General features: G+C 69.8%; 77 protein-coding genes and 4 tRNA genes (1 of these 81 running past the window's edge). 22 read left to right on the top strand and 59 right to left on the bottom strand.

All coding sequences use genetic code 11. The features are described from left to right. Window positions 1-91: 91 nt before the first annotated feature. The 3 genes from BLQ63_RS17455 to BLQ63_RS17445 are packed head-to-tail and all read right to left on the bottom strand — an operon-like array spanning window position 92 to window position 2738. Window positions 92-1735 carry a DUF885 domain-containing protein gene (locus BLQ63_RS17455; RefSeq protein WP_091038028.1) on the bottom strand — a complete coding sequence of 548 codons (1644 nt, stop codon included), beginning with the start codon at window positions 1733-1735 and terminating at the stop codon, window positions 92-94. 50 nt (window positions 1736-1785) lie between these two features. Further along, window positions 1786-2280, bottom strand: coding sequence for an NADH-quinone oxidoreductase subunit J family protein (locus BLQ63_RS17450; protein ID WP_091038025.1), 495 nt, complete (start codon window positions 2278-2280; stop codon window positions 1786-1788). Continuing rightward, window positions 2277-2738: a 4Fe-4S binding protein gene (locus tag BLQ63_RS17445; RefSeq protein ID WP_091038022.1), complete on the bottom strand. Its 462-nt coding sequence runs from the start codon at window positions 2736-2738 to the stop codon at window positions 2277-2279. Before BLQ63_RS17445 ends, BLQ63_RS17450 begins: the two co-directional genes overlap by 4 nt. A 224-nt stretch (window positions 2739-2962) precedes the next feature. On the opposite strand from BLQ63_RS17445, the gene BLQ63_RS17440 reads away from it, so the two are divergent. Genes BLQ63_RS17440 through BLQ63_RS17430 form a run of 3 tightly spaced genes read left to right on the top strand, consistent with a single transcriptional unit; the run spans window position 2963 to window position 4552 of the window. Beyond that, window positions 2963-3433, top strand: a complete 471-nt coding sequence (locus BLQ63_RS17440) for a cytochrome c-type biogenesis protein CcmH (protein ID WP_143014968.1) — start codon at window positions 2963-2965, stop codon at window positions 3431-3433. Then, a complete protein-coding gene (locus tag BLQ63_RS17435) occupies window positions 3433-4176 on the top strand; it encodes a class F sortase (RefSeq protein ID WP_091038018.1) in 744 nt (247 codons plus the stop codon). Before BLQ63_RS17440 ends, BLQ63_RS17435 begins: the two co-directional genes overlap by 1 nt. A gap of 31 nt (window positions 4177-4207) precedes the next feature. After that, window positions 4208-4552: a VOC family protein gene (locus tag BLQ63_RS17430; protein WP_091038067.1), complete on the top strand. Its 345-nt coding sequence runs from the start codon at window positions 4208-4210 to the stop codon at window positions 4550-4552. 22 nt (window positions 4553-4574) lie between these two features. Here BLQ63_RS17430 and BLQ63_RS17425 read toward each other — a convergent pair whose 3' ends face one another. After that, window positions 4575-4910 (bottom strand): hypothetical protein, encoded by a 336-nt coding sequence (locus BLQ63_RS17425; RefSeq protein ID WP_091038016.1) that lies wholly within the window; start codon window positions 4908-4910, stop codon window positions 4575-4577. A 590-nt stretch (window positions 4911-5500) separates the two neighbouring features. Here BLQ63_RS17425 and BLQ63_RS17420 point away from each other — a divergent pair. Beyond that, complete coding sequence (locus BLQ63_RS17420; RefSeq protein ID WP_091038013.1) at window positions 5501-7243, top strand: HNH endonuclease signature motif containing protein; 1743 nt, start codon at window positions 5501-5503, stop codon at window positions 7241-7243. Window positions 7244-7575: 332 nt separating this feature from the next. Here the strand turns inward: BLQ63_RS17420 and BLQ63_RS17415 are convergent, their stop codons facing one another. The 6 genes from BLQ63_RS17415 to BLQ63_RS17390 form a co-directional block, all read right to left on the bottom strand. Continuing rightward, the gene (locus tag BLQ63_RS17415) at window positions 7576-8070 is read right to left on the bottom strand and encodes a hypothetical protein (RefSeq protein WP_091038009.1); all 495 of its coding nucleotides are present in this window, start codon (window positions 8068-8070) and stop codon (window positions 7576-7578) included. Window positions 8071-8257: 187 nt separating this feature from the next. Continuing rightward, window positions 8258-9085: a sugar phosphate isomerase/epimerase family protein gene (locus tag BLQ63_RS17410; protein WP_091038007.1), complete on the bottom strand. Its 828-nt coding sequence runs from the start codon at window positions 9083-9085 to the stop codon at window positions 8258-8260. Beyond that, window positions 9082-10173: a dihydrodipicolinate synthase family protein gene (locus tag BLQ63_RS17405; RefSeq protein ID WP_091038006.1), complete on the bottom strand. Its 1092-nt coding sequence runs from the start codon at window positions 10171-10173 to the stop codon at window positions 9082-9084. Before BLQ63_RS17405 ends, BLQ63_RS17410 begins: the two co-directional genes overlap by 4 nt. Further along, window positions 10170-11324 (bottom strand): Gfo/Idh/MocA family protein, encoded by a 1155-nt coding sequence (locus BLQ63_RS17400; RefSeq protein WP_091038003.1) that lies wholly within the window; start codon window positions 11322-11324, stop codon window positions 10170-10172. Before BLQ63_RS17400 ends, BLQ63_RS17405 begins: the two co-directional genes overlap by 4 nt. Window positions 11325-11700: 376 nt before the next feature. Beyond that, a complete protein-coding gene (locus tag BLQ63_RS17395; protein ID WP_091038001.1) occupies window positions 11701-12063 on the bottom strand; it encodes a hypothetical protein in 363 nt (120 codons plus the stop codon). Window positions 12064-12065: 2 nt separating this feature from the next. Then, window positions 12066-14540, bottom strand: a complete 2475-nt coding sequence (locus BLQ63_RS17390; protein WP_091037998.1) for an SseB family protein — start codon at window positions 14538-14540, stop codon at window positions 12066-12068. A 249-nt stretch (window positions 14541-14789) separates the two neighbouring features. Here BLQ63_RS17390 and BLQ63_RS17385 point away from each other — a divergent pair, with 249 nt between their 5' ends. From BLQ63_RS17385 to BLQ63_RS17345, 9 genes are all read left to right on the top strand, one after another. Then, window positions 14790-15887 (top strand): S8 family serine peptidase, encoded by a 1098-nt coding sequence (locus tag BLQ63_RS17385; protein ID WP_177154986.1) that lies wholly within the window; start codon window positions 14790-14792, stop codon window positions 15885-15887. A gap of 53 nt (window positions 15888-15940) precedes the next feature. After that, the gene (nth, locus tag BLQ63_RS17380) at window positions 15941-16774 is read left to right on the top strand and encodes an endonuclease III (RefSeq protein ID WP_091037993.1); all 834 of its coding nucleotides are present in this window, start codon (window positions 15941-15943) and stop codon (window positions 16772-16774) included. After that, a complete protein-coding gene (locus BLQ63_RS17375; RefSeq protein ID WP_218125316.1) occupies window positions 16771-17331 on the top strand; it encodes a TlpA family protein disulfide reductase in 561 nt (186 codons plus the stop codon). The genes nth and BLQ63_RS17375 overlap by 4 nt, the downstream gene beginning before the upstream one ends. Continuing rightward, window positions 17328-18014, top strand: a complete 687-nt coding sequence (locus BLQ63_RS17370; protein WP_218125315.1) for an NUDIX hydrolase — start codon at window positions 17328-17330, stop codon at window positions 18012-18014. The genes BLQ63_RS17375 and BLQ63_RS17370 overlap by 4 nt, the downstream gene beginning before the upstream one ends. 28 nt (window positions 18015-18042) lie before the next feature. Beyond that, window positions 18043-19239 (top strand): MarP family serine protease, encoded by a 1197-nt coding sequence (locus BLQ63_RS17365; protein ID WP_091037988.1) that lies wholly within the window; start codon window positions 18043-18045, stop codon window positions 19237-19239. A 392-nt stretch (window positions 19240-19631) separates the two neighbouring features. Then, window positions 19632-20309, top strand: coding sequence for a Crp/Fnr family transcriptional regulator (locus BLQ63_RS17360; RefSeq protein WP_026924818.1), 678 nt, complete (start codon window positions 19632-19634; stop codon window positions 20307-20309). Window positions 20310-20526: 217 nt separating this feature from the next. Next, on the top strand, window positions 20527-20808 hold the full coding sequence (locus BLQ63_RS17355) for a F0F1 ATP synthase subunit epsilon (protein WP_091037985.1): 282 nt from the start codon (window positions 20527-20529) through the stop codon (window positions 20806-20808). A gap of 3 nt (window positions 20809-20811) precedes the next feature. Further along, window positions 20812-21255: a DUF2550 domain-containing protein gene (locus BLQ63_RS17350; RefSeq protein ID WP_091037983.1), complete on the top strand. Its 444-nt coding sequence runs from the start codon at window positions 20812-20814 to the stop codon at window positions 21253-21255. Window positions 21256-21520: 265 nt separating this feature from the next. Next, window positions 21521-22048, top strand: a complete 528-nt coding sequence (locus tag BLQ63_RS17345; RefSeq protein ID WP_091037980.1) for a serine hydrolase — start codon at window positions 21521-21523, stop codon at window positions 22046-22048. Between the two features lie 46 nt (window positions 22049-22094). On the opposite strand, the gene BLQ63_RS17340 is transcribed toward BLQ63_RS17345, so the two are convergent. The 9 genes from BLQ63_RS17340 to BLQ63_RS17300 form a co-directional block, all read right to left on the bottom strand. Continuing rightward, window positions 22095-23600 (bottom strand): alkaline phosphatase D family protein, encoded by a 1506-nt coding sequence (locus tag BLQ63_RS17340; RefSeq protein ID WP_091037977.1) that lies wholly within the window; start codon window positions 23598-23600, stop codon window positions 22095-22097. Between the two features lie 207 nt (window positions 23601-23807). Continuing rightward, window positions 23808-24002 carry a helix-turn-helix domain-containing protein gene (locus BLQ63_RS17335; RefSeq protein WP_091038060.1) on the bottom strand — a complete coding sequence of 65 codons (195 nt, stop codon included), beginning with the start codon at window positions 24000-24002 and terminating at the stop codon, window positions 23808-23810. Between the two features lie 37 nt (window positions 24003-24039). Beyond that, window positions 24040-24891 (bottom strand): ABC transporter permease, encoded by an 852-nt coding sequence (locus tag BLQ63_RS17330; protein ID WP_091038057.1) that lies wholly within the window; start codon window positions 24889-24891, stop codon window positions 24040-24042. 26 nt (window positions 24892-24917) lie between these two features. Beyond that, window positions 24918-25841, bottom strand: a complete 924-nt coding sequence (locus BLQ63_RS17325) for an ABC transporter ATP-binding protein (protein WP_218125314.1) — start codon at window positions 25839-25841, stop codon at window positions 24918-24920. A gap of 131 nt (window positions 25842-25972) precedes the next feature. Further along, window positions 25973-26998, bottom strand: a complete 1026-nt coding sequence (locus BLQ63_RS17320) for an ABC transporter permease subunit (protein WP_091037975.1) — start codon at window positions 26996-26998, stop codon at window positions 25973-25975. After that, window positions 26995-28083: an ABC transporter permease gene (locus BLQ63_RS17315; RefSeq protein ID WP_091037973.1), complete on the bottom strand. Its 1089-nt coding sequence runs from the start codon at window positions 28081-28083 to the stop codon at window positions 26995-26997. Before BLQ63_RS17315 ends, BLQ63_RS17320 begins: the two co-directional genes overlap by 4 nt. Continuing rightward, the gene (locus tag BLQ63_RS17310; protein WP_091037971.1) at window positions 28076-29596 is read right to left on the bottom strand and encodes a sugar ABC transporter ATP-binding protein; all 1521 of its coding nucleotides are present in this window, start codon (window positions 29594-29596) and stop codon (window positions 28076-28078) included. The genes BLQ63_RS17315 and BLQ63_RS17310 overlap by 8 nt, the downstream gene beginning before the upstream one ends. 196 nt (window positions 29597-29792) lie before the next feature. After that, window positions 29793-30782 (bottom strand): ABC transporter substrate-binding protein, encoded by a 990-nt coding sequence (locus BLQ63_RS17305; RefSeq protein ID WP_091037969.1) that lies wholly within the window; start codon window positions 30780-30782, stop codon window positions 29793-29795. Between the two features lie 160 nt (window positions 30783-30942). Continuing rightward, window positions 30943-31524 carry a cob(I)yrinic acid a,c-diamide adenosyltransferase gene (locus BLQ63_RS17300; protein WP_091037966.1) on the bottom strand — a complete coding sequence of 194 codons (582 nt, stop codon included), beginning with the start codon at window positions 31522-31524 and terminating at the stop codon, window positions 30943-30945. Window positions 31525-31549: 25 nt separating this feature from the next. Between BLQ63_RS17300 and BLQ63_RS17295 the strand changes: the two genes are divergently transcribed. Further along, on the top strand, window positions 31550-32509 hold the full coding sequence (locus tag BLQ63_RS17295; RefSeq protein WP_091037962.1) for a 3-hydroxyacyl-CoA dehydrogenase family protein: 960 nt from the start codon (window positions 31550-31552) through the stop codon (window positions 32507-32509). On the opposite strand, the gene BLQ63_RS17290 is transcribed toward BLQ63_RS17295, so the two are convergent. The 7 genes from BLQ63_RS17290 to BLQ63_RS17260 all read right to left on the bottom strand — a co-directional run bounded on the left by BLQ63_RS17290 (window position 32496) and on the right by BLQ63_RS17260 (window position 36713). Beyond that, window positions 32496-32915, bottom strand: coding sequence for a MaoC/PaaZ C-terminal domain-containing protein (locus BLQ63_RS17290; RefSeq protein WP_091037960.1), 420 nt, complete (start codon window positions 32913-32915; stop codon window positions 32496-32498). The two genes, BLQ63_RS17295 and BLQ63_RS17290, sit on opposite strands and share 14 nt — an antisense overlap. Then, window positions 32912-33346 (bottom strand): FAS1-like dehydratase domain-containing protein, encoded by a 435-nt coding sequence (locus BLQ63_RS17285; protein WP_091037957.1) that lies wholly within the window; start codon window positions 33344-33346, stop codon window positions 32912-32914. Before BLQ63_RS17285 ends, BLQ63_RS17290 begins: the two co-directional genes overlap by 4 nt. Window positions 33347-33363: 17 nt before the next feature. After that, window positions 33364-33531: a 50S ribosomal protein L33 gene (gene rpmG / locus BLQ63_RS17280; protein ID WP_177154985.1), complete on the bottom strand. Its 168-nt coding sequence runs from the start codon at window positions 33529-33531 to the stop codon at window positions 33364-33366. A gap of 104 nt (window positions 33532-33635) precedes the next feature. After that, window positions 33636-33707, bottom strand: a tRNA-Met gene (locus tag BLQ63_RS17275). A gap of 91 nt (window positions 33708-33798) precedes the next feature. After that, window positions 33799-33871, bottom strand: a tRNA-Thr gene (locus BLQ63_RS17270). A gap of 98 nt (window positions 33872-33969) precedes the next feature. Beyond that, window positions 33970-36501, bottom strand: coding sequence for an EAL domain-containing protein (locus BLQ63_RS17265; protein ID WP_091037952.1), 2532 nt, complete (start codon window positions 36499-36501; stop codon window positions 33970-33972). A gap of 29 nt (window positions 36502-36530) precedes the next feature. Next, window positions 36531-36713, bottom strand: coding sequence for a hypothetical protein (locus tag BLQ63_RS17260; protein ID WP_091037951.1), 183 nt, complete (start codon window positions 36711-36713; stop codon window positions 36531-36533). Window positions 36714-36986: 273 nt separating this feature from the next. Here BLQ63_RS17260 and BLQ63_RS17255 point away from each other — a divergent pair, with 273 nt between their 5' ends. Together BLQ63_RS17255 and BLQ63_RS17250 are read left to right on the top strand one after the other, a co-directional pair. Next, on the top strand, window positions 36987-37988 hold the full coding sequence (locus BLQ63_RS17255) for a biliverdin-producing heme oxygenase (RefSeq protein ID WP_091037950.1): 1002 nt from the start codon (window positions 36987-36989) through the stop codon (window positions 37986-37988). A gap of 208 nt (window positions 37989-38196) precedes the next feature. Further along, window positions 38197-38988 (top strand): M23 family metallopeptidase, encoded by a 792-nt coding sequence (locus BLQ63_RS17250; RefSeq protein WP_177154984.1) that lies wholly within the window; start codon window positions 38197-38199, stop codon window positions 38986-38988. Between the two features lie 6 nt (window positions 38989-38994). Here BLQ63_RS17250 and pcrA read toward each other — a convergent pair whose 3' ends face one another. The 4 genes from pcrA to BLQ63_RS17230 all read right to left on the bottom strand — a co-directional run bounded on the left by pcrA (window position 38995) and on the right by BLQ63_RS17230 (window position 44479). Next, window positions 38995-41232 (bottom strand): DNA helicase PcrA, encoded by a 2238-nt coding sequence (gene pcrA / locus BLQ63_RS17245; protein ID WP_091037948.1) that lies wholly within the window; start codon window positions 41230-41232, stop codon window positions 38995-38997. A gap of 111 nt (window positions 41233-41343) precedes the next feature. Then, window positions 41344-41610: a chorismate mutase gene (locus BLQ63_RS17240; protein WP_091037947.1), complete on the bottom strand. Its 267-nt coding sequence runs from the start codon at window positions 41608-41610 to the stop codon at window positions 41344-41346. 243 nt (window positions 41611-41853) lie between these two features. After that, window positions 41854-42957, bottom strand: a complete 1104-nt coding sequence (locus BLQ63_RS17235; RefSeq protein ID WP_091037946.1) for a Cys-Gln thioester bond-forming surface protein — start codon at window positions 42955-42957, stop codon at window positions 41854-41856. 400 nt (window positions 42958-43357) lie between these two features. Continuing rightward, window positions 43358-44479, bottom strand: a complete 1122-nt coding sequence (locus BLQ63_RS17230; RefSeq protein WP_091037945.1) for a Cys-Gln thioester bond-forming surface protein — start codon at window positions 44477-44479, stop codon at window positions 43358-43360. Between the two features lie 274 nt (window positions 44480-44753). Between BLQ63_RS17230 and BLQ63_RS17225 the strand changes: the two genes are divergently transcribed. Then, on the top strand, window positions 44754-46004 hold the full coding sequence (locus BLQ63_RS17225) for a phosphatidylserine decarboxylase (RefSeq protein ID WP_218125313.1): 1251 nt from the start codon (window positions 44754-44756) through the stop codon (window positions 46002-46004). A 6-nt stretch (window positions 46005-46010) separates the two neighbouring features. On the opposite strand, the gene BLQ63_RS17220 is transcribed toward BLQ63_RS17225, so the two are convergent. Beyond that, window positions 46011-46931, bottom strand: coding sequence for an NUDIX hydrolase (locus BLQ63_RS17220; protein ID WP_091037943.1), 921 nt, complete (start codon window positions 46929-46931; stop codon window positions 46011-46013). A 73-nt stretch (window positions 46932-47004) separates the two neighbouring features. Then, window positions 47005-48549 carry a glutamine-hydrolyzing GMP synthase gene (gene guaA, locus BLQ63_RS17215; RefSeq protein WP_091037941.1) on the bottom strand — a complete coding sequence of 515 codons (1545 nt, stop codon included), beginning with the start codon at window positions 48547-48549 and terminating at the stop codon, window positions 47005-47007. Between the two features lie 57 nt (window positions 48550-48606). Between guaA and BLQ63_RS17210 the strand changes: the two genes are divergently transcribed. Then, window positions 48607-50685: an FUSC family protein gene (locus BLQ63_RS17210; protein ID WP_143014967.1), complete on the top strand. Its 2079-nt coding sequence runs from the start codon at window positions 48607-48609 to the stop codon at window positions 50683-50685. Window positions 50686-50718: 33 nt separating this feature from the next. Here BLQ63_RS17210 and BLQ63_RS17205 read toward each other — a convergent pair whose 3' ends face one another. The 3 genes from BLQ63_RS17205 to BLQ63_RS17195 all read right to left on the bottom strand — a co-directional run bounded on the left by BLQ63_RS17205 (window position 50719) and on the right by BLQ63_RS17195 (window position 53718). Then, on the bottom strand, window positions 50719-51021 hold the full coding sequence (locus tag BLQ63_RS17205) for a hypothetical protein (protein WP_143014966.1): 303 nt from the start codon (window positions 51019-51021) through the stop codon (window positions 50719-50721). Between the two features lie 4 nt (window positions 51022-51025). Beyond that, window positions 51026-51835, bottom strand: a complete 810-nt coding sequence (locus BLQ63_RS17200; RefSeq protein ID WP_177154983.1) for a Bax inhibitor-1/YccA family protein — start codon at window positions 51833-51835, stop codon at window positions 51026-51028. Between the two features lie 152 nt (window positions 51836-51987). Then, window positions 51988-53718 (bottom strand): bifunctional metallophosphatase/5'-nucleotidase, encoded by a 1731-nt coding sequence (locus BLQ63_RS17195; protein ID WP_091037932.1) that lies wholly within the window; start codon window positions 53716-53718, stop codon window positions 51988-51990. A 404-nt stretch (window positions 53719-54122) separates the two neighbouring features. Here BLQ63_RS17195 and BLQ63_RS17190 point away from each other — a divergent pair, with 404 nt between their 5' ends. Continuing rightward, window positions 54123-55316 carry an acyl-CoA dehydrogenase family protein gene (locus BLQ63_RS17190; protein WP_091037930.1) on the top strand — a complete coding sequence of 398 codons (1194 nt, stop codon included), beginning with the start codon at window positions 54123-54125 and terminating at the stop codon, window positions 55314-55316. A 153-nt stretch (window positions 55317-55469) separates the two neighbouring features. Here the strand turns inward: BLQ63_RS17190 and BLQ63_RS17185 are convergent, their stop codons facing one another. From BLQ63_RS17185 to BLQ63_RS17160, 6 genes are all read right to left on the bottom strand, one after another. After that, window positions 55470-56060 (bottom strand): GAF domain-containing protein, encoded by a 591-nt coding sequence (locus tag BLQ63_RS17185; protein WP_091037928.1) that lies wholly within the window; start codon window positions 56058-56060, stop codon window positions 55470-55472. A 10-nt stretch (window positions 56061-56070) separates the two neighbouring features. Further along, entirely contained in the window at window positions 56071-56673 is a 603-nt protein-coding gene (locus tag BLQ63_RS17180; RefSeq protein ID WP_091037926.1) for a GTP-binding protein, read from the bottom strand. Further along, window positions 56651-57022: a DUF742 domain-containing protein gene (locus BLQ63_RS17175; RefSeq protein WP_091037924.1), complete on the bottom strand. Its 372-nt coding sequence runs from the start codon at window positions 57020-57022 to the stop codon at window positions 56651-56653. The genes BLQ63_RS17180 and BLQ63_RS17175 overlap by 23 nt, the downstream gene beginning before the upstream one ends. Further along, window positions 57022-57453 (bottom strand): roadblock/LC7 domain-containing protein, encoded by a 432-nt coding sequence (locus BLQ63_RS17170; protein ID WP_091037921.1) that lies wholly within the window; start codon window positions 57451-57453, stop codon window positions 57022-57024. Before BLQ63_RS17170 ends, BLQ63_RS17175 begins: the two co-directional genes overlap by 1 nt. Further along, window positions 57453-59276, bottom strand: coding sequence for a sensor histidine kinase (locus BLQ63_RS17165; RefSeq protein ID WP_143014965.1), 1824 nt, complete (start codon window positions 59274-59276; stop codon window positions 57453-57455). The genes BLQ63_RS17170 and BLQ63_RS17165 overlap by 1 nt, the downstream gene beginning before the upstream one ends. A 369-nt stretch (window positions 59277-59645) precedes the next feature. Next, window positions 59646-59731 (bottom strand) — tRNA-Leu (locus tag BLQ63_RS17160). A 566-nt stretch (window positions 59732-60297) separates the two neighbouring features. On the opposite strand from BLQ63_RS17160, the gene BLQ63_RS17155 reads away from it, so the two are divergent. After that, entirely contained in the window at window positions 60298-62499 is a 2202-nt protein-coding gene (locus tag BLQ63_RS17155) for an HNH endonuclease signature motif containing protein (RefSeq protein WP_091037916.1), read from the top strand. A gap of 62 nt (window positions 62500-62561) precedes the next feature. On the opposite strand, the gene BLQ63_RS17150 is transcribed toward BLQ63_RS17155, so the two are convergent. The 18 genes from BLQ63_RS17150 to BLQ63_RS17065 form a co-directional block, all read right to left on the bottom strand. Then, complete coding sequence (locus tag BLQ63_RS17150) at window positions 62562-63038, bottom strand: hypothetical protein (RefSeq protein ID WP_177154982.1); 477 nt, start codon at window positions 63036-63038, stop codon at window positions 62562-62564. Between the two features lie 133 nt (window positions 63039-63171). Further along, complete coding sequence (locus BLQ63_RS17145) at window positions 63172-64206, bottom strand: ABC transporter ATP-binding protein (protein WP_091038052.1); 1035 nt, start codon at window positions 64204-64206, stop codon at window positions 63172-63174. A gap of 5 nt (window positions 64207-64211) precedes the next feature. Beyond that, window positions 64212-65360 carry an ABC transporter ATP-binding protein gene (locus BLQ63_RS17140; protein WP_091037913.1) on the bottom strand — a complete coding sequence of 383 codons (1149 nt, stop codon included), beginning with the start codon at window positions 65358-65360 and terminating at the stop codon, window positions 64212-64214. Window positions 65361-65362: 2 nt separating this feature from the next. Further along, window positions 65363-66277: an ABC transporter permease gene (locus BLQ63_RS17135; protein ID WP_218125312.1), complete on the bottom strand. Its 915-nt coding sequence runs from the start codon at window positions 66275-66277 to the stop codon at window positions 65363-65365. Beyond that, the gene (locus BLQ63_RS17130) at window positions 66270-67295 is read right to left on the bottom strand and encodes an ABC transporter permease (protein WP_091037907.1); all 1026 of its coding nucleotides are present in this window, start codon (window positions 67293-67295) and stop codon (window positions 66270-66272) included. The genes BLQ63_RS17135 and BLQ63_RS17130 overlap by 8 nt, the downstream gene beginning before the upstream one ends. 274 nt (window positions 67296-67569) lie before the next feature. Then, window positions 67570-69306 (bottom strand): ABC transporter family substrate-binding protein, encoded by a 1737-nt coding sequence (locus BLQ63_RS17125; protein WP_091037904.1) that lies wholly within the window; start codon window positions 69304-69306, stop codon window positions 67570-67572. Window positions 69307-69894: 588 nt separating this feature from the next. Continuing rightward, complete coding sequence (locus BLQ63_RS17120; RefSeq protein WP_091037902.1) at window positions 69895-71601, bottom strand: ABC transporter family substrate-binding protein; 1707 nt, start codon at window positions 71599-71601, stop codon at window positions 69895-69897. 364 nt (window positions 71602-71965) lie between these two features. Continuing rightward, window positions 71966-73681 carry an ABC transporter substrate-binding protein gene (locus BLQ63_RS17115; protein WP_091037899.1) on the bottom strand — a complete coding sequence of 572 codons (1716 nt, stop codon included), beginning with the start codon at window positions 73679-73681 and terminating at the stop codon, window positions 71966-71968. 262 nt (window positions 73682-73943) lie between these two features. Further along, window positions 73944-75632: an ABC transporter substrate-binding protein gene (locus BLQ63_RS17110; protein WP_143014964.1), complete on the bottom strand. Its 1689-nt coding sequence runs from the start codon at window positions 75630-75632 to the stop codon at window positions 73944-73946. Window positions 75633-75822: 190 nt separating this feature from the next. Next, window positions 75823-77580, bottom strand: coding sequence for an ABC transporter substrate-binding protein (locus tag BLQ63_RS17105; RefSeq protein ID WP_177154981.1), 1758 nt, complete (start codon window positions 77578-77580; stop codon window positions 75823-75825). Between the two features lie 298 nt (window positions 77581-77878). Next, the gene (locus BLQ63_RS17100) at window positions 77879-79918 is read right to left on the bottom strand and encodes a HelD family protein (RefSeq protein WP_091037893.1); all 2040 of its coding nucleotides are present in this window, start codon (window positions 79916-79918) and stop codon (window positions 77879-77881) included. A gap of 126 nt (window positions 79919-80044) precedes the next feature. Further along, window positions 80045-80566, bottom strand: a complete 522-nt coding sequence (locus BLQ63_RS17095; protein ID WP_091037891.1) for a histidine phosphatase family protein — start codon at window positions 80564-80566, stop codon at window positions 80045-80047. 174 nt (window positions 80567-80740) lie between these two features. Further along, window positions 80741-81031, bottom strand: coding sequence for a GNAT family N-acetyltransferase (locus BLQ63_RS17090; RefSeq protein WP_091037889.1), 291 nt, complete (start codon window positions 81029-81031; stop codon window positions 80741-80743). A 28-nt stretch (window positions 81032-81059) separates the two neighbouring features. Then, window positions 81060-82541 carry an MFS transporter gene (locus BLQ63_RS17085; RefSeq protein ID WP_218125311.1) on the bottom strand — a complete coding sequence of 494 codons (1482 nt, stop codon included), beginning with the start codon at window positions 82539-82541 and terminating at the stop codon, window positions 81060-81062. Next, complete coding sequence (locus tag BLQ63_RS17080) at window positions 82528-83178, bottom strand: LppX_LprAFG lipoprotein (protein ID WP_091037887.1); 651 nt, start codon at window positions 83176-83178, stop codon at window positions 82528-82530. Before BLQ63_RS17080 ends, BLQ63_RS17085 begins: the two co-directional genes overlap by 14 nt. Before the next feature lie 147 nt (window positions 83179-83325). Further along, window positions 83326-84276: a glycoside hydrolase family 11 protein gene (locus BLQ63_RS17075; RefSeq protein WP_342673945.1), complete on the bottom strand. Its 951-nt coding sequence runs from the start codon at window positions 84274-84276 to the stop codon at window positions 83326-83328. Between the two features lie 330 nt (window positions 84277-84606). Further along, window positions 84607-85926, bottom strand: coding sequence for a DUF2786 domain-containing protein (locus BLQ63_RS17070; RefSeq protein ID WP_218125310.1), 1320 nt, complete (start codon window positions 85924-85926; stop codon window positions 84607-84609). Between the two features lie 111 nt (window positions 85927-86037). Further along, a tRNA-Arg gene (locus tag BLQ63_RS17065) sits at window positions 86038-86110 on the bottom strand. Window positions 86111-86469: 359 nt separating this feature from the next. Here BLQ63_RS17065 and BLQ63_RS17060 point away from each other — a divergent pair. Both BLQ63_RS17060 and BLQ63_RS17055 read left to right on the top strand, forming a co-directional pair. Then, on the top strand, window positions 86470-88839 hold the full coding sequence (locus tag BLQ63_RS17060; protein ID WP_091037881.1) for a ribonucleoside-diphosphate reductase subunit alpha: 2370 nt from the start codon (window positions 86470-86472) through the stop codon (window positions 88837-88839). A gap of 117 nt (window positions 88840-88956) precedes the next feature. Further along, window positions 88957-89307 carry the 5' end (the start) of a ribonucleotide-diphosphate reductase subunit beta gene (locus BLQ63_RS17055; protein WP_091037878.1) on the top strand. It continues 645 nt past the right edge of the window, so 351 of the gene's 996 nt are visible here — the first part of the coding sequence; the start codon lies at window positions 88957-88959; the stop codon falls past the right edge of the window.

Here is an 89307-nt window from a genome sequence, read left to right as displayed (position 1 = left end):
CCGGTACGCTTGACACCAGGAGCCTCCAGTATTGAGTTTCGTTGCGACACAACAAAACTAACTGGAGGCTCCCACTGTTCTCAAACGCTGCCTAGCCCCGCAGGACGGAAGCGAGGTTGTCGAGGCCGACGGGCCCGAGGTTCAGGGCCCGGGTGTGCCAGGCCTTCAGGTCGAAGGCGGACCCGGCGGCGGCCTGCGCCTCCGCGCGGGCCGCGGTCCAGGCGCGCTCGCCGAGCTTGTAGCAGATGGCCTGGCCCGGCCAGCCCGCGTAGCGGACGATCTCGGGATAGGCGCGGTGCGAGGCGATGCGGCCGCGGTTCTGGAGCACGTCGAGGGCCACGTCGAAGTTCCACCGGTCGCCGTGGATCTTCGCTTCGGCGGCCGGCAGCGGCAGGTCCAGGTGCCAGCCGATGTCGATGACGACGCGGGCGGCCCGCAGCGCCGAGCCCTTGAGCATGCCCAGGCGCGTTCCCGGCTCGGTGAACCAGCCGAGCTCGTCGGAGAGCCGCTCGGCGTACAGCGCCCAGCCCTCGGCGTGGCCCGAGACCGAGCCGAAGACCTTCGCAAAGCGCGACAGGCCCTCGCCGGCGACCTTCGTCTGGCCGATCTGGAGGTGGTGGCCGGGGACGCCCTCGTGGAACACGGTGGTCAGCTCGGCCCAGGTGCGGAAGCGCTCGCGGTCGGCGACGGGCCACCAGGTGCGGCCCGGGCGGGAAAGGTCCTCGCTGGGACCGGAGTAGTACGCCGAGCCGGCCGAGGAGCCGTGCACGAGCTGCACGTCGAGGTTCATCAGGCGCGGGTCGATGTCGAAGTGGACCCCGTTGAGGGCCGCCAGGGCGCCCTGGTGCTTCTCGGTGAGCCATGAGAGGTATTCGCCGGAGGTGTCGACGGCCTCGGTCGCGTCGAGGTGCGCGATGACCTCGGCGAGTCCGGCGTCGGGGAGGACCTTGGCGGCCTCGGCGGCCATCTCGTCCTCGATGCGGTGCAGTTCGTCCCACGCCCACGCGTAGGCCTCGTGCGGGTCCAGGGCTGCGCCGAGCGTGGACCGGGCGTTGAGGAGGTACCGCTCCTCGCCGACGCCGTCGCTCTCGCGCGCGTGCGGGGCGTAGGTCTGCTCGAGGTACTTCGCGGCGGATTCGAACGCGGCGTACGCGACCTCGGCGGCCTCGCGCAGGTCGGCGGCCTGCGGGCCGTCGCCGTAGGCCTTGAGGTGCTTGTCGAACACGCGGGCCTCGGCGCTGCGCCGGGCCTGCTTGACGCCCTCGGTGACCTGGAGGAGCGCGACGGTCTCCCCCGCTTCGATGCCGGCGTTCATGGTCTGGCGCCAGGTCGCGAGCATCTCGGGGATCGCCCGCATCCGCGAGGCGTTGAGGCGCCAGTCGCCCTCGGTCGACCGCGGCGCGAGCTCGACGTAGCTGACCAGGTTCTGGAGGAGCCCGTAGGGCACGCGCAGGGCACGGCGCCACTCGCCTGCCGCGTGCATGTCGGCTTCGACGCGGAGCCGCTCGGCCATGTGCAGGCGGGCCAGGTCGTCGGCCGGGCCGGTCGACTCCAGGGCCTCGAGGCGGGCGAGGGTGGCGCTGACGAGCGCGGCCCGCTCGGCGACGGCCTCGGGCCCGAAGTCGGTGGCGACGCCGAAGTCGCCCTTGATGCCGGCGGAGCCGGCGAACATGGGGTGGAGCCGGGCGTACGCGGTGATGTACTCGTCGGCCAATGCGAAGATCGGTGAGGTCATGACCGCCAGCTTACCGCGCGGCTAGTAAGCCTTCGTTACAAGACCGTTGCTCACTTCGCGCGGGTGGAGACCACGACCGCGCCGACGAGCGCGGCCAGCAGGAGCAGGGACAACACCTCGAACGGGAGCACCCAGTCGGCGAAGACGGCCTCCCCCATCGCGGCCGCGCCGCCGTCCCGGCCCGCCGGATCGACCCGGATCCAGCCGAACGCGGCCGTCACGACCACCCCCAGGCCGAGCCCGATCCCGCCCGCGGCGACCATCCCGGGCCAGCGCGCGCGGTCGAGGTCGTCCGAGGCGTCGGTGGGCGCCTTCGTGAGCATGGTCGCGAACAGCAGCAGCACCACGATCGCGCCGACGTAGACGAGCACGAGCACCCACGCGAGGAATTCGGCGGTGAGCACGAGCGCGGCCCCGGCGATCCCGGCGAACGCGACGGCCAGCCACAGTCCGGCCCGCACGATCCGCCGCGTCGTCACGACCGCGAGCGCGGCCCCGAGCGCGAGCAGCCCGAACGCCAGCAGCAGCACGTCGGCGAGCGTCACTCCTTCGCCTCCGGCAGGGCCGAGGGCGGGACGTTGTCCAGCCACTCCCCCAGGTGCTCCTTGTCGTGGAGGAGGTTGCGGATGTCGCCTTCGGCGTAGGCGAAGTCGGGGGCCCAGAAGAGCGCGTCGAAGGGGCACACGTCGACGCAGATCCCGCAGTACATGCACAGCGAGAAGTCGATGTCGAACCGGTCGAGCCGGTTGACCTGCCGCGGCCTGGCCGCGCCCTCGACCTCGACGGTCTCCTTGTGGGAGTCGATGTAGATGCACCAGTCGGGGCATTCGCGGGCGCACAGCATGCAGGAGGTGCAGTTGCCCTCGTGGAGGGCGATCACGCCCCGGGTGCGTTCAGGCAGTTCGGGTTCGCGCTCGGGGTACTGGCTGGTGACGGCGCGGCGCGCGGCGGTGCGCGCGGTCGCGGCGAGACCGCTGACCAGACCGCTTCCGGGAAGCCTCATCCCCTCATCGTGGCAGAGAGCGGCCGCGAATTCCAGACCCTCAAGGGCGCGTTCGCGGAACGCCTCGGTGCGGGTTGTCCGATTCCCGACTCCCCACAAGCGACCGGGGCCGCCCGTTTTCCCTCGAAACCCCGTGTCGCGCCCGAGGAAACGATTACCGTGAGCAGTTGACACGTCACGTCGAGCCGGGACCGTCCGGTGACGAACGGGGAGGAACCGTGCCCATGCGAATGCCCATCCGAGGGATGCTCGCCGCGATCGCGCTCAGCGCCGCGGTCGTGCTGTCCACCGCCGCTCCGGCGAACGCGGCCATCACCGTCACGCTCACGCCGACGGCCGGCGCCGTGGGCACCCGCGTCGACGCGCTCGCCGGGAACTGCAACACCGACGCCACCGGCGACCTGGAGAACACCGATGTGAGCTTCAAGCTGCCGAAGAACAACAACAACGCCCAGGGGAACTTCACCGTCACCGACGGGATCAAGCCCGGCACGTACACGGTGAAGGTGACCTGCGGCTCCGACACCGCCTCGGCGAACTTCACGGTGACCTCGGGGACGGGCGCGGCGACCGGCGGCGGCTCGACCGCCTCGGACGCGGCCACCGCGGTCCTGTGGACGGGCGCGGCGGTCGTGCTCATCGCGGCCGCGGGCCTGTGGCTCCTCAAGCGCCGCAGCAGGATCACCACCGCCTGATGGAGCCGGGCACCGACGTCGACGACACCGGCGAGACCCTCCACCGGCCGGAACCCGCGTTCCGGCCGGTGGCCGCCGTCGTGCTCTCGATCCTGCTCGCCGGGGGCCTGGGCCTCATGGTCGGCGGCGTGGCCCCGCTGCCGACCCTGTCGATGCCCGAGTTCGCCAACCCCTTCGACGACGACCCGTTCGCGCTCGCCGACCCCGCCGGCGGCGACTGGCTCGACCGGTCCGACCCGACCCGCGTCGACATCCCGTCGGTCGACGTCCACGCCCCGCTCACCGCGCTCGGCCTCGACTACCGGGGGAACTTCGAGGTCCCCGCGAGCTGGCGCCCGCACGAGGCCGGATGGTTCGAACCGGGCCCCACGCCCGGCGAGTTCGGCCCCACCGTGCTCATGGGCCACGTCGACACCGAACGCAGCGGCCCCGCGGTCTTCTACCCCGTCGGGCGGCTCGAGGCCGGGGACGCGATCGAGGTGACCCGCGAGGACGGCATCGTCGTCTCCTACGAGGTCACGGAGGTCGAGTCGTACGCCAAGAAGCGCCTGCCGTACGAGGACGTGTTCGGCATCGAGGCGGCGCCGGCCCTGCGCCTGATCACCTGCGGCGGCGAGTTCGACCGCGAGAGCGGCGACTACACCGAGAACGTGGTGGTCTTCGCCGAGTACACCGGCCACCGGCGGGCCACCGAGCAGGACCTCGACCGGCCCCTGAACGGGCGCGAGCACTTCAAGGACTGAATTGTCGGACCCCGCCGGTAGCCTGCCCGGCATGACCTTGAAGATCGCCAACATCACCGTCGACACCGACCGGCCCGGGGAACTCGCGCAGTGGTGGCTCGCCGCGCTGGGCGGCGAGATCACCGCCGACTGGGGCGAGTACGTCATGGTCGGCTTCGGCGACGGCTCCAGCCTGTCCTTCCAGTACGTCGAGGGCACCGCGCCCGGCCGCACCCACATCGACTTCGTCGCCGAAGACGCCGCAAAGGAGGTCGCGCGCCTGGTCGAGGCCGGCGCGACGCACGTCGCCGACCACGAGGCCCCCGGCGGCGCGTTCACCTGGACCGTCCTGGCCGACCCCGACGGCAACCAGTTCTGCGTCTCCCAGGGGCACTGACGGTTCACCGGTCGCCCGGGGCTCAGCCTCGGGCGATCGCCCGGGCCAGCTTCTCGACCTCGGGCCGCAGTTCGTCGCGCTCCCAGACCGGATGCCACGCGGCCGGGGCGGTCGGAGGATCGGAGAACACGGCGATGAGCCGGGCGCCGTAGCTCTTCTGCTCGTCGGAGGTCAGGCGGTGCATCGCCGGTTCGGCGGTGCTGCGGTAGACGGCGAAGCGGACGCGGTCGCCCAGGCCGATGTCCTGGAAGAACTCGCCGAGGTAGTGCCAGTCGGGCGACTGGTCGGTGGTGTCGCGCTCGCCGATGTTCATGGGCAGGAACCAGATCGGCGCTTCCGGTTGCGGCGCGGCGGTCACGTTGCGCTCCAGGTATCGGTCGGCGAGGAACTCGGCGGGGCGGTGCCGGTCGGTCCGTTCGCGGCGGTATGCGGGGTAGGTCGTGACGGAGCCGGAGTTGACCCGGACGCACTGCGGTGCCGATCTTGAAGCGGCCCGGCGCGAGGGTGTTCACCGGATCACTGTCAGTACGCTGAGGCCAAGGGCCACAAGCGGATCGACCGTTCGTAGATGGCGATTATATGGGCTGGGCGCGCGGCGCTGGCGGGCCGGGGAGGCGAGTCGCGCCCTTGCGGGTTCGCGGGGTGCGGGTTCCAGATCGGCGACGACGGGGACGGATGGTTGCGAGGCCGCATTCCGGCTTGAAGGTGGGCGGTGTGTGGAGTTCAGGCGGACGGCGACAAGAGGTCGAGCCAGACACCGGTCTGATGTCGACTGGCTGGTTCGCTTGAGGGCCGATCCTCTGGCGTGGCAGCCCGCCTCGGTGCCGCTGACCAGGCAATACGAGCCATCTTCAACCGTTTGAGTGATGACACTCCCCCACAACCCATCTATGCTTGACATAGCACAAAGGAACTAAATCAGCCGGACAGTTCGAGGAGGTGAGTCAGATGGCCATTGCATTCCCCCATGGCGGGCGAACCGAGAAGTCCCAGGCCATCCGTTCAGCCCTCGACCAGGCCGCATCCGCCATCAATGCCTTCCACTCCCAGGTGCTCTCCTCCGTGATCGAAGCCCAGGCCTGGAAGATCCACCGCGACGTCGACGGCTACTCCGGACTGCGCGACTGGCTCTGCGCCAAGTTCGACTTCCACACCCGCACCGCCGCAGACCTGGCCGCGATCGCCAGGTGCGCAAGGAAGTTCACCGTCCTCACCGAGACCGCCACCTCAGGCTCGGCTCGGATCGACCTCGTCGCCGCCGCAGTGCGACGCCTGGAGTCGACCAAGGCCCTGCGCCTGTACGCCAAGACCGATTACCGCGAACCGGTGACCTCTCCCTTCGATCCTGAGGTCCGGTGCGCCACCCCTGAGCACTTGATCAGCGAATGGTGCCGACACTCCACGGTCAAGGAAGTCCACGCCCGCCTCGACGAGATCGAAGCCGCCCTGGACTCCGGCGAAGAGATCCTGGAGGGCCTGGGTCAGGACTCCTTGCAGCGCCTGGAACTCGTGGAGCTGGACAACGGCATGTGGGCCCTGGACGCCACGCTCTCGTCCGACACCGGGCAGCTGTTCGCCAAGTACCTCATCACCGCCGTGCCGCCGCCTCGCCAGGAGGAGACCGACACTGACGGGCTCCTGCCCGCGAAGGCCAACCGCGACGCCGAGGCGCTGCACCAGCTGCTCGCCGGGTACGGCACCAGCCCCCAGGCCGCCACGAGGCACGGCCACACCGCGACCCTCGACCTGATGGTGGACATCGAGACCTTGCAGGGCAAGGACACCGGTCGACTGCCGCTCCTCGAAGGCAAGCCGATCTCAGTAGGCCGTGCACGACTGCTGGCCTGCGAGGCCGGGGTCATTCCCTCGGTCTTCGACTACGAGCAGGGCGAGGCCGTCGAACTCGGTCGGGCTCTCCGACTGCCGAACACGTCGCTGCGCAGGAAGCTCGAACTCGAACAGCCTGAAGGCTGCGTCTGGACCGGCTGCTCGCGCCCTGTCGCCTGGACCGAGGCGCACCACATCGTCCACTGGGCCAACGGCGGCGCGACCAGCGCCGAGAACCTGATCCTGCTGTGCCGCTTCCACCACGGCCGGGTGCACACCCCCGGCTGGTCGGTGGAGAAGACCAGCCCGGGGCAGGCGATCATCACGCACCACGAAGGCCACGAACCCGCCCCGACCGACATGGCGGGTGCCGGGTGCGGCTGCTCCGACTGGCGCACCGACGCCGACATGGACGCCGAGAACCGAAGCGGCGACTGGGATGCGTTCCCCACCGGGCTCTACAGGTCGGAATGGTCCGACTCTTTGAAGCCCGAGCTGGACGCGCTGGCCCAAGAGGCCGACCGGCAACGATGCATGGCTGCCATGAAAGCAGCAAGGGCCAAAGCCCGAGAACGATTCGCGATCAAGGTGCCAGCACCCGAACCCGAAGCCGCGCAAGGCGATCCATCCGGGGCGGAGCCTGCTCTCGCAGCGGCCGCACGACAGCCCGGCCCCTCCCGGCCGGTCGACTATGGGGAACCGCCCTTCTTAGGCTGCCCCAGCGGGCGGCCGCTGGGGGAAGCGCCACCACCTAACAGGCGCAGCCCGAATCCCACAGGGGATCGGGCCCCTCAGCATGTCCGCCGCCGAAACCCGCCCGCCAAGCCCAGCCCCAGCCCACTTCTTCGTCGCCGCCTGCTCTGACCCGAGCACCCGCTACCTCGACAGCGCAGATCCGGCCCAAGAGAGCCACCTCTTCCGTCGCCGCCTGCTCTGACCCCGAGCACCGGCCGCACCGAAGCCGCAGACCGGGCCCAGGGGAACACCATCCCTTTGTCGCCGCCCGCTCTGACCGCAAGGGGAACACCACCAGCAAGTCGAGGTGCCCGGGCAAGCCCCCAGCCACCCTTTTGTCGCCGCCCGTTCTAACCCCGAACACTGGCCACCGGAACCTGTAGACCGGGAGACCGAGCAAGTGCCGCAGGCGGGCCAGCCAGACGACCCTCGCATCGGACGGTCGACTTCCCGACCCCTGCTCAGCCCATGGTCAGGCGGATGACCGCAGTGCCTTCCAGGAAGTCGAGCATTTCGAGGACGAGCACACCGGACTCCGATTCCACCGCCGGGGCCTCCCCGGGTTCGGTATCCGGGTAGCACTGCATGGTGTTGCTGCCTGCGGTCAAGTAGGCGACGCAGTAGGCGTCGGATATCCCGGCGCCGCTCATATTGCTGCTGCCGGAACGCGTGTTGTCGCTGTTGGCCGTGTGGGTCTCGATGCCGTCGTCGGTGATGGTCACCGTGAGCGTGAAATCGTCGAACGAGAACTGGACCTCACCGGTGACGAGGACTTCGCAGGAGCCGTCATCGCAAGCAGCGTAATCGGTCCCGTCGACCGCGGTCGGCGACTCCGGTTCAGGAGACGTGGACTCGACATCGCTCGAAGACGCTGAGGGATCGGACGCGTCCCCGGCCTCGTCGGAACGGGGTTCGGTGCCGCAGCCCGCAATCGCGATCGAAGCGAGCAGGGCCACTGCGGACAGGCGGCGTCGGTGTAGAGCGATCATGCGCCGATGCTAGGCGGAAGGTCCCGGGACCGGTCCCCGCCCGGGCGACAGGGCGCCGGACCGGGTCGCGTTCGGCGGCGCGAGAGCCGGAGAGAAATGGGTGGACGCGGAGCCGGGTCGTCTTGTCCCCGTTTTGGCTCCGCGCCCACCCGCACTAGGCGAGGACCCGCCGGAAGGCGGCCCTCGTCTCCTCGAAGACCTCGGCGCCCGGTCGTGCCCAGAGCGCGTCGTTGAACAGTTCGACCTCGATGGGCCCGTCGAAACCGGTGGCGTCCACCGTCTCCTGGTAGCGCTTCAGGTCGATGCAGCCGTCGCCCAGCTGCCCGCGGCCGGTCAGCACGCCTGCCGGGAGCGGGGTGATCCAGTCCGCGAGTTGGAAGGACGCGATGCGGCCCTCGGCCGCGGCGCGCGCGATGCCCTGCCACACCTGCGGATCCCACCAGATGTGGTAGGTGTCCACCACGACGCCGACCTGTTCGGCCGGGTGCGGCGCGGCCAGGTCCAGCGCCTCGCCGATCGTGGCGACCACGCACCGGTCGCTGGCGAACATCGGGTGCAGCGGCTCGATCGCGAGCGTCACGCCCCGCTCGCCCGCGTACGGGGCCAGCTCGGCCAGCGCCTCTTCGACGCCCTCGCGGGCGGTGTCGATCGTGCCGTCCTCGGGGATGCCGCCGGAGACGAGCACGAGCGTCGGGGCGCCCAGTACCGCCGCCTCGTCGATCGCCTTCTTGTTCTCCTCGATCGCCGCGCGGGTCGGGTCGGTGAAGAACCCGCCCCGGCACAGGCTCGTGACCGTCACGCCGGCGTCCTTGACGAGCTTGGCGCTCGCTTCGAGGCCCATCTCCTGGACGGGTTCGCGCCACAGTCCGATGCCGGAGCCGGTCCGGGCGCACGCTTCGACGGCTTCGCGCTGGTCCCAGAACTTCGCCGTCGCGTGGTTGAAGGAGAACCGGTCGAGGGGGGACCGTTCGGGCGCGCTCATGCGAGGGTCCGCTTCGGCTGGCCCGCGACCTTGAGCAGGGCGTTGAACCGGTCGATCGCCCGGTGCTCGTCGGGGAACAGCCCGACTTCGAGGGCGAGGTCGACGATCTCGCCGAAGTGCTCGATGGAGCGGGCCGATTCGAGGCCGCCGACCATCTTGAAGTGATCCTGGTGTCCCGAGAGCCACGCCAGGAAGACCACGCCTGTCTTGTAGTTGAACGTGGGCGCCTCGAAGACCTTGCGCGCCAGCGGGATCGTCGGGTCCAGGATCGCGTGGAACCCGGCGATGTCGCCCTCGTCCAAGCGCTGCACGGCCTTCGACGCGAGGGGCGCGAGCGGGTCGAAGATCCCCAGGAGCGCGTCGGAGTGCCCGAACTCGTCCCCGGCGATCAGGCGCGGGTAGTTGAAGTCGTCGCCGGTGTAGCAGCGGACGCCTTCGGGGAGCCTGCGGCGCAGGGCGATCTCGGCGTCGGCGTCGAGCAGGCTCATCTTGATGCCGTCGATCTTCGCGGCGTTCTCGGTGATGATCTCGACGAACGTGTCCGCCGCTTCGTCGAGGTCACCCGAACCCCAGTAGCCCTCCAGGGCCGGGTCGAACATCGGGCCGAGCCAGTGCAGGATCGCCTTGCCGCTCACCTCGGCGAGCAGTTCGGCGTACAGGGCCTTGTAGTCGTCGGCGCTCTTGGCGCTGGCGGCGAGGGCGCGCGAGCACATGAGGATCGTGCCCGCCCCCGCGTCCTCGACGACCGCGAGCTGCTCCAGGTAGGTGGAGCGGATCTCCTCGATCGTGGTGGGCCGGGCGCCGAGCTGGTCGGTGCCGACGCCGCACGCGAGGAGGTCGTCGGGGCCCGCGGCCTCGGCGGAGCGGCGGATGAGCCGCTTGGTCGCGTCCCAGTCCAGGCCCATGCCGCGCTGGGCGGTGTCCATCGCGTCGGCGACGCCGAGCCCGAGGTCCCACAGGTGCCTGCGGTAGGCGATCGTCGCGTCCCAGTCGACGGTCGCCGGTCGCCCGGGGCCGTTGTCGGCCAGGGGATCGGCGACGACGTGGGCCGCGGAGTAGATGACGCGGGAGGTGAACTTGCGGGTCACAGGACCAGCTCCTCGAGTTCGATGCGGCGGCCCTCGCGGGCCGAGCGGTAGCCGGCCTCGGCCAGTTGGACGCCGCGGGCGGCGGCCAGGAAGTCGTGGTGCCAGGGGGCGTCGTCGACGACGTGGAGCAGGAACTCCTCCCACTGGAGCTTGAAGCCGTTGTCGAACTCCTCGTTGTCGGGGACTTCGTGCCACTGCTGCCGGAAGGGGATCGGCTGGTCGATGTCGGGGTTCCACACGGGCTTGGGGGTGTGGACGCGGTGCTGGGCGCGGACTTTGCGGAGCCCGGCGATGGCCGAGCCCTCGGTGCCGTCGACGTGGAACTCGACGAGCTCCTCGCGGTCGACGCGGGTGGCCCAGGAGGAGTTCATCTGGACGACGGTGCCGTCCTGGAGCTCGAAGATCGCGTAGGCGGCGTCGTCGGCGGTCGCGGCGTAGGCCTGTCCCTGCTCGTCGAAGCGCTCGGGCAGGTGGGTGGTGACGTGCGCGGTCACGGACTTGACCGGCGAGAGCGTCCCCTCGAACACGTAGGACCAGTGGGGGAACATGTCCAGGACCATGCCGCCGCCGTCTTCGGCGCGGTAGTTCCACGAGGGCCGCTGGGACTCCTGCCAGTCGCCTTCGAAGACCCAGTAGCCGAATTCGCCGCGCACCGACAGGACGCGGCCGAAGAAGCCGGAGTCGACCAGGCGCTTGAGCTTGCGCAGGCCGGGGAGGTAGAGCTTGTCGGCGACCGCGCCGTTCTTGACGCCGGCGTCGCGGGCGGCGCGGGCCAGGCCGAGGGCGTCGTCGAGGCTCGTGGCGATGGGCTTCTCGGTGTACACGTGCTTGCCGGCCTTGATGGCGGCGCCCACGGCGTTGAGGCGGTGCTGGGTGGTGAGGGCGTCGAAGTAGACGTCGACGGCGTCGTCGCTCAGGGCCTCGTCGAGGCTGGTGGTCCACTTGTCGAGCCCGTGGCGCTCGGCGACGGCGGCGAGCTTGTCGGCGCTGCGGCCGACGAGGGTGAGCTCGGGCCAGATGACGCTGCCGTCCGCGCGCTGGACGCCGCCCTGCTCGCGGATGGCCAGGAGCGAGCGCACGAGGTGCTGGCGGTAGCCCATGCGTCCGGTCACCCCGTTGAGGGCGATGCCGACGGTGATTCTCTCTGCCATAGGGATCTGCTCCATACGATTACTAGGCCAATGTACGGGCGCGCGGTCGCCCATGTGGGTCGACTGCCGGTCGGCGCACGACTCCGCGAGCGTTCGCCCCCGGTGTGTGGACAGGTGCGCAGGCAAACGCTTTCAATTCGTTTCCCGAAGCATACAGCAAAACCGCTCCGTTGCGAAAGCGGTCTCCAGACAGATTTACGTCAATGAATACGTATGGAAGAGGGCCTTGCGCCGCAGTACAACCCGGAGACGGCCGGGCCGCGCGCCGCGCCCGGACACGGCTCGAGCCCCGGTCGCGGGCGGCCGGGGCTCGGAAGCGTGAGGGCGGAGCTCGGCGGAGCGGCTCGCTTCAGCGGTCCTGAATAGAGGTCAGGCCCTAGAGATACTGCTCGGCGATCTCGCCGACCTCTTCGGCCGGGGCCCAGATCTGGTACACGCCGTTGTCGTACGGTTCGAGGCCGAGCGAGCGGGCCACGTCGGCGCGCCCGCCGCGGTACTCCAGGCGCAGCCAGTCGCCCGAGGCGCCGAGCACGAAGAACGGCTCGCCCCTCCAGACGCATCCGGTGCGCACGTAGAAGAAGTCCTCGAGCTCGCCGATCGGCACGCCGCGGCGGAAGCGCCCGTCGGCGACCTTCACGAAGCCGTCGCCGCCGTTGGGCGAGTACAGGCGCACGTGGGCCCCGTCGGGGCTGGAGTCGTACTCGGCGCCCTTCCAGCGGGCGATGTAGCCGTCCCTCATGGCTAGGCGTCCTTCCAGTCGCGGTGGTCCAGGACGGACGCCGCCCGGTCCTCGGGGGCGGGCCGCACCAGGTCGTAGTGCCCGGCGTCGCCCCAGGCCTCGCCGAGCGCGCTGTCGTAGCCGGCCGAGCCGTTGCCGTACCCGTAGGCCTCGCCCATCGGACCGGCAGGCGGCGGGGCGCTGTCGGCCGAAGGCGCGGGGGCGGGCGGAGCCGGAGCCGGCGGGAGCGCCGGGACCGAGGGCGCCTCGATGGCCGCCGGTCCGCCGTAGGCCCCGTCGATCGGGGCCCATTCGCGGGTGTCGGCGTCGTAGAGGGCGATCTCGGCGACCTCGCCGCGCGAGTCGATCCGCAGGATCTTGGCGCCGTGCGGCAGCCGCACGGAGTCGACCTTGTGCTCGGGGATGCGGTCGTCGGGCGACTCGGAGGGCGCGAAGCCGTCGCCGCGGAACGGGCCGGGCTCGACCACGGTCCCGCCGCGGGCCTGTGCGGCGCTGAAGTCGTTGCCGCCCAGGGCGGTCGGGTACAGGTCCGTGCGGTAGCCGGTCCAGCGCAGCACGTGCACCGAGTCGTCGGTGGGGCTGAAGTCCTCGCTGGAGCGGATGAGACCGAGCGCGAGGTACAGCTGCGCGGGCGTGCGCAGGTGGTCCACCGCATCGGCCGGGTGCACGAAGCCGCCGACGCGGTCGTAGCCGCGGTCGAGGTAGAACGGCACCTGGTGGTGCGGGATGGTCTTCTGCCACAGGATCGGCTGGACGCGGTGGGCGGGCGAGAGCCGCGCGGCGGCGGCCTGGCGGCGCTCCATCTCGCTGGCGAACGTGAGCAGGTCCTTGGCCTCGGCCCACTTCAGCAGAGACTCGACCTCGGAGCCGGACATGTTCGCGCCGACCTCGGTGCCGGGGTTGACGTAGAGCGCGTACTCCTGGCCGGGCCAGTGCTGGATGAGCCAGCCGAACGGGACGGTCGTGTGCGGGGTGTCCTCGCCGACGCGCTCGGTCATCCGCTCCACCGTCGTGTACACGGTGATGCCGATGATGCCGTCGACGATGTCGCTCGACCAGCGGAAGGACTTGTCGCCGACGCGGATGTGCGCGGCGGCCGGGTCGCCGACGGGCAGGATCACGCTGGCGCACAGCAGGGTCTGGAGGAACGAGGCGGTGTCGCCCGAGGAGGCGGCCTCGGCCAGGAGCGGTTCGGCGTCCTCGCCGGACAGCTCGACGGGCCGGTTCGCGGCGGCCGCGGGGGTCGGGGCGGGCTCCGGTTCGGGCGCGCGGCGCCCGAAGGCGCTCGACATGGACGCGAACGCCTCGGCCGAGCGCGGCTCGTCGCCGAACGCGTCGGCGTTCCCGAAGGAGGCGTTGGTGCCGAAGGAGTCGCCGGCGGCGTAGGGCTCCGGGGCCGCGGCGGGCGGGGCGGGGGCCCGCGTCGGCAGCGTCAGCGGGTCGGGCTCCTGGTCGCGCAGCCAGTCGGGGGCGTCGGGCCACTGGTCCTGCTCGGACGGCCAGTGCGGGTCGGCCGGGTACGACTGCTCCTGCGGCTGGGAGCCGGGGTTCTGCTGTTGCGAGCCGAACCCCTGCGGCTGCGATCCATAGCCTTGAGGCTGCGAGCCGAACCCCTGGGGCTGGGACGTGTAGCCCTGCGGCGGCGGCTGGTAGCCCTGGGGCTGGGACGTCTGGTAGCCCTGGGGCTGGGAGGTATAGCCCTGCGGCGCGGGCGGCGCGTAGTGCTGCTCCGGCGGCGGGGGCGGCTGGGACGCGAACGCGTGGCCGTTGAAGGCCTCGTGCTCGCCCGATTCCTGCGGGGGCTGGCGCAACGGCAGGCCCGCGGGCGTGGTCCCCGCGACGGTGGAGGCGTTGCTCTTCTGACCTGGGGAGCCGCTGAGGTCGGAGGAGCGCCGCGGCGCCGGCGGGACGTCCGGCACCGGCGGGGCCGGGGGCATGAAGCTGCCCTCGCGGGACGCCGGCGCGGGAGCCATGGGGTTGGCGAACGGGTCCGACTGGCCCGCCGCGAACGGGTCGTTGCGCTCGGGGCGCCGCTGCGGTTCGGAGCGGGCCGGCGGCGCGTCGTAAGCCTGGTCGGCCGCGGCAGGATCGACGGGAACGGTCGTCATGCCTTGGGCCACTTGAGAGACGAACCATGCCGGGAGGTATCCCTCGATCGGCAGCCCGGGGTTGACCGCGAGCCACCAGTCCTCGTCGGGCCAGGACTCGGCCAGCGCCGTGAAGGAGACGCGCCGCGAGGCGCCGGCGTTGTCGCGCAGGCACACCTGGAGGGCGGTCTCGGAAGTGAACGCGAGAATATGGGTGCGGTCGTCGGTGGTCCACGTGGCCCAGGTGTCCGAGCCGCCGCCGTTGTTGTCCTCATACGACAATGGGAGGACGAGTTCGATCTGCGCCAGGATTCGGAAGTATCCGTCCTGGTCCTCGGCTCGCAGCGCCTCCCTGAGGTGGCGCTCGATCTCGTTACTCGGTTCCCACATCGATCCCACTCAGCCCTTCCCCCCTACCGGTCTTGGATGGGGCGGTGTCGAGCGAACGCGGCGTCCCCTCGCGATGGTCACCGTAACGCGAGGGCGTTGTCAAGTTTCCGTCAGTAGGCCGAGAATAACGAATTCATAAAGGCGAACGCGTGTCATTCCCACGCTGTGGGCCTGTCGCTGTGTAACGATCCGGTTCTCATGTGGGATCGTTCCGTTCGCTGCGCTCTGGCCTGCGTCTGCTCGACGCTGTTGGCGCTCTTGCTCTCCGCGCCGGCGGGCCACGCCTCCGCGCCCGTCGCCTGGCATCTGTCGGCGATCGGCGCGCCCGAGGTCTGGCCGGAGGCCACCGGCGAGGGCGTCGTCGTGGCCGTCATCGACTCGGGTGTGGACGCCGACCACCCCGACCTCGAAGGGGCGGTCCTGCCGGGCCGCAGCTACGTCGACGTCGACACCGGCGCCGAGCCCCGGCTCCTGGCGCTCGGCTCCGAGTCGGGCCCGGTCTACGAGCGGGCCTTCGGCCAGGCCGACCCGGTCGGGCACGGCACCGCCGTCGCCGGGCTCATCGCGGCCGGGGCCGGTTCCGGCGAGCCGGGGATCGCGCCGGGGGCCTCGATCCTGCCGATCCGGGTCCTCGACGACGAGAACCGCTACCACGATTCGGCAATGGTCGGCGCGGCCGTCGAGTGGGCCGTCGACAACGGCGCGGACATCGTGAACCTCTCCCTCGGCGGCCACTACGACTCGGCGCCGTTCTCCGAGGCGATCGCGTACGCCGAGCGCCACGACGTGCTCGTGGTCGCGTGCACCGGCAACCAGCACCAGGACGGCCCGGACGAGACCGTGTGGTTCCCCGCGCGGATGCCGGACGTCCTCGCCGTCACCGGCACCGACCAGGCGGGCGACCGCTGGCTTACGGCGGTCACCGGCGACGAGACCGACCTGGCCGCGCCGGGCGCGGACCTGCGCGCCCCGCAGGCCGACGGCGGGCACAAGAACGTGACGGGGACGTCGTTCGCGGCGGCGGTCGTGTCGGGTGCGGCGGCGCTGGTCCGCTCGGCCCATCCGGACTGGACCGCCGAGGAAGTGCGGCGGGCGCTGACCGCGACCGCGCGCCCGGGCGGCGAGGGCCTCGGCGCGGGCGTGGTCGACGCGGCCGCGGCCGTGGACGCCGACGTCGACGTCCTCCCGCGGGTCGAGCAGGCCCCCGCGGTCTCCGAGGCCTGGAGCATGGCCGCGACGGCCGCCGGGGGCGGCCTGCTGGGGCTGTCGGCGCTGCTGCTGCGCGGCGGTCTGCGGCTGCGCGGAGGCAAGGGAGCGCAGGGGGGACCGCGCGCCGCGGCGCGTTGATCCGCGGTCCGCGGCGGCCAGGGATCGTCGGGGCGTCCGCGTACCATGGCGGGGTGACCGCAGCCGACGCCAGCTCAAGCAGAATTCCGGCTCGCAAGCTCCGCCGAGAGGGCGCCGAGAGCGAACTGGCCAAGAAGCGCCGGGCCCGCAAGATCAACCGCCTCCTCGCCGCGGCCCACCCCGACGCCCACTGCGAGCTGGACTACTCCAATCCGCTCGAGCTGGCCGTCGCCACGATCCTCTCGGCCCAGTGCACGGACGTGCGGGTCAACCTGACGACGCCGGCGCTGTTCGCGAAGTACCGCGACGCCGCCGACTACGCCGAGGCGAATCCCGAGGACGTCGAGGCGATCATCAGGCCCACCGGCTTCTACCGCAACAAGACCAGGTCGATCATCGGGCTCGGGAAGGCGCTCGTGGAGCACCACGGCGGCACGCTCCCCAACGACATGGACGCCCTGGTGAAGCTCCCGGGCATCGGCCGCAAGACCGCGAACGTCATCCGCGGCAACGCGTTCGGCGTCCCCGGCATCACCGTCGACACCCACATGATCCGGATCACGACCCGCCTCGGCCTGGTCGGCGGGAAGGCCGCGCTCAACAAGGACGCGGTGAAGCTCGAGTTCCAGCTCCAGAAGCTCATCGAGCCCCGGGAGTGGACCATGTTCTCCCACCGCATCATCTTCCACGGCCGCCGCGTCTGCATCGCCCGCAAGCCCGCGTGCGGGGCGTGCACCCTCGCGGCGCTGTGCCCGTCCTTCGGCGAGGGGCCCACGGACCCGGCCGAGGCCGCGAAGCTCCTCAAGGGCGACAACGTCGCCGACCTGATCCGGCTCGCGGGCGCCGCCGGAGGCGACCCGCGCACCGAGCACTCGGTGGACGCGTGAGGCGGGCCGCGGCGGCGTCGATCGCCGCACTGTCCCTCGCGGCCCTGACCGCCTGCGCCGAGGACGCCCCGGAAGCCGGCGACGGCGCGGGCGACCCGACCTGGTCGGTCGCGTGCGCCGCCGGCGGCACGCCCATCGACGGCGTCGGCGAACTCGAACTCGACTGCCTCGGCGACGGGGCGCCGGCCGCGGTCGGCACGGACGGCAAGCCGCTCCTGGTGGTCCTGTGGGCGACCTGGTGCGGGCCCTGCCAGGAGGAGGCCCCCGAGATCCAGGCGTTCTACGAGGCGCACGGCGACCAGGTCGGCGTCCTGGGCGTCGACACCGCCGACTCGAGGGAGGCGGCCCGCTGGTTCGCCGAGGACTTCGCACTGACCTACCCCTCGGTCTCCGACCCCGACGAGGCGATCCGCATCGGCCTGGGCATCCCGGCCCTGCCGGGCATCGCGTTCGTGGACGCCGACGGGACCGTCGCCGAACTCGTCGTCGAGCCGGGCGCCACGACCGAGAGCCTGACCGCGACCGCGGAGTCCGCGTTCGGTCTGGAGCTGCCGTGACCGCCCTCGAGACCGCAGTCGCCCCCGGGCGCCCCGACTGGTGGGCGCCGCTGCTCAAGGCCGCCGAGGCCGCCAAGGGCCCCGCCGCCGAACGCGTCATCGCCGACCATCTTCTTCCCTACACGCGCGAGGACGCGCGCACCGCCTCGGTGCTCGTCCTCCTCAAAGAGGACGCCGCGCTCGGCGAGCCGGGCCCCTCGGTCCTGCTCCAGCAGCGCGCCGCCACGCTGCGCCACCACCCGGGCGAGGTCGCCTTCCCCGGCGGCGCGGCCGACCCCGGCGACGCCGACGCCGCCGCGACGGCGCTGCGCGAGGCCGCCGAGGAGCTCGCCGTCGACCCCGGCTCGGTCGCGGTCGGCGCGACCCTCCCGCCGCTGTGGATCCCCGTCTCCGGCTTCGCGGTCACGCCGGTCCTCGCGTTCTGGTCCCGGCCGCACACGGTCGCGCCCCAGGCCGCGTCCGAAGTGGCCGCCGCGCACCAGGTTCCGCTGCCGCTCCTGGCCGATCCGCGCTCGCGCGGCACGGTCCGGTACCCGTCGGGCCGCAGCGGCCCCGGGTTCGAGATCGCGGGCGTACCCCTGATTTGGGGGTTCACCGCCGGGGTACTGTCATGGCTGCTGGACCTGGGCGGCTGGTCCCGTCCCTGGAACGCCGACCGGACCATGACACTCGAAGGGCTGTAAGCCCTCTGAGACGAAGGCGAGGTGGGCGATGAGCGCCGGCGGCTCCGGAATCCTGGTCGACGTCGTCATCGTGCTCCTGGCGCTCCTGTTCGCCGTCAACGGCTACCGCGAGGGCTTCATCACCTCGGCGACCGCCTTCTTCGGCTTCCTCGGCGGCGCCCTCCTGGGCATCCAGATCGCGCCCTTCGCCGGCGACTTCTACCAGGACGCGCTCGCCAAGCTCATCGTCTCGCTCGTCGTGGTCTTCGCGCTCGCGGTGGGCGGCATGGCCCTCATGACCGCGCTCGGCTACCGCCTGCGCCGGCGCCTGAAGTCCAACGGGTCCCGGCGCCTCGACCACCTCGCGGGCCCGATCGTCTCGGTCGCCGCGGTCCTCCTGGTGACCTGGGTGGCCGCCGCGCCGCTCGCGAACTCGTCCATGCCCGCCGTCGCGGGCGCGGTCCGCAACTCGAGCCTGGTCTCCGGGATCGACGAGTACATGCCCGACACGGTCAAGGGCGTCTACGAGTCGCTGCAGGAGTCGCTGAACACCTCGGGGATGCCGAACGTGTTCTTCGGGCTCGACCCGACCGACGCCCGATCGGTCGCGCCCCCCGACCCCGAGCTCGCGGCCTCCGGCCTCGTGGTCAACAGCGAGGAGTCCGTCCTCAAGGTCCACGGCTCGGCCCCGTCCTGCGACCGGCAGATCGAGGGCTCCAGCTTCGTCTACGACGACGAGCTCGTCGCCACCAACGCGCACGTGGTCGCCGGCACCGAATCGGTCCAGGTCGAGTCCGACGGCGAGCTCTTCGACGCCGACGTCATCGTCTTCGAGCCCGACAAGGACCTCGCGATCCTCCACGTCCCGGGCCTGGACGCCCCGGCGCTGCCGATCCAGCCGGAGACCGCCGGGTCCGGCGAGGACGCGGTCGTGCTCGGCTACCCCGGCGGCGGCCCGTACACCGCGACGGCCGCGCGCATCCGCGAGGCGCGGATCGTCACCGGCCCCGACATCTACGACGACGGCACGGTCACCCGCGAGGTCTACCAGCTCTACGCGACCATCATCGGCGGCAACTCGGGCGGTCCGCTGCTCAACCCCGCCGGCGAGGTGATCGGTGTCATCTTCGCCGCCGCGGTCGACGATCCCGAGACCGGATACGCGCTGACGATGGACGAGTCCTCGCCGGTGCTGGAGGCGGGCCGCACCGCCTCCGGCTCGGTCGCGACCGGTTCGTGCACCTGAGTGGGAGGCCGCCCTTCGCGCGAGTGCGCGCTCCGGTCGCGGCGCCCGCTCTCGTGGATGTTCGGTTTTGGGGGAAGTGCCGGTTGCCTGATGGTGGGCGTGGCGTCACATTGCGGGTAGGCTGTACCGGTCGCTGTCGACGCATTCCGTTCACCGGAAAGAAACTCCTGCTGAGACCGCGTGGTGAGCCTCTCGGGGTGACGCTCGGAACCGACCGACGCATGCCAATCGGACTCGAATGCCGATTCCGGTCCCTGCGGTGCTCATAAGGCAATGCTCAAACGGACACGGTGCGCATGTGGATTTACGGGGGTCTCGCTCCCGCAATGCGGACAAGAGGCATAGACTCAGTACTTGCACTAGCGGTGCGTTGAAGAAAGGTGCGAACGGACATGGAAGATGTATTGGCCAGGGCCGCCCTGTTCAAGGGTGTCGATCCCGAAGCTGTCGAATCGCTCATCAAAGAGATGGAGTACGTCGACGTCAACAAGGGCCAGACCGTCTTCACCGAGAACGAGCCGGGCGACAGTCTCTACATCGTCATGTCCGGGAAGGTGAAGCTCGGACGCCGTTCCGCCGACGGGCGCCAGAACCTCATCGCGGTGATGGGCCCGTCCGACATGGTCGGCGAGCTCGCACTGTTCGACCCCGGCCCGCGCACCGCCACCGCCACCGCTCTCACCGACACCCGCATGGCCCGCCTGTCCAAGACCGCTCTGCGGCCGTGGCTGGCGAACCGGCCCGAGATCGCCGAGCAGCTCCTCCGAGTGATAGCGCGACGGCTCCGTCGCACCAATGACTCGATGGCGGACCTCATCTTCACGGACGTGCCCGGCCGCGTCGCGAAGGCGCTGCTGCACATGGCGAGCCGTTTCGGCACCCGTGACGGCGGCGTCCTGCGCGTGACCCACGACCTCACGCAGGAGGAGCTCGCCCAGCTGGTCGGCGCCTCCCGCGAGACCGTGAACAAGGCCCTGGCCGACTTCGCCGGGCGCGGTTGGCTGCGCCTGGACGGCAAGAGCGTCATCATCATGGACCCGGAGCGCCTCGCGCGCCGCGCCCGCGTGTAACGCATCGGACTTCGAGGCCCCCGGCGTCGCCGGGGGCCTTCGTCGTCCCCCTTCCGGGTGCGGACCCCGGCACGGGCGATCATCGTTCGAGGCCCGGGCGCCATACCCCCTGGGGGCTCGGGTGATCTTCGAGTCCCCCGCCTTGGGCGATTCGACGTTCGCGCCCGTCGCCGTCTAGACTTCCGGTAACCATCCCGCAGTCTGGTGAAGGAGCGTCGTGGCAGGGCAACTGAACGTCGAAGTAGTGGCAGTCGACTCGAAGGTGTGGTCCGGCGAGGCCAAGGCCGTCTACGCCCGCACCACCGAAGGCGAACTGGGCGTGCTGCCCGGCCACCAGCCGCTCCTCGGCGAGCTGCGCGTCGACAGCACCGTACGCGTGCAGCCGGTCGACGGCGGCGAACTGGCCTGGCAGATCGAAGGCGGATTCCTGTCGGTCACGACCGACGGCGTCACCATCCTCGCAGAGACCGCCGAGGCGGTCGCCCCCGCTTCGGCGTAGGCCATGCTGAAGGCACTGCTCGTCGTCGCCGCACTGGCGGCGGCCGTCGCGGTGTTCCTGGTGCTGACCTACGTCCGGCGCTCGATCCTGTCCCGCTCGGGCTCGGTGGCCATGGCCGCCAGGCTCTCCCGGCACATGGAAGGGCGCGGCTGGGCCCCCGGCTTCGCGGTCTACGAGAGCGGCACGCTCCGCTGGTTCCGCATGTTCTCCCTGGCGTTCGGCCCGCGCTACCTGCTCTCGCGCGACGACCTCCAGATCTCCGAGCGGCGCACGCCGGTCGGCCCCGAAGCCCAGATCTTCCCCCCCGAAGTGGCGATCCTGCGGTGCAAGAACGCCGGCGGCGAAGTCGAACTGGCGATGACCACCTCGGCCGTCACCGGATTCCTGTCGTGGATGGAGGCGGCCCCGCCGGGGGCCGCGTTCTACTCCGACCGCGCGAGCGACTGACGTCCCACGCCTCCTCCGTTCGGAGGAGGCGTCGTCGCGTCCGGTTCCTCCTTGCGCCGCAAGTGAAGTTCAGTCTCATTGCGGTGGTCTCGTCCCGCTTCGACCCATAACGTTGCGGCATGGGCAAACACCTACCCGCCGTAGGAGCAGTGGCGCTCGCGCTCATCGCGATCCCCTCCACGGCACACGCGCGATACGCCGCCGAACCCGACGAGCGACTGCTCGACCGCGCGACCGCACCTCGGGCATCCGCGGCCCGAACGCGGTGCCGTACATCACCACCGGCGACGCGGCCGAACCGTACTTCGACACCACGGCGCTCTCGAACGACCAGCTCTGGGCGGCGGGCGGCGTCGTCGCCACCACGGGCGACGCCAACGACTTCTACCGGGCGCTGACCGACGGCACGCTCCTCGACGCGGCGCAGCTGGCCGAGATGAGCGACCACGTCGACACCGGCGCCGGCCTGCTGTACGGGCTCGGACTCGCCGGGCTGACCATGGGCTGCCCCGACGACCCGGACGAGATCTTCTGGGGCCACACCGGCGGCGGCCTCGGCCACCAGACCTACTCGTTCCACTCGCTCGACGGGGAGCGGCAGGTCACGGTCACCTGGAACATCGACGACCGGCACGGCGCGGCCGACCCCCAAGCGCTGAGCTGGGCCGTCAGCGGCCTCCTGTTCGCGGGGCTCTGCGGCGCCGACCTCGGCGACCGGCCCGAGGACGCGGACCCGCGGACCCGGGGCGTCCCGTCCGTCGAGGCGCTGCGGGAACTGTCGCTCATCGGCTGACGCGCCGAAGGCCCGCGGGAGGATGCTCCCGCGGGCCCTCGGCGACTCAGGCGACCGGCTCGACGGCCTGCGTGAACAGCGCCGTCCCGTCGATGTCCTTGAGCTGCACCGTCAGCACCTCGGTCTCGGCGTCGATCGACACCTCGCCGAAGAACTGGTAGCCCATCGCCGGCGACGTGTTCGCCGCCGGAGGCGCCTGCACGAACACCGCCTCGGGACCGAAGGTCGCGTCCAGCTGGTTCGGCCCGAACGCCCCCGCGTTGAGCGGGCCGGAGACGAACTCCCAGAACGGGTCGAAGTCCTGGAAGGCCGCCCGGTCCGGGCTGTAGTGGTGCGCCGCGGTGTAGTGGACGTCGGCCGTCAGCCACACCGTGTTCCGCACCTCCTCGCGCTTGAGGTACGACAGGAGCCCGGCGATCTCGGTCTCGCGGCCGCCCGGCGCGCCGCCCGCGCCGTTCGAGACGCCTTCCTGCGCACCGGCGCCGTCGCCCACGATGAGCCCGATCGGCAGGTCCGCGGCGATGGCCTTCCACGTGGCCTTGGACCGGCGCAGCTCCCACTTGAGCCACGACAGCTGCCGCTCGCCGAGGATCTGGCCCGTCGCGCCGTCGGCGTCCGGGTTGGGGCTCTTGAAGGTCCGCATGTCGAGCACGAACAGGTCCAGCAGCGGCCCGTACTCGATCTTGCGGTAGATCCGCCCGTCGGGCTCGGGCCCGAAGCCGCCCGGCGTGTACTCGGCGAAGGCCTGCCGGGCCCGCCCGGCGAGGACGTCCACGTTCTTCTCGGTGTACTGCGGCAGGTCCAGGATCTCCCCGGGGTACCAGTTGTTGGTGACCTCGTGGTCGTCCCACTGGTTCACCATCGGCACCCGCGCGAGGTACGCCCGCAGGTTGTCGTCGAGCAGGTTGTACTTGAACTGGCCCCGGTACTCGTCGAGGGTCTCGGCGACCTTCGACTTCTCCTCGGTCACGGTGTTGCGCCACGTGGTGCCGTCCGGCAGCGCGACGGTCTCCACGATCGGCCCGTCGGCGTACACGAAGTCGCCCGAGCACAGGAAGAAGTCCGGTTCCGACTCGGCCATGGCCTCGAAGATGCGGTAGCCGCCGAACTCGGGGTTGATGCCCCAGCCCTGCCCGGCGAGGTCACCCGACCACTGGAACCTGATGTCCTGCGGGTCGCGCGCGGCGGTCGTGAACGATCCCTCGAGCGCCTCGGAGCGGCGCTCGCCCTCGGCCCGGACCCGGTAGTGGTAGGTCTTGCCGGGGGTGAGCCCCTTGAGCCGGAGCTTGCCGGTGTAGTCGGTCCTCGCGGTCAGCGCCGGGCCCTCGATCGTCCTGGCGTGCTTGAAGTCCGGCCGGGTCGCGAGTTCGACGACCATGTCGGAGCCGCGGTCGGCGCGGGTCCACAGGATCGCGCCGCGTTCGGTGACGTCACCGGACTGGACGCCGTGGGTGAGCTGCGGGCGTGAGGCCGCGTACGAGATCCCGGGGGTGCCGAGCAGGATCGCGCCGCCGGCCCCGGCGGCCAGCAGCCGCCGTCGGTCGATGTGCACTCTGTGTCTCCAAAACCGTGGGGTCGATGGACTGGCCGAACCGTCAGTGTCTCCCGAACAGTGGTGTTCCACTGACTGACCAAACGGTCCCAGGCGCGGTCGACACGGGGATGGCGCAGAAGTGAACAAAAGGGCCCCGCGCTCCGGCCGGCCGGAGCCGTGGTGTTGCCGGAACGCGGGGCGAGGGGGTTCACCCCCGGCCCTCCCTCAGGCGCCGATGCGCGGGAAGGGCTTGGTGGAGAACACGACTTCCACGGACACCTCGAAGTACTCGGCGAGTTTCAGCGCCAGGTACAGGCTCGGCGAGTACTCGCCGCGTTCGAGGTAGCCGACGGTCTGGTAGTGGACGCCGAGGGCGTCGGCCAGCTGCCGCCGTGAGACGCCCCGCTCGGCGCGCAGCATCGCGATGCGGTTGTACACCTCGTCTCCGGCCACGGCCCTAACCCCACTGCTGCTGCATCTCGGCGCGGCGCGCGGCCACCGCCGAACCGGACTCGCGGCTGGCCATGCGCCGCAGCAGGCGCGGCGCCAGGGCCAGCGCCAGGATCGCCCAGGCGGCGAGGACCCCGAACATCAGGAGGGTCCGCCAGGACTCCCCGATCTCCACGGCCGACATCGCGTCGGGCAGCAGCGCGTGCCGCATTCCCAATCCCATCCAGTACATCGGCAGGGCCTGCCCGATCCCCTGGAGCCAGCCCGGGAGCGCGGTGATCGGGTAGAAGATCCCCGAGATCGCGATCATGCCCATGAACGGGAGCATGATGAGCGCCATGTTCTTGGGGTTGTTGATGAGCGCGCCGAGGACCGCTCCGATCGGGAGGGTCGTCACGATGCCCATGAGGACGACCGCGAGGAACATGAGCCACCGGTCGGGGGTCCCGAAGGAGAGGTCCTCGAACAGGACCAGGCCCGCGGTGAGCATGACCACGACGGTGGCGAGGACGAACAGCGCGGTGGAGACCATGTGTCCGACGAGGTAGCCGGTCATGCCGCCGGGCATGGACTTGGCGCGCAGCAGGGTCCCGTTGGTGCGGTCCATCGACAGGGTCCCCACGATGCCCATGACGCCGCCGAAGACGACGTTCATGCCGATGAGGCTGGGCATGTTCATCGAGCCCAGGGACACCGGGGAGCCTTCGAACTGGGCGCCGCGCATGAAGAAGAGGACGGCGATGGCGATGCCGGTGGGCATGATGAAGCCCAGCAGGTCGCTGACGGTCGTCAGCGTGATGCGGGTCTCGATGAGGCCGCGCTTCACGCCGGTCTTGTAGGCGTGCAGGGTGGTGTTCACGATCGTGCTGTTCATGTTCGCGGTGCTCATGCCGTGGCCTCCTTGAAGGTGTCGACGGCGGCTTCTGCCTGGCCGGCCTCGAACCTGGCGACGAGCGACAGGTACGCGTCCTCCAGGCTGGCGCGGTGGACTTCGAGGTCGGTGACCGTGCCGCCGTCGGTGGCCAGGAGGCCCCGGACGAAGTCGGTCGCGTCGTCGGTGGCGTGGATCTGGAGCCGTCCGTCCTGGAGCCACTTGACCTCGGCGGTGGTGGCGGCGGCGCGGGCGAGCTTGTCGGGCGAGCCGTCGGCGATGATCCGGCCCCCGGCGAGGATGAGGATGCGCTCGGCGAGCTTCTCGGCCTCGTCGAGGTCGTGGGTGGTGAGGAGGATCGTGGTGCCGTCGAGGTCGGTGAGCCGGTGGATGAGCTCGTGGAACTCGCGGCGGGCGTGGGGGTCGAAGCCGGTGGTCGGCTCGTCGAGGAACAGCAGGCCGGGGCGGCCGATGATGCCGAGGGCGACGTCGAGGCGCCGGCGCTGGCCGCCGGAGAGGGTCTGCACGCGCTGGCCGGCCTGGGGTGCGAGGCCGACGAGGTCGAGCAGTTCGTCGGCGCCCCAGGGTTCGGAGTACGGCTTGTAGTACTCGCCGAAGTGCTGGAGGAGGTCGCGGGCGCGCCATTTGCCGTTGTCGCGCCATTCCTGGAGGACGACGCCGAGGCCGGCCCGCCAGCGCTCGTCGCCGTGCGCGGGGTCGGTGCCGAGGACCTTGACGCTGCCGCCGCTGCGGGCGCGGAAGCCTTCGAGGATCTCGATCGTGGTGGTCTTGCCGGCGCCGTTGGGGCCGAGGAGGGCCGTGACGCCGCCGGATTCGATCTCGAGGTCGAGTCCGGTCAGCACGTCTTTGTCGCCGTAGCGCATCCGCAGGTCGGACACGGCGATCACGGGCCCGTCGAATGCCGGGGGGTGTCCCATCTGAGTCTCCGTTGCAATCATCCGTTAGTTGATAGCACTCATGCTACATCTTGTCGGACGACTCTGCCAACCCGTATATGAAGTAGGGCCGCCGACCATGCGGTCGGCGGCCCTGGTGCGAAGAGGAAGGTCTAGGTGCGCCGCTTCTCCCCCGAGCGGGCGAGGACCCGCTGGAGCAGGATGAACGCGAGCAGGAGCACGCCCATGACGATGCGCGCCCACCACGAGGAGAGGTTCCCCTGGAAGGCGATCAGGGTGTTGAGCATCCCCCAGACCATGACGCCCGCGACGGTGCCGAGGACGAATCCGGCCCCGCCGGTCAGCAGCGTCCCGCCGATGACGACCGCGGCGATCGCGTCGAGTTCGGCGCCGACGTTGGCGAGCGGGTTGGCGCTCTTGGTCGCGAACGCCGCGAGGACCCCGGCGAGGGCCGCGCAGAACCCGCTGATGGCGTAGACGCCGATCTTGGTGCGCGCCACCGGGAGTCCCATGAGCAGCGCGGAGGACTCCGAGCCGCCGACGGCGTAGACGCCGCGTCCGAACCGCGTGTAGTGCAAGACGACGAACGAGATGATGACGACCGCGAAGGCCAGGAACGACAGGTACGGCAGCCAGAAGCCGCCGTCGCGGACCTCGCCGAAGTCGACGTGGGTCATGCCCCAGTGGAAGAACTCGACGTCCCGCATGGAGACGTCGGTGTCGGAGATCTGGAGGGTCAGGCCCCGGAAGAGGAACAGGCCCACCAGGGTCGCGATGAACGGCTGCACGTGGAAGTAGTGGATCACCGAGCCGATGAGCAGGCCCCAGGCCGTCCCGAACGCCAGCACCAGCGCGACCGCGAGCGGCGCGGAGATGCCGGCCTCGACGGTGAGCCAGGCGCAGGCCATGGTCGCGAACGCCATCACCGAGCCGACCGACAGGTCGATGCCGCCGGAGAGGATCACGAAGGTCATGCCGACGGCGATGACCAGCAGCGAGGCGTTGTCGATGAACAGCTTCGCGATGACCTGCGGGTTGTCGAAGTTCCGGTAGTTGGCGACCCCGCCGAGGTACAGCGCGACCAGCAGCGCCACGGTGGCGCCGATGGGCACGTAGCGGGTGAGGCCGTCGAACAGCGTCGAGCGCGACGGGCGCTCGGTCAGTGTCTGCGTGCTCATTTGGCCAGGACCTCCTCGGCGGGCGCGGGCGCCGGGGTTTCCGGCTTCCGCTTGAACGGCTTCAGGATCCAGGCGCGGAACTCGGGGCTCTGGAGCAGTGCGACGACGAAGACCACGATGGCCTTGGCGGTGAACTGCCACTGGCTGGAGAGGCCGACGTTGATGATGGTGTCCTCCAGCGTCCCGATGATGACCACGCCGATCGTGGTGCCCAGCAGGAAGAACCGGCCGCCGAGCAGGGCGGTGCCGCCGATGACGACGGCGAGGATGGCGTCGAGTTCGATCCACAGGCCGCCGTTGTTGGCGTCGGCGCTGCCGAGGTTGGCGGCGCCGATGAGCCCGGCCAGGCCCGCGCACAGCCCGCACACCAGGTACACCAGGACGGTGATGCCCTTGGAGCGGATGCCCGCGAGGCGGCTGGCCTCGGGGTTGCCGCCGACGGATTCGAGCAGCATCCCCAGGGCGGTCCTCCGGGTGAGCAGGGCGAGCAGGAGGAGCACGAGCGCGGCGATGACGATCGGCACCGGGACGGTGAGGATCGCGCCGCGGCCGAGTTCGGTGAAGGGGCTGGAGTCCTGGACCTTGGGGATCTGGCCGCCGGTGACGAGCTGGGCGATGCCGCGGCCGGCGATCATGAGGATGAGCGTGGCCACGATCGGCTGGATGCCGAAGTAGGCCACCATGGTCCCGTTCCAGGCGCCGATGACGCCGGTGACGACCAGGGCGAGGGCCACGGCCGCGAAGATGAGGCCGGGGGCGGACTGGTTCTCGGCGTCGATGATCATCTGGCAGGCGATGGCCGCGCCGATGGCGTAGACGGCGCCGACGGACAGGTCGATGCCCTTGGTGGCGATGACGAGCGTCATGCCGAGGCTGACGAGCAGCAGCGGCGCCGAGCGGCGCAGGATGTTGACGAACGCGCCGCCGAGGCGGTCGTCGTTGACGCTGGGGACGATGAAGTCGAAGCCGGTGACGGCGATGTTGACGACGATGAGGGCCACCAGGACCGCGAGCGGCCACATCAGGCGCTTGAGGTACGGGTTGGCCCCGCCGCGCGCCTTGGCCGGCGTGGACGCGCTAGTCATTCTTGCCTCCCGCCACGATGGTGTCGACGATGCGTTCGGTGGTCATGTCGGCCTCGGATTCGAGCACGGCGATGAGTTCGCGGTCGCGCAGGACCGCGATCCGGTCGGACAGCCGGGTGACCTCGTCGAGTTCGGCGGAGACGAACAGGACGGCCATGCCCTCGCCGGAGAGCTCGGCGACGAGGCGCTGGATGTCGGCCTTCGCGCCGACGTCGATGCCCCTGGTCGGCTCGTCGAGGATGAGGAGCTTCGGTTCGATGATCATCCAGCGGGCGAGGAGCACCTTCTGCTGGTTGCCGCCGGAGAGGTTCTTGACGGGCATGTCGGGGTCGGCCGGGCGGATGCCGAGCTTCTCGATGAACTCGGCGACGATCCTGTCGCGGCGGGCGACGGGGATCGACCGGGCCCAGCCGCGGGCGGCCTGCATCGCGAGGATCATGTTCTCCCCCACGGTCAGGTCCCCTACGAGCCCTTCGGTCTTGCGGTTCTCGGGGCAGAACGCGATGCCGCGCGCGGCGGCGGTGCGCGGGTTGTGCCCGCCGACCTTGCCGCCCTCGAAGCGCAGCTCGCCGGAGTCGGCGCGGTCGGCCCCGGCGATGAGCCGGACGGTCTCGGTGCGTCCCGAGCCGAGCAGCCCGGCCAGGCCGACGACCTCGCCGCGGTGCACGTCCAGGTCGTACGGCGCGATGGAGCCCTTGCGGCCCAGGCCCGTCGCGGTCACGAGCGGGGCCTCGTCGGCCACGCGGTGGGCGGCGACGGCCCGCTCGATCTGCTCCAGGGTCGCGGCCTCGCGGCCGAGCATGTGCCCGATGAGCGCGCTCTCGGGCAGGTTCGCGGTGGCCCATTCGCCGACGAGCTTCCCGTTGCGCAGCACCGTCATCCGGTCGGAGATCTCGTAGACCTGCTCGAGGAAGTGGGAGATGAACACCATCGCGGTGCCCTGCGCCGCGAGGCGGCGCATGACGCCGAGCAGCACGGCGACCTCGTCGCGGTCGAGCGAGGAGGTCGGCTCGTCGAGGATGAGCACCTTCGCCTCGATGTCGACGGCGCGGCTGATCGCGACGAGCTGCTGCATGGCGATGGAGTAGGACGACAGCGGCGCGGCGACGTTGAGGTCGATCCCGATGTCGTCCAGGAGCGCTCTCGCCTTGCGGCGCATGGCGCGGAAGTTGATGAACGGCCCGAGGCGCGGTTCGCGCCCGGCGAAGAGGTTCTCGGCCACCGACAGGTTGTCGGTGAGGTTGACCTCCTGGTACACGGTGGAGATGCCGGCGGCCTGGGCCGCGCCCGGGCTGTGGAAGCGGACCGGTCTCCCGTCGAGGCGGATCTGGCCGGCGTCCGGGGTGTGGACGCCCGTGAGGACTTTGATCAGCGTGGACTTGCCGGCGCCGTTCTCCCCCATGACGGCGTGGATCTCTCCAGGCCTCAGGGTGAAGTCCACGCCGTCGAGGGCGCGGACACCGGTGAAGTCCTTCCTGATCCCGGTCATCTGGACGATCGGCTCGTCAGACATGGGATTAGACCTTCGTTGTGGCGCACCGGAAGCGGTGCGGCGATCGGGAGCGGGAGGCGTCCGGGCCGGCCCTGAGGCCCGCCCGGACGCTTGGATCTGTGACTGCGGGGTCTGGCACCCGTGGTCGAGAAGCACTCTTTTGACGGTGCGGGTTGAACACTCGCGGTCGAGAGAAGCGCTTTCGACCAGCGCGGGTCTAGAACTCGCGGTTGGGCAGCTCGGCCTCGAACTGGGAGGCGTCGAAGGCGCCCTCCTCGACCGGGGTGAACTTCTCGACCTCGTCGCCGTTCACGACCGACTCGACGACGTCCATCAGCTGGTCGCCGAACGCGGGGTTGCACTCGACGATGTAGTTGAGCTTGCCGTCGACACCGGCCTGGAAGCCGGCCTTCGAGCCGTCCACGATGATGATCTGGATGTCGACGCCGGGGACCTTGCCGGCCTCCTCGATGGCCTGGATCGCGCCCAGGCCCATCTCGTCGTTGTGGGCGTAGAGCAGGTCGATGCCGTCGAGGGTGTGGGTGGTGATGAAGGTTTCCATGACCGCCTTGCCCTCTTCGGCGGTGAAGTTGCCCGACTGGGAGTCGACGATCTCGTAGTCGAGGCCTTCGGCGTCGAGGACCTCGAAGAAGCCGGCCTTGCGGTCGTTCGCGGGGGCCGAACCGGTGGTGCCCTGGAGTTCCAGGATGCGGGTGCCGTCGGCGTCGTCGGCGAACGTCTCGGCCGCCCAGGCGCCGGCCTTGCGGCCCTCTTCGGCGAAGTCCGAGCCCAGACGGGTCACGTAGAGGTCCTCGTCGGCGGCCTCGACGCCGCGGTCGGCCAGGATCACCGGGATGCCGGCGTCCTCGGCCTCTTGGAGCACGTCGGTCCAGCCGGTCTCGACCACAGGTGCCAGGACGATGGCGTCGACCTGCTGGGTGATGAAGTCGCGGACCGCCGAGATCTGCTTCTCCTGCTCCTGCTGGGCGTCGACGAACTTGAGTTCGTGTCCGGCGGCCTCGGCGGCGGCCTGGACGGAGGCGGAGTTGGCGGTGCGCCATGCGGACTCGGCGCCGACCTGGGCGAAGCCGATGACGAGGCCCTCGTCGGAGCCGCCACCGCCGTCGCCGTCGTCGCCACCGCCGCAGGCGGTGAGACCGAAGAGGAGTGCACCGGCGCCGATGCCGGCGAGAACTTGCTTAAGCACGTGGGGTTCGCCTTTCGAAATCAGGGGTAATGTCAGGGTTTTCGATATTTGCGAGAATGCATGTTACCGTTCATATCCTTACCCGTGTTACCGATCCCGTCAAGCGAGAAGGCCCTTCCAAGGGCGTAACGATTTCACAACGCGACGAAACGGTCCCCGGCTACGCGGTCGAACCCCGCGGCGTCCACAGGACGTCTCCGCCCGGGTTGGCCTTGCGGGCCAGCACGAACAGCAGGTCGGAGAGCCGGTTGAGGTAGGTGACCGGCGCCGCGTGCGTCGTGTCGGGCTCGGCCTCCAGCAGCGCCCACACCGAGCGCTCGGCCCGCCGCGCCACCGTGCACGCCTGGTGGAGCAGCGCCGCACCGGGAGTGCCGCCCCGCAGAATGAACGAGCGCAACGACTCCAGGTCCGCGTTGGACTCGTCGATCCAGCCCTCGAGCCGGACCACATAGGACTCGTCGATGCGCAGCGGCGGGTACTTCGGGTCCTCGGCCACCGGCGTCGAGAGGTCCGCGCCGACGTCGAACAGGTCGTTCTGGACGGCCAGCAGGACCTCCCGCATCGCCTCCCCGATCTCCCCGGTGTGGAGCGCGAGCGCCGTGCCGATGACCGCATTCGTCTCGTCCACGTCGCCGTACGCGGCGAGCCGCAGATGGGTCTTGGGCACGCGGGTGAAATCGGCGAGGCCGGTCGTGCCGTCGTCGCCGGTTTTGGTGTAGATCCTGGTGAGATTGACCGCCATACCCCCGACCATATAGCCTCCCTCCATGGCACATGTCGCGGTAATCGGTTCGGGACTCATGGGTTCGGGCATTGCGCAGGTCGCAGCCGTCGGCGGCTGGGACGTGCTCCTGGTCGACGCGGACAAGGGGGCGCTGGAGCGGGCCGACGCGGCCGTTCGGAAGTCCCTGGACCGCTTCGCCGCCAAGGGAAGGATCACCGCCGAGGACGCCGAGGCGGCCCGCGCTCGCATCTGGAGGACCACCGACGTCGAGCAGGCCGCGAAGGCCGAGATCGTCGTGGAGGCCGTCTTCGAGCGCGTCGACGTCAAGCAGGAGGTCTTCCGGAAGCTCTCGGCGATCTGCGCCCCCGAGACCGTGCTCGCCACGAACACCTCGGCCATCCCGATCACGGAGATCGCCTCGGCCGCCTCGCACCCCGAGCGCGTGGTCGGCACCCACTTCTTCTCGCCGGTGCCCATGATGCAGCTGTGCGAACTCGTGCGCGGCCTGCACACGAGCGACGCGGCCCTCGACGCCGCGCGCGCCTTCGCCGAGTCCGCCGGGAAGACCTGCGTGGTCGTCAACCGTGACGTCGCGGGCTTCGCGACGACCAGGCTCATCTGCGCGTTCATCAACGAGGCCGCGAGCCTCGTGGAGGACGGCGTGATCTCGGCCGAGGACCTCGACACGGCGTGCCGGCTCGGCTTCGGGCACCCGATGGGCCCGCTCGCGACCGCCGACCTCACCGGCATCGACGTGATCACCCACGCGACCGAGAACATCTACGAGGACACCGCCGACCCCAAGTTCTTCCCGCCCGCGCTGCTGCGCCGCATGGTCGCCTCGGGCGCGATCGGCCGCAAGAGCGGCAAGGGGTTCTTCGACTACGCCGAGTTATCCACAGGCCTGTGGACGACGAGAACGGCGCGGGCCGAAGCCCGCGCCGTTCGCCGTACGTCCGGTGTCAGTTGCAGATCTGCCGAGGCCCGCGCTAGTTCGCGGTGAGGGTCGCCCTCGACGGCGCGAGGACCCGCTCGCCGCCGCTGGTGACGGTGATCGCGAGTTCGACCGAGTCGCCCTCGGCCTTGCGGACCTTGGCCTCGACCTCGACCTGCGCCCCGCCGTCGGCGGGCACCACCACGGGCTTGGCGAAGCGGGCGGAGAACTCGGTGAGCCGGGCCTCGGGCGCCGCTTCGGCGGCCCATTCGAGCACGGCTCGGGAGACCAGGCCCATCGTGTACATGCCGTGGGCGATCACGTCGGGGAGCCCGGCGGCCTTCGCGGCCGCCTCGTCCAGGTGGATCGGGTTGCGGTCCCCGGAGGCCTCGGCGTACGCGGCGAGGTCGGAGCGCTCGACGGTGAAGGAGGCGCTGAACACGGCCGCGCCGGCTTCGAGCTCGTGCAGGCTCATGAGGGTTCTCCAGCCGCGACGAACAGGGTCGTCCACACCTCGGCGGCCAGCCCTTCGGCGTCCGTCACGCCGGTGCGCAGCGACAGGAGGTCGTTGCCGGCGACGGTCTTGATCGACTCGATCGTCACCTCGCACGACACGACGGCGCCCGCGCGGAGCTCCCGGTGGTACGCGAAACGCTGCTCGCGGTGCAGGACGCGGCTCCAGTCGAGCCCGAAATCGGGGTCGTCGATGAGCCGCTCCGCCGCGGGCAGCGTGAGCGAGATCAAGTAGGTGGGGGGTACCGGTCTCGGCGGCGCCTGCGAGCCGTCAGTCGGCTCGGCGGGGTCGCGCAGGCCCAGGGCCCGGGCGAAACGCGTCACCGAATCGGCCGTGATCGACACCGGTTCGGTGGTCGGCAAGGACCGGCCCACATACGAAGGATTGAGCATGTCGCCGGGCGGTAAGACTAGCGGGTCTCTTTGTGGACCTGCGAGGTCTTGCAGCGCGGGCAGTACTTCTTGAGCTCGAGCCGGTCGGGGTCGTTCCGCCGGTTCTTCTTCGTGATGTAGTTGCGCTCCTTGCACTCCACGCACGCCATGGTGATCTTGGGGCGGACGTCAGTAGCCTTGGCCACGATGAGTGCCTTCCTCTAACTCGAACGCGCCGGATGCGGCGCGGTCTACGAACAAAAACAAAAGCGTCGACCAGCCTAGCTCGGTAGTCGACGCTGAGCAAAAGTAGCGATGGGCAGGATCGAACTGCCGACACAACGATTATGAGTCGTTTGCTCTACCACTGAGCTACACCGCCGTGCGCTCACTGCCACCAGATGGCCTGCGTGAGCAGAAGAACTGTGTGAGCAGTACAGCACCGCCTTGGATGGTACCTCGCAGTGCTTCCGAGCCCCCATGCGGAATCGAACCGCAGACCTTCTCCTTACCATGGAGACGCTCTACCGACTGAGCTATAGGGGCGATCGCGAGGCTTCCCTCGCGGCCTTGACAAGAGTACATGACGAGCGCCTACGCGCTGACGCGGGCCCCGCGTTGCGGTGCGGGCCACAGCGTGCCGTTCAGACCACCCGAAGGCGGGTCTGACCCCGGCCTCCGCCCTGGGTGTCGAGCCACGCGGCGAAGCGGTCGGGCGGCAGCGGACGCGAGAAGTAGTACCCCTGGCCGACCTCGCAGTCGAGCTCGCGCAGCTGCTCGACTGTCTGGTGGGCCTCGATGCCCTCGGCGACGACCCCGATCGCGAAGTGCCGGGCGAGGCCCAGCACCGCCTCCACGATCGCCCTGTCGTCGGCGTCGGTCGCCATGCCCTGGACGAAGCGGATGTCGATCTTGATCTCCTGGACCGGGAGCCGGCGCAGGTACGCCAGCGAGGAGTACCCGGTGCCGAAGTCGTCCACCGACAAGCGCACGCCCATCTCGTGGAGCCGGTCGAGCGCGGGCGCGAGACGCGGCTCACCCGAGACGACGTCGTCCTCGGTGATCTCGAACGTGAGCCGGTCGGCCGGCACGCCGTGGCGCTCCAGCATCGCGGCGACCTTGTCGGGGAAGCCCTCGTCGGTGAGCGTGCGCGGCGACAGGTTCACGGCCATCGGCAGCGGCCCGTCCTCGCCGGCCCACTCGGCCGAGCGGCGCAGCGCCTCGTCGAGCACGGTCTCGGTGAGCTGCCCCAGCTGACCGGTCGACCCGGCGATGGGGATGAACTCCTCGGGGGCGACGAGGCCGAACTCGGGGTGCGGCCAGCGCACCAGCGCCTCGGCGCCGACGACCGCGCCGCCGTCGCTGAGCGCGCGGTCGAGCCGGACCTTCGGCTGGAAGTGCACCTCGAGCTCGCCGCGGTCGAGGGCGCGGCGCAGGTCGGCGGCGAGGCCGATGCGGCGCAGGCTCTCGGACTCGAGCCCGGAGTGGTAGAGGCGGACGCCGTCGGCGGCGTCCTTGGCCTGCCTGGTGGCGCCGTCGGCGCGCTTGAGCAGCTCGTCGGCGTCCGCGGCGAAGTCGGGGTGCGTGACCACGCCCACGGCGGCCGAGAGGGTCACGGCGACCCCGCCGACCTCGAAAGGCCCGGAGAGGTCGGCCCGCAGCCGGCGGGCGCACTCGACGGCCTCCTCGGTGGAGGACAGGCGGGTCTGGAGGATGAACTCGTCGGAGTCGATGCGGCCGATGAAGGAGCCGGCGGGCGCGTGCGCCTTGAGGCGGCGCGCGAACTCGACGAGCGTCGTGTCGCCGGCCTCGTGGCCGAGCGCGTCGTTGATCTCGTGCAGGCCGTCCACATCGAACATGAGCACGGCCACGACCTCGCCGGGCACGGTGATCGAGAGCGCCTCCTGGAGGGCGGCCAGTGACCGGCGCCGGCTCGGGAGCCGGGTGAGCGGGTCGTGGTAGGCGTCGTAGCGGAGCTGGTCGAGCAGCCGCTCGTTCTGGACGGCGATGCCGACGTTCGCGGCGATGGTCTCCATCAGCTGGAGGTCGACGGAGACGAAGTGCGAGATCTCGCCGCCGATGCGGTCGGCGACCGAGAGGCAGCCGTAGACCTCGTCGCCCGAGCGCAGCGGCACGAGCATCGCGCCGCGCAGTCCGGCGGCCTCGAGTTCCTCGCGCTGCGCCTTGGTCCCGTTCTTGGGGCTCAGGAGGACGCCTTCGCCGGAGTCCATGACGGCGCGCTGGAGGCTGTCGGGCACCGGGTCGAGGTCGGTGAGCCCGGAGTCGTCGAGTGAGGACGTGAGCCGGATGGGCGGGTACCGGCCGACGGCCGGGACCCACACGGTCGCGGACTCGGCCGACAGGATGTCCCGCAGGCGCCCGAGCATCGCGTCGATGAGGCGCTTGGTGTGCACGGAGTCGACCACGAGCTGCGTGAACTCGTTGAGTTCGCGCAGTACTTGACGCTGTCGGCGCAGCGCGGCGTAGCTGCGGGCGAGGTAGATGAACGCCACGACGACCGCGCCGATGAGCACGCCCGTCCACAGGCTCGCGTCGAGCAGGACGAGGAACATCACGCCGACGCACGCGCCGAGCACCGGGCCGACGAGGGTGAGCGCGAAGCCGACCCATGCCTTCACGACGCTGGCCCAGCCGGAGAGGAAGTACAGGAGCAGTGAGATGAAGACCGTGACGACGACGCCGGTGAGCACGACCGCCAGGACCAGGACCAGCCAGGTCTCGGGATCGGTGGCCGCCCCGAGCTGCAGGTACTGCACCAAGAGCACGGCGACGGCGGTGCCGACGCCGGTGAGCCCGATGTTGTAGAGCGGCTTGAGCAGTCCCACGTCGGTGCGCAGGTACCGCCACCCGTAGAACAGGATCGCCACGAAGCACTTGGTGGCGAGCACCCAGAACGGGGGCAGGTAGAACAGCGCGATCACCAGCGGGATGTCGGTGAGGTTGAACGCGATGCCCATCCCGCGGGCGTGGTACTGGATCGTCAGGCGCTGCCCGACGAGGAACGCGACGAGGAAGAACGCGACCTGGAAGGCCGGGAAGTCCTCGGGCGGGCCGAGGTAGACGAGCGCGACGGCGCCGAGGACGAGCACGAGGCCGGTGGCGATCCTCGGCATGACCCGGAAGAGCTTGGGATGCGAGTCCCTCGTCACCGGCATCGAGTCACGACCATGTCCGCGCCCCGGTGCTAGTTGACTTCGCCCGAGGTGGCAGTGGTCGCGATGATCTCGGTGCTGGGTGTGCCGGAGTTCACCTCGCCCGAGGTGCCGTCGGCGTTGGCGGCCGAGGCGGTTCCCGCGATGATGCCGAGCATGACGAGGCCAACGGCGACCGCGGCGCCGAGCTTCTTGAATAGTCTGGCCGGTTTCACGAGGCCTCCCGTGAGGTGTGGGAACGTTCTGTCAAGGGGACCAGTTGAGCCCATGGTGCCACAGTCGGCTCGCACTAGGGAAGGCTTGCGACCGTGATTCTCATGGTCTTTCTGGTTCGATCGCACGGGCGGGTGCGACTTCACCATTCTCGCCGATGCGCCGACGGCGTTCGCTGACGGGTCGGCAGTTCGCTCGACGGACCACATCGGCCTCCTGTAGGTTAGGCTTGCCTTACTCAATAATACGTCCCCGGCTCGATAAGGAATCCGCACATGCCAGCAGACAGCGCCGCCGCGGGCGACCCGGCCGGCACCGGGACGCTCCCCTTCTCGGCCCGGATCCGCGAGGCCTCCTGGTCGCGCCACCAGGGACTCGACCCCTCCTCCGAGGACGCCGCCGACCGCTCCCCCGGCGTGTTCGACCGGCTCTTCGACGGTTCGCTCAGTGTGGACGACTACACGCGCTGGCACGCCCAGCAGTTCTTCGTCTACGAGGCGATCGAGGCGGCGGCCGAGCGCTACGCGCAGGACCCGGTCGCCGGACCGTTCGTGTTCGGCGAGTTGGCCCGACGGGGCGCGATCGAGGCGGACCTGGCGTTCCTGATGGGCCCGAAATGGCGATCCGGCATCGAGCCCCTTTCCGCGACGCGCGCCTATGTGGACCGGATCGACGCCGCGTGCGCCGAGGGGCCCGGCGGCTACATCGCCCACGCCTACACCCGCTACCTGGGCGACCTCTCCGGCGGCCAGGCCTTCGGCAAGGCCGCGCGGCGCAACTACGGCTTCGACGGCGAGGGCGCGTCCTTCTACTCGTTCGACGGCATCGCCAGCCCCAAGTCCTTCAAGGACGAATACCGGTCCCGCCTCGACCGGATCGACCTGCCGCGGGAGGACCAGGACCGCCTCGTCGAGGAGATCCTGCTGGCCTACGACCACAACGGCGCGGTGCTCGCCGAACTCGGCGAGGGCCTCGGCAAGAACCCGTTCGCGCCCAAGGTGATCGCCGCGATCTGCCACCACATGAACGTCGACCACGCCGCCGACACCCTCGTCATCTGCCGAGGCGTCGGCGATCGGCCGGGCGCCGAGTCGGCCCGCATGACCGGCTTCGACGGCGAAGGGGCCGATTTCGCGGTCCTGGCCGGCGGCGCCGAGACCGCGATCCGGGTGCCGTGGGCCGCACCGCTGTCCGAGCGCGCCGAGGTCCGCCCCGAGATCGTCCGGTTGTTCACCGAATCGAGGGAGCGGCTCGCCCCCGACACCCCCGAGTCGTAGATCCGACTGCCGGAAGGCGGTCACTACCTTTCCTTATTGTCCGCATTGTCGCGACACGCCGGGCGGTGACGAATCTCCCCCGCCCGGCGTGCGCGGCGTTACGGTGTCCCGGTTGCCAAGCTCACGGACGCCCCCCGGAGCCCCGCCGCCCCAGCGGCCCGGTTCCAAAGCGCCTCCGATGGGCAACGCCACGGACCCGGAGGAAAGATTGTCCGACACCGGACCGGTAGCCGCCGGTGCGATCAGGCGTCACGCCGCCCGGCCGCACCGCACGAGGGGCCAGCACCGCGCCTCGTGGGCCGCAGAACTCTCACCGCTCCTGGCGGGGACCCAGCGCCGCTACACCGCGGTGGTCGGATCGGCCGTCGCCGGAGCGTCCGTCGTCGCCATGGCCACCGCCGCGGGGCTCCCCGCGGAGGAGGAGCGCCGCCACGAGGACGCCTCGCAGGCGGTGAGCGACATCGCCGCGCTCGCGGCCGAGGCGAGCGTCCCGGAAGACGCCGCGCCCGGCCCGGTGGACGCGGCCGAGACGGCCGCGCCCGGCACCGCCGGCGTCGCGGCCACGGCCGAGCCCGCGCGGACGTCGCCGGTGGCCGCGCAGGACGCCCAGATCAAGTGGACGCCGATGCTCGACCAGATCACCATCACGTCCCTGTTCGGCCAGCGCTGGGGCCGCAACCACAACGGGGTCGACTTCGACGCCGCGACCGGCGACGCGGTCTACGCCGCCTACCCGGGCACGATCGTCCACGCCGGGTGGGAGTCCGGGTTCGGGAACCTCGTGGTCATCGACCACGGCGACGGCGTCGAGACCTATTACGCGCACAACTCCGAGGTGCTCGTCGGCGAAGGCGACCACGTGGAGGCGGGCGGCCAGATCGCGAACGCCGGGAACACCGGCCACTCGTTCGGGTCCCACGTGCACTTCGAGGTGCACGTGGACGGCCGGCCCGTGGAGCCCTTGAACTACCTCGCCGAGTCCGGACTGGAGCTGCGGTGAGCCGCCTCAGATCTTGCTGATCGGCGCCAGGCGGAGGATGACCCACTTGGGTTCGCCGTCGCCGAAGTCGATGCGCGCCTGGGCCCTCGGGCCCGAGCCCTTGAGTTCGACCACGCGTCCGAGCCCCCACTTGTCGTGGGTGACCCGGTCCCCCACGTCGAGGACGGGGATGTCGGCGGCGTTGCGCATGACGATCGGCTGCCCGAACGAGGCGGTCGACTTCGACTTGACCACGCGCGCAGGCGGGGCCGACTCGGACCACTCGACGAGGTCCCCGGGGATCTCGGCGAGGAACCGGCTGGCGGCGTAGTACTGCGGCTGCCCGAAGATGTTCCGGGTCCCGGCGCGCGTCAGGTGCAGGTACTTGCGGGCCCGGGTGAGGCCCACGTACGCGAGGCGGCGCTCCTCCTCCATGTCGCCGGGCTTGCTCATGGACCGCTCGTGCGGGAACAGGCCGTCGTCCAGGCCGGTCAGGAAGACCGTGTCGAACTCCAGGCCCTTCGCGGTGTGGAGGGTCATGAGGGTGACGACCCCGCCCTCCTGGGACTCGGGGTCGGGGATCGAGTCGGCGTCGGAGACGAGCGCGACGTGCTCCAGGAACGAGGGCACGTCGGCGTTCAGGTCGGCCTCGTCGTCGTCGGTGGTGCCGCGCACGACCTGCTCGGTGAACTCGTGGGCGACGGCCACGAGCTCCTGGAGGTTCTCGATGCGGCCCTCGTCCTGCGGGTCCTTGGACTGCTCGAGCCCTTCGAGGTACCCGGTGTCGGCGATGAGCTTGTCGAGCACTTCCTCGGGCGGCGCGGCGGCGGCGAGTTCGGTCGCGGCGTCGATGATCTCGCAGAACCGCTTGATGCCGGTGCGCGCGCGCCCGGAGACGCCGGGCGCCTCGTCGACGCGGTGCAGGGCCGCGGGGAAGGAGATCCGCAGCCGCGCCGCGAGGGCCTCCACTTCGGCCACGGCCCGGTCGCCGACGCCCCGCTTGGGGACGTTGACCGCGCGCATCGCCGAGACGGTGTCGTCGGGGTTCGCGGTGAGCTTGAGGTAGGCGAGCATGTCGCGGACCTCTTTGCGCTCGTAGAAGCGGACGCCGCCGACGACCTTGTACGGGATGCCGCGGCGCACGAAGACCTCTTCGAACGCGCGGGACTGGGCGTTGGTGCGGTAGAAGATCGCGGTGTCGCCGAAGCTCGTCTCGCCCGCGTCGACCAGCTCGTCGATGCGGTTGGCCACCCAGGCGGACTCGTCGTGCTCGTTGTCGCCGGTGTGCCCGAGGATCGCCGTGCCGGGGCCCTCGTCGCTCCACAGCCGCTTCTCGCGCCCGCGCTCGGTGTTGTTGCGGATCACGCCGTTGGCGGCGTCGAGGATCGTCTGCGTGGAGCGGTAGTTCTGCTCCAGCAGGATCGTCTTCGCGTCGGGGAAGTCCCGCTCGAACTCGATGATGTTGCGGATGGTCGCGCCGCGGAAGGCGTAGATCGACTGGTCGGCGTCGCCGACCACGCACAGCTCGGCCTTGTCGTCGCCGGTGCCGACCAGCTCGCGCACCAGCGTGTACTGGGCGTGGTTGGTGTCCTGGTACTCGTCGACCATGACGTGGCGAAAGCGCATCCGGTAGGACTTGGCGACCTCGGGGAAGGACCGGAACAGGTGCACGACGGTCCCGATGATGTCGTCGAAGTCGACGGCCTGGGCCAGGCGCAGCCGCTCGTCGTACTGGGAGTAGACGTCGGCGACGAGCTTGGTGCGGGCGTCGTCGGCGGCGGAGGCGGCCTGGTCGGGGCCGATGAGCTCGTTCTTGAGCCGGGAGATCTCGGCGGCGAGCCAGCGCGGGGAGTGCTTCTTGGAGTCGAGGCCGAGGTCCTTGACGATCTGGGTGAGGAGCCTGCGGGCGTCGTCGGTGTCGTAGATCGTGAAGCTGGGCTTCCAGCCGAGGCGGTGGGCCTCGCGGCGCAGGATGCGCAGGCACGCGGAGTGGAAGGTCAGGACCCACATGGCGCGCGAGCGCGGCCCGATGAGTTCGTCGACGCGCTCGCGCATCTCGGCGGCGGCCTTGTTCGTGAAGGTGATCGCGAGGATCTCGCCGGGGTGGGCGCCGCGCTCGGCGAGGAGGTAGGCGATGCGGTGGGTGAGGACGCGGGTCTTGCCCGAGCCCGCGCCCGCGACGATGAGCAGCGGCGACCCGGCGTGCTCGACGGCTTGGCGTTGCGGTTCGTTGAGCCCGGACAGCAGGGCGGAGGTAGCGTCCATAGAGCAACAATTATGCCGCAGCTTGCAAGGCGTAACGGAAGCGCAGTGCCGCGCCGGGTACGACACTCCGCGGCGCGGCACGGCTCGATCGGGCGTCGCCCGTACGTGTGCTTAGAGCGGGCCCCTGCCGGCTCGCAGGACCAGCATGGCGATTTGGATGCCGTCGTCGCCGAGGGCCTGGCGGTACTTCTCGAGGATGGCGCGCTCGCGGTCGAGGACCAGGCGGGTGCCGCCGTTGGCCATGCGGATCTGGCCGACGCGTTTGGAGACTTCGGCGCGGCGCTGCCACAGGCGGATGATCTCGGTGTCGAGCTGGTCGATCTCGACGCGCAGGTCTTTGAGCTCGTCGGGAGCGACTTCGGCGTTGGCGGCGGTCATCAGGGCTTCTCCTAAGTGCGATGCGGATCGAACTCCGGGCGGTGGTGTTGCCCTGGGCGTCAAAAAACCCCGGGCGGTTCGCCCGGGGCTGTAGGTCTGTGTTCAGCGCGAAGACCTACGGCTCGGACGATCCGTGCCGTAGTAAAAGTAAAATCGAGCGCTGCAAGTCACGGCGCAATTATGCCACACGCCCGCCGGTCTGACCAGCGGGCGTGTGGCGTTCATCGCAGTGTTCGGCTGCCGTTAGGCTTCCGAGCCCCAGTTGGAGGCGGCGCGGCGGCGGCGCATGAGCACCAGCGCGACGACGCCGGCGAGCAGGACTCCGCCGCCGATGGAGGCGACGGTGGTCAGGCTCGAACCGGTGACGGGGAGTTCCGGCTTGGGCGACTCGGAGGGCGCCTCTTCGACGACGAACTCGAATTCGACCTCGGCGGCGTACTCCTCGGTGTGGCTCTCGGCGAGGATGAGGCGCTGGCCCTCGACGTCGGCGCCGTCGGCGTCGACGGGGACGAAGGTGCGCCCGGCCGGGGTGGTCCAGGTGACCGAGTCGGTCACCAGGGAGACCGTGCCGGACTGCTCTTCGGCGAATTCGACGTAGAAGGACTGGCCGTCCTCGAACGAGGTGACCTCGTCGCCGTTCTCGTCGACGATGGTCGCGCCTTCGGGCTGGCCGAAGGTGAGCGCGTCGAGGTTGGTGGAGACGGTGAACGGGCCGACCGTGGTGCCTTCGGTGGTGGCCTCGGAGTCGTCGACCTCGAAGTAGGGCTCGAAGTCGGGCTCGTCGACGGGCTCGGAGCTGTCGATCAGGTACTGCTGGATCGTGGAGACGGCGGTGTCGACGCCGGCGCCGCCTTCGGTGGAGTCGGCTTCGATGACCCAGCCGTCGGTCAGCGACCAGATGGCGGCCTGGGTGCCGGCGTAGGCGACCTGGTCGGCGCTGAAGCCCTCGAGGTCTTCGCCGGACACGCCGGCGGCCTCGATCAGGTCGGCGGCGTTGGTGCCGTTGTAGCCGTTGACGAGGACGCCGAGCACGAGCGGCAGCTGCTCGACGGGGATGTCCTCCCACGGGCGTTCTTCGTGGTGGTTGTCCTCGAGGAGGCCGACCTCGATCTGGATGCAGTAGACCGTGCGGAAGTCGCCCTCGCCCAGGTCGAGGCTGATCATCGTGGCCTCGGGGCTCTGGCTCTGGCCGTTGAGCCGGATGCCTTCCTCGAGGGAGACGTCGCCCGCGGCGAGCGTCCCGACGTCCCCGCCTTCGTCCTGCGCTTGGGCCGCGGCGACGCCGCTCAGGCTTACCGCGATCCCCGCGGCAGCGGCGAGCGTCCCTTTCAGGGCTTTGGTCATCATTGAATAGAGTCCCTTTGCTTTTCCGAGGGATTGACGCGTTGAATCTTCATTCGACACGTTAGCGGTAGCCCGCAGGTTGCACTAGGGCCCGGTATTTCATTGAGCTGGGTTTTGACTGGGGCGCAACACGAAAGGCGCGACCTGCGAGAGGCGCGCCACTATAACGATTCGGCATCGGACCGGGCCGCTCCGGAAGCGGTGTGGCGCCCGGGTACGGCTGGTGCGCGAGTGGCCGGGACCGAAGCGGATCGCTTGCCTCGGTCCCGGCCGCACCATGCGCCGGGCCTTATGTTCGAACCGCTGGAGCGCGCCCGGGTCCGGACCGTTGGATGAGGTCCGGAACGCTCCTGCGGCAGCGGGCGGCGCCATCGACCGAACGCACGCCCGCGTCCTTCAGGTACTAGTGGGTCGCCCTGCGGCGCTTGCCGAGTGCGATCACCGTGAGGCCGCCGACGAGCAGGGCGAGCCCGGCCGCGAAGGCGACGGTGAGGCTGGTGCCGGTGGTCGGCAGCTGCGCCCCGCCCGATTCGGAGGGCCGGTCGGTCGGCGGCGCCTGGAGCGCGAACCGCCATTCGGCCGGGACCTCGCCTTCGCGCGGCTGCGCGAGGATGAGCTTCTGGGAGTCGCCGGAGGTCATCGGGTTGACCGCGTCGCCCGAGAGCGCCTCGTCGTCGGTGGCGAGGAAGACCCGGCCGACCGGGAGGTCGTAGGCCGCGATGCCCTTGACGGTGATCTCCTCGGCGCCTTCGTCGAGGACGATCCAGAACGACTCGCCGTCGTCGAGCGACGTCGCCTCGTCGCCGTCCTCGGTCTCGAGCCTCGCGCCCTCGGCGGTCAGCTCGACGGGTCCGGCGTTGGAGCGGACGGTGTAGGGGCCGAAGCGGCCGTCCTCGTACGTCGCCTCGCCGGCGCCCTCGAGGTCCACAGTGAACTCCGAGGGGTCGGGCACGCGCCCGGTGTCCTCGGTGAGGTGCCCGTAGATCGCGAGCACGGCCTCGTCCTCGCCGTTGTTGCCGCCCTTGACCGGGTTGTCGGACAACAGGTCCCAGTCGTCGGTGAAGTGCCAGACGGCGGCCTGGGTGCCCGCGTAGGCGACCTCGGCGACCTCCTCGTCGCTCCAGTCCGGGTTGACCTCGGCGCCGGAGTCCTCGATGAGGTCCTCGGGCGCGACGTTCGGGTGGCCGTTGAACAGGACCCAGCGGACCGCCTCGAGGTTCGCGACCTCCGACTCCTCCCAGTCCCCTTCGGTGTAGGGGCTCTCGGTGTCGAGCGGGGTGCGGATGTCGATGCAGTAGACCACCAGGGTCTCCTCGGAGCCGTGCGGCGTGAGGCCGAGGACGTTGGCCCACACGTCGTACCGCTCGCCGTCGAGGCGGCCGCGCAGTTCCAGGCCCGGTGCGGTGACGACGTCGCCGCTGACGGGCTCGGCCTCCTCCTGGGCGAAGACCGGGCCTCCTGCCAGGACGGCGGCGAGCGCCGCGGTCGCGGCGGCGAGCGGAGTGCGGATCGTCTTGAGTCTCATCGTGATGCGGTCCTCCTGGGAGCGGACGTGAGGTGTGTGAGGTAGTCGGGCTGCCTCGGCGATGCTTGCGAGCCGTGCCTTGTGCGCAGCTGAGAGGCGCCTGACATGAGGGGAAACGAGAGGGCCCCGCGCGACGGCGCGGCCACTCGACCGAACGATGTGCAGAACCCACCGAAAGTACGAGGATCAAAACGGGCAGGAGCAGTCATCGAGCCCTGTCGCAACACGCGAGCGCGACCCGGGCCGCGTCGCGGGGCGCTCTATAGTCGGGGTTATGCCGATCTCGAAAGCCGCCGCTCGCGGCATCACCGACGAATTCGCTCGCCGGAGGGGTCCCAAGTCCGGGCTGGTCGTGGGCGCGACCTGGGGCCACCCGGTGCTCACCGCCGCGCTCGAGGCCCTCATGCCCTCCGACCGGCTCACCGTCGTCGCCGACCCCGCCTCCATCGGGGACCTGCGCACCTCCCTTGAGGCCGAGGGCTCCTGGACCGCCGGGATCGTCACCACGGTCCCGTCGCTGGCCGAGGCCGAGCCGGCCGAAGAGGTCATGCTCGCCGCACCGGTCACTGTGGAGGCCGAGGCGTTCATCGCCGACATCGAGCTGCTGCGCGAGAAGGTCGAACCGGGCGGGGTGCTGTCCTTCGCCGCGACCCTGACCGCCCCGGCGCGCGAGGAGATCGCCGAACTCGTCGCCGAGTACGGCATCGGCACCGACCTCATCGTCCGGTCGCTCCCGCCCGTGCGCATCCACAAGCTCCGCATCGGCTCCGCGTCCAAGCGCGAGGGCGAGCCGCGCGCGATCGCCCCCGCCGAGGACCTGGCCCCCGCCTGGCGGGCCTCCTCGGTCGCGGTCACGCCCAACATGCACCTGGACTCCAACGGCATCATCGCCGCCGGGCTCCTCTTCGGCACCGCCTGGGCCGCCAAGAAGATCCGGCCCTCCTCGAAGGCGTGGGTCCTGCCCGCGCTCGCGGCCGTGCCCGTCGCGGCGTTCTTCCGCGACCCGCAGCGCGAGGCGGACCTGCGCGGCGAGGACGACGAGCCCGAAGCGGTGCTCGCCGCCTCCGACGGGCGCGTCATGGCGATCGAGACGGTCGTGGACGAGCGCTTCGGCGCGGCCACCGGGTCCGCCGGCGCCGAATGGCTGCGGATCGCGGTCTACCTCTCGCTGACCGACGTGCACATCAACCGCTCGCCCGTGGCGGGCGAAGTGGTCGACGTGTTCACCGAGAAGGGCGGCTACGCGAAGGTGAGCCTGGCCGAGGCCGAGCACAACGCCGCCTGCTACACCGTGCTGTCGACCCCGCGCGGACGCGTCGTCACCGCCCAGCGCACCGGCGCGGTGCTGCGGCGCATCGTCAACCGCTCCAAGCCCGGGGCCTCGGTCGCCAAGGGCGAGCGCTACGGCCTCATCAGGTTCGGCTCGCGCACCGACGTGTACCTGCCGGCCGGAGCGGCCGAAGCGGTCGTGGACCCGGGCGACCCGGTGCGCGGCGGCGAGACGGTCATCGCCCGCTGGCGCTAGGGAAGGTCAGGCCTGGGCGGCGAGGTTCTTCAGGTCCACGACCTGGAGCGCGTCCTCGACCGCGGCCGACAGCGGCAGGTCGTCGAGCGCGTCGGCGTTCCACCAGCGCGACTCGCTGGTGGAGCCGCCCGCGGCCTCGACCACCTGCGCGGCCGACGGGTCGGGCACCGTGGCCGAGTAGATCGCGCGCACGCCGTGCCAGTCCAGCGGGTAGCCCTCGGGGCCGATCGCGCGGCGGTGCCGGAACGACGTCACGTTGAGCAGTTCGCCGACCAGGGCCTCCTGGCCGGTCTCCTCGTAGATCTCGCGGGAGACGGCCGCGCGCGGCGACTCCCCGAAGTCGACCCCGCCGCCGGGCAGGTGCCAGGTGCCGCCGCCGGGGTAGCCCTCGGCGATGCGGGCGAGCAGGATGCGGCCGCCGACGTCGGCGACGACCCCGTACGCGCCGAAGCGCTGGCCGCGGCGCCGCCGCCCCTTCTTCGCCTTCGAGGGCGGGACGGGGCGGGTCTCCTGGGGCTCCTTGTCGACGCGTCCGGCGAGCCGGTCGTCGGCGAGGTGCAGGGCCGCGGAGACGAACGGCGAATGCGGTTCGGCGGCGGCTCGGGCCGGGTCGACCCATTCGGCGTCGTCGCCCGCGAAGCCGGGGTCGGGGCCGCCGGTGACCCGGGCGGTGTAGATGATCGCGTTGGTGTGGACGCCGCGCCTGGCGACGGCCACCGCCTCGCGGGCGGCGCCGACGGCGACCTGGTATCCGGTGTGCTCGCCGACCAGGCGCTCGGCGGCCCGCTTCGGCGGCTCGCCGTGGTCGATGACCCCGCCTGGAAGATGCCAGGGGCCCGCTTCTCGACCCGTCCGCTTCCTGCGGGTCAGCAGCACCCGGCCGTTCTCGTCACGGACCTCCCCGTACGCAGCTATCCGGAATTGCATCCCTCAACTGTACGGCGTGATCCGCGTACCGCGGCGAAGCTCGCGAGCCGGGCCTACGGGCGCCGATCTGGTGCTACTCCCATTCGATGGTGCCCGGGGGCTTGCTGGTGACGTCGAGCACGACCCGGTTGACGTCGGCGACCTCGTTGGTGATGCGCGTGGAGATCTTCGCCAGCAGCTCGTACGGCAGGCGGGACCAGTCGGCGGTCATCGCGTCCTCGGAGGAGACCGGGCGCAGCACGATCGGGTGACCGTAGGTGCGGCCGTCGCCCTGGACGCCCACGGACCGGACGTCGGCGAGCAGCACCACGGGGAACTGCCACACCGAGCGGTCGAGCCCGGCGGCGGTCAGCTCGGCGCGGGCGATCGCGTCGGCGGCCTTGAGCAGGTCGAGCCGCTCGCGCGTGACCTCGCCCACGATGCGGATGCCCAGGCCGGGGCCCGGGAAGGGGTGGCGCCACACCATCGACTCGGGCAGCCCCAGTTCGAGGCCGATCGCGCGGACCTCGTCCTTGAAGAGGGTCCGCAGCGGCTCCACCAGGTCGAACTGGAGGTCGTCGGGGAGCCCGCCCACGTTGTGGTGGCTCTTGATGTTCGCGGTGCCGGTGCCGCCGCCGGACTCGACCACGTCCGGGTACAGCGTCCCCTGGACGAGGAAGTCGATGGTCTGCTCCTCGGCGATGCCGCGCGCGGCCGCCTCGAACGTCCGGATGAACTCCCGGCCGATGATCTTGCGCTTCTCCTCGGGGTCCGTCACGCCCTTGAGGGCCGTGATGAACTGCTCCGAGACGTCCACGGTCCGCACGTCGATGCCGGTGAGCTGCGCGTAGTCCTTCTCGACCTGCTCGGCCTCGCCCGCGCGCAGGAGCCCGTGGTCGACGAACACGCACGTGAGCTGGTCCCCCACCGCGCGGTGCACGAGCGCCGCCGCGACCGAGGAGTCCACGCCGCCCGACAGCGCGCACAGGACGCGCTTGTCGCCGACCTGCTCGCGGATGGCCGCGACCTGCTCGTCGATGATCGCCGAGTTCGTCCAGTTCGGCTTGATCCCGGCGATGTCGTGCAGGAAGTGGCGGATGACCGCCTGCCCGTGGGGCGTGTGCGCCACCTCCGGGTGGTACTGGACGCCGGCCAGGCGCGACTCGAGGTTCTCGAACGCCGCCACCGGCGCGCCCGCCGTGGTCGCGACGACCGCGAACCCGGCCGGGGCCTCGGTGACCGAGTCGCCGTGGCTCATCCACACCGACTGGTGCTCGGGGAGCCCGTCGAGGAGCTTGGAGGCGCACAGGACGTCGAGTTCGGTCCCGCCGTACTCGGACACCCCGGTCCGGGCGACCGTGCCGCCCAGGGCCCGGGCCATCGCCTGGAAGCCGTAGCAGATGCCGAGCACCGGCACCCCGGCCTCGAACAGGGCCGCGTCCACCTGAGGGGCGCCTTCGGCGTACACGCTCGAAGGACCGCCCGAGAGGATGATCGCGGCCGGCTCCTTGGCGAGCATCTCGCTCGCGGGCATCGAGGAGGGCACGATCTCCGAATACACGTGGGCCTCGCGCACGCGCCGCGCGATGAGCTGCGCGTATTGGGCCCCGAAGTCGACCACCAGCACCGTTTGTCGCATGCCACCAGCGTAACCGGTAGTCGGCCTCACACCGGAAGGCGCGGCTACCCTGATGACGTGCTCAACCCAGGCGTGGCCGAATCCTTCCGCCGGGTCGGCCAGGACCTGCGGTCGTGGACCCCCGGCGAGGCCGCGCCCGTGCTCGCCGTCCGCGCCGCCTTCGGCATCAGTGTGGCGATGAGCGCGGTCGCCCTCCTGGGTCACCCGGGCTGGGGACCGGCCGCGATCATGGGCGCCTGGCTCGGCGGCGTCGCGCTCCTGACCCCGGGCACGCGCACGGGCCCGTCGCTGCCGATCGTGATCGGCGCCGCCGGGGCGCTCGGCCTCGTCCTCGGCGCGATCGACCAGCCGATCGTCCTCGTCGCCGCCGCGGCCGCCTACGCGTTCATCCTCACGTTCATCGGCTCGGTCAGCCACGTCGCGGGCGTGACCTTCACGGTCTCGGGCATCATCTTCTTCCTCGCCGACCATCTCACGATCGACACCACGATCGGGTTCGCGGCGCTCGCGGTCTGCGCGGGCGGCGCGGTCCAGTCGGTGATGGCGCTCCTGCCGCCGTACTACCGGTGGGCCGAGGACCGGCGGACCCTCGCCGACGCCTGGCGCGCCCTCGCCGACGAGGCCGCGGCCCTGGCCGCCGACCCCAACGCGCCCTTCCAGACCGAGACGCTCGTCGAGGCCGCCCGCGAACTCGACCGCCGCCGCGTCCTGCCGGCCGCGATCCTCGAGGCGCGCCGCCAGATCTACGCCGTCTCGATCGCGATCGGCCGCACCGCCTCGGCCCGCGCCCGCGCCGACGCCCAGGACCGCGACACCGTCGCGTTCTACTCCGAGGCCCTCGAACTCGCCGCGCGGCTGCTGGGCCACTTCTCGATGCGCATCACCGCGCGCAAACCCGCCGAACTCGACTGGGACGCCCTCCTCGACGGCCTCTCCCAGAACCCCATGGCCACCGCCACCGGCACCATGCCCACCGAGATCGGCGGCCTCCTGCGCACCCTCCACGAGACCGGCGGCTTCGCCGAGCGCATCACCGCGGGCGGCGACGAGGTCGTGGCCGACCCGGCCCTCGCGCACGCCACCAGCACCGCGCGTCAGGCCGTCGGCCAGCTCCGGGCCCGCCTGCACCGCCGCGACCCCGTCATCCACCACGCCCTGCGCCGCGCCGGGGTCATCGCCCTCGCCATGACGATCGGCCTGCTGTGGCCCAGCGAGCACGGCTACTGGATCCCGCTCACCGCGTGGCTGGTGCTCCAGGCCGACTTCGCCGGGACGCTCACCCGCGGCGTCACCCGGGCGGTCGGCACCACCACCGGCGTGGTCCTGGCCTCGCTCCTGGGGCTCCTGCTGCCCGCCGACCAGCTGTGGCTGAGCCTCGTCGTGCTCGCGTACGCGCTCGTCGCCTACCTGCTGCGGCCGGTGTCGATGCTCGTGTTCGCCGCGGCCGTCTCGGGCTTCACCGTGTTCCAGATCGACCTCTCGGGCGAGAGCCCCGTGCTCGCCGCGTTCGACCGGGGCGTGTGCACGCTCGTCGGCGCGGGGCTGGCGATCGGCTTCTACGTGCTCGTGCCGACCTGGCAGACCCGCCGCCTGGGAGACCTCCTCGGGGACCTGATCGACTCCTACCGCGACTACGCGCGGCTCTCGCTGGACCGCCAGGCGCACCCGGCCGACTACGACCGGAAGGTCATGCACGCCGCGATCGACCGGATCCGGTCCCGGCGGGCCGCGCTGGGCACCGCCGCGGACCAGGCGAAGGCCGAACCGATCGCCGGACCGGGCCCGCTGTCGGGCGACGTGCTGGGCGCCGAGGCCGCGTTGTCAAGGGCGGGAAGGGCACTGGTCGCGGTGAACGCGACGCTCGGGCGCGACGAGAAGGCCGTGGGGCTGGCGGGAGTGGACACGTTCGCGGACGCGGTGGACGCCGCCTATCTGCGGCTGGCGGCGCTGGCGAGGGGCGCGGACGCGCCGGGCGGCGTGGACTTGAGCCAGGCGGTGCACCGCCTGGACCTGCGCCTCGCGGCGATCGAGGACCGGAGCACGAGGACCAGGCGCAACGTCCTGCGCTGGGAGTCGGACAACCTGGTCGAGGCCCTCGACGACGTCGCCCTCCTCATGGCCGATTGGAACGGCTAGCGAAGGGCGGATCTGGCTGCGGATCGACCAGGGCTAGAAGAGGGCGGTCCTCGCCCTCGCTATCGCCTCGTCGGCGCGTCGCTTCTGCTCCTCGGTGAGCTTCGACTCGAACTCGAGGAGGTCCACGCCGATCACCTGGAGCTGGTCGGGCAGGTGCATGTCGTTCGGCAGCCGGGAGACCGGGCGCTGGGGCTGGCCTTCGGCTTCGGCGCTCACGTCGGCGAGGGCCTGGACGAGCGCGCGCATCGCATCGGCCTTGGAAGACCAGCGAGCGGGCGACCAGTGGCGCGTGCCTTCGACGACACGCCCGATCGCCCGCTCGAGTTCGGTGCTCAACCGATTAGTTGCTCTGGAAGTAGGACAGCAGGCGCAGCAGGTTCCAGTACAGGAAGATGAGGCCCGCGGTGAGGCCGAAGGCGCCGGCCCACGCGTACTTCTTCGGGGCGCCGTTGTTCGCGGAGTACTCGATCATGTCGAAGTCGAGGATGAACGAGAACGCGGCCCAGAGCGTGATGCCGATGGCGATGATCCACTGGAGCGCCGAGGCCGACTCGCCGGGAGCGGCGAACAGGCCCAGGTCCATGCCGAACATGCCGACCACGAGGTTGATCATGGTCAGGGCGAAGATGCCGATGCCGGCGCCGACGATGACCTTCGTGAACATCGGGGAGTTCTTCAGGATGCGGAACTTGTAGAGCGCCAGCATCGCGCCGAACACGAGGATCGTGGCGAGGAGCGCGTTGACCACGATGCCGGGCCACAGGGTCTCGAAGAAGGCGGAGACGCCGCCGAGGAGCAGGCCCTGGCCGATCGCGTACGCGAAGGCCACGAACGGGTTCGTCACCGGCTTGAACATCGAGAAGATCATGATGCCCAGGCCGACGACCATGCCGATCGTGCCGAGGGTCATCGCGGTGTTGAACGCCGACTGGTCGGTGATGACGGTTTCGCCGAGTGCGGTGGTCGTGAACGCGTCGGCGACCATCGAGTACGTGAGGATCGCGGCCACGAAAGTGGCGGCCACGAGTGCGACGGTACGGACGATGACGTCGTCGATCCGCATGGTCTCGGCCTGCGGCGCCTGGGTCATCTGTCCGTAAGGCCCGTACGCGGCACCCATGTGCTGCTGGTTGTACTGGGTCTTCACCATATTTCGAAGGGATGAGTTCCTGCTCTGCATTGCCATGACCTGCGGTCCTCCATTGGAAGTTCAAGGGTCGTTTCAGCCTATCCGGTCATTGCCGCAAACACGACACAGCGGCGGAGCATTCCCTGCTCCGCCGCTGTGAATGTGCTCAGGTTCTAGGAGACGACCGTGACCCGGCCCAGTTCCGGCGCTTCGAGCGGCGCGGCGCTGGTGCCGAACTCGGCGAGGTAGTCCTCGAACGCGTCCACGTCGAGCTCGCCGAAGAGCCGGTTCTCGCCCTCGGCGAAGGCGTGGAACGAGTCGCCCCCGTCGGCCAGGAACGAGTTCACCGCGACCCGGTAGGTCTGGTCGGCCGCGATCGGCTCGCCGTCGAGCCGGAGCGAGTCGGCCACGATCTGGTCGGTGCCCGCGGCGGTCTTGTCCCACGTGTACGTGAAGCCCTCGGAGACCTGGAGCGCCAGCGTGGTCGCGCGGTCGTCGCTCGGCAGCTGCTGCTGGAGCGCGGCGAGGAGCTGGGCCCCGGTGAGGTCCAGCGTCACCACGTAGTTCGCGAACGGCTGCACCGTGAAGACCTCGCCGTACGTGGCCTCGCCCGGCGTGCCCTGGTCGTAGAGCAGGTCGGCTCTGACGCCGCCGGGGTTCATCAGGGCGATCTCGGCCCCGCCCTCGTCGGCGCCGGCGGTGTTCCACAGCTGCGCGTCGGCGATGAGCGATCCGAGCGCGAACTCCTCGGCGCGGGTCGCGCCGCGCTTGATGTCCTCGGCGATGTAGCCGACCACGCGGTTCCCGGCCTCGGCCGCGAGCGGGCCGTACTCGTCCAGGATCGCCGTCTGGTCCTCGTCGGCCTCGACGTCGCGGGTGACGACGGTGTTCGAGCCGTTCACCGAGGAGCGGACGATGTCCTTGGTGCGCTTGTCGTACGTCGCGTCGATCTGGGTGAAGACCTTGCCGTAGGAGGACGCGGAGGTGATCATGCGCGGGTTGCCGGCCGGGTCGGGCACCGAGCACACGTACTCGTTGTGGGTGTGGCCGGTGACCATGACGTCGACCAGCGGCGTCATGTTCTCGGCGATGTCGACGATCGGGCCGGACATGCCGGTGCCGGTCCCGTCGAGGGACTCGCAGTCGTGGCCGGTGTCCTCGGCGACGGGCACGCCGCCCTCGTGCATGAGGACCACGATCGCGTTGACGCCCTTGCGCTTGAGCACCTTGGCGTACTCGTTGGCGGTCTCGACCTCGTCGTGGAACTCCAGGCCCTCGATGCCGGCCTTGGAGACGATGTCGCCGGTGCCCTCGAGGGTCATGCCGATGAAGCCGACCTTGACGCCGCCGCCGAAGTTCTTGATCCAGTACGGGTCCAGGACCGGGTCGCCGGTCTCCTCGTCGACGACGTTCGCGCCGAGGTAGGGGAAGTCGGCGCCCTCGAAGTCGTCGTCGCCCTCGATGATGCGGTTGAGCTCCTCGAAGCCGGCGTCGAACTCGTGGTTGCCCACCGAGGACACTTCGACGCCCATCGCGTTGAGCGACTCGATGGTCGGCTCGTCGTCGAAGACCGCCGACAGGAACGGGCTGGCGCCGATGAGGTCGCCGGCGGCCACCGTCGTCGAGTAGCGCTCGCCTTCGCGGGCCTCTTCGAGGTGCGTCGCGAGGTATTCGGCGCCGCCGACCGGATCGGCGTGGCCGGGCAGGGTGAGGCTGGAGGCGGCCTCGATGTTGCCGTGGAAGTCGTTGATGGCCAGCAGCTGGAGGTCGACCTCGCGGCCGTGGCCGTGGCCGTTGCCCGGGCCGCCTTGCGAGGACCAGGCGCCCACTGCGAGCGTGGTGGCCGCGAGAGCGGCGACGCCGAGGACGGCGACCGCGCGGCGCCGGTGTCTGAAGATGAACATGGCTCTCCGTTGGGGGTCGATGGGTCGGGCGCGGGGGGCCGCCCGGATCGAGGTGTCCGGCCTGATCCAATCATGGGACGATTGCCCTCGCGTCAACGCAGCATAACGCTCGTACAAAGGCCCGATAACGGACTGGGGCACCGCACCGTCCGTAGCACAGAGCGATCGTGAGCACACCCTCACTCCCGGGATATGAGATGTGTGAAACCGCACGTAATCCCTTGCGTCGCAACCGCTTGTTACTGCCACGTAACAACCGAATGTCCACATTGCCGTCTCTTGCCCCATGCGATAACGGTTGCTACAGTCACTGCGAGAACAACTCGCATATACAGCTCGTCACTTGGTGGGGACTGCTGCGGAGCGGTCATAGGCGAGCACCCACGCCCACAGGGGGTTACCCGTTGACCGGTTATTTCACGAGTGAGCAGCATGACGTCCTCAGATCCGAGGTCCGGGCCTTCGCCGAACGTGAGGTCCGCCCGCACGTCGCGGAGATGGAAACCCAGAAGACCGTCCACCACGAGCTGTCCCGCCACATCGCCGCCCAGGGCTGGCTCGGCGTCACCATACCCGCCGAATACGGCGGCATGGGTATGGGGCACTTGGCGAAGACCATCATCATCGAGGAGCTCGCGCGGGTCTCCGGGGCCATGGGAGCCATGGTCCAGGCCTCCCAGCTCGGCGTCGCCAAGATCCTCCACTTCGGCTCCGACGAGCAGAAGAAGACCTGGCTGCCCAAGGTCGCCGACGGCACCTGCCTGCCCACCATCGCCGTGACCGAGTCCGCCTCCGGCGGACACGTGCTCGGTATGCGGGCCAGGGCCGTACGCGACGGCGACGACTACATCATCAACGGCCACAAGGTCTTCGTCGGCAACAGCCATGTCGGCGACGTCCACGGGGTCGTCGTCCGGACCGGCCTGGGCCCCAAGGGCCTGACCGCGTTCCTGGTCGAATCGGACCGGCCCGGGTTCGCGCTGGCGCCGCAGCAGTCCACCATGGGCCTGCACGGCTTCAGCTTCGGCGAGCTGCTGTTCGAGAACTGCCGGGTGCCGGCGTCCAACCGGCTCGGGGACGAGGGAGACGGCCTCGCCGTCGCCTACTCGTCCTCGATCCTGTACGGGCGCAGCAACCTCACGGCGGTGTCGCTCGGCATCCACCAGGCGATCCTGGACGCCACGGTCGAGTACGCCTCCGAGAGGGAGCTGTACGGCAAGCCGATCGCGGAGCTGGACAACATCAAGCAGAAGATCGGCCACATGGCCTCGCGGCTCATGACCGCCAGGATCACCGCCTACCACGCGGTGCACCTGCTCGACCAGGGCGAGGCCTGCGACATCGAGCTGATGAACGCGAAGCTCGTGAACGTCGAGTCGGCCATGGACTCCGCGAGGGACGCCATGGAGATCCACGCGGCCATCGGACTCACCACCGAGCGGCCGATCGAGCGCTTCCTGCGCGACGCCTACCACATCTTCGCGCCCGCGGGCACGTCCGATGTGCAGCGCCTGCGCCTCGCGGAGGCGGTGCTGGGGCGGGCCAAGGGCCAGTGGTCCGAACGCATCGTCCACGGCGAGGCCGTCGGCGTCCACTAGAGCGCGATATCCGGAGGATCGGCCGGAGCATCGCCGAAGGAAGTACCGCCGCACCACCGCACAGGGCGGCAACGAAAACGAGGAGGCAGCGAAAGCCGCCTCCTCCTTTTCGTCAGCCCTGCAACGCAGGTCCGAAATGCCGGTCCTGCGACCTCAGCCCTGCAACGGGTCGTCGCCCCGCTTCAGCGCGTCGCGCTCCCTGATCCGGTCCATCACCTTGGCCGCCATGCCCTTGATGATGTCCAGGCCCGGGCGGCCCCAGTCGTGCGTCTCGGTGTCGACCACGCACACCGTGCCCAGCGTGTTCCCGTCGTCGTCGATCAAGGGCGCCCCCAGATAGGAGCGGATGCCGATCTTGTCGACCACCGGGTTGCCCGCGAAGCGCGGGTAGTCGCACACGTCGCCGAGCACGAGCGCCTTGCCGCGCACCACGACGTGCGGGCAGTACCCGTGGTCGCGATCCATCTCGCGGCCGACCTCGGGGGCCTCCTCGACCCCCATGGCCTGGTTGGCGCCGCCCGGGGCCGGGGCCGCGAGTCCGGCGAAGTACTGGTGCTCCTCGTCGATGAAGTTGACCATCGCGTACGGCGCGCCCGTCAGGACGGTCAACTCGTGCGCCAGCTCGTCGAACTCGGGGTCGGGCAGATCGCCGATCCCGAGGTCGCGCAGGCGCTTGACCCGTTCTGAGGCACCCGGATCGTCGGGCGTGATGGTGAGACGGAACTCGTTCTCGGGAATGGACATTCAGGGCTCCTTAGCGGACGCTCGAAGCAGCGGCCGACATCAAGTGCTTCGTCAACGTGACCAGCACCAACGTTGCGGAACGTGGATCGCGTGCATCGCAGCAGACGATCGGGATATTCGGTTTGAGATCCAGAGCGGCCCGGACTTCGTCCGGCTCGTAGTGAAAGCCGGTCTCGAACTCGTTGACCGCCACGATGAACTGCGTGCCGCGCCGCTCGAAGAAGTCCAGCGCCGGGAAGCAGTCCTCCAGACGCCGCGTGTCCGCGAGCACCACCGCTCCGAACGCCCCGTCCGACAACTCGTTCCACATGAACCAGAACCGGTCCTGCCCGGGGGTGCCGAACAGGTACAGGATGTGCTCCGGGTCGAGCGTGATCCGGCCGAAGTCCAGGGCGACCGTCGTGGTCACCTTGTCCCCCACGCCGGTCAGGTCGTCGACACCGATCGAGGCGGTGGTGATCGTCTCCTCGGTGCTCAGCGGCTCGATCTCCGAGACCGCTGCGACGAAAGTCGTCTTGCCGACCCCGAAACCGCCGGCGACCAGCAGCTTGATGGCGGTGGGCAGGGCTGATTGTTGTGCGGGCGATCGGTCAGAGTCGCCGTTGTAGGCCATTGAGGAGTGCCTCCAATACGGATTTGTCGGTGGGGTCGACGGCGGGGTCGGGTGCGTGGGCGATGACGGCCCCGCAGTCCACGAGATCGGACAGCAGGACCTTGATGACCATTGCGGGAAGCCGCAGGTGCGCCGACACCTCCGCCACCGAGATCGGCTCGTGGCAGAGGAGCAGCGCCTCGGCGTGCTCGTTCTCCAACTGCGAGGGACGCAGCTGCCCGGTCGACCGGACCAGCGACAACAGGTCCAGTTTCGCGGTGGGTGCGGTGCGTCCATTGCTGACGGTGTACGGCCGGACCAGGGGACCCGCGTCCTCGTCGAGCAGCGGCCGGTGCTCGAAGTCGGACATCAGCCGACCTTTTCTCCGCTCGCCGCAGCGGGCCGGCGAACGGGCGTCTCCAAGTACGGCCGCACGCTCTTGACCAGGATGGACATCTCGTAACCGAGCACGCCGGCGTCCGCCTCGCGCCCCGCCGTCACGGCCAGGACCGCGCCCTGGCCCGCCGTCGAGACGAACAGCAGCGTGTCGTCCAGCTCCGCCACGACCTGCCGGACACTGCCGGTCGAACCGAACTGGGCGCCCGCCGACCGCGCCAGCGAGAACATGCCCGACGCGATCGCGGAGAGCTGGTCGGCCTGGTCGACCCCCAACCCGTGGAAGGCCTTCTTCATGCCGTCCGAAGACAGCAGGAGGGCGCTGCGGGTGTGCGGGACCTTCCGCACCAGCCCCGCGAGCAGCCAGCTGAGATCCGTTTGCGCGCCTGCCTCGTCGCCTGCCATTAGAACTCCTCATTCCTGTACGGAGAAACGGAACCATCGGATGTGGGGATCTGCGGACCGCCGTCCGCGCGCTGCCGGCCCTGCTGGAACGCCCGCATCAGGCCCGGGTCGTGACCCGGCTCCGCTCCGCGGGCGCCCTGCTGCGGGGCGTCCCGCAGCTGCGGCGCCAGGTGCGTCTGCTTGTTGCGCTTCGGCAGGGCGGGACGACCGTCGGGGTCGTACGCGTGCGCGCCACCGGAACCGTTCATGCGGTCCTCCGGGTAGTCCGTCACGACCTGGAGCTCGGCCGTCACCGGCAGGGCACCGGTGTCGACGCTCGGAGCACCGTTGGCAGGTGCGGCGTACGAGGGCGTGTACGCCGCGGAGTCCATGCGGGGCTGGGGGGCCGGGGCGTTGTAGTGGCCCGTCCCCGCCGTCGGGAGGGGCCGCAGCTGCATCGACGGCAGCTGCGGGGGCGTCAAAGCGCCCGGCTGGCGGACCGGCATCTGCTGCGGGGCCGCCGGGATCTCGCGCTGCACCGGGGGCTTCGGCGCGGGCGTGTCGTCGCCCAGGAGGTCCTCGGGCACCACCAGGATCGCCTGCGTGCCGCCGAAGATGTTGGACTGCAACTGGACCGTCAACTCGTGGCGGTGCGCCAGCGACGAGACCACGTACAGGCCGATGCGGCCGTCGGCCAGGAGCTCGTCCAGGTCGACCTGGTCGGGCGTCATCAGCATCTTGTTGAAGCGCGCCCGCTCGTGCGGCTCCATGCCCAGGCCGCGGTCCTCGACCTCGACCGCCAGGCCCGTGCGGACCCGGGCGACCCGGATGAGCACCTGCGTGTTCGGCGCCGAGAACGTCGTCGCGTTCTCCACCAGCTCCGCCACCAGGTGGATGATGTCCGCGACCGCATGGCCCTTGAGCGTGCCGTCGATGGGGCGCACCAGCTTGACGCGGGCGTACTGCTCCACCTCGGCGACGGCGCTTCGCAGCGCCTCGTAGACGTTGACCGGACGCGACCACTGCCGGTGCGAGGTCGCCCCGCCGAGGACCGCGAGGTTCTCCGCGTGGCGGCGGATCCGCGTGGCCAGGTGGTCGACCGAGAACAGGCCCTTGAGCAGATCGGGGTCCTCGACCTGGTTCTCCAGCTCGTCGAGCTGCTCGATCTCCCTGTGCACCAGCGATTGCAGGCGCCGGGCCAGGTTCACGAAGATGCCGACGCGCGAGTTCACGTTGACCGCGTCGATCGGACCCGACGTGATCATCGGGGCCACCGGCGCGGCGGGAGCCGCCTTCGGGGCGGCCGGGCGCACGCCGCGTGCCGCGACCGCCTCGGCGGCCGCCCGCAGATGCCGGGCCTCCGCCGCGAGCAGGCGAAGGGCCTCGTCGGTGGTCGGGGCGCTGGCCCCGGGGTTCGGAAGCGGAACGGACCAGCGCTGTTCGGCGGGCAGGTTCCGCTGGAGGTCGTCGAGGACCTGCCAGACCTTGTAGTGGGTCTCGACCGTGGAGCGGCGGACCGCGAGGATCCGCCGGTTGAGCTGCGCATCGGTCTTCGACGCCGAGCCGGCCGCGAGGTAGGCCGCCAGGGCCATCAGGACCGCCGCGGAGCCGAGCACGACGGGGGCCATCCACGAGGGGCTGGAGTCGGGGGCTTGGGTCAGGAACACCGCCACGCCCGCGCCGATGACGACGGCTGCACCGAGGGGCAGCAGCGCCAGGCGCAGGAGGCGGGACTTGAGATCGTCCGGGGCGCTCGATTCCTCGGCGGCACTGGGGCCGGGAGGGAGGGGCGCTGGCCCGGAGGGTTGGTAAGCAGGGGTTGTGGACCGAAGTGTTTCGGGCATCGCCATCCTCACGACACTGGCCTATCGGCTTCCGCGATACCGGGAAGTGACAAAGTCGTTGCAGCAGAAGGGAATGCCATGTCCCCACCGGCTGTTTCGACAGAATGGTATCAGCGCTCAGTTCCCTGGATAGCATGGCTGCCCTGTCCAGTCAACCTGGCGATGCAATCGCACGGTGACCCGAATTCGTCCGTTCACGGCCCTGTCACGGCTGCTCAGGGCACTTGTGGACTCGCAGGGCGGGGGCTTCCGCAAGAGGGCGGATTCATCACCCGATCGGGAGTAGCGTCGGGAATGCGAGGAACGACACTGTAGGACCGGACGATTCCGGGGCGTCCGATCCCGTTGTCCGGCAACTCGTTCAAGCGCTGGTGCCCGAGACGGGATTTGAACCCGCAAGTCTCCCGACGGCCGGTTTTAAGCCGACTGTGTCTACCAGATTCCACCACTCGGGCCCGTATGCTGCCACGCTAGCGAAATTTCCCCCGGCGCGGTCCCCCCGGATTCCCCGCAACAGGCCCGACACCTCCCCAGACTCCGAAGTGTCAGCTTCCCGACACAGGGCAGATTCCCTAATGGATCTTGAGCCCGAGGATCGTCTCCATCGAGGACGGCGGGGTGCAGATGTCGCACCTGTGGGAGATGGTTGCCCCTGGGGCACTTGTGGATGTCTGTTTTGAAGGCTGATGCCGGGATTGGGATGTCTTGTGCGGGCCTGTTTTTGGCCAGGTTCAGGCGGCGGCGACAAAGAGCTGAGTGATTCCTTTGTCTCCCTTCGACTTTGCGGGAGCAGTTGGGGCGAGGTCACTGAGGCACCGACAGAAGGTGGATCTCTTCTTCGTCTTGTTGCGTCTTTGAGGCGCGTTTACCGAGGCAAGACGGCTCTCCTCGGGTCTATTATGGACTCACATTCACTCCTTTGGGTGATGCCGATACCACTCAACAGGTGTCATCATTGTCTTATAGCACCAGCGATCACAATCAGCACCAGAAACGGATAACTCCCCAGGGGGTGAGCAGAATGAACGGCCTCAACGGATCAGACCGAGACGCACAAGCCGCCCTTCTCCGCTCCCGACTCGAATCCCTTGCAGCGCAATCCCGCACTCGTGACGCCGCCACTCTCCAGGCCGTCATCGCCTATACCTCCGCGGGGCATCACAAGGCCTGCGACGGCTTCTCCGGCATCCGCGACTGGATCATGGAGTGCTTCGACTTCAACGCGGCCTGCGCCGGGCAGATGGCCTCCATCGCCCGACTCGCCCCCAAGTTCAAGCACCTCACCGAAGCCGCTCTCAGTGGTGCCGCCCGTATCGACGCGATCGCCTATGCGGTCCGTCGCCTGGAGCGCGAAGGCCTGGGCGTGTACTCCCGTGTTCCGTACGGGACACCGGTCGAGTCCCCCTTCGACGCCTCGGTGCTGTGCGGGACTCCCGAGGAGTTGATCCGGGAGTACTGCATCCACTCCGCCCGTGCCGAACTCGCCGAGCACTTCGACCGGATCTGTGCCGAGCTGTTCGACGAGCAGGCGCTCCTGGACGACATGAGCCAGCAGACCCTTGCCTGGCTGGAGGTCAACGAGCGCCCCGACGGCATGTGGGACTTGGACGGCCGCCTGACCGCCGACACGGGCAAGCTCCTGAGCAACGCCCTCCGCACCGCAGTGCCGCCGCCTCGCCAAGAGGACGCCGACGCCGACGGTGTGCTGCCCCCCGCCTCGAACAGGAACGTCGAGGCCTTGCACCAGATGGTCGCCGCCTACGGCACCGACCCTGAGGCTCCCAAGCGGCACGGCCACACGGCGACACTGAACCTGACCTGCGACCTTGCGACCCTGCGGGGCGAGAAGACCGGGCGGCTGCCGATGCTGGACGGCCGCCCTGCTTCCGTGTCCAAGGCCCGCCTGCTGGCCTGCGAAGCCGGGATCATCCCCTCGGTCTTCGACTACGGCAAGGGCGAAGCGATCGAACTGGGGCGGGCGAAGCGCCTCCCCAACGTGGCCCTGCGGCACAAGCTGGAACTCGAGCAACCCAACGGGTGCGCTTGGTCCGGTTGCCGGGCTCCTGTCTCGTGGACCGAGGCGCATCACCTGGTGCACTGGGCGAATGGGGGCGAAACGGTCGCCGAGAACCTGATCCTGCTCTGCCGGTTCCATCACTCCCGGATACATCTGGGCACATGGAGCATTTCGAAGACCGGGCCGGGCAAGGCGACGATCGTGCACCTTGCGAGCGGCACCAGCGACGCCGAGTGGGAAGCCGATCCGAAGGATCTTCCCAACGGGCACGCCCTCGAGGAATGGTCACCGAAGCTCAAGCCGGAGCTCACCGACTATGCGAGCTGGTACGCCCTGAAGAGCATGGAAGCCTCGGTGAAGCGAACCCGAGAGAAGTTCCGAGCCAAAGACCTGGCCGCAGTGTCGGCAGTGCGGGAAGACCCCGGCGAACCGCCCTTCTTACGGTGCCCTCAGCGGGCGGCTGCTGAGGGGAGCGCTGGCAGATGCGCGCAGCTCGGTTCCCAAAGGGGGTCGGGCCCCTCACCGTGTTCGGGGTTGGAAAGGCCCCCAATCGATCGGCTCCCGGACAGCCGCCGTACGAGCCCGCCCCGCCGCACACCTCTTCGTCGCCGCCCGCCTGAGCAGCGGGCCAGCAGGACCCGCGGCCGCGGTCCAGCCCAGATGAAGTCCTGCCTCATCGTCGCCGCCCGCTCGAACAGCAACCCAAGTCGCAGCGAAAGCAGAAGCTCGGTAACTATCCGATTTCCGACATCGGTGACATTGGGCCACAGTGGCCTCGTCGTGCTGCCACCATCAGACCGCATTGTCCTTTCACAGATAGGTGGTCAGATGCGACGCATCCTTTCGAACGGTCTCGCCGCGGCAGGTCTGGCGCTGGCGCTCGGGGCCGGTTGGGCCGCGCCCGCCGTGGCGGGACCCGCCGATGCAGCCCCCTCGGACCAGGCGCAGCCGAGCGCCGAGAGCGTGCTGTGCCCGTCCAAGTTCCGCCAGGACACGGTCGTGCGGGAGATCCCGTTCGCGAACTCGACCGTCATCGCCGAGATCCCCAAGGGCACCTGGGCCGACGGGGCCTGGTGCGTGCCGTTCACCGCGGGCGGCAACCACAAGACCTGCGGGTTCTACACCGACATCTGGGTCGCGGTGAAGGCCGACGACACCTGGGGCTTCGCGCACACCGGATGCATGGACGACTACTACCTCCACTGATCCGCCTGGATGAAAGGCGCAGGGCCGGACCGCGGAAGCGGTACGGCCCCTTTTTCACGGCCTCACTGGGACTGAAGGGCGATGTCCTGCAAGGCGACGACCGCCGGATCCTCGCCCTGGTAGTCCAGGTCGTGGAGGAACACGGCGACCGCCGCTCCCCCGTCCTCGACCGTCTTGTGGACCTCGCGCCACGTCGCCAGGTTCGGGTGCTCGTACGCGGTGCAGGCCTCGGCCGGGGCCAGCAGGCGGATCGCGCGGGACAGGGTTCTGGCGTCCAGGAAGTACGAGCCCGAACCGGAGCGGTGGCCCAGCGTCGTCGCCATCACGACGGCCGGGAGCGGGTGGACGCCGACATTGGCGCGGGCGAAGACGATCCCGCTGCCGCCGTCGACCGTCGCGACGCCGTACGCGGCCGGAAGCCGCCAGTCGGGGATGCCGTCGATGAACCGCTCTCGGGCGGCGGTGATCTTCTCGACGGTCTCCCAGGAGTCGCCGAGTTCGGAGAGGAGCGCGGTCACGGTCGCGTCAGTCGCAGTCATCCCGGCAGTCTCGCACCGGGACCGCGGCGAGGCAAGCTCCTTCCAGGCAGGCGGGACCGTCCCGGAAAGCCGGAAGCCCCCGGTCGGCTGCCGCGGCAACACGACCGGAGGCTCCCTCAAGTCTCGCGAAACGCTAGACCAGCTGCTTCTTCTTCGCGTAGTGGCACGCCGCGCGGGTCAAGCCGTCGTGGTCGGACCGCAGGAGCGGCTCGATCTCGATGCACTTGGCCTGCTCGTTCGGACCCAGCTCCTGGAACAGCGGGCAGCGGGTCCGGAAGCGGCAGCCCGAAGGCGGGTTCGACGGGCTCGGCACGTCGCCCTGGAGGACGATCCGCTCGCGGGTCCGCTCCTTGCGCGGGTCCGGCAGCGGGATCGCCGACATGAGCGCCTGCGTGTAGGGGTGGGCGGGACCGGCGAACAGCTGGTCCGTGGTGCCCTCCTCCACGATCTTGCCCAGGTACATGACCGAGACCTTGTCCGCGATGTGGCGCACGACCGAGAGGTCGTGCGACACGAACAGGTAGGACAGCCCCAGCTCGTCCTGCAGGTCCTCCAGCAGGTTGATGACGCCGGCCTGGATGGAGACGTCGAGTGCCGAGACCGGCTCGTCCAGCATGAGGACGCGGGGCTGGAGCGCGAGCGCGCGGGCGATGCCGATGCGCTGGCGCTGACCGCCCGAGAACTCGTGCGGGTACCGGTTGCGGTGCTCGGGGTTCAGACCGACGATCTCGATCAGGCTGTTGACCCGGGCGCGGCCGCCGTTCTTGAACGAGCCGTGGACGCGCAGGGGCTCCGCGATGATCTCGAAGACCGTCATGCGCGGGTCCAGCGAGGCCATCGGGTCCTGGAACACCAGCTGGATGTCGCGGCGGACCGGACGCATCTGGTTGCGCGACAGCTTGGTCAGGTCCCTGCCGTCGTACAGGACCTCACCCGAGGTCGGCGGGATGAGGTTCATCATCAGCCGCGCGGTCGTGGACTTCCCGCAACCGGACTCGCCCACGAGCGCGAGCGTCTCGTTCGCGCCGATGTCCAGGCTCACCCCGGACACCGCGTGGACCGCGCCCACCTTGCGGCGCAGGATGCCCTTCGAGCGGACCGGGAACTCCTTGACCAGGTTCCGGCCGGCGATGACCGGCTCGGCCGCGTTCTGCGGAGTGTCGAGCATGGCGTTCACTTGTCGTCCTCCTCGGCGGCGTGCGCGGCGGCTTCGGCCTCGAGGGCTTCGACTTCCGCCTCGACGGACAGGTCGGTGGCGACCGCGGCGAACACGTCGTCGGGCGCCTTGCCTTCGAGCTGCTCCTGGAAGTGGCAGGCCGCCACGTGGCCCGAGCCGTTGATCGGCAGCAGGGCCGGCTCGACTTCGGCGCAGATGTCCTGGTGCATCGGGCAGCGCGGCCGGAACGGGCAGCCCGGCGGCATGTTCAGCATCGACGGCGGCGTCCCGTGGACGGGCGTGAGCCGGTGGGTCCGGTCCTCGTCCATGCGCGGGAGCGAACCGATCAGGCCCAGCGTGTAGGGCATGCGCGGCTCGTAGAAGATCTCGTCCACACTGCCCTGCTCGACGGGGCGCCCGGCGTACATGACCAGGACCTCGTCGGTGTGACCGGCGATGACGCCCAGGTCGTGGGTGATGAGGATGAGCGCCGCGTTGACCTCTTCGCGGGCCTTCTCCAGGGCCTCCAGAACCTGCGCCTGGACGGTCACGTCGAGGGCCGTGGTCGGCTCGTCGGCGATGATCACGTCCGGGTTGTTGGCCATGGCGATCGCGATGACCACGCGCTGGCGCATACCGCCCGAGAGCTCGTGCGGGTAGGCGTCCACCCGCTGCTGCGGGTTGGGGATGCCGACCGAGTCGAGCAGGTCGATGCAGCGCTGGCGGGCCTCGGCCTTCTTCACGTCCGGGAAGTGGACGCGGATGGCCTCGGCCAGTTGGAAGCCGACCGTGTAGACCGGGTTGAGGCTGGTCAGCGGGTCCTGGAAGATCATCGAGATCTTCTTGCCGCGGACCTTGGAGAGATCGGCGTCGCCGAGGCCGAGGAGTTCCTCGCCCTCGAGTTTCGCCGACCCGGTGATCTGGGCGGTCTTGGGCAGGAGGCCCATGATCGCCATGGAGGTGACCGACTTGCCCGAGCCCGACTCGCCGACGATGCCGAGGCTCTGGCCCCGGCGCAGCTCGTAGGACACGCCGCGGACGGCGTGGACGAGCCCGTCCTCGGTCGGGAAGGTCACGTTCAGGTCGTCGACCTTCAGGACGGAGTCGCCCTTGGCGCCGACGGAGCGGCCGTTGCCGGCCCCGGTGCTGACGGAGATGTTCGACATCGTTAACGCCTCACCATCGCTTGTCGCGGGTCCATCGCGTCGCGCAGGCCGTCACCGATGAAGTTGATGGTCAGCGCGATCAGGATGATCATGACACCCGGGATGTAGAACAGGTACCAGTGCTCGTTGAACGCCGAGGCGCCCGCGGCGTCGATGAGCAGGCCCAGCGACGTGTCGGGGCTCTGGATGCCGAGCCCGAGGAACGACAGGGTCGTCTCGGACAGGATCGCGAAGGCGATCTGAAGCGTCGCCGAGACGATGATGACGCTCATCGTGTTCGGGATGAGGTGCTTGACGATGATGTGCCAGTCGGAGCCCCCCGCCGAGCGGGCGGCCTCGATGAACTCCTTCTCGCGCAGGGACAGCACCTCGGCGCGGACGGCGCGGGCGATCGAGGTCCATCCGAAGATGGCCAGGATGATCGCCATGTGGTACCAGCGGACGCTGGTGTCGATCGCGCCGGCGAGCGCGCCGGTGATGACCAGGAACGGGATCACGAACATGATGTCGAGGAACCGCATGAGGATCGAGTCGACCCAGCCGCGGTAGAACCCGGCGATGGCGCCGTAGAGCGCGCCGATCACGGTCGACCCGACGGCCACGACGAGCGCGACGTTCAGCGACTGCTTGGTCGCCTGCATCATCGCGCCGAGCATGTCGCGCCCGGCCTTGTCGGTGCCGAAGGGGTGGTCCATGCTCGGTGAGGCCCACGAGGGGATCTCCGAGTGGATCTTGTAGTCCCAGGTCCACAGGAAGGGCCCGACGTAGGCGAACAGCACGACGATCACGAAGACGACCATGCTGACCACGGCGGCGCGGTGGCGGAAGAAGCGCCGGAGCACCATCTCCCACTGTCCGCGCTCTTTGCTGGTGAGGGCCTCGGATTCGAGGCGGTTGGAGGCAGCTGTGTTACTCAAAGCGGATCCTCGGGTCGAGCACGCCGTACAGGATGTCGGAGATCAGGACGCCGATGAGCACCACGATGCCCGAGATGAGCACGTAGGCCATGACGGCGAAGGTGTCGCCGGCGTTGATGGCGTCGAGCGAGTAGACGCCCAGGCCGCGCCAGCCGAAGATGCTCTCGGTGACCATCGCGCCGCCCATGGCCCCGGACAGGGCGAGCGGTGCGAAGGTCGCGACCGGGACGAGCGCGGTGCGCAGTGCGTGCCGGCGCATGACGGTCGCGTTCCGGACGCCCTTGGCGCGGGCGAGCCGGACGTAGTCGGAGTTCATGACCTCCAGCATGCTGGCGCGCTGGTAGCGGGAGATCGCCGCGTAGCCGCCGAGCATGAGCACCAGGGTGGGCACGATCAGGAAGGGCAGCGAGTCGGTGAAGACCTGCCACCCGTTCCCTTGGAACCCTGTGGTGCCCGACCCGTACGTCTGGAAGATGGTGGAGCCCAGGATCTTGTTCAGCTGGACCGCGCCCTCCTTGAAGAGCGAGCCGAGCCAGAAGATGGGCATGGCCAGGAAGAGGAAGCCGAGGAACGTCAGCGTGTAGTCGGTCCTCGAATACTGCTTGACCGCGCTGACGACACCGGCGAGAATGGCGATGCCGATGGACGCGATGGTCGCGAACAGCACGAGTCGGAGCGTGATCCAGAATCTCGAGGAGATCTCGTCGCCGATGGGCATGGCGGTGCCCTCGATCGACGGGCCCCACAGGCCCTGGATGAGGCCGATGTCGTCGTTGGTGTCACCGAAGCCGGTGAGCCAGATCCAATATCGCTCGGGGACGGACCGGTCGTAGTACCAGGACGCCTCCAGGGCGTCGATGGTCGTCTGGGGGACCGGCTCGCCGGTGGACTGCTCGATCTCGAAGACCCGGTCCTGGACGGGGTCGTTCGAGACGTCCACCAGGACAAAGCACAAGATAGTGGCCCCCAGCAGCACCGGGATCATCATCAGGGTGCGCCGGATTATGAATACAACCATAATGCCTCGTTAACGGTTTCTCTGCTGTGGACCGGTTCGCCTGCCGACCGGTCCGGCCGCGCTGCTGCGCTGCCTCTCCTACGGCTCACTGACTCCCCATTCTGGACTGGTCAGCGAGCGCCTGGCACTCTTCTGCAATCACTGTTCTCCCCACCCGCGTCTTCGCGGCGGCGCCGCAGGACGGGAGCCGGCGTGGTCGTTCGTCGCCGGTGGCCTTCCGTGCTGCGATGCCTCGTTGCCGCGGCCGCGCCGCGAATCGGGGCCAGAGGTTCGGTCATGCCTCACCGGTGACCCCCCATTCTGCGATGTTGTACGCGGCGCGCTGCTGCGAAGCCCAATTGTCGCGGACGTTGACCAACCTATCGGAGACCATCACCACGACCGGTGTGTCCACGATCGGCAGTACGTAGGCGTCGTTGATGACCTGCTGTACCGCCGCGTTCGCCCGCTCGGCGGCGTCCTCGTAGTCGAGGGTGCCGTTGATGTCCGCGATGAGCGAGTCCAGCTCCGGGTCCTCGAGTCCGCCGAAGTTCGAGCCGGAGCCGGTGCCCCAGTACTGGGAGGCGGAGCCGACGAAGAGCGGGTCCGAGCTCCAGCCGAAGTTGATCATGTCGAAGTCGGCCTCGCCGAGGACCTGCCCGAGGTCGGCGTCCGGGATGGCGCGGAGGGTGACCTCGATGCCGAGGTCGGCGAGGGTCGCCTGCGTCAGCTCGCCGGTGATCTTGCGGTTGTCCTTGGACTCCGAGTAGCGGAAGTCGAGGGTGACCGGGTCGCCGTCGGGGGTGAGCAGGGTGCCGTCGGAGTCCCAGGTGTAGTCGGCGGCCTCGAGGTCGGCGCGGGCCATCTCGATGTCGCCCGAGCCCTGGCCGGTGGCCGAGAGGTAGTCCGCGTAGTACTCCGAGTTGTTGCGGAACAGGTGGTTGTTCTTGCGCTCGATGTCGGACTGCACGAACGCGTAGGTGCGCTCGATGATGTTCTCGAGGTCGATGGCCGTCAGCACGGCCTTGCGCAGGACCTGGTCCGAGAGGAACTCGTTCTGGGTGTTGAGGTCGATGTGCTCCCAGGAGGGCCCGCCCGCGACGGCGTAGGAGGTGCCTTCGGCGCCTTCGAGCTGGGTGATCGCCTCGGAGGTGACCGAGAAGGGCGAGGCGCCTTCGATCTCGCCGTTGCGCAGGGAGGTGACGATGCTGTCGAGCCCGTCGAAGACCTTGAAGGTGATCTTGTCGAGGGTGACCTCGGTGTCGCCGGCCCAGTCGTCGTTGCGCGTGTAGATCACGAAGTCGCCCGCGGTGGCCTGCTCGATCTTGAACGGGCCGGTGGTCCAGGACGGGACGGTCTCGGAGAAGTAGGCCTCGGCCCCGGCCATCGCCTTGGGGTCGTTCTTCCAGTCGAAGCCCTGGTCTTCGGCGACGTGGGCGGGCTGGGAGAGCACTTCCTCGTACTGCCACTCGGCGGAGTGGTAGTCCGCCTTGTAGGTCACGGTGACCGTGGAGCCGTCGCCGTCGATCGAGGCGACCTGGGAGCCGCGGGTGGTGTTGGCGGGCTCGCAGCCGTCGCACAGCGCGGCATCGCCGGAGGTGGCGTACCAGTGGTAGATGAAGTCGTCGACCGAGATGTCGGTGCCGTCGCCCCAGTTCGCGCCCGCCTTGAGGGTGTACTCGACGGTGACGGGGTCTTCGCTGACGAGTTCGGGTTCGGTCTCGAAGAGGCCCTCGTTCACGATGAAGTCGCCAGCCGGGTCGAACTGGCCGGTGTAGGGCCACATGCCCACGAGGGCCATGCTCACGTACGCGTTGTTGCCCTCGGCGGTGTTCTGGTTCCAGGAGCCCCACGAGCCGTCGAGGGCCCAGGTGATCTCGCCGCCGTCGACCCGCTCGCCCTCGTTGCAGCCGGTGGCGTCGGTGAGGCAGTCGTCCAGGCTGGACGTCGAGGCGTCGCCTTGTCCGCAACCGGCGAGCACCAGGCTGGTGCAGGCGAAGGCGGCGACGGCCGCCATGTGGTGTCGCTTCATGGTTCCTCTCGTGGGTGTGCGTCGCGGGACCGGGCGGGCGGGGCACCGAGGTGGGGTCGGTGCGCCTCCGCGGGGCCGGTCGAGGTCGGGGGCCGCGACTGGTCGGGTCAGCGGCTGGGCCTCGCCCCGGCCTGCGGGTCGGGTGACGCGAGGTACAGCCTTCCACGGGAATCCCGGGTTTCGGACGAACGAACCAGAGATGAGTTTCGTTCGTTATGTTCCCGTGATGTTCATTCCCTGAATGGCGGCGAATGGTGGAATTTTCACTGTCTGCCAGGGAAAACCCGGTCGCCGCCGAATTCGGGTCACGGTCGCGACACTGCGGCCGAACGCATCGGGGTGGGTCGAGCGGTGTGGTGAAGCGTTCCATGTCGCCGCCGCCGCGCGGGCGTCGCTCCTCGCGGCGGCGGGGCCTTCGGCTTCGGAGCGCGGCGGCTCCTCGCAACCGGGGGCCTCGGCCTTGGAAGAGCGGTCACTCCTCGTAACAGCGGAGCCATGGGACTGCAATCGGGCCTATGGAAGCGTTGAGCGGCGGGACCCTCGAGGGGCCCCGCCGCTGCGCTCGTCGAGCGGTCGCTCAGTGAGCCCTTAGACGATCTTCCACTCGCGGAAGTTCCACAGCGGTCCGGCCTGGCTGGCGGGGTTCTTGGTCGGGCCCTCGAGGACGGCCTTGTTGGAGTAGAACACCTGCGGCTCGTCGAACAGGGGCAGCGTGTACGCGTCGGGGGCGACGATGGCGTCGACCTCGTTCGCGAACTGGGCGGCCTCGGCGAGGTCGAACGTCGAGCGGACCTTGTCGATGGCCTCGTCGGCGACGGGGTTCTCGTACTTGCCGTAGTTCGAGCCCGAGTCGGACCGGAAGTACTGCGACGGCTGCACGGTGAACGCGGCGGAGCCGATCCAGCCGAAGATGATCAGGTCGAAGTCGGCCTGGGCGAGCACGTTGCCGAGCTCGCCGTCCGGGATGGCGACCAGTTCGAGCGCGATGCCGATCTCGGCCAGGCTGGCCTGGGCCAGCTCGGCGGCGAGCTTGCGGACCGGGTTGGTGTCCGCGTAGCGCATGTTGAACTTGACTTCTTCGCCGTCCGGGGTCGTGAGGACCTCGCCGACGCCGTAGCCCGCGGCGGTGAGGATGGCCTTGGCCGCCTCGATGTCGCCCGAGCCCTGGCCGGTCGGGCCGATGTGGTCGACCCAGTACTCGCTGTCGGGCAGGAAGAAGTGGCTGAGCTTCTGCTCGACACCGGTCTCCGGGTAGTTCTTGTCGCAGATGTCCTGCACGTTGATGGCGGTGAAGACCGCCTTGCGCAGCTCGACGTCCGACAGGAACGCGTTCTGGCAGTTGGCGTCGAAGTGCTGCCACACCGCGCCCGCGTACGTCTCCATCAGGAAGTCGGGGTTCTCGGCGATCTTGGCGTTCTCCTCCTCGGAGAACTCGCTCGGCCAGGCGCCGTCGATGGTGCCCTGGCGCATCTCGGTGGTGATGGCCTCCGAGCCCTCGATGACCCTGAGGGTGAGCTTCTCGATGGTGGGCTTGACCGAGCCCTGGTAGTTCTCGTTGAGTTCGTAGACGATGTACTCGCCGAGCTTGGCGTCGACGACCTTGTACGGGCCGGTGCCGATGATGCCGGCGCCGTCGGCGGTCGGCGCGGTGGTCTCGAAGTACTGGATCGCGTCGCCCATGACCTCGGGGTCGGTGGCCCAGTCGGCGAAGCCGTTGGCCTCGGCGACGTGGCTGGGCAGGTAGATCGTGGACGAGAACAGCCACTCGGGGTCGGAGTAGCCCTCGATGTAGGTCACGAGGATGGAGCCGTCTTCGGCCTGCTCGATCGAAGCGACGGCCGAACCCCAGTCGATGGAGGCCGGGAGGGCCTTCTCCTGGTTGGCGTGCTCGGGCTTGCCCGACATCGAGTACCACTGGAAGATGAAGTCCTCCAGGCGCACCGGCGCGCCGTCGGACCACTGGGCGTTCTCATTGAGGACGTACTTGATCTGCATCGGGGCTTCCGAGACCAGCTCGGGCTCGGAGGCGAGGATCGCGTCGTCGTACATGAAGTTCGCGTCGGGGTCGAAGTCGCCGGCCCCGGCGGCCATCGGGTACATCGCCTGGTGGCCGTAGGAGTTGTTGCCGGCCTGCGTGTTCTCGTTCCAGGAGGCCCACGACGAGGAGATCGCCCAGACGATCTCCTTCTTGCCGGAGCCGCCGCCGCCGTCTTCGTTGCCACCGCACGCGGCGAGTGTCAAAGCGGCGGAACCGCCGATGGTCAGGCCGCCGAGAGCTCTACGAGTCAGAGCCATGAGTCGTTCTCCTCCAGATATCGATGCCGAGGGGCCTCCGCGCGGGCGCGATGGCGCCGATGCCTCGCGACCCGGCGAGCGGGTGTGGGGGAAGGCGTTATCGCCCTCGGCGGTGTTGTGTCAAACACTGGCACAGACGTGAGGCGATTGACATGACCGCGGCACCAACTGGAGTTTATTCGTGATGTATTCGTGACTTTGTGCCTTGGATGCAGTGCGCTGAATGGACCGTGGGGCCGATGCGGCATCGGCCCCACGGGGGAATTCAGTGAATTATCGGGATGGAACGTGCCGAACCGATGACGGCGATGCCGCCGAGATTCGCCTCACGGTGAACCCCGGCGGAGCCGCCGATCGCCGGCGTCTACTCCGGCGCCTGCCATTCGCGGACGTTCCAGACCGGGCCGGCCTGGCTGGCCGGGTTCACCGGGTCGGTGAGCTCGACGAGCTTGGTGTTCCAGATGACCGACAGCGGGCTGGAGTACAGGGGCAGCGTGAGCGCCTGCGCCACGGCCTGCGCGCTGATCTGGTTGGCGTAGTCGGCCGACTCGTCCATGTCGAAGGTCCCGCGGACCTTCGGCAGCAGCTCGTTGATCGTGGCGTCGTCGTAGCCGCCGTAGTTCGAGGCGGACTCGGTGGAGAAGTACTGGCTCGGAGCGGTGGTGAACGCCGGGCTGCCGACCCACGAGAAGACGATGAGGTCGAAGTCGTGGCTCGAGAGCGTGCCCGCGAAGTCCTCGTCGCCGAAGCCCTTGAGCTCCAGGTCGATGCCGAGGGGCGCGAGCTGGGCCTGGATGACCTCGCCGGTGAGCTTGCGGATCTCGTTCGAGGTCGCGAACCGGAAGTTGAACACGACCGTCTCGCCGTCGGGGGCGATGAGCTTCTCATCGCCGTCCCAGGTGTAGCCGGCCGTCGTCAGAGCCGCCTTGGCCCCTTCGATGTCGCCGGTCCCCTGCTTGGCCGGGGTGAGGTAGTCCTCGTAGTACGGGCTCTCCTCGGTGAAGAAGTGGTTGCCCAGCCACGGCACCTCGGTGCCGGGGAAGGCCCGCTCCTTGATCTCGGCGGTGTTGATGGTCTGGAAGACCGCCTGGCGCAGGACCACGTCCTTGAGGAACTTGTTGCGGACGTTGAAGTCCAGGTGCGACCAGGTCGCGCCCGCGTACGTCTCGTAGCTCCACTCCTCGGGGTTCTCGTCGAGCTGCTCGAGGATCTCCAGGCTGAAGTCGTTGGGCCAGCAGCCGGCGATGGTGCCCTGCCGCAGCTCGGTGACCTCGGCCTCGATGCCCGTGACGGGGCGCATCGTGAGCTTGGTGAACTTCGCCTTCTTGGAGCCCTGGTACTTCTCGTTGGGCTCGAAGACGATGTACTCGCCGAGCTTGTTGTCGACCGGCTTGTACGGGCCGGTGACGACCGTCCACAGGTTCTCGTTGAACCAGGTGATCGCGTCGCCCATGACCTCGGGGTCGGTCGCCCAGGTCGCGAAGCCGCCCTCTTCCTCGGCGTAGTGGCTGGGCAGGTAGACGCCGCCGGTGAACTTCCACTCGGGGTCGATGTTCCCCGCCACGAACGTGAAGACGATGACGCCCGGCTCGGTCTCCTCGATCGACTCGATGCCCGCGCCCCAGGCGGTGTCGGCCGGGAGGGCCTTCTCCTGGTTGGCGTGCTCGGGGTTGCCCGACAGCGAGTGCCACTGGAAGATGAAGTCCTCCAGGCGCACCGGCTTGCCGTCCGACCACTGGGCGCCCTCCTTGAGGGTCACCTGCACCTGCATCGGCTCTTCGCTGATGAGCTGCGGTTCGCCCTCGAAGATCGCGTCGTCGTAGAAGACGTTGCCTTCGGGGTCGAAGTCGTAGCCGACCGATCCGACCGGGATCATCGGGGTCATGGCCAGGTGGCCGGCGGAGTTGTTGCCGGTGCTGGTGTTCTCGTTCCAGGCCTCCCACGGGTAGGCGATCGCCCACTCGAGTTCGCCGCTGGCCTCGCCGCCGCCGTTCTCGTCGTCGCCGCCGCAGGCGGCGAGCATGAGTGCGGAAGACCCGCCGATGGTCAGTCCGCCGAATGCTCTACGAGTCAGAGCCATAGCTTTGTCTCCTCCATAGGGTCCGGCCGAGGGCGGTGCGCCCGTTTCGCGGGCCGCCGGGAGGCATCGTCGCCGCGCCGGGGATCGCTGAGGGGCCGGGTGGCCGCCTCGGCAGTGCTCGGTCAAACGCTTCCACGTCCCGCTGGATTGCGGAACGCCTCGGTACGAAACTGGCGAATCATTGTTACCCGTCCGATACGCATCGGGGGGCGGCCCGCGCGGGCCGCCCCCTGTTTCTTCAACCGCGTCTCGCCGCCTGACGCTACGCGGGTTTCCACTCCCGCACGTTCCACAGCGGGCCGGCCTGGCTGTTGCCGTTGATCGTGATCCCGTCGAGGGTGCCGTTGTTGTAAAGGGTCGACTGCGGCTCGTCGAAGATCGGCAGCGTGAACGCCGCCGGCACGACCATCGCGCCGACGTCGTTGGCGAACTGCGCCGACTCGGCGATGTCGGTGGTGGAGCGGACCTTCGCGATGGCCTCGTCGAGTCCCTCGAGCGTGTACCCGCCGAAGTTCGACGACGAGTCCGAGCCGAAGTACTGCTGCGGCGCGGTGGTGAACGCGGGCGTGCCCGACCAGCCGTAGATGATCAGGTCGAAGTCCGATTCGGCGAGCACGGTGCCCAGCTCGCCGTCGGGGATCGCCGTGAGCTTCACGTCGATGCCGATCTCGGCCAGGTAGGCCTGGACGAGTTCGCCCGCGAGCGTGCGGGTCGCGTCGCCCTCGCCGTAGCGGAACGTCAGCGTGACCGGGTCCCCGTCGGGCGTGGTGAGCGTGTCGCCGGTCGTGTAGCCGGCGGCCTCGAGCGCCGCGTTGGCGGCGTCGGCGTCGCCGGTGCCCTGCGGCGGGTCGGTCTGCCCGAGCGTGTCCACGAAGAACTCGGAGGCGGCGTTGAAGAAGTGGTTCTGCCGCGGCGTGACCTCGGTGTCCGGGTAGGCCTTGGCGATGATGTCCGCGTTGTCGATCGCGGTGAACACGGCCTGGCGCAGGACCTGGTCGGCGAGGAACTGGTTCTTCATGTTGGTGTCGATGTGGAGCCAGATCGAGCCCTCGTACACCTCGGAGGTGATGGCGTCGTCGCCCTCGACCTTGTCGAGCTCCTCCTGGCTGAACTCGGAGGGCCAGGCGCCGTCGATGGAGCCCTGGCGCATCTCGGTGACGATCGCGTCGGTGCCCTCGACGACCTTGAGCGTGAGCTTGTCGAGACCGGGGTCGACCGAGCCCTGGTAGTTCTCGTTGGGCTCGTAGACGATGTAGTCGCCGAGCACCGCGTCGGTGGGCGTGTACGGCCCGGTCGACCAGGTCGGCACGTTCTGGGCGAACCAGGTGGCGCTCTCGCCCATGACGGCCGGGTCGGTCTTCCAGTCCGCGAAGCCGTTGTCCTCGGCGATGTGGGCCGGGTACATCGGCAGTTGGAAGAACTCCCATTCGGGGTCGAGGTAGCCGTCGACGTAGGTCATCGTGATGACGTTGTCGGCGGTCTCCTCGATGGAGGCGACGTTCGCGCCCCAGTCGGTGGAGGCGGGGGTGCACGCGTCCTGGTCGCACAGCTCGGCCTTGCCCGACATCTGGTACCAGATGTAGGTGAAGTCGTCGACGCCGAAGGCCTCGCCGTCGGACCACTGGGCGTTCTCGTTGAGCGTGTACTCCACGGTCATCGGCGACTCGCCGGTGAGTTCGGGGGCCTTGGACAGGAGGGCGTCGTTGTAGACCCAGTTCACGTCCTGGTCGAAGTCGCCGAGGGCGGTCGCCCCCGGGGTGAGCGCCTGGTGCAGGTACGAGTTGTTGCCGTCGGCGGTGTTCTCGTTCCACGACTCCCAGCCCGAGCTGATCGCCCAGGTGACGTCGCTGTCGCCGCCCGAGTCGCCGCCCCCGCCGCAGGCGCCGAGCGCCGCCGCGGCCAGCGCGGCCGAGCCGGCGAGGGCGTACGCCCTCGCTTGTGCAGGTCGCATAAGACCACTCCCCCGTGTAAGCATCCTTTGTGGGCCTCGACGCGTCGGACCCACGACGGGATCATCGTTACACCTGGAACGGTCGGTTTCGGGCATATTCAGGCAAACGGCGGGACGGACCGGGTCCGTCCCGCCGTGCTGAGGCTGTGCGGTTCTCGGTGGTCGTCCGGCGGGAGGACCCCCGGCTCCCTCAGTCGGCCCGCAGGCCCCATTCGGCGATGTTGTACAGGGCCCGCTGCTGGGAGGCCCAGTTGTCGCGGACGTTGACGAGGTCCTCGCTGACCATGATGGCCACGGGCGTGTCCACGGTGGGCAGGACGTAGGCGTCGGCGATGACGCGGGCGACGGCCTCGTTGGCGATGTCGGCGGCCTTGTCGGGGTCGCGTTCGGAGCCGAGGGAGGCGAGCAGGGCGTCGAGTTCGGGGTCCTCGTTCTGGCCGAAGTTGGTGGACGAGTCCGAGCCCCACCACTGGTTGGCGCTGGAGACGATCACCGGCTGGGAGGTCCAGCCGTAGTTGATGATGTCGAAGTCGGAGGCGGCGAGCGTGGGCCCGAGTTCGGTGACGGGGAACGGCTTGAGTTCGACGTCGATGCCGATGTCGGCGAGGTTGAACGCGATGAGGTCGGCCATGGTCTGGCGGTCGTCGCTGCCCTCGGCGTAGCGGTAGTTGAGCGTGACCTTCTCGCCCTCGGGGTCGAGGAGCATCCCTTCGCCGTCCCAGCTGTAGTCGGCCTCTTCGAGGGTGCTCATGGCCAGTCCGGTGTCGCCGGCGCCCTGGCCGGTGGCGGTGAGGTGGTCTTCGAAGTCGGGGTCGTCGTTGCGGAAGAGGTGGTTGAGTTTGCGCGAGGCGTCGGACTGGACGTTGGCGTAGGTGCGCGCGATGAGCTCTTCGACGTCGATGGACTGGAAGACGGCGGTGCGCAGGGCGCGGTCGGAGAGGAATTCGTTCTTGGTGTTGAGGTCGATGTGGCCCCAGCCGGGTCCGGGTGCGATGTTGAAGGCGATCTCCTGCTCGGCGGCGAGCTGGGCGACGTTCTCGGCGCTGATGCTGGTGGGGTTGGCGCCGTCGATGGTGCCCTGGCGCAGTTCGGTGATGATCGAGTCGACCGAGTCGAAGGAGCGGAGGGTGACCTTGTCGAGGGTGACCTCGGTGGTGCCGGTCCAGTCGCCGTTGGGTTCGTAGACGGCGTAGTCGCCGGTCTCGGCGTCGGTGACCTCGAAGGGTCCGGCGGACCAGGTGGGGACGGTCTTGGAGAAGTGGGCTTCGGCCTCGCCCATGGCGGCGGGGTCGTCCTTCCAGTCGTAGCCGGCCGCTTCGGCGATGTGGGCCGGGTTGGAGAGGATCGGCTCGTACTTCCATTCGGAGGAGGAGTAGTCGTCGTCGTAGGTGACGATGATCTTGTCGGCGGCGGAGCCCTCTTCGATGGAGGCGATCTGGGCGGCGGTGGCGGCCGCGGGGGTGCAGGCCTGGCAGAGCGCTTCGCTGCCGGAGCGGGCGTACCAGTTGTAGATGAAGTCGTCGACGCCGATGGCGGTGCCGTCGCCCCAGTTGGCGCCGGGTTCGAGGGCGTATTCGACCTGCATGGGGTTCTCGTTGACGAGTCGGGGCTCTTCGGCGAAGAGGCCCCGGTTGAGGGCGAACTCGCCGTTCTGGTCGAAGTGGCCGACGGTGGGCCAGTAGGGGGCGGTGATCTGGAGGGTGTACGAGGTGTACTCGGCACTCGTGTTGGGGTTCCATCCGGTCCAGGACCCGTCGAGGCCCCAGGTGATCTCGCCGCCGTCGGCACGTTCGCCGGAGTTGCACGTGACCGGGTCGGCCTGGCACCCCTGGAAGCCGGGGTTCGCCGACTCGTCGCCCGTTCCGCAGGCGGTGGTCCCGCCGGCGACCATGACCAGGGCCGCGCCCACGCCGATTGCGGCGGCCGCCGGTCGCTTACCTTGCAACATCGTTCTCCTCATGTTTCGCGCTGCGCTGTGCGAAATGATTCGCGTGGCTCTGAGCGAATATGAGCAGGGGATGCCACTGCGACCGATGTGTCCCTTTGACCGTCCACAGGGGTGTCGTGCGGCTTATGAGGAGGGCGTACTCGCTGGTAACAGGCGGTTTATAAGCTTTTCGTAAAGGAACCGTACGAATTTGGGCGTTCGCCGACAATCTCGGCGTTCACATCGGTGTTCGATATTCGTGACCGAATCGGTATGCAAGCGGAGGCGGGGGCCACAGCGCGCCCGGCGGCCCGCGGGTTCAGGCCGCCATCTCGGGCGGGAGCGGCCGGGCGTGGACGACGGTGAGGCGCGAGACGGCGCGGGTGAGCGCGACGTACAGGTGGCGCAGGCCGACCCGGTCGGAGGAGGAGGGGCCTGCGGACGCGGGGGCCTCGACGATCTCGGCGGGTTCGACGACCACCACGTGGTCGAACTCGAGGCCCTTGGCGAGGCTCGCGGCGACCACTTCGACGCGGTCGGTCCCCGCGAGCAGGGTGCGCAGGGCCTCGGCCCGCTCGTCGGCGGCGATGACGCCGACGAGGCCTTCCTCGGCGAGGGCCTTGCCGACCGCTTCCCTGGCGGCCGCGGGGAGGTCGGGGTCCTCGACCCGGTCGAGCGAGCCGTCGGAGCGGATCGAGCGGGCGGGGGCGACGTCGACGCCGAGGTGGGGCAGGACCCGGTTGGCGAGTTCGATGATGACCGCGGGGACGCGGAAGCCGGTGGTCAGCTCGGTGTGCTCGACCCGGTCCTTGCCGAGGTGGCGCATCTGGTCGGTCCAGGAGGAGGCGGCCCAGGGGGTGGTGCCCTGGGCGAGGTCGCCGAGGACGGTCACCGAGCCCTTGCCGGAGCGGCGGGCGATGACGCGGCACTGCATCGGGGAGAGGTCCTGCGCTTCGTCGATGACGATGTGGCCGAAGGACTCCGAGGGTTCACGGAGTTTGAGGTACGACTCGATCTCGTCGGTGATGAGGAGGTCCGCCGCGGTCGGCTTGGCGGGCTTCCCGCTCAGGAGCGCGGCCTCGTCCTCGGTGAGGATGCCGCGGGTGGCGTCGGCGCGGAAGTCGGCGTCGCCGTAGAGCTTCTTCATCACGGTCTTGGTGTTGAGCTTGGGCCACACCGCGTCGAGGAACGCCTGGACGGCGGGGACGCGCTTGATCCTGGTGGCCCACTTCGAGTCGGGCGAGTGGCCGGAGCGGATCTCGGCCTGGCGGCGCGCGCCTTGGACGATGGCGTCCTCCACGGCCTTGCGCCCGGCCGTGTAGGTGCGGGTGTGCTTGCGGGCGTTGGCGACCGCCGTCTCGAGATAGTTGAGGCCGAGGCGCCAGCGCCAGCCGCCGTCGGCGATGAGGAGGCCTTCGTCGGGGGTGATGCCTGCTGCGGCGACGGTGCCGACGTGGCCCCAGACGGCCCGTTCGCACACGAGGGCCATGCGGGCGTCGTGCTTGACGAGGGCCGCTTCGCGGGAGTCGACGGCGGTGGCGGTGTGGGCGCCGGTGAGCTGGTGGACGGTGACCTGCCAGACGGAGGACTCGCCGAGGGTGGGGAGGACGCCCGAGATGTAGGAGAGGAAGCCCTCGTTGGGGCCGACGACGAGGACGCCGGCCTTGTCGAGCTTCTCGGTGTAGTTGTAGAGGAGCCAGGCGGCGCGGTGGAGGCCGACGGCGGTCTTGCCGGTGCCGGGGGCGCCCTGGACGCACAGGTTCGTTGCGGCCTCGCGGCGGATGAGCTCGTCCTGCTCGGGCTGGATGGTCGCGGCGATGTCGCGCATCGGGCCGGTGCGGGGGCGCTCGATCTCCTCGGTGAGGATGTCGGAGGCGAACGCCTCTCCGAGCAGCAGGTTCTCGTCCTCGAAGCCGGTGATGCGGGCGCCCTGGAAGCCGAAGCGGCGGCGTCGGGCGACGTCCTTGCGGTCGTGGGCCGAGGCGCGGTAGAAGCTCTCGGAGAGCGGTGCGCGCCAGTCGAGGACGAGCGGGTCGCCGTGCTCGTCGCGGATGTGGCGGCGGCCGATGTGGAAGTCCTCGCCGTCGTCCATCCAGATGCGGCCGAAGAACAGGGCGATGTCGCGGTCGGTCAGGTCGGCCATGCGCGGGACGGTGTAGTTGGCCATGGCCCAGCCGAAGAGCTTGTCGGGCCCCACGTCGCCGTAGGCGCGGCTCTTGCCGCCTTCGTCGACCTCGCCGGCGTAGGCCGCGTGGATCTCGGTGGTGGCCGCGCGCATGGCGGCCGTGTAGCGGCGGGCGCGCTCGTGGTTGTCGAGTTCGGCCTGGAGTTCGGCTTCGGCGGTGCTGTCAGAAGGCACGGTGCTCCCCCGGTGGATCGGTACAGGATTGCGCAGACGAACGGTCGAGCTTACGCGCACCTGACCTGCGGGGGCAATCGAATAACCGCGGGGCCTGCGGCTTCACCCGCGCGGCCGCCGGGCGGGTCACCGCACGGCGAGCGGCTTGACGTCCACGAGGAGGCCGTCGTCGCGGTGGAGGACCCATCCGGCGCCGGCCGGGAGGACCCCGGTGTCGTCGCCGAGCGGGATGGGCTGCTCGTAGCGGGAGAGGTCGTGGCCGTCGCGGGCGGCGACGGCGACCAGGAGGGCGGCGAGCACGGCGCTCTCGGCGCAGACGATGGTGGTGCGGCGCGCGTCGGGGAGGGTGCGCAGGGCGCGGGCGGCGGTCCAGACGGCCGTGTGGGCGGCGCTGGGGAGTTTCGGGGCGGCGGGGGCGAGGTCGTCGGTGACGGTGATGCGCAGGTCGAGGCGCCCGGCGAGCGGTGCGAGGGTGTCGGTGCAGCCGGTGCCGGGGCCGGCCAGGAGTTCGGTGGGGTTGTACAGCTGGAGGAAGTCGGCCAGGGCCCGCGCGCGGCGGAACTGCGCCTCGGAGAGGCGTGCCTCGGCCGGGCCCGCGGAGGGCATGGTTTCGGCGACGTGCCGCAGGAGGATGAGCGCGGACAGCATCAGCGCCCCCCGTTCGCAAAGGGACGGTGACAGGGCCGGGTTCGGGCAGCCGGGAGACGCATATTGAAGATGCTTCATCCACAGGTGAACGACAAGTGAACCCGCAGTTTGCGCGGAGGTGAACAGTCCGCAGCAGACGTGACCGGCGGCTCCGGGACGCGCGGAAGCGGGGGCCTAGGGCTGGTAGCGGAGGTCCTCGTACTCTTCGTGGCGCTGGATCCAGCGGTCCACGAACGGGCAGGTCGGGTAGGCCTTGGCGCCCTTGGCGCGCAGGTCGTCCAGGGCGTGGCGCACCAGGCGGTCGCCCCAGCCCTTCCCGCGCAGGGACCGGTCGACCTCGGTGTGGGGCAGGACGGTGAAGTCCTCGCGGGTCAGGTACTCCAGGTAGCCGAGCACGGTCCCGGCCGCGTCGCGCAGCTCGTACCGGTGCTCTTCGACATTCTCGACCACAGAAAGATCCGCCATGGCGCAACCTTATCCACTCGCGGGCGCCTCAAGCGAGGTTCTGAGTGCGCTCTCGCACACGTCCGGGCAGGGCCGCCGAGACGAGAGCGGCGGCGAGGCAGATGAACGCGGCGGCGGTGAACACGTCGGCGTACTGCGCGGCGAGCGCGGCGCTCAGCGCCTCCTGGTAGATCTCCATCCGCTCGGCGAACACGGTCTCGGAGACGCCGAACGGAAGCGGCGTGTCGAGGTCGGCGGTCGACTCCTGGAAGCGGTGGAGGCTCCAGGAGGTGAGGGCCGCGACGCCGACGAGCATCCCCATCATGCGGGCGACGACCACCGCGGCCGACGCGGTGCCATGGCTCCCTTCGGGAGTGGCGCGCAGCGCGGCCGAGGACAGCGGCGCGATCGTGGCGCCGAGCGCGGCCCCGGCCAGCGCGAGGCCGCCGGGGGTGATGTCGGGCAGGGACCGGGCGACCCACACGTAGGCGGCGGCCGCGGCCGCGAAGCCGACGACGGCCGGGACGCGCTCGCCCGTGCGCGAGGCGATCGCCCCGCCCGCGAGGGCCCCTGCGGGGAGGCCGACCAGGAACCACATCAGCAGCAGCGCGCCGCCGGCCGAGTCGCGGCCCAGGAGGGTCTGGGCGAGCAGCTGCACGTCGACGAGGGTGACCATGAGGACGGCCCCTGCGGCGAGGCTCGCGGCGAGCCCGGCCGCGAAGGGCCGCCACCGGACTCCGGTCGGGTCGAGCAGGTGCACGCGGGAGCGGCGCTGCTGGAGGGCGAAGACGACGAGCGCGGCGACGCCCGCGCCGATCGCGACCGGCCCCCACGAGGGCAGGACCGCGCGTTCGGGGTCGGGGTTGTAGAGCCCGACGGTGAACAGCCCCAAGGCGAGTGCCAGGAGGAGGCCGCCGATCACGTCGACGCGTCCGGCGTCGCGCCCGGCCTTCGCCGAAGGCAGCGCGTAGTGGACGGCGAGCGCCGCCAGGAGCGCCAGCGGCAGGTTGATCCAGAAGATGCCCCGCCAGCCGACCAGGGCCGCGACGCCCGCGCCGAACAGGGGGCCGAGGACCGCGCCGAGCTCCTGGGCCGCGCCGACCCAGCCGAGCACGACCGGGCGGCGGGCGGAGGAGAACAGGTCGGACGCGAGCGCCATCGTCACCGGCAGGAGCGCGCCGCCCGCGAGGCCCTGGAGTGCGCGTCCGGCCACGAGCGGGGCCAGTTCGGTCGCGGTGGCGCTGACGATCGAGCCGATCGCGAAGGCCGCCAGGCAGATCTGGATGACCGGTTTGCGCCCGAAGCGGTCCGAGAGGCGCCCCAGCAGCGGCATGCCCGCGGTGTAGCCGAGGAGGTAGCCGGTGACCAGGGGCGTCGCGCGTTCCAGGTGGTTGGCGGGGATCTCCAGGTCGCCGATCATGTCGACCAGGACCGACACGAGCACGTACGCGTCGATCGATCCGAGCAGGACGGCGGCGCCCGCCGCGCCGATCGCGAGCCGACGCTTCGCGATGGGTTCAGGGGGCTTCAATCGTCACCGGGTCGTCGTAGTCGGACAGCAGCAGGGTGATCACGGCGTCCCCTTGGGCGAACTCGGCCTTGACCACGCGCGCGGTCTCCTGGTCGAACCACACGGTCGCCTCGTTCCAGTCGCCTTCGGCCGGAATGAAATCGGCGAACACCTGCGGGTCGAACACGACCTCGTACCGGTAGGCGTCGAAGCCGGAGACCTCCTCGGAGTCCTGCGGTTCGGCGGAGTCGACCGCTTCGAGCAGGGCCGCGATCCCGCGGTCGGGCGCGAGCAGGATCGTCGGGTCGTACGGCAGCATCTCGTCGCCGACGGGGATCTGCTGGAAGCCGCCGGTGAGGCCCTTGACCCAGGCGTCCTCGCCGATGATCACGTACTCGACCTCGAGGTCCATGCCCATGGCGGTGATCGTGCCGGTGCCCTCGGCGGAGCCGTCGGCCGTGACGACCCCGTCGGCGGACTTGACCGACAGGCCGTCGACCTTCCCCTCGACCGCGAGCTCGAAGCGGACCGACTCGACCTCGGCCATGGCTTCGGCCGCGTCGGGGATGACGTCCTCGGCGGGCGGGGTCTCCTCGCCGGAGCAGGCTCCGGCGGCGACGAGGACGAGTGCACTGAGCACGAGGGATGGCGATCGCATGGTGCGATCCTATGCCCGGCCCGCGAACGGCCGGGAGACCGAGGACGGCGAGGACCGGTCGCGTCGCGACCGGTCCGTTGCCGTTGGCGCCGAGTTCATCCCGGCGCCACCTCGTGGTGGTTGCGGGTCTCCCGTCCGCGGTCCCCGCTAACCGCAGGAGACCGTGGGCCAGTTCCAGTTGCCGTTGGCCTGGATCGTGACGCCGAAGTTGTTGCCGCTGCCGTTGGAGGTGGCGACCAGCTGCTGCGCCGACGGGTAGGAGGCGCTGCAGTTCCACGTCGCGATGACCTTCGCGGGCGAGGGGATGTTCAGCGTCGTCCTCCAGTCGCTCGAACCCGAGACGGCCACGTTGAGGTTGTACCGGTCGCCCCACCGCTGGCCGGCCGACAGGACGGCCGTGCAGGGGCCGCCCGGGTCGGGATCGGGGTCCGGGTTCCCGCCGCCGGTGCTGTCGACGGTGATGTTGGAGTTGCCGCTGGACTGGTAGCCCTCGGTCGCCATGACCATGTAGTAGTTGAAGCTGCCCAGGTTCATCCCCGCCCGGGCCCACGCGTCGAAGTGGGCGCCGGTGTCGATGGTGCCGGAGCTGCGGTTGCCCTGGCGGACGCTCCAGTACTGCGCGAAGGTCCTGGTGCCCTCCACCGACGGCTTGTCGTAGCGCATGGAGTGCAGGAGGGTGTAGTTGCCGCCGTTGATGTTGGCCGTGCCGCGGTTGGTGGCGCCGCTGCTGGGGTTGTACGGACCGTGGGACTCGACGATGTAGTACTCCACCAGCGGGTTGGCGGTCCACCCGTACATGGCCAGGTAGCCGTTGCTGCCGTGGTTGACCGAGCCGCTGTAGTTCACGGTCCGGCGGCTGCCGTTGCGCCAGCCCTTGCCGCCGACCCAGTTGTTGGCGCCGTTCCAGGTGCTGCTGTAGTTCCCGCCCGCGCCGAGGGTCATCGAGGCCCGGCCCTGGGTGTCGGTCCAGAAGGAGTAGTAGTACCCGTTGTGGGTGCCCTCCTGGTTGGTGTTGATGACCTGCTGGGCGCTGGCGGTGCCGGGCGTCAGCAGCCCCGCGCCGCTGAAGATCAGCGCGGCGCCGCCGCCGAGCAGCATGCTCCGGCGACTGAACGGTCCGATGGACGCGTTGTCCTTGGACATCCTTCCTCCTTCTGAGGGGGGTGAGGAACGGTCCGCACGATGGCGGACCGCATCGAAAGATGTCTATTTCTTTCGATGTGAACATCCTGGACCGGGAGTGTCAATGGTGTCAATGAGTTCCGGAAAATTATCGGAACTTTTTTGCTCCACATCGGTGCGACATTTTGGACAAATCCACTGCTGACAGCTTTGCTGAGACGAGATCCCGCGAAATCCATCAGCATCGATCGTCTGTCGCGACCGGGAAGCGCTGTCTTTGTTCCGGAAGTTCCGGAAACTATCAGCTCAGTCCCGAGTGATCGGATCGCCCGTCGTCAGGCGGGCGGCGTCGGCGGCGGCCCTCCCCGCGACGTGGCCCTCGTAGTTGGTGACCCGGATGGCGCGCCCGCGGACCAGGTTGGGGAACAGCGCGTCGGTCTTGGCGTCCACGCGGTCGTCGCGCTCGCGCATCACCGGCACCAGGTCGGTGCCGGTCTCCTCGGCGACCTCGCGCTCGGTGTCGGCCGCGGACTCGTGCAGCCGCTCCCCGATCCGCCACGCGAACGAGGCCAGGAACGACTGCCGGAACGAGCGCGTCGCCGACTTCCCCGACCGGTCGACCAGCGAGCCCGCGCGGGTCATGGCCGAGGTGGCCTGCACCAGCAGCGAGCTGTAGAGCAGCTCGACCGACCGCAGGTCGCCCCGGTCGCCGACCAGCGTGGTGAAGCCCCCGGCCGCCCAGTACACGGGCCGGCAGTGGTTCGCGTGGGCGATCTGCGCCAGCAGCTCCGACTTGGGCTGCTCGTAGGGCCGCTCGATGATGATGCGCAGCGTCTCCGGCTCGCGGTGGCCCTGGCCCGCCTCGTCGAGCAGGGCCTCGTTGATGCTGTGGCGCGCGATGAGCTGCTGCGCCTTGGCGGTGAACGCCTCGGCCTCGGCGTCCGAGTCGGTCGACTCGGCCTTCGCCAGCAGCGCCCGGATCCGCTCGTAGGTCCTGGAGGACTCGGCCACGCCGAGGCGGTGCGCGATCATGGGACTGCCCGGAAGCGGCTCCACGCGGGGGATCTCGGGGACGGAGTCGATCAGGTCGAGCGCTTCGAGCACCGCGGCCCACAGCTCGATCCGCTCCCAGCGGCCCAGGCCCTTGCACGCCTCCGCGACGCCCTTGGACGCAACCTGCTCGGCGAGTTCCTCGCGCTGGACGATCCAGCGGTCGCTCAGCTGCGACTCGGGGTAGCGCGACAGCTGGCCGAGCATCATGACCGCCCCGGCCCGGGCGACCTCGGCGTTGAGCTTCTTCCGTATGGCGCTCAAGACCTCCCGCGGCATCCAGCCCCGCCGCCAGGAGTGCTCGATGAGGTCGTCGCCGAGCTCCTCGAAGACGCCCGCCAGCACGGCGGGCCAGTCGGGGTCGCTCGACTCGCCTTCGAGGTTCGACGCGGCGTCCACCCAGTCGAGCCGGTCGGCGGGCGAGGCGTTGAGGACACCGAGCACCGCATAACGGGCGCGGCCGACGGGAGGCAGGGCCTCGCCGTCGAGGTCGGCAGGGGTGAACGCGCCCGACGCGGCACCGCGACGGGCGTTCGACTTGCGGTTGTTCTTCCCCACCGGTTCGCTCCAGATCACTGGGAGGCAAAAAATATGCGCGAGTCGCATCGACTCGCGCAGGGTCGCGTTCTCGGCTGCATCGCCGTGCTGAACGAGGCTCTCGGATCGCTGAGATCCTGGTAGTTACGGTGCCCCCGGCAGGATTCGAACCTGCGACACCTGGTCCCGGAAACCAGTGCTCTATCCACTGAGCTACGGAGGCATGCCTGACTGAACAGGCCGCCACGATGCTATCAGCCGCCGACCCGGTTCCCGCAGGCGGTTTCCCCGGCGAGGATCACACCGCCGCGGCCGCGGCGGTTTCGCGGGAGAAGTGTCGGATCCGCGGCATAGGCTGACCCCGCGGAAACCCTCGAGCCTAGCGGACACGCTGGGGGTTCAGTGACCGAAACCCTCGAAAAACTCAACATCTTGGGGCGACCCCAGGAGCGAACCACTACATGTATGATTCTGCTCTGTCAGGTCGGTGCCGTCGACCCCGCGTGGGGTCGACGGCGCCGCCGCGCCGCAGGAGTGCGATCCGCAGCGGATCGCACGAGCACAGCACGAGGGGACGCAGAGATGACCGGGCTCGCCACCACGCCATCCGCCACCACCACCGCACCGCAGCAGCGGGAGCCCGAACAGGGCCCCGCCGCCCGGATCGCCGAGCGCCTCCGCGTCCACGCGGCCGGACTGCCCGACGTGGACGCCGAGAAGGTCATCGCGCAGATCGAGGCGGGCCTGTGGCCCGGCGCGACCGAGGCGGGCCTGCGCGAGCGGGCCATCGAGATCACCTCGTCGACCGTCGCCTCCGAGCCGACCTACTCCAAGCTCGCCGCCCGGCTCCTCGCCGAGCACATCGCCGACGAGACCGCGGGCGAGGGCGTCACCAGCTTCACGTCCTCGATCGGCGCGAGCGACGCCAACGGGCTGCTCTCGACCGACCTGGTCGCGTTCGTGCGGGCCAACGGCCCCGCGCTCGACGCCGTCATCGACGAGGCCGCCGACGACCGCTTCGAGTACTTCGGACTGCGCACCGTCTACGACCGCTACCTGCTGCGCCACCCCGAGAACCGGTCCGTGCTGGAACGGCCCCAGCACTTCATGCTGCGCGTCGCCTGCGGCCTGAGCCAGTCCGTGGAGGAGGCCGCCGAACTGTACCGGCTCATGTCGGCCCTCGCCTACCTGCCGTCCTCGCCGACCCTGTTCAACTCCGGGACCCGCCGCCCGCAGCTGTCCTCGTGCTTCCTGCTCGACTCCCCCAAGGACGAGCTCGACTCGATCTACGAGCGCTACAGCCAGGTCGCGCGACTCTCCAAGTACGCCGGCGGCATCGGCATCGCGTGGTCGCGGGTGCGGTCGCGCGGTTCACTCATCCGCGGCACCAACGGGCACTCCAACGGGATCGTGCCGTGGCTGCGGACCCTCGACTCGTCCGTCGCGGCGGTGAACCAGGGCGGGCGACGCAAGGGCGCCGCCTGCGTCTACCTCGCGTCCTGGCACGCCGACGTCGAGGAGTTCCTGGAGCTGCGCGACAACACCGGCGACACCGAGCGCCGCACCCACAACCTGAACCTCGCCAACTGGATCCCCGACGAGTTCATGCGCCGGGTCGAGTCCGACTCGCAGTGGTCCCTGTTCGACCCCAAGGAGACCCCCGAGCTGGTCGACCTGTGGGGCGACGACTTCGACCAGGCCTACCGGGCCGCCGAAGCCGCCGGGAAGGCCCGCAAGACCGTGGCCGCCCGCGAACTCTACGGGCGCATGATGCGGACCCTGGCCCAGACCGGCAACGGCTGGATCACCTTCTCCGACACCGCGAACCGGACCTCGAACCAGACCGCCCGCAAAGAGAACGTCATCCACCTCTCGAACCTGTGCACCGAGATCCTGGAGGTCACCAACGACTCCGAGACCGCCGTGTGCAACCTCGGATCGGTGAACCTCGCCGAGCACTGCTCCACCGAGGGCTTCGACTTCGAGCGGCTGGAGCAGACGGTGCGCAGCGCCGTCAAGTTCCTCGACCGCACCATCGACCTCGGCTTCTACCCGACCGCCGAGGCCGAGAAGGCCAACCGCAAGTGGCGCCCGATCGGCCTGGGCTGCATGGGCCTCGCCGACGTGTTCTTCAAGCTGAAGCTCACCTTCGACTCCGAGGAGGCGCTCGCGCTCTCGACCGCGATCAGCGAGCGCATCGCCCTCGTCGCGTACGAGACCTCCGCGAGGCTCGCCGCCGAGCTCGGGGCCCACCCGAACTTCGCCGACACCCGCGCCGCCGACGGCGTGCTCCACGCCGACCACTACCCGAACGCGCGCGTCACGCTGAACGAGCGCTGGGACGCCGTCCGCGGCGAGATCGCCGAGCACGGCCTGCGCAACTCGCTCATGATCGCGATCGCGCCGACCGCGACCATCGCCTCGATCGCCGGCTGCGCCGAGTGCATCGAGCCGGTCGTGTCGAACGTCTTCAAGCGCGAGACCCTGTCGGGCGAGTTCCTCCAGGTCAACCGCCACCTGATCGCCGAGCTCAAGGAGCGCGGCATCTGGAACGAGCGCGTGCGCCAGGCCATCGTGGTCGCCGAGGGCTCCGTCCAGGGCATCGACGTGATCCCGGCCGACCTCCAGGAGCGCTACCGCACCGCCTGGGAGCTGCCGCAGCGCGCCCTGATCGACCTGGCCGCCGCCCGCACGCCGTTCATCGACCAGGCCCAGTCGCTCAACCTGTTCCAGGCCAGCCCGACCATCGGCAAGCTCTCGTCGATGTACCGCTACGCGTGGCAGCAGGGCCTCAAGACCACGTACTACCTGCGCAGCCGCCCGGCCACGCGCATCAACCAGACCACCGTGAGCGCCGAGCCGGCCGAGCAGAAGCCCACCGAGCTCGAGGTCGTCCCGGCCGACATCGCGTGCTCCCTGGAGAACCCGGAGAGCTGCGAGGCCTGCCAGTAGGACCCGCCGAGCGGCGGGACCGCAAGGCCCCGCCGCTCCGAACCCCTTGCCCCGCAACGGCGCCGCCTCTCACTCGACGCGCCGCGCCAACCGACAAGAAACCGAGAGAGGACGCCCATGCTGCTCGACCCAGGTATGGACCTGACACTGCGACCGATGAAGTACCCGGACTTCTACGAGCAGTACAAGGACGCCATCAAGAACACTTGGCACGTCGAAGAGGTCGACCTCGCCTCCGACCTGACCGACCTGGCCGCCTTCACGCCCCAGGAGCAGCACCTCATCCACCGCCTCGTGGCGTTCTTCGCCACCGGCGACACGATCGTGGCGAACAACCTGGTGCTCAACCTGTACCAGCACGTCAACTCCCCCGAGGGCCGCCTGTACCTGTCGCGCCAGCTGTTCGAGGAGGCCGTGCACGTCCAGTTCTACCTGACGCTGCTCGACACCTACCTGCCCGACCCGGAG

The sequence above is a fragment of the Glycomyces harbinensis genome (assembly GCF_900101745.1).
In the GTDB taxonomy this organism is placed as follows: Bacteria; Actinomycetota; Actinomycetes; order Mycobacteriales; family Micromonosporaceae; genus Glycomyces; species Glycomyces harbinensis.
Note: the sequence above shows the minus strand (reverse complement) of the source record. Positions and strands in the feature narration are given on the sequence as shown.

Excerpts from the sequence above, each read along its gene's own strand:
- BLQ63_RS17335 (WP_091038060.1), bottom strand. The coding sequence starts at position 24,002 with ATGCTGCGCGCCGAGCGGGGCGTCTCACGGCGGCAGCTGGCCGACGCC.
- BLQ63_RS17265 (WP_091037952.1), bottom strand. The coding sequence starts at position 36,501 with ATGCCGGTGACGAGGGACTCGCATCCCAAGCTCTTCCGGGTCATGCCG.
- BLQ63_RS17095 (WP_091037891.1), bottom strand. The coding sequence starts at position 80,566 with ATGCTGTCCGCGCTCATCCTCCTGCGGCACGTCGCCGAAACCATGCCC.
- BLQ63_RS17420 (WP_091038013.1), top strand. The coding sequence starts at position 5,501 with ATGGCCATTGCATTCCCCCATGGCGGGCGAACCGAGAAGTCCCAGGCC.
- BLQ63_RS17395 (WP_091038001.1), bottom strand. The coding sequence starts at position 12,063 with ATGAGGGACGGCTACATCGCCCGCTGGAAGGGCGCCGAGTACGACTCC.
- BLQ63_RS17080 (WP_091037887.1), bottom strand. The coding sequence starts at position 83,178 with ATGCGATCGCCATCCCTCGTGCTCAGTGCACTCGTCCTCGTCGCCGCC.
- BLQ63_RS17410 (WP_091038007.1), bottom strand. The coding sequence starts at position 9,085 with ATGAGCGCGCCCGAACGGTCCCCCCTCGACCGGTTCTCCTTCAACCAC.
- BLQ63_RS17155 (WP_091037916.1), top strand. The coding sequence starts at position 60,298 with ATGAACGGCCTCAACGGATCAGACCGAGACGCACAAGCCGCCCTTCTC.
- BLQ63_RS17315 (WP_091037973.1), bottom strand. The coding sequence starts at position 28,083 with ATGACTAGCGCGTCCACGCCGGCCAAGGCGCGCGGCGGGGCCAACCCG.
- BLQ63_RS17235 (WP_091037946.1), bottom strand. The coding sequence starts at position 42,957 with ATGATGACCAAAGCCCTGAAAGGGACGCTCGCCGCTGCCGCGGGGATC.
- BLQ63_RS17120 (WP_091037902.1), bottom strand. The coding sequence starts at position 71,601 with ATGGCTCTGACTCGTAGAGCTCTCGGCGGCCTGACCATCGGCGGTTCC.
- BLQ63_RS17255 (WP_091037950.1), top strand. The coding sequence starts at position 36,987 with ATGCCAGCAGACAGCGCCGCCGCGGGCGACCCGGCCGGCACCGGGACG.
- BLQ63_RS17230 (WP_091037945.1), bottom strand. The coding sequence starts at position 44,479 with ATGAGACTCAAGACGATCCGCACTCCGCTCGCCGCCGCGACCGCGGCG.
- BLQ63_RS17145 (WP_091038052.1), bottom strand. The coding sequence starts at position 64,206 with ATGCTCGACACTCCGCAGAACGCGGCCGAGCCGGTCATCGCCGGCCGG.
- BLQ63_RS17225 (WP_218125313.1), top strand. The coding sequence starts at position 44,754 with ATGCCGATCTCGAAAGCCGCCGCTCGCGGCATCACCGACGAATTCGCT.
- BLQ63_RS17165 (WP_143014965.1), bottom strand. The coding sequence starts at position 59,276 with ATGCCCGAAACACTTCGGTCCACAACCCCTGCTTACCAACCCTCCGGG.
- pcrA (WP_091037948.1), bottom strand. The coding sequence starts at position 41,232 with ATGGACGCTACCTCCGCCCTGCTGTCCGGGCTCAACGAACCGCAACGC.
- BLQ63_RS17285 (WP_091037957.1), bottom strand. The coding sequence starts at position 33,346 with ATGCTCAATCCTTCGTATGTGGGCCGGTCCTTGCCGACCACCGAACCG.
- BLQ63_RS17440 (WP_143014968.1), top strand. The coding sequence starts at position 2,963 with ATGCGAATGCCCATCCGAGGGATGCTCGCCGCGATCGCGCTCAGCGCC.
- BLQ63_RS17360 (WP_026924818.1), top strand. The coding sequence starts at position 19,632 with ATGGAAGATGTATTGGCCAGGGCCGCCCTGTTCAAGGGTGTCGATCCC.
- BLQ63_RS17110 (WP_143014964.1), bottom strand. The coding sequence starts at position 75,632 with ATGCGACCTGCACAAGCGAGGGCGTACGCCCTCGCCGGCTCGGCCGCG.
- BLQ63_RS17300 (WP_091037966.1), bottom strand. The coding sequence starts at position 31,524 with ATGGCGGTCAATCTCACCAGGATCTACACCAAAACCGGCGACGACGGC.
- guaA (WP_091037941.1), bottom strand. The coding sequence starts at position 48,549 with ATGCGACAAACGGTGCTGGTGGTCGACTTCGGGGCCCAATACGCGCAG.
- BLQ63_RS17240 (WP_091037947.1), bottom strand. The coding sequence starts at position 41,610 with ATGACCGCCGCCAACGCCGAAGTCGCTCCCGACGAGCTCAAAGACCTG.
- BLQ63_RS17105 (WP_177154981.1), bottom strand. The coding sequence starts at position 77,580 with ATGTTGCAAGGTAAGCGACCGGCGGCCGCCGCAATCGGCGTGGGCGCG.
- BLQ63_RS17455 (WP_091038028.1), bottom strand. The coding sequence starts at position 1,735 with ATGACCTCACCGATCTTCGCATTGGCCGACGAGTACATCACCGCGTAC.
- BLQ63_RS17125 (WP_091037904.1), bottom strand. The coding sequence starts at position 69,306 with ATGAAGCGACACCACATGGCGGCCGTCGCCGCCTTCGCCTGCACCAGC.
- BLQ63_RS17060 (WP_091037881.1), top strand. The coding sequence starts at position 86,470 with ATGACCGGGCTCGCCACCACGCCATCCGCCACCACCACCGCACCGCAG.
- BLQ63_RS17350 (WP_091037983.1), top strand. The coding sequence starts at position 20,812 with ATGCTGAAGGCACTGCTCGTCGTCGCCGCACTGGCGGCGGCCGTCGCG.
- BLQ63_RS17130 (WP_091037907.1), bottom strand. The coding sequence starts at position 67,295 with ATGGTTGTATTCATAATCCGGCGCACCCTGATGATGATCCCGGTGCTG.
- BLQ63_RS17320 (WP_091037975.1), bottom strand. The coding sequence starts at position 26,998 with ATGAGCACGCAGACACTGACCGAGCGCCCGTCGCGCTCGACGCTGTTC.
- BLQ63_RS17435 (WP_091038018.1), top strand. The coding sequence starts at position 3,433 with ATGGAGCCGGGCACCGACGTCGACGACACCGGCGAGACCCTCCACCGG.
- BLQ63_RS17200 (WP_177154983.1), bottom strand. The coding sequence starts at position 51,835 with ATGGTGAAGACCCAGTACAACCAGCAGCACATGGGTGCCGCGTACGGG.
- BLQ63_RS17140 (WP_091037913.1), bottom strand. The coding sequence starts at position 65,360 with ATGTCGAACATCTCCGTCAGCACCGGGGCCGGCAACGGCCGCTCCGTC.
- BLQ63_RS17170 (WP_091037921.1), bottom strand. The coding sequence starts at position 57,453 with ATGGCAGGCGACGAGGCAGGCGCGCAAACGGATCTCAGCTGGCTGCTC.
- BLQ63_RS17185 (WP_091037928.1), bottom strand. The coding sequence starts at position 56,060 with ATGTCCATTCCCGAGAACGAGTTCCGTCTCACCATCACGCCCGACGAT.
- BLQ63_RS17090 (WP_091037889.1), bottom strand. The coding sequence starts at position 81,031 with ATGGCGGATCTTTCTGTGGTCGAGAATGTCGAAGAGCACCGGTACGAG.
- BLQ63_RS17220 (WP_091037943.1), bottom strand. The coding sequence starts at position 46,931 with ATGCAATTCCGGATAGCTGCGTACGGGGAGGTCCGTGACGAGAACGGC.
- BLQ63_RS17175 (WP_091037924.1), bottom strand. The coding sequence starts at position 57,022 with ATGTCCGACTTCGAGCACCGGCCGCTGCTCGACGAGGACGCGGGTCCC.
- BLQ63_RS17325 (WP_218125314.1), bottom strand. The coding sequence starts at position 25,841 with ATGGGACACCCCCCGGCATTCGACGGGCCCGTGATCGCCGTGTCCGAC.
- BLQ63_RS17400 (WP_091038003.1), bottom strand. The coding sequence starts at position 11,324 with ATGGCAGAGAGAATCACCGTCGGCATCGCCCTCAACGGGGTGACCGGA.
- BLQ63_RS17150 (WP_177154982.1), bottom strand. The coding sequence starts at position 63,038 with ATGACTGCGACTGACGCGACCGTGACCGCGCTCCTCTCCGAACTCGGC.
- BLQ63_RS17180 (WP_091037926.1), bottom strand. The coding sequence starts at position 56,673 with ATGGCCTACAACGGCGACTCTGACCGATCGCCCGCACAACAATCAGCC.
- BLQ63_RS17445 (WP_091038022.1), bottom strand. The coding sequence starts at position 2,738 with ATGAGGCTTCCCGGAAGCGGTCTGGTCAGCGGTCTCGCCGCGACCGCG.
- BLQ63_RS17075 (WP_342673945.1), bottom strand. The coding sequence starts at position 84,276 with ATGCTGCTCGGCGGCGGCGCCGCGCTGATCTTCAGCGGCGCGGGGCTG.
- BLQ63_RS17310 (WP_091037971.1), bottom strand. The coding sequence starts at position 29,596 with ATGTCTGACGAGCCGATCGTCCAGATGACCGGGATCAGGAAGGACTTC.
- BLQ63_RS17295 (WP_091037962.1), top strand. The coding sequence starts at position 31,550 with ATGGCACATGTCGCGGTAATCGGTTCGGGACTCATGGGTTCGGGCATT.
- BLQ63_RS17430 (WP_091038067.1), top strand. The coding sequence starts at position 4,208 with ATGACCTTGAAGATCGCCAACATCACCGTCGACACCGACCGGCCCGGG.
- BLQ63_RS17365 (WP_091037988.1), top strand. The coding sequence starts at position 18,043 with ATGAGCGCCGGCGGCTCCGGAATCCTGGTCGACGTCGTCATCGTGCTC.
- BLQ63_RS17115 (WP_091037899.1), bottom strand. The coding sequence starts at position 73,681 with ATGGCTCTGACTCGTAGAGCATTCGGCGGACTGACCATCGGCGGGTCT.
- BLQ63_RS17390 (WP_091037998.1), bottom strand. The coding sequence starts at position 14,540 with ATGTGGGAACCGAGTAACGAGATCGAGCGCCACCTCAGGGAGGCGCTG.
- BLQ63_RS17195 (WP_091037932.1), bottom strand. The coding sequence starts at position 53,718 with ATGTTCATCTTCAGACACCGGCGCCGCGCGGTCGCCGTCCTCGGCGTC.
- BLQ63_RS17290 (WP_091037960.1), bottom strand. The coding sequence starts at position 32,915 with ATGAGCCTGCACGAGCTCGAAGCCGGCGCGGCCGTGTTCAGCGCCTCC.